General features: G+C 60.0%; 74 protein-coding genes, 2 tRNA genes, 2 pseudogenes and 2 riboswitches. Of the genes and pseudogenes, 60 read left to right on the top strand and 18 right to left on the bottom strand.

Annotated features, from left to right (window positions below; genetic code table 11):
• Positions 1–366: transposase (locus K419_RS0112705; RefSeq protein ID WP_026841930.1), on the bottom strand; the 366-nt coding region annotated here is incomplete at its 3' end.
• A 94-nt stretch (positions 367–460) separates the two neighbouring features.
• Positions 461–682 (bottom strand): hypothetical protein, encoded by a 222-nt coding sequence (locus K419_RS0112700; RefSeq protein ID WP_026841929.1) that lies wholly within the window; start codon positions 680–682, stop codon positions 461–463.
• Between the two features lie 140 nt (positions 683–822).
• Here K419_RS0112700 and K419_RS0112695 point away from each other — a divergent pair, with 140 nt between their 5' ends.
• Positions 823–2,148 carry a molecular chaperone DnaJ gene (locus tag K419_RS0112695; RefSeq protein WP_026841928.1) on the top strand — a complete coding sequence of 442 codons (1,326 nt, stop codon included), beginning with the start codon at positions 823–825 and terminating at the stop codon, positions 2,146–2,148.
• A 397-nt stretch (positions 2,149–2,545) separates the two neighbouring features.
• On the opposite strand, the gene K419_RS0112690 is transcribed toward K419_RS0112695, so the two are convergent.
• A complete protein-coding gene (locus K419_RS0112690; protein ID WP_026841927.1) occupies positions 2,546–3,679 on the bottom strand; it encodes a trans-sulfuration enzyme family protein in 1,134 nt (377 codons plus the stop codon).
• A complete protein-coding gene (locus K419_RS0112685) occupies positions 3,676–4,824 on the bottom strand; it encodes a trans-sulfuration enzyme family protein (protein ID WP_026841926.1) in 1,149 nt (382 codons plus the stop codon). The genes K419_RS0112690 and K419_RS0112685 overlap by 4 nt, the downstream gene beginning before the upstream one ends.
• Before the next feature lie 73 nt (positions 4,825–4,897).
• A riboswitch (SAM riboswitch) is annotated at positions 4,898–5,002 on the bottom strand.
• Between the two features lie 414 nt (positions 5,003–5,416).
• On the opposite strand from K419_RS0112685, the gene K419_RS0112680 reads away from it, so the two are divergent.
• The 10 genes from K419_RS0112680 to K419_RS0112635 all read left to right on the top strand — a co-directional run bounded on the left by K419_RS0112680 (position 5,417) and on the right by K419_RS0112635 (position 17,773).
• On the top strand, positions 5,417–5,956 hold the full coding sequence (locus K419_RS0112680; protein WP_026841925.1) for a MucR family transcriptional regulator: 540 nt from the start codon (positions 5,417–5,419) through the stop codon (positions 5,954–5,956).
• A gap of 231 nt (positions 5,957–6,187) precedes the next feature.
• Positions 6,188–8,665: an AMP-binding protein gene (locus tag K419_RS0112675; RefSeq protein WP_026841924.1), complete on the top strand. Its 2,478-nt coding sequence runs from the start codon at positions 6,188–6,190 to the stop codon at positions 8,663–8,665.
• A gap of 65 nt (positions 8,666–8,730) precedes the next feature.
• Positions 8,731–9,972, top strand: coding sequence for a spinster family MFS transporter (locus K419_RS0112670; protein WP_026841923.1), 1,242 nt, complete (start codon positions 8,731–8,733; stop codon positions 9,970–9,972).
• Positions 9,973–10,017: 45 nt separating this feature from the next.
• Complete coding sequence (locus tag K419_RS0112665; RefSeq protein ID WP_026841922.1) at positions 10,018–10,713, top strand: lipoprotein insertase outer membrane protein LolB; 696 nt, start codon at positions 10,018–10,020, stop codon at positions 10,711–10,713.
• Positions 10,714–10,878: 165 nt separating this feature from the next.
• On the top strand, positions 10,879–11,157 hold the full coding sequence (locus K419_RS0112660) for a hypothetical protein (RefSeq protein WP_026841921.1): 279 nt from the start codon (positions 10,879–10,881) through the stop codon (positions 11,155–11,157).
• A gap of 134 nt (positions 11,158–11,291) precedes the next feature.
• Positions 11,292–12,359: an AI-2E family transporter gene (locus tag K419_RS0112655; RefSeq protein ID WP_026841920.1), complete on the top strand. Its 1,068-nt coding sequence runs from the start codon at positions 11,292–11,294 to the stop codon at positions 12,357–12,359.
• A gap of 100 nt (positions 12,360–12,459) precedes the next feature.
• A complete protein-coding gene (locus K419_RS0112650; protein ID WP_026841919.1) occupies positions 12,460–13,389 on the top strand; it encodes a hypothetical protein in 930 nt (309 codons plus the stop codon).
• Positions 13,390–13,399: 10 nt separating this feature from the next.
• Entirely contained in the window at positions 13,400–14,104 is a 705-nt protein-coding gene (locus tag K419_RS0112645; RefSeq protein ID WP_026841918.1) for an ABC transporter ATP-binding protein, read from the top strand.
• Positions 14,101–16,644 carry an ABC transporter permease gene (locus K419_RS0112640; protein ID WP_026841917.1) on the top strand — a complete coding sequence of 848 codons (2,544 nt, stop codon included), beginning with the start codon at positions 14,101–14,103 and terminating at the stop codon, positions 16,642–16,644. Before K419_RS0112645 ends, K419_RS0112640 begins: the two co-directional genes overlap by 4 nt.
• A gap of 1 nt (position 16,645) precedes the next feature.
• Positions 16,646–17,773 carry a lipocalin-like domain-containing protein gene (locus tag K419_RS0112635; protein ID WP_026841916.1) on the top strand — a complete coding sequence of 376 codons (1,128 nt, stop codon included), beginning with the start codon at positions 16,646–16,648 and terminating at the stop codon, positions 17,771–17,773.
• A gap of 98 nt (positions 17,774–17,871) precedes the next feature.
• On the opposite strand, the gene K419_RS0112630 is transcribed toward K419_RS0112635, so the two are convergent.
• Positions 17,872–17,947 (bottom strand) — tRNA-Ala (locus tag K419_RS0112630).
• A 301-nt stretch (positions 17,948–18,248) separates the two neighbouring features.
• Here K419_RS0112630 and K419_RS0112625 point away from each other — a divergent pair.
• The 3 genes from K419_RS0112625 to K419_RS23835 all read left to right on the top strand — a co-directional run bounded on the left by K419_RS0112625 (position 18,249) and on the right by K419_RS23835 (position 19,195).
• Positions 18,249–18,333 (top strand) — tRNA-Leu (locus K419_RS0112625).
• 222 nt (positions 18,334–18,555) lie between these two features.
• On the top strand, positions 18,556–18,822 hold the full coding sequence (locus K419_RS0112620; protein WP_012530639.1) for a hypothetical protein: 267 nt from the start codon (positions 18,556–18,558) through the stop codon (positions 18,820–18,822).
• A gap of 205 nt (positions 18,823–19,027) precedes the next feature.
• Positions 19,028–19,195 (top strand): hypothetical protein, encoded by a 168-nt coding sequence (locus K419_RS23835; RefSeq protein WP_198013111.1) that lies wholly within the window; start codon positions 19,028–19,030, stop codon positions 19,193–19,195.
• A gap of 263 nt (positions 19,196–19,458) precedes the next feature.
• Here the strand turns inward: K419_RS23835 and K419_RS0112610 are convergent, their stop codons facing one another.
• Complete coding sequence (locus K419_RS0112610) at positions 19,459–20,043, bottom strand: superoxide dismutase (protein WP_026841915.1); 585 nt, start codon at positions 20,041–20,043, stop codon at positions 19,459–19,461.
• A 440-nt stretch (positions 20,044–20,483) separates the two neighbouring features.
• Between K419_RS0112610 and K419_RS0112605 the strand changes: the two genes are divergently transcribed.
• The 6 genes from K419_RS0112605 to K419_RS0112580 all read left to right on the top strand — a co-directional run bounded on the left by K419_RS0112605 (position 20,484) and on the right by K419_RS0112580 (position 26,545).
• Entirely contained in the window at positions 20,484–21,743 is a 1,260-nt protein-coding gene (locus K419_RS0112605; RefSeq protein ID WP_026841914.1) for an efflux RND transporter periplasmic adaptor subunit, read from the top strand.
• Positions 21,744–22,469, top strand: coding sequence for an ABC transporter ATP-binding protein (locus tag K419_RS0112600; protein ID WP_026841913.1), 726 nt, complete (start codon positions 21,744–21,746; stop codon positions 22,467–22,469).
• Positions 22,466–23,695, top strand: a complete 1,230-nt coding sequence (locus K419_RS0112595; RefSeq protein ID WP_026841912.1) for an ABC transporter permease — start codon at positions 22,466–22,468, stop codon at positions 23,693–23,695. The genes K419_RS0112600 and K419_RS0112595 overlap by 4 nt, the downstream gene beginning before the upstream one ends.
• Before the next feature lie 32 nt (positions 23,696–23,727).
• Positions 23,728–25,215, top strand: coding sequence for a TolC family protein (locus K419_RS0112590; RefSeq protein WP_026841911.1), 1,488 nt, complete (start codon positions 23,728–23,730; stop codon positions 25,213–25,215).
• Between the two features lie 165 nt (positions 25,216–25,380).
• On the top strand, positions 25,381–25,638 hold the full coding sequence (locus K419_RS0112585; protein ID WP_012530632.1) for a hypothetical protein: 258 nt from the start codon (positions 25,381–25,383) through the stop codon (positions 25,636–25,638).
• A 130-nt stretch (positions 25,639–25,768) separates the two neighbouring features.
• A complete protein-coding gene (locus K419_RS0112580) occupies positions 25,769–26,545 on the top strand; it encodes a tRNA threonylcarbamoyladenosine dehydratase (RefSeq protein ID WP_026841910.1) in 777 nt (258 codons plus the stop codon).
• A 100-nt stretch (positions 26,546–26,645) separates the two neighbouring features.
• On the opposite strand, the gene K419_RS0112575 is transcribed toward K419_RS0112580, so the two are convergent.
• Entirely contained in the window at positions 26,646–27,533 is an 888-nt protein-coding gene (locus K419_RS0112575) for a DUF72 domain-containing protein (protein WP_026841909.1), read from the bottom strand.
• A 32-nt stretch (positions 27,534–27,565) separates the two neighbouring features.
• Between K419_RS0112575 and K419_RS0112570 the strand changes: the two genes are divergently transcribed.
• On the top strand, positions 27,566–28,222 hold the full coding sequence (locus tag K419_RS0112570; protein ID WP_026841908.1) for a methyltransferase: 657 nt from the start codon (positions 27,566–27,568) through the stop codon (positions 28,220–28,222).
• On the opposite strand, the gene K419_RS0112565 is transcribed toward K419_RS0112570, so the two are convergent.
• Entirely contained in the window at positions 28,219–28,554 is a 336-nt protein-coding gene (locus tag K419_RS0112565) for a phage holin family protein (protein WP_026841907.1), read from the bottom strand. The genes K419_RS0112570 and K419_RS0112565 overlap by 4 nt on opposite strands.
• 333 nt (positions 28,555–28,887) lie before the next feature.
• Here K419_RS0112565 and iorA point away from each other — a divergent pair, with 333 nt between their 5' ends.
• The 15 genes and pseudogenes from iorA (at position 28,888) to nrfD (ending at position 45,810) form a co-directional block, all read left to right on the top strand.
• A complete protein-coding gene (iorA, locus tag K419_RS0112560; RefSeq protein WP_026841906.1) occupies positions 28,888–30,642 on the top strand; it encodes an indolepyruvate ferredoxin oxidoreductase subunit alpha in 1,755 nt (584 codons plus the stop codon).
• Entirely contained in the window at positions 30,639–31,220 is a 582-nt protein-coding gene (locus tag K419_RS0112555) for an indolepyruvate oxidoreductase subunit beta (protein WP_026841905.1), read from the top strand. Before iorA ends, K419_RS0112555 begins: the two co-directional genes overlap by 4 nt.
• A gap of 170 nt (positions 31,221–31,390) precedes the next feature.
• On the top strand, positions 31,391–32,695 hold the full coding sequence (locus K419_RS0112550) for a phenylacetate--CoA ligase family protein (protein WP_026841904.1): 1,305 nt from the start codon (positions 31,391–31,393) through the stop codon (positions 32,693–32,695).
• 10 nt (positions 32,696–32,705) lie between these two features.
• Positions 32,706–33,137, top strand: coding sequence for an ACT domain-containing protein (locus K419_RS0112545; protein ID WP_026841903.1), 432 nt, complete (start codon positions 32,706–32,708; stop codon positions 33,135–33,137).
• A 233-nt stretch (positions 33,138–33,370) separates the two neighbouring features.
• Positions 33,371–33,784: pseudogene (locus K419_RS0112540) on the top strand (ABC transporter substrate-binding protein); the annotation flags it as partial.
• Between the two features lie 43 nt (positions 33,785–33,827).
• Positions 33,828–34,967: an ABC transporter substrate-binding protein gene (locus K419_RS0112535; RefSeq protein WP_026841901.1), complete on the top strand. Its 1,140-nt coding sequence runs from the start codon at positions 33,828–33,830 to the stop codon at positions 34,965–34,967.
• A 9-nt stretch (positions 34,968–34,976) separates the two neighbouring features.
• Positions 34,977–35,861, top strand: coding sequence for a branched-chain amino acid ABC transporter permease (locus K419_RS0112530; RefSeq protein ID WP_026841900.1), 885 nt, complete (start codon positions 34,977–34,979; stop codon positions 35,859–35,861).
• A 44-nt stretch (positions 35,862–35,905) separates the two neighbouring features.
• A complete protein-coding gene (locus tag K419_RS0112525) occupies positions 35,906–36,868 on the top strand; it encodes a branched-chain amino acid ABC transporter permease (protein WP_026841899.1) in 963 nt (320 codons plus the stop codon).
• A complete protein-coding gene (locus tag K419_RS0112520; protein ID WP_012530619.1) occupies positions 36,861–37,613 on the top strand; it encodes an ABC transporter ATP-binding protein in 753 nt (250 codons plus the stop codon). Before K419_RS0112525 ends, K419_RS0112520 begins: the two co-directional genes overlap by 8 nt.
• Before the next feature lie 105 nt (positions 37,614–37,718).
• A complete protein-coding gene (locus K419_RS0112515) occupies positions 37,719–38,462 on the top strand; it encodes an ABC transporter ATP-binding protein (RefSeq protein ID WP_026841898.1) in 744 nt (247 codons plus the stop codon).
• A 228-nt stretch (positions 38,463–38,690) separates the two neighbouring features.
• A complete protein-coding gene (locus tag K419_RS0112510) occupies positions 38,691–39,992 on the top strand; it encodes a phenylacetate--CoA ligase family protein (protein ID WP_026841897.1) in 1,302 nt (433 codons plus the stop codon).
• A gap of 90 nt (positions 39,993–40,082) precedes the next feature.
• Positions 40,083–40,415, top strand: a complete 333-nt coding sequence (locus tag K419_RS0112505) for a c-type cytochrome (protein ID WP_026841896.1) — start codon at positions 40,083–40,085, stop codon at positions 40,413–40,415.
• A gap of 298 nt (positions 40,416–40,713) precedes the next feature.
• The gene (gene fdh, locus K419_RS0112495) at positions 40,714–43,980 is read left to right on the top strand and encodes a formate dehydrogenase (RefSeq protein ID WP_084154221.1); all 3,267 of its coding nucleotides are present in this window, start codon (positions 40,714–40,716) and stop codon (positions 43,978–43,980) included.
• Position 43,981: 1 nt separating this feature from the next.
• Entirely contained in the window at positions 43,982–44,776 is a 795-nt protein-coding gene (locus K419_RS0112490; protein WP_026841893.1) for a 4Fe-4S dicluster domain-containing protein, read from the top strand.
• Positions 44,773–45,810: an NrfD/PsrC family molybdoenzyme membrane anchor subunit gene (nrfD, locus tag K419_RS0112485; protein ID WP_051293015.1), complete on the top strand. Its 1,038-nt coding sequence runs from the start codon at positions 44,773–44,775 to the stop codon at positions 45,808–45,810. The genes K419_RS0112490 and nrfD overlap by 4 nt, the downstream gene beginning before the upstream one ends.
• Positions 45,811–45,968: 158 nt before the next feature.
• Here nrfD and K419_RS0112480 read toward each other — a convergent pair whose 3' ends face one another.
• The 3 genes from K419_RS0112480 to K419_RS0112470 all read right to left on the bottom strand — a co-directional run bounded on the left by K419_RS0112480 (position 45,969) and on the right by K419_RS0112470 (position 48,018).
• The gene (locus K419_RS0112480) at positions 45,969–46,340 is read right to left on the bottom strand and encodes a pyridoxamine 5'-phosphate oxidase family protein (protein WP_026841891.1); all 372 of its coding nucleotides are present in this window, start codon (positions 46,338–46,340) and stop codon (positions 45,969–45,971) included.
• Positions 46,341–46,374: 34 nt separating this feature from the next.
• Positions 46,375–46,755 carry a VOC family protein gene (locus K419_RS0112475; protein ID WP_026841890.1) on the bottom strand — a complete coding sequence of 127 codons (381 nt, stop codon included), beginning with the start codon at positions 46,753–46,755 and terminating at the stop codon, positions 46,375–46,377.
• Positions 46,756–46,821: 66 nt separating this feature from the next.
• A complete protein-coding gene (locus K419_RS0112470) occupies positions 46,822–48,018 on the bottom strand; it encodes an MFS transporter (RefSeq protein ID WP_026841889.1) in 1,197 nt (398 codons plus the stop codon).
• 348 nt (positions 48,019–48,366) lie between these two features.
• On the opposite strand from K419_RS0112470, the gene rd reads away from it, so the two are divergent.
• From rd to dcd, 19 genes are all read left to right on the top strand, one after another.
• Positions 48,367–48,525 carry a rubredoxin gene (gene rd, locus K419_RS0112465; protein ID WP_026841888.1) on the top strand — a complete coding sequence of 53 codons (159 nt, stop codon included), beginning with the start codon at positions 48,367–48,369 and terminating at the stop codon, positions 48,523–48,525.
• Positions 48,526–48,605: 80 nt separating this feature from the next.
• Positions 48,606–49,940, top strand: coding sequence for an FAD-dependent oxidoreductase (locus tag K419_RS0112460; protein WP_026841887.1), 1,335 nt, complete (start codon positions 48,606–48,608; stop codon positions 49,938–49,940).
• A 58-nt stretch (positions 49,941–49,998) separates the two neighbouring features.
• The gene (acnA, locus tag K419_RS0112455; RefSeq protein ID WP_026841886.1) at positions 49,999–52,803 is read left to right on the top strand and encodes an aconitate hydratase AcnA; all 2,805 of its coding nucleotides are present in this window, start codon (positions 49,999–50,001) and stop codon (positions 52,801–52,803) included.
• A 407-nt stretch (positions 52,804–53,210) separates the two neighbouring features.
• Entirely contained in the window at positions 53,211–53,501 is a 291-nt protein-coding gene (locus tag K419_RS0112445; RefSeq protein WP_026841885.1) for a metal-sensitive transcriptional regulator, read from the top strand.
• A 17-nt stretch (positions 53,502–53,518) separates the two neighbouring features.
• Entirely contained in the window at positions 53,519–56,014 is a 2,496-nt protein-coding gene (locus tag K419_RS0112440; protein ID WP_026841884.1) for a heavy metal translocating P-type ATPase, read from the top strand.
• Positions 56,015–56,019: 5 nt separating this feature from the next.
• On the top strand, positions 56,020–56,241 hold the full coding sequence (locus tag K419_RS0112435; RefSeq protein WP_026841883.1) for a heavy metal-binding domain-containing protein: 222 nt from the start codon (positions 56,020–56,022) through the stop codon (positions 56,239–56,241).
• A gap of 314 nt (positions 56,242–56,555) precedes the next feature.
• Positions 56,556–57,716, top strand: a complete 1,161-nt coding sequence (locus K419_RS0112430) for an ABC transporter permease (RefSeq protein ID WP_026841882.1) — start codon at positions 56,556–56,558, stop codon at positions 57,714–57,716.
• A 12-nt stretch (positions 57,717–57,728) separates the two neighbouring features.
• Positions 57,729–58,397: an ABC transporter ATP-binding protein gene (locus K419_RS0112425; protein ID WP_026841881.1), complete on the top strand. Its 669-nt coding sequence runs from the start codon at positions 57,729–57,731 to the stop codon at positions 58,395–58,397.
• A gap of 306 nt (positions 58,398–58,703) precedes the next feature.
• Positions 58,704–59,975 (top strand): TolC family protein, encoded by a 1,272-nt coding sequence (locus tag K419_RS0112420; protein WP_026841880.1) that lies wholly within the window; start codon positions 58,704–58,706, stop codon positions 59,973–59,975.
• Positions 59,976–60,000: 25 nt separating this feature from the next.
• The gene (locus K419_RS0112415; RefSeq protein WP_026841879.1) at positions 60,001–61,380 is read left to right on the top strand and encodes an efflux RND transporter periplasmic adaptor subunit; all 1,380 of its coding nucleotides are present in this window, start codon (positions 60,001–60,003) and stop codon (positions 61,378–61,380) included.
• 179 nt (positions 61,381–61,559) lie between these two features.
• The gene (locus tag K419_RS0112410) at positions 61,560–64,697 is read left to right on the top strand and encodes an efflux RND transporter permease subunit (RefSeq protein WP_026841878.1); all 3,138 of its coding nucleotides are present in this window, start codon (positions 61,560–61,562) and stop codon (positions 64,695–64,697) included.
• A 146-nt stretch (positions 64,698–64,843) separates the two neighbouring features.
• Positions 64,844–65,326 carry a hypothetical protein gene (locus K419_RS0112405; RefSeq protein WP_026841877.1) on the top strand — a complete coding sequence of 161 codons (483 nt, stop codon included), beginning with the start codon at positions 64,844–64,846 and terminating at the stop codon, positions 65,324–65,326.
• Between the two features lie 287 nt (positions 65,327–65,613).
• Positions 65,614–66,480, top strand: coding sequence for a GerMN domain-containing protein (locus tag K419_RS0112400; RefSeq protein WP_026841876.1), 867 nt, complete (start codon positions 65,614–65,616; stop codon positions 66,478–66,480).
• 61 nt (positions 66,481–66,541) lie between these two features.
• Complete coding sequence (locus K419_RS0112395) at positions 66,542–67,780, top strand: two-component system sensor histidine kinase NtrB (protein WP_026841875.1); 1,239 nt, start codon at positions 66,542–66,544, stop codon at positions 67,778–67,780.
• Positions 67,777–69,126, top strand: a complete 1,350-nt coding sequence (locus tag K419_RS0112390) for a sigma-54-dependent transcriptional regulator (protein WP_026841874.1) — start codon at positions 67,777–67,779, stop codon at positions 69,124–69,126. The genes K419_RS0112395 and K419_RS0112390 overlap by 4 nt, the downstream gene beginning before the upstream one ends.
• Positions 69,127–69,539: 413 nt before the next feature.
• Positions 69,540–70,082 (top strand): hypothetical protein, encoded by a 543-nt coding sequence (locus tag K419_RS0112385; protein WP_051293014.1) that lies wholly within the window; start codon positions 69,540–69,542, stop codon positions 70,080–70,082.
• Between the two features lie 19 nt (positions 70,083–70,101).
• Positions 70,102–70,992 (top strand): transporter, encoded by an 891-nt coding sequence (locus K419_RS0112380; RefSeq protein WP_026841872.1) that lies wholly within the window; start codon positions 70,102–70,104, stop codon positions 70,990–70,992.
• Positions 70,993–71,055: 63 nt separating this feature from the next.
• Positions 71,056–71,802, top strand: a complete 747-nt coding sequence (locus tag K419_RS0112375) for a hypothetical protein (protein WP_226377696.1) — start codon at positions 71,056–71,058, stop codon at positions 71,800–71,802.
• A gap of 387 nt (positions 71,803–72,189) precedes the next feature.
• Entirely contained in the window at positions 72,190–72,708 is a 519-nt protein-coding gene (gene dcd / locus K419_RS0112370; protein ID WP_026841870.1) for a dCTP deaminase, read from the top strand.
• Positions 72,709–72,724: 16 nt separating this feature from the next.
• Here dcd and K419_RS0112365 read toward each other — a convergent pair whose 3' ends face one another.
• Positions 72,725–74,986: an ATP-binding protein gene (locus K419_RS0112365; protein WP_026841869.1), complete on the bottom strand. Its 2,262-nt coding sequence runs from the start codon at positions 74,984–74,986 to the stop codon at positions 72,725–72,727.
• Positions 74,987–74,995: 9 nt separating this feature from the next.
• Complete coding sequence (locus K419_RS0112360; protein WP_226377695.1) at positions 74,996–75,742, bottom strand: phosphate/phosphite/phosphonate ABC transporter substrate-binding protein; 747 nt, start codon at positions 75,740–75,742, stop codon at positions 74,996–74,998.
• A 468-nt stretch (positions 75,743–76,210) separates the two neighbouring features.
• Here K419_RS0112360 and K419_RS0112355 point away from each other — a divergent pair, with 468 nt between their 5' ends.
• Positions 76,211–78,148 carry a PAS domain-containing sensor histidine kinase gene (locus tag K419_RS0112355; RefSeq protein ID WP_026841867.1) on the top strand — a complete coding sequence of 646 codons (1,938 nt, stop codon included), beginning with the start codon at positions 76,211–76,213 and terminating at the stop codon, positions 78,146–78,148.
• Positions 78,149–78,365: 217 nt separating this feature from the next.
• Here K419_RS0112355 and K419_RS22030 read toward each other — a convergent pair whose 3' ends face one another.
• Complete coding sequence (locus K419_RS22030) at positions 78,366–79,625, bottom strand: molybdopterin molybdotransferase MoeA (protein WP_051293011.1); 1,260 nt, start codon at positions 79,623–79,625, stop codon at positions 78,366–78,368.
• A gap of 118 nt (positions 79,626–79,743) precedes the next feature.
• Complete coding sequence (locus tag K419_RS0112345) at positions 79,744–81,012, bottom strand: M20 family metallopeptidase (RefSeq protein ID WP_026841866.1); 1,269 nt, start codon at positions 81,010–81,012, stop codon at positions 79,744–79,746.
• 219 nt (positions 81,013–81,231) lie between these two features.
• Positions 81,232–81,308: riboswitch (cyclic di-GMP riboswitch) on the top strand.
• 85 nt (positions 81,309–81,393) lie between these two features.
• Between K419_RS0112345 and K419_RS0112340 the strand changes: the two genes are divergently transcribed.
• Positions 81,394–82,062 (top strand): lipid-binding SYLF domain-containing protein, encoded by a 669-nt coding sequence (locus tag K419_RS0112340; protein WP_026841865.1) that lies wholly within the window; start codon positions 81,394–81,396, stop codon positions 82,060–82,062.
• A gap of 90 nt (positions 82,063–82,152) precedes the next feature.
• On the opposite strand, the gene K419_RS0112335 is transcribed toward K419_RS0112340, so the two are convergent.
• Positions 82,153–82,986, bottom strand: a complete 834-nt coding sequence (locus tag K419_RS0112335) for a hypothetical protein (protein WP_026841864.1) — start codon at positions 82,984–82,986, stop codon at positions 82,153–82,155.
• 460 nt (positions 82,987–83,446) lie between these two features.
• On the opposite strand from K419_RS0112335, the gene K419_RS0112330 reads away from it, so the two are divergent.
• The 3 genes from K419_RS0112330 (at position 83,447) to K419_RS0112320 (ending at position 85,044) form a co-directional block, all read left to right on the top strand.
• Positions 83,447–83,713: a hypothetical protein gene (locus K419_RS0112330; protein WP_026841863.1), complete on the top strand. Its 267-nt coding sequence runs from the start codon at positions 83,447–83,449 to the stop codon at positions 83,711–83,713.
• Between the two features lie 194 nt (positions 83,714–83,907).
• Positions 83,908–84,342, top strand: a complete 435-nt coding sequence (locus K419_RS0112325; RefSeq protein ID WP_026841862.1) for a cytochrome c — start codon at positions 83,908–83,910, stop codon at positions 84,340–84,342.
• Between the two features lie 27 nt (positions 84,343–84,369).
• Positions 84,370–85,044 (top strand): YHS domain-containing protein, encoded by a 675-nt coding sequence (locus tag K419_RS0112320; protein ID WP_026841861.1) that lies wholly within the window; start codon positions 84,370–84,372, stop codon positions 85,042–85,044.
• 207 nt (positions 85,045–85,251) lie between these two features.
• On the opposite strand, the gene K419_RS0112315 is transcribed toward K419_RS0112320, so the two are convergent.
• Both K419_RS0112315 and K419_RS22025 read right to left on the bottom strand, forming a co-directional pair.
• Positions 85,252–86,184, bottom strand: coding sequence for a hypothetical protein (locus tag K419_RS0112315; protein ID WP_156912212.1), 933 nt, complete (start codon positions 86,182–86,184; stop codon positions 85,252–85,254).
• 399 nt (positions 86,185–86,583) lie between these two features.
• Positions 86,584–86,751, bottom strand: a pseudogene (locus K419_RS22025) (integrase core domain-containing protein); the annotation flags it as partial.

The following is an 86,751-nucleotide window of genomic DNA, read 5'->3' as shown; positions in this document are numbered from 1 at the left end:
GAGGTGGATATAGCGAACGAGTTCCAAAAGGTAGGCATCTTCATCGCAGACGATTGATTTGTAACGGTTCTGGAAAAGATGGCCGCTGCGGTGATGGCGAAGGTTGAAAGAGACGGCGTAGCCAGTCAGCAGGCGCCGCATCAACTCAGACAGCTTTCCTTGAGTGGGGCGAAGCAGGATGTGGAAATGGTTTGACATGAGTGACCAGGCGAGGCATTGGGTCTTTGTCTTGAGCAGCATCGGAGAGAGTCGGTCGAGGAAGGCTCTCCTGTCCTTGTCATCGTAGAAGATGTCTCTTTTCTCGATGCCGCGGGCGATTACATGCTGAAGCAGACCTTCGATGTCTATACGGGCGGCTCTTGGCATGTCTTAAGCTTAATCTATTAAGTCAGGAACTCAATCAACTCAACAACGTCCCCCTCGGGCCACATCATGTTCGACGGGGTCGATGTGATCAGGGTCATGAAGTAGAAGATATAAGGAGGGGAGGGGGCGACATCTTATACGACTTCAGGTCGTTGATGCGTCCCCTCCCTCCGCCCCCCTTCTGAAGAGCGTTTTGCGGGAGCTCGCGGAAAGTATCAACACGGAATCTTATGTCACAGCGATTACACCTCTCTATTAACTCCTTCCCCTTTTCGGCTGCGTTTGCATCCTCGATTTCCTTCTTGTTGGCGTACATCCCCCTCTGCCACTCTTCTCTCCTTTTTCTGCCGTTTCCACTTCTGCCGGTGAAAATCCTTTTGTATCGAACCTCGGGTCGTGTTAGTGTACGAAAATAAGTGGATGCTGTTAAATCAACGCTGATAGTGTGTGGGCGATATGACAGCTTGTTTTCAGGGAAAACATCCGGAAGAGATCGAACTCGAGCAAAAACGCTCCGAGCTGGCGTCGCTGCGCGCCCGGCACGCTGCGCTCACTGCGGAACTGCAGCAACTGCGCGAGGAGATCGCCGGTTTCGAGAAGAACTACCAGGCGACTCTTGGGCTGCGCATGGCGGAACTGGAACGACTGGAAGCGGAGATAGCGCGCCTGAACGGCGGCGGCGCTTTGGACAATGCAGAAATCCAGGAGGAGTACCTGGACCGCGAAACCTACAGCCGCGGCAAATCCTTCAAATCGGATGCCGGCACCGGATCGCGCGGCAGGGTCTGGAAGGCTGAAGAAGAGGACATCAAGGCGCTCTACCGGGAGGTCGCCAAGGCGATCCACCCGGACCTGGCGGGGGAGGGGACCCGCAGCCTGAGGCACGAACTGATGTTGAAGGCGAACCAGGCGTACGCGGACGAGGATTCGCGCGCCTTGCGGGAGATACTGCGCAGTTGGAGACGACATCACCCCGAACGACAACCTGAGGCGACCGACACGAAGGCGGAACTGGCGCGGGTGAAACGGGAGATAGCGGTGGAGGCGCAGGCGGTGCACGATCTGAGCGCCCAGGTGGAACAGCTTAGGACGAGTTACGTCTGCCGCTTTAAACTGCGGGTCGACAAGAGCCTGGCGGAGGGGAGCGATCTTTTCGCCGAGATGATCGCGGCCGCGGATATGAATGTCGTCAGGGCGCAGCGCAGGCTTGCCGCCTTGAGAAGCGAGAAGGCACGTGAGGCGGCGGGACGCACCAGGGTGAGAAGAAGCATCCAGTTTCCCGAAGGTCTTTCTTGCGGAACCTTATACATCCGGGATCTTGCCTCGGCGGACTTCAGCCAGTGGAAGAAGGCTGGGCCTGCGGTGGGAAGGGTGGAGGTGTACATCGACCAGGCGGTGCGCCTGGACGTGAAAGAGCAGGCAGAGCCGAGCCTCAAGCTTTTGCAGCAGTTGGGAGCCGACGATCTGCAGGCGCTCTTCCTGTACGAGGTGACCGACGCGGACCTCGACAACATCGTGCACCTGAGCGGCCTGGAGGAGCTTTACCTCTGCGGGCAGGGGTTGACCGACGCGGCGCTTCTTTGCATCTCATCGCTCACCAACCTGAAAAGGATCTACCTGTACCAGACCGCGATCTCAGACCGCGGGCTCGTGTATCTCCAGGGGCTGCAGGGGCTGAAGGGGCTCACCAGCAGCGGCAACAGCATCACGGAAGAAGGGCTCGCCATATTCCAGAAAGCCATCCCCGGCGTCAAGACGGTGAGCTTCAAGTGGAGACGGTGAGGCGGTAAGTACAACATAATGAATCAAAAGCAAAAGCCCGGTCATCCCGGGCTTTTTTTTATGCTAAAAGCACTCACCACAGAGGATCACAGAGGTACACAGAGGAAAAACATACACCTAACGTCAAAGGCCTTTAACAGGGATAAAGGCGGATGAAAGGGATAAAAACGAACGGCTTGTAGCTTTTTCTGGTTCCCAAGCTCCAGCTTGGGAACCCAATGCGGAGAAAAGCTCCAGCTTTGATCTATGTGAAGCTGGAGCTTCAGGCAGGCCTTGCGTTCCCAAGGTGGACCTTGGGAACGAGATAAAGAGGTTTTGGGTTTACCACAAAAACCTCGGTGACCTCCGTGGACCTCCGGGACCTCTGTGTTCCGCCTTTCGGTTTTCACTCTGCAGCTTATCTAAGGGAACTCTCCATGTCGGCGATCAGGTCCTGGGGATCCTCCAAACCTACCGACAGACGCACCAGCGTGTCCTTGATCCCCCTGGCCTCGCGCTCGGCGGGGGGCATGGCGGCGTGCGACATCTTGGCGGGGTAGGAGAGGATGCTTTCCACTCCTCCGAGACTTACGGCAAATGCTGAGAGTTTCACCCCTTCCAGGAGCTTCCTGGTCACTTCGTAGCTGGACAGCTCGAAGGAGAGTACGGCACCCGGGCCGGCGGATTGCGCGTTGTGGATCTCGTAGCCGGGATGCTCGGGAAGCCCGGGGTAGTAGATCTTCGCCACTTCCTTTTGCTCTTTGAGCCAGGAGACGATTACCTTGGCGCTTGCCTGGTGCTCTTCCATGCGCACTTTCAAGGTCTTCAGACCGCGCAAAACAAGCCAGCAATCCTGCGGCCCGAGGACGGCGCCGAACGCGTTCTGGATGAAGCGGATCCTTTGGCCTACGGCCGGGTCCTTGGCGACGGCAAAGCCGCAGAGGACGTCGGAGTGGCCGTTCAGGAACTTGGTGCCGCTGTGGAGCACGATGTCGCACCCAAGATCCAGCGGGCGCTGCAGGTACGGCGTCATGAAGGTGTTGTCGACGATGGTGAGGATCCCCTTTTCCTTGGCGAGCACCGCCGCTTTCTTCAGATCGGTGATCTTGATGAGCGGGTTGGAGGGGGTCTCCAGGTAGAGCGCCTTGGTCTCGGGCCTGATGGCGGCGGCGATAGCTGCGGTATCGGTCGCGTCGACGAAGGTCGCGTTCAACCCCCAACCTTTCAACACGGTGGTGAGGGCGCGGAAGGTCCCGCCGTAGACGTCTTCGCAGACAACCAGATGGTCGCCTGGCGCGAAGATGAGCAAGGTGGAGGAGATGGCTGCCATGCCGGAGGCGAAGGCAAGGCCGACGGCGCCTTTCTCAAGCCCGGCTACCGCCTCTTCGAGCGCCTCGCGGGTGGGGTTCCCCGAGCGGGAGTAGTCGTACTTGCCGAAGTGCTCCATGGAGCGCTGTGCGAAGGTGGAGCTCAGGTAAATGGGGTGGCTCAGGGAGCCGTGCTCCGGGTCTATCGGGGCTCCGCCGTGTATCAGTTCGGTCGCGAATTTCATTCCGGTTCTCCTCCTGCGAACGCCTGCGCCAGGTCGGCGATCAGGTCGTCCTTGTCTTCGATCCCCACCGAAAGGCGGAGCAGTAAATGGTTGATGCCGAGCCGCTTCAGCGTCTCAGGCTCGATGTCCGCGTGGGTTTGCACCGCGGGGAAGGTGATCAGGCTCTCGACGCCCCCCAGGCTCTCGGCGAAGGAGATCAATCGGGTCTTCATCAAAAGCGTGTTGACCAGATGCGGCTCGGTCACTTCGAAGGCGATCATGGCGCCGAAGCCCTTGCCGCGCTCTTTCATCAGTTCGTGCCCTGGGTGATCGGGAAGGCCGGGGTAATGCACCTTGGCGACTTGCGGGTGGAGGGTCAGCCACTTAGCTATGGCAAGGGCGTTTTCCTGCTGCCGGTCCATGCGGATGGTGAGGGTCTTGATCCCTCTGACGGTGAGCCAGGAATCCTGCGGGCCTAAGACGGCGCCGGCGCCGTTTTGGTGGAAGTAGACCAGCTCGGCAAGCGCCGGGTCCTTCACCGCCACCAGGCCGCATACGGTGTCGTTGTGGCCGGCCAGGTACTTGCTCCCGGAATAGACGGTGATGTCGGCGCCAAGGTCCAGACAGCGCAAGAGATACGGAGTCAGGAAGGTGTTGTCCACGATGCAGAGCATGTCGCGCTCTTTGCAAAGGGCCGCCAGTTTCTCCACGTCTGCCACCTTCAAAAGCGGGTTGGTGAGCGACTCTACGAAGAGTGCGCGGGTGTTGGGCCGGATGGCCTGGCGCACCAGCTCGATGTCGCTCGTGTCGACGTAGCTGAAGCTGAGCCCGAACTGCTGGAACAGCTTTTCGAAAAGCCGGTAGCTCCCGCCGTAGAGGTCCTCGGTTACTATCAGGTGGTCCCCCTGCTTGAAGAGGAACATGAGGCTCGTGATGGCGGCCATCCCCGAGGCGTAGGCGAAGCCGCGGCACCCTCCCTCCAGGACGGCGAGCCCTTCTTCCAGCGCCTGGCGCGTCGGGTTGCCGGACCTGCTGTAGTCGTAACCGGTGCTCTGACCAAGGCCGGGATGGCGGAAGGTGGCGGTCTGGTAGATGGGGACGGTCACCGCTCCGGTGCGGGTGTCGCGCTGCAGGCCTATCTGTGCTGCTTCGGTTGCGATCTTCATTTTTTTTTGCCTCCAATAGGAAAAAGTCCCCTTCCGGGGTCGGAAGGGGACTTTTCTATAGTAGGTCCGCGCTTCCTTATCTTCCGAAGCGTCGCCGCTTCGCTGGATTTGGCACCTTCCCTTACGGGAGGTTGCCGCGACGTCATGGGGCCAGTCCCTCGGTCGCTCGTGATAAGTTAGTGCTATTAAGTTGTTTGTCCAGGAGCGTTCGCTCCTTTTCGATGTCCATATAAATACTGAATCGCTCCACTTCTGTCAACGATAAACTTGACGCGCTTGATAGGTTTTTTCGCCCTTGCCGTTGGCGGCGCAATCGCTGCGAACGGGGGAATGGGAGGATAGCAGCGTCATGAAATCTTTCGGTCACCAAGAGGATAACTTTAGGCAGCGGTTCACGCAGTCGTCGTGACTGTACCTCGTTATTTGCAGTAAGTCGCAAGGTCGCTTTGGTAACTTAAGCTAGGCGATCATTGGCATCAAAAACAGTCCAACTTAAAGAAGATGATACTTTTAGCAAATACCCTCATTGACAAAGCGGAATTACCTGCCAATACTATGTCAAGGCAGATAATGATCTATGGAGGGACAGTCAATGGCAACCTTGGTAGAGATCGCGGCTCAGATTGTAGCGTCACATGCGTCAAGCACTCCGATGACCTCAGATCAGCTGATATTCGAGATCGGTAAAGTTCACACCGCTCTCAAAAACCTTGAAGCAGGCGAGCCTGTAGAGGGATCAGAGGAAACGAAAACTTCTCTTACGGTAAAAGAGGCATTCAGAAAAGGCGAGGTAGTTTGCATGATCTGCGGCAAGGGCGGTTTCAAGACCCTGGCTAGGCACTTGAACACCGCGCACGGCATGAAACCGGGCGAGTACAAGAAACAGTTCTCAATTCCCGGGAAACAGCCGCTCGCCGCAAAGAATTATTCCGACGCCAGGCGTAAGATGGCGCTGGACCGCGGGCTCGCTGACAACCTCGCCAAGGCGCGCGGGGTGCGTATGGCCAACATCGAAGCGAAAAAGGTCGCTCCCGCAAAGCCTGCCAAGCCGGCCAAGCCTGCAAAACCGGCGAAGGCCGCTAAGGCTCCCAGGGAAGCCGGCGCCAGGGCAGCCAAAGCCAAGACAGCCTGATTCATACAGATTCAGACTGAAAGAAAAGCCGTCCTCAAAAGGGGGCGGCTTTTTTATTTTCAGCATCCACAGCCAACCGGTTGCCAAAGCCGCCCGATCATGTGACAATGCTCAGTCGTGAAGAAGCAGCAGTTGAGAGCATTACGCCGTGTTATACCTGCCTTGTACATTGTTGATTGCACCAGATAGTGTCCCCAGTGACCGGTCGATTATCGATATAGGGAGCATCCCATGCAGACACTGGCTGATCTATTCCATAGCTTCCCCGAGCGCGGCGACAAAACCGCCCTGGTGAACCGCACCGGGGTCAGGCGGCTGCCGGTTTCCTACCGCGAGCTGTACGACCTTTCCCTCAAGATGGCTTCGCTTCTGGCCCGCAACGGTGTCGTCCCCGGCGACCGGGTGCTTCTCTGGGGACCGAACTCCTCCTGGTGGGCGGTCGCCTACTGGGGGATCATCATGCGCGGCGCCGTCGCGGTACCGGTCGACTTCATGTCCGAGCGCGGGCGCGCCGACTCGATCCGGCAGTTGACCCAGGCCCGCATCGTGCTGCAGAGCCGGTTCAAACCGGAGAGGATCGACGAAGGGGAAAGCATTCTGCTGGAAGACCTGCAGTACCTGCTGCAGGGGGTGGAGCCTATCGCGGACACGGCCGCGCCTGCTCCCGAGGACATGGCGCAGCTCATCTATACCTCCGGGACCACGGGTAATCCCAAGGGGGTGATCCTCACCCACAAGAACCTGGTGTCCAACATCAAGCAGATCAACCGGCAGGTCCCCATCATCACCCCTGAGTTCACCTTCCTGTCCCTTTTGCCGCTGTCGCACATGTTCGAACAGATGGGGGGCTTCTTCACGCCGCTTTACCAGGGGGCAGCCATCGTCTACCCGCGCACCCTGAAGCCCTCGGCCATCATGGAGGCGCTGGCGGAAGAGGACATCTACGTCATCATGTCGGTGCCGCGCCTGATGCAGCTTTTGAAGACGACCATCGAGCGCGAGCTGGCGGAAAAGGGGCTCTCCAAGGTGTTCGCCTCGCTCTGTGGGGTGGCGTCAGGGCTTTCCAAGCCGCAACGGGCCAAGCTCTTTTTCCCGCTGCAGCGAAAGTTCGGCAGGAACTTCACCGTCTTCGTCTCCGGGGGGGCGCCGCTCGACCCCGACGTCTTCCGCTTCTGGGATTCCATGGGGTTCACCGTGCTTGAGGGATATGGCCTGACCGAGTGTTCTCCCGTCCTTTGCGTCAACACCATGGAGCGGCAGCTGGCAGGTTCCGTGGGGCCGGCGCTGCCGGGCGTGGAACTCAGGCTGGATGGGAAGGAAGTGGTGGTGCGCGGCGACAACGTCTTCCCCGGCTACTACCAGAACGAAGTGGCGACCCGGGCCGCGTTCAACGCCGAGGGGTGGTTCAGGACCGGCGACCTCGGGGAGATCGCCCCGGACGGGTGGCTCAGCATCAAGGGGCGCGAGAAAGAGCTCATCGTCACCGGCGGCGGCGTGAACGTCTATCCAGACGAACTGGAGGCGGTGCTCAACAAGGTCCCGGGGGTGAAGGAGTCCTGCGTCATCGGGCTGGACAGGGGGGCGGGGGAGGAGGTGCACGCCGTACTGCTCCTGGACGAAAAGGCGCAAAGGCCCGAGGAGATACTGTCGCGGGCCAACGCGCAATTGGACGCCATGCACCAGATAACCGGCTATACGCTTTGGGACGAACCGGAATTCCCTAAGACCACGACGCTCAAGGTGAAGAAATTCCAGGTGAAGGAGCATGTGAAAAAGGGTGCCGCCACCGACGCCTCCGGGCCTGGAAGGGATCACCTCATCAACCTCCTGGCCAAGGTGACCGGGACCGGCGCTGCCGAAATCAAGGAAGAATCGTACCTCGTCGCCGACCTGGGGCTTACCTCGATTGGTCGGCTGGAACTGGTCAACTACCTGGAGCAGGAATACCGGATGGATATCGAGGACTCCCAGATCGGGCCGCAAACGCGGGTGTCGGACCTGCGCCGCATCATCTCCCGGCGCGAGAAGGCTGGGCACCGCGGCCATTACCGGTTCTGGACCAACACCCCTTTCGTCCGGGCGCTGCGCATGACTGCCGACGCGCTTTTGAACTACCCTTTGTACCGCCTCTTCGCGACGCTTGAGGTGCGCGGCACCGAGCGCCTGGAGAAAGTGCAGGGGCCGGTCCTCTTCATCTCAAACCACCTCGCGTATTTCGACCAGCCCTCGCTGATGTTCTCGCTTCCGAGAAGGATCCGCTACCGCACCGCAACGGCCGCCTACGAGGAGTTCTTCTTCGGCCCCGACCGCGGCCTGATCCGCCTCTGGAAGCTCTTTACCTACGAGTACGGGACGCTTTTCCTCAACCTCTTCCCGCTGCCGCAGACCAGCGGTTTCAGCGGCGCCGTGCGCTTCATGGGGAGACTCGCGGACAATGGGTTCAACACCCTGATCTTCCCCGAAGGGGAGCACTCGCGCGACGCGAAACTGCACGACTTCCAGGCGGGGCTAGGTGTCATCGTCAAGGAATTGGGCGTTCCAGTGGTGCCGGTCAAGATCGGCGGCACGGACAAGATCCTTCCTCCGGACCAGGTGGGGCTGCCGCGAAGAGGGCGGGTGACCGTAACCTTCGGCGAGCCGCTTTATTTTCGCTTCGAGGAGCCGGCCGAGATCGTCAAGAAGGCGCACGCGGCCGTGGCTCTCCTGTAAACCACTCGCCTGCCGGGGCGCCTGCCCCGGATGTTATGCAAGTCAGTAATGGAGGATGAAAACGGATGCAGGCAGAACAGATCCCTCTTTCCTACCGAAGATACGCGCTGGGACTGCTCCTGGCGGTCAACCTGCTCAACTACATCGACCGGCAGGTTCTCTTCGCGGTATTCCCCCTGATCAAGGCGGACCTCAATATAAGCGACACCGAACTGGGGCTTCTCGGCAGCGCCTTCATGCTGAGCTACATGGTCATCGCCCCGGTCTTCGGCTGGCTTGGGGACCACTGGGACCGGGTCAAGCTCGCCTCGTCCGGCGTCGTCGTCTGGAGCCTGGCCACCGTGCTCGCCGGCTTCGCGCCCGGCTACCGCACGCTTCTTGCGGCGCGGGCCACCGTCGGGGTAGGGGAGGCAAGCTTCGGAACCGTGTCCCCGGGGCTCATCGCCGACTTCTTCCCGAAGGATCAGCGCGGCCGCATCCTTTCCTGGTTTTACGTGGCTATTCCCGTGGGGAGCGCGATGGGCTACCTCCTGGGGGGTGTCCTGGGGCACCGTTTCGGCTGGCATGCCGCCTTCCTCATGGTGGGCCTGCCGGGCATGCTCCTGGCGCTGCCGCTTTGGTTTTTGCGCACACCGGAGCGCGGGGGGGACCGCTCGAGTGAGGAGGTCGCCGAGGAAAAGGGGATGGCTGCCTACCTCCAGCTCTTCAGAAACCGCGCCTTCGTCACCAACACCCTCGCCATGGCGGCCATGACCTTCGCCATAGGGGGGCTGGCGCAGTGGATCCCCACCTTCCTGTTCCGGGTGCATGCCCTGGACGTCGAGAAGGCCAACACGCTCTTCGGCGCCACCACGGTGCTGGCGGGGATACTGGGGACCCTGGCCGGGGGGTGGCTCGGGGACCGCTGGCAGAAAAAGAGCAGCAAGGGGTACCTGCTCGTTTCGGGATGGGGCTTCTTCATCGGCGCCCCTTTCGCCGCCTGGGCCATCATGGCGCCGGCGCTCCCGGTCTGCATGGCCGCCATCTTCGTGGCCGAGTTTTTCCTCTTCCTTAACACCGGGCCGCTCAACACGGTGATCATCAACGTGACGCGCCCTGCCGTGCGCGCCATGGCTTTCGCGGCGAACATCTTCTTTATCCACGCCCTGGGCGACGCCGTCTCGCCGTCGATGCTTGGGTGGCTCTCCGACCAGTGGGGGCTGAGGCTCGCGCTTCTCTCCACGCCGCTGGTGATGGCGCTGGCCGGGGTGCTCTGCTTTGTCTGCGGCAGGTACGTGGCGCACGACATGGCGCAGGCCGAGCCATGAAACTGACCTGTTCCGATAAAATCCCCATGCCTTAGCGAGGTTTGCATGTCCTTTTTCGTCCGAAATGCCTTATTTTCCCTACTGTTGCTGCCGGCGCTTCTCTCCGGCTGCGCCACTGCCCAAAAACCGCTCACCGGGCTCGTCCCGGGACGCACCGTTGAGACGGTCCAATCCTCCATATCCATCTCCGTCAGCGCCGGCACGCAGAGTACCGGTGGGCGCGGGTATCTCGCCTACCAGGCCCCGGCGCTCTTTCACCTGGTGCTGCTCACCCCCTTCGGGCAGACGGTGCTGGAGGCGTTCAGCGAAAACGACCGCTTCACCTGCGTGGTCCCCGACCGCCGCGTCGCCTATACCGGGCTTGTCTCGGAACTTCCCGACAACAGCGTATTGAAGAGCGTGGACCTCCTCAAGTGGGTGATGGCGCCTGCGCCTTTCCCCGTCCCCGCGCCCGCCGCCGGAGAAACGGTGCAGGTCTCAGGGGTGAGCTACCAATTCGACAAGAACGGCATGCTGGAGCGCAAGGTCTCAAGCGAAGGGGACCAGGTCTCCTACCGGAACTATCAAAGTATCGAAGGGGTTGCCTTTCCCGAGTCGGTAGAGGTACAGAACCGCTACGGCGCCAAGGTCCGCATCGTCTTCGACGAACCGCAGCTGAACGCGACTGTGGAGGAGTCGACACTGAAGCCGGATCTAACCGGCCTTTCGGTGCTCCCCCTGACTGAGTTCAAGTCGCTGTAACTGTCATAGCGGGATTATTTCGGGCGAAGCGGCAGTATTCCGAAATTCCGAACTGTCAATTGTGCCTATAATTTGTTAAGCTTAGGTGCAACCGTCATTGAGAATGATTGCACCTGCCAGTTCGATTCGGCTCACGGGGCAACCAAGGTATTAGGAGAAAGAGTCATGAAATATGCCGGTACAGCAATACTCATCGCCTGCCTTTCATTTACCAGTGGCTGCGCCCTTTATGAGGCACACGATCCGGCCGCTCCTCATGTGGCCCAACCGAAGGAACTTTCCGTACCGGTAGGAAAACAGTGGAAGGTGGTGGAAGAAGCGCCGACGCTCCAGAACGAGCGCAACGACCGCCAGCCGTTCCAGACCGAGCAGTCGCTGCAGCCTGAAGGGGTGCAACGCCCCGCCGCCCCCGAAAAGGGGCGCAAGATCGAGACACCTCGCTGAATGATTCCTTCTCCGGCAGGCGGTGGCAACAACCCCGCGCCGCCTGCCGCTTACCAGCTGTCCACCCGGGCACTTCCCGTGCATTCCGCGGCAATCCTGATATCCTATGCCAGTCCTGCTACAGGGGGAGACCAATGGATAAAAAAACCTATTTCAGCATTCTCGCCGCCTTTTTGACCATAGCTGCCATAGCTCTCATCGTCCTGCTCGCCATCCCCATACTTAAGCCCCTCGCCTGGGCCCTCATCATCGGCATCGCCACCATGCCCCACTACAACAGGATCCTCAAGCGCTTTCCCGAGCGTGCCGGTCGTGCATCCGGACTGATGGTGCTGGCGGTGAGCCTGTGCCTGGTGCTTCCCGCGACCTGGCTGGTGGTGACGGCCGCCGTCAGCGCCCCCGACTGGTACCGCCAGGTCGAGCAACTGGTTCAGGATTTCAGCAAGACCGGAGGCGGAGCGCTGAGCCAGTTGCCGTTCTACGACCGGATCATGGGCCTGGTGCAGAGGTTCGGCATCGACCTGGCCGGGATCGGCCGAAAGGCCGCCTCCAGCGCTTCGACCATCGTACTCAACACCGCCACCGACATGGTCCGCAACCTTTTCGATCTCATTTTCACCCTGCTGGTCGCCCTGTTCCTGCTTTTCTTCGTTTACCGCGACGGAGAGCGGGCGGTCTCGGTCTGCATCGGAAAGCTCGCCCCAGACCCGCGCAGGGCGCAGCACTACGCGGCCCAGATCCGTTCCATCACCACGGCCGTCACCGTCGGCACCCTGCTGACCTGCGCCACCCAGGGGGTCATCGCAGGTCTCGGCTACTGGGTCGCCGGCGTTCCCGCACCGATCTTTTGCGGCGCTCTCACCGCCATCGCCGCTTTGGTTCCGGTGGTCGGCACAGGCGTCGTCTGGGTGCCGCTGGCTGCGCTTATCGCGATCCAGGGCTCCTATCTTACCGCCGTCCTTCTTGCCCTTTGGTGCATCCTCTTCGTGGGTCTGGCCGATAACGCCATCCGGCCGCTAGCCGTCGGCGCCTCCAGCGACGTCTCGGTCCTGGCCGTCGTCGTCGGGGCCATCTGCGGCATGGTGATCATGGGGGTCCTCGGGCTGATCGTGGGGCCGGTGATTTTCGCGGTCCTGTTCAGCATCTGGGATGATGTCGTAGCCGAACCGGGATCGATCGAATACGGCGGCGACGCCCCCTGACAGACAGCTCCCTCTTCCGGAAATTTCACCTCACCAACTGCATCTGCACGGGCGGCATGCTCAGCAGCATAAGGCGCCGACCGGCCGGAGGTATTGTCATATGAAACGCGAACGCATAGGACAGTTACTCTCTGCCAGGATCGCCGCCGGCGTCCTTGCGCTGGCACTGGTTTTATCCGCCGCCTCCGGCTGGGGAGCGGAACCGGGGAGCGACGCGGAACGAGCCCTCCTGGCTAAGTACTCCTCCTTAAAGGACAAGCTGGAGAAGAACCAGTTCGGCGCCCCCATCTACCTGGAATCCACCGACTCCGAAGGGAAGGTGCGCGTCGACATGTACGGGGTGGTCCCGCATCCCTTCGAGACCGCAAGGGAGGCGTTGCAGTCCCCGGCCAGCTGGTGCGACATCACCTCTCTTCATCTCAACATCAAGGCCTGCACCTTCAAGGCCAGTACCAACCCGCAGCAGGTCACCCTGTACAGCGGCCGGAAATACTACCAGCCCCCCTCAGACGCCTACCCGCTAAAGTTCGCATTCACGCTCGTCTCGCAGACGCCCCGTTTCCTTGAGGTGAGGCTGGAGGCGGAGGAAGGGCCGTTCAGGACCAAGGACCACCGCATAGTCTTGCAGGCCGTTCCTCTCGGCGGCGCAACGACGCTGCTTCACTTCAGCTACACCTACAGCCAGGGCACCGTCGCGCGCTTGGCGATGAACGGGTATTTTTCTACCTTGGCGCGCGGCAAGGTCGGGTTCAGCGAGGTCACCGATAAGGGAGGGGAGCAGCATCTCGTCGAGGGGGCGAGGGGGGCCGTGGAACGAAACACCATGCGCTATTACCTTGCCCTGCAGACCTATCTCGACACCCTCAATTACCCCGAGAACCAGCGCTTCGAGCAGCGCATCAACCGCTGGTACGACCTGACGGCGAAGTACCCCAAGCAACTGAAGGAAAACGACAAGAGCAGCTACCTTGCCGCCAAGAGGATGGAACATAACCGGCAGGTGGAGCTGCAAAAAAAACTGGGCAATTGAAGGATTTTTCGTGGCCGATCCGATCATCGAGCTGACCGGGATATGCAAATCGTTCCAGGAGGGGGAGCGGGAGCGGGTGGTTTTCCGTAACGCCTATCTTGCCGTGGAACCGGGCGAGTGGCTCTTTCTATTAGGGCGCAGCGGCTCGGGCAAATCAACCCTGCTCAACCTGTTAAGCGGCATCGACCTTCCCGACTCGGGTGAAGTGCTGGTGGCGGGTCACCCCCTGAACCGCCAGAGCGAACGCGAGCGGACCCTGTTCCGGCGCAGCAGCATCGGCTTCGTCTTCCAGTTTTACAACCTCATCCCCACCCTGACCGTCCTGGAAAACGTCCTGCTCCCCCTGGAGCTGGCCGGCCTCCTCAACCCAGAACACGATAAATTGGCGCGCGACCTGCTGGAGCAGGTGGGACTCGCGGACCGCGCGGCGAGCTTTCCGGACCGGTTGTCCGGCGGCGAGCAGCAGCGCGTTGCCGTGGCACGCGCCCTGGTGCACCGGCCCAAGCTGGTGCTGGCCGACGAGCCGACCGGCAACCTAGACGCCGAAACCGGCCGGCAGGTGCTCGACCTTTTCCAGCGCCTGTTAAGGGAGAGCAAGACGACGCTGGTGCTGGTGACCCACAGCGCCGAGGTCGCGACCCTGGCCGACCGGGTGCTCACCATCGAGAACGGTCTCCTGGTCGAGGCGGGGTGCCGCGCCGGGGGTAAGCCGTGATCCTTTGGCGGGCCGGGGTGCGCAACGTGCTTCGCCATCCCTGGCTCACAGTGCTGGCGGTCTTGGGAGTAGCCCTCGGCGTCGCCGTGGTCACCGCCGTCGACCACGCCAACCAGGCCGCCCAGCGCGCCTTCCAGATCGCCGCGGAGACTGTCGCCGGGCGCGCCACCCACCAGATAGTCGGCGGACCTTCCGGGCTCCCGGAACAGCTTTTCCGCACCATAAAGGTCAACCTCCGTTTCCGCGCCGCTGCTCCCGTGGTGACCGGGAACCTCCAGCTTGCAGGGCAGCCCGGGAGGACCTTCCAGCTCATCGGCGTCGATCCCTTCTCAGAATCCCCCATCCGCTCCTTCAGTTCCCGTTTCACCGACAAGGAGATCCTGCCCAAGCTCATGGGGCGCCCCGGCACCGTACTCATGCTGCGCCGCAGCGCCACGGAGCTCGGGCTCGCGCGCGGACAGAGCTTGGCCGTGGACGTCGCCGGGGCGAGGCGCCAACTGATCCTGGCGGGATACATCGAGCCGCCAGACGAGGTGAGCGGGGTCGCCCTTGCTTCCGTCCTGGTGAGCGACATCGCCACCGCCCAGGAGATCCTCAACAGTACCGGACGCCTGTCACGCATCGACCTGGTCCTGCCCGAGGGGAGGGAAGGGGAGAACGTGCTGCGGCAGTTGGGCGCCGTGCTCCCCCCCGAGGCCGGCATCGTCCCCGCCGGCGCCCGCGCAGGAGCGATGGAGAAGATGACCCGCGCCTTCCGCCTCAACCTCACCGCCTTGAGCCTTTTGGCCCTCGTTGTCGGCATGTTCCTCATCTACAACACCATGACCTTTTCGGTGATCCGCAGAAGACGCCTGATCGGCATGCTGCGCGCACTGGGCGTGAGCCGCAGGGAGATCTTCCTGATGATCTGCGCCGAAGCCCTGTTGATCGGCGCGACAGGCACCGTCGCCGGGCTATTCTGCGGGGAGATCCTGGGAAGCGAACTGACGCGCCTGGTAACGAGGACCATCAACGACCTGTACTTCGTGATGGAGGTGCGCAGGGTTCCTATGCTCCCCTTGGCGCTTTGGAAGGGGGCTCTGCTCGGCGTAGGGGCGACGCTCGTCGCGGCCGTCCCCGCCGCCCTGGAGGCGACCAGCGCGCCCCCCCGGGCGGTCCTGTCGCGCTCGCTGATCGAGGCGCGCCACAGGAAGCTGGTCCCGCTGGCGACCCTTGGCGGGGTACTGCTGATGCTGGCCGGCTGCGGGCTTTTCCTTTATCGGCAGGGGGGGGTGGCCGGTGGCTTTGTCGGGCTCTTCGCCGTCATCGTGGGCTATACCCTGCTGGTTCCCGCAGCGCTGCTTGCTTTTTCCCGGGCGCTCCGCCCGGCGATGGGGAAGCTAGCCGGGTCGATAGGGAAGATGGCGGCGCGCGGGGTGGCGGTCTCGCTGTCACGCACCGGTGTGGCTACCGCCGCGCTGGTGGTGGCCGTCTCGGCTGGGATCGGGGTCGGGATCATGGTGGGGGGCTTTCGCCTGACCGTCCAGAATTGGCTGGCCAACTGGCTGCAGGCCGACGTCTACCTAACCTCCGCCGACAAAAGCGGCGGGCGCTACCGGCCTCCGCTTAATCCTGCCCTGGTCCAACGTCTCTCCTCATTGCCGGGCACAGCCGGGTTCACCCTTTCCCGTCGGGTCTCACTGGAAGGGGCCGGCGGGGCGACCGAGCTCTTTTCCGTCTCGGTACCGGAGGCGACCTTCGCCCGCTATCCCTTCAAGGAGGGGAATCCCAAAGCCGCCTGGAAGAGCTTCCAGGAAGGATACTCGGTGCTGGTCTCCGAGCCGTACAGCTACCGCCACCGGGTGCGCATCGGCGACCGGGTGGAGCTCCGTACCCGGTACGGGATGAAGCAGTTTCCCGTCTCCGCCATCATCTACGACTACGGCACCGATACCGGCATCGTGATCATGAGCCGCAGGGGGTACCTGGAAAACTTCAACGACCCTTCCGTCGATGGTATGTCCTTTACCGCGGGACCGGGGCAGCGCGTCGCGGCACTGATGCAACAGATCCGGGAGAGGGCAGGGGAAGAGAGGATCAACGTCATCTCCAATGCGGAGCTGCGCCGGGCGACGGTCGAGATCTTCGACCGCACCTTCGCCATCACCTCGGTGCTCAGGATACTCACCATGCTGGTCGCCTTCGTCGGGGTTCTCTCCGCGCTCATGGCCATGCAGGTGGAGCGCGCGAGGGAGCTGGCGGTACTGCGGGCGGTGGGGCTCACGCCGGGTCAGGTCTGGGGGGTGGTCTGCGGCGAGACCTTCCTGATCGGGCTCATCGGCGGTGTGCTGTCGCTTCCGCTGGGCATCCTGCAGGCGCTGGTCCTCATTTACGTGGTGAACCTGCGCTCCTTCGGCTGGACCATGCAGCTATCCATCGATCCCGCCTACCTGTTACAGGCCATGCTTCTTTCCGTGTCGGCGGCGCTATTGGCCGGCATCTACCCGTCGCTCAGGATCGCCCGCACCTCTCCCGCGCTGGCCCTGAAGGAGGAGGATTAGCATGCGCCGCCTCTATTTCCTCATGGCCGCCTTGGTGACCCTCCTGTCTGCTCTCGGATACTTTTATGCCCGGAAAGGGAAGGAACCAGGAGTGAAGAAAACCTACAGCCTGAACGAAGCCCTGGGGGGGAGTGCGGCAGAGGGGTTCAAGAGGGCCGAGGGGGCAAGGCGCTTCAGTTTCCCCGCGGATCACGGGCCGCACGATGGGTTCAGGAACGAATGGTGGTACTTCACCGGGAACCTGACCGGAGCCTCCGGGCGCCGCTTCGGCTACCAGCTCACCTTCTTCAGATCGGCCCTCACCCCGCATCCGGTGAAGAGGGAGTCTGCCTGGGGGACCAACGAGGTCTTCATGGCGCATTTCGCCGTGACCGACGTGGAGGGGAAGCGGTTCCGCTTCGGCGAGCGTTTCAGCCGCGCCGCCCTTGGGCTAGCGGGTGCTGGAGGGCGCCCCCTTGTCGTGCGCCTGGAAGATTGGTCCGTCCTGGAGACGGCGGCAAAGCCGTGGAGCGTCAAACTGACCGCGGCCGATGGCGACATGGCCATCGACCTGGACCTCGCAAGCCTGAAGCCGGTGATACTCAACGGGGAAGGGGGGCTCAGCCGAAAGAGCGCTGCTTCCGGAAACGCCTCCTATTACTACAGCATCCCACGGCTTGCCACCTCCGGTACCATCCGGATCGGCCGGGACGCCTTCAAGGTCTCCGGCATCTCCTGGCTCGATCGCGAATGGAGCACCAGCGCCCTGGACAAGGACCTGGCCGGCTGGGACTGGTTCGCGCTGCACCTCGCCGACGGCAGCGACATCATGTACTACCAACTGCGCAGGCAAGACGGCGGGAGCGACCCCTTCTCCGCGGGCACACTGGTCGGTGCCGACGGCAGTTACAGGCATCTGAAACGCGAAGAGGTCCGACTTGAGCCGTTGCGGCGCTGGACCAGCCCGAAGAGCGGCGCCAGCTATCCCTCCGGCTGGCGCATGAAGATACCGTCGCAAGGAATAGATATAGAGGCAGCGCCGCTTTTGGCCGACCAGGAATTGGCTGCAGGTTTCCGCTATTGGGAAGGGGCGGTGGAGGTGCGAGGGAGCACAGGCGGTTCGGGATATTTGGAGATGACGGGGTACTAGTCCGGTAGCTGCGCCGGGATAGGGGGGGGCTTGCTTATCTCTTGCTGGGCCGAAAAAACAAAAAAGCGATTAGCTTTCGCTAACCGCTTTGTGATTGATGGTGGAGCTGATCAGGATCGAACTGACGACCTCTTGAATGCCATTCAAGCGCTCTCCCAACTGAGCTACAGCCCCATCTAAGGAGTCCTGTTTATAGCAAACGGGCCTTCGGGTGTCAACATTTTTATTCCGAATGAAAAGATAATTTCGGCTCTGTCACTAGTTGATTTCACCGGATCGTTGGAAGTGTAGGTGCTATAAGGATTTTGCTTTTTGGGGCTCAGTAGCAGAGGGGAAGAGTTGGCACCATGTACTGTAGCTCGCGTCGCCGCTGCCAACGACGATGGAGGTAATGCTGAAGAAAGCTGTAAAGTTACTTGACCCGAGCGAGCTTTATTGCTATAAGAGTCATCTCTTAACATTGGCTGTGTTAAATGCCGGAGTGGTGAAACTGGTAGACGCACTGGACTCAAAATCCAGCGGGGCAACCCGTGTCGGTTCGATTCCGACCTCCGGCACCACCTATAAGCAAAGGGCTTAACCTCAAGGGGTTAGGCCCTTTGTTCTTATATTGACCCTAATCTCCTCCCAGTACTGTCTCAATCATCCCTTACTCTCTATTACGGTATGACTGAAACGCATCTATGCCAGTCTTGCGATCTTATAACTGGATGAAGCCCGATTTATTGACAGTTGTTTACAGATGCGATAGTTTGCCTCATCACACTTATCCTGGAGGTACGATGAAGAAACTCATGGCTGTGTCACTTCTCTCGACTGTTCTGCTTGCTGCCTGCCAACCTGCCAACATCACCGCCGTAAAATGGGATACCGGGGAAAAGGGAGCCAATGTCCAGACCAGGTGCGAGCGCGTCGATATGAGGGACCACTCCGAGATGCAGAGTGCTTTTGCCAAGTACGATGGCTGGAAGCTGATCTACATCTCCGAGTACACGACCGGCAATAAAAGCGGTACCGACGGAGCCGTCTGCTTCGAGAAGGTGAAATAATATAGCTAGCTTACCCGCACATAGAAAGTCTCCCTCACCCCGACCCTATCCCAGAGGGAGAGGGAGAATGGACCCCTGCTCCGAGGGAGGGGAAGTATGGGCAGGAAGCCTGCTAAATAGGCAAGCGGGAAGGGACAGACGTAACCGACCCTTCCCGCTTGTCGTCATCGCATCGACGTAATTGTTTCACAGCAAAGGAGAAGGCATGTTCGAAAACCAGTACAACGAGGAGATGGAGGCTGAGGTAAGGCGGCTTGAGGCGAAGAAAAGAGCCGCAGATGCCGGTCACCCCGAATGGGACAACGCCTGCGCACGCTGCGGCTGCGAACTAAAAGGAAACGCGGACGAGTTCTGCGATAAGTGCCGCAACTGACCCCGCCCGATTTTATCCAGTTGAACTCCACGTCGTGAGAACGCGGTTTCTGGAATATCCCGCCGAAATTCTTCCTGTACACGATATAGCGAACCACATCCTTCTCCGGGCTCGGCTCCCGCTGAATCAAGCTTGGCGCCGTTTTGGGTCCTTCGCGTTCAGCCCCTACTGATCTTGGGCCTCCGTTTGGACACAATGCGGCGTAAACGAAAAAGGCCCCCGGTTAGGGAGGCCTTTTTCGCGGACACTTTGGCGGCAGGGGGTCACATCTGCAGCCGCTGCTCCGCGCTGTTCCAGTCGATGTTCTGGAAAAAGGCGTTGATGTAGTCGGCGCGCTTCAGGCCGTAATCGGTCATGAAGGCATGTTCGAAGACGTCCATGATCAGAACAGGGGTGCACCCGGCCGGATGGCCGGCGTCATGCTCGTTGATCCAGAAATTGAGCAGCCTGCCGTTGCTGAGGTCCTGATACATGATGGTCCAGCCTATGCCGCGCATAGCCCCGACCGACTTGAAGTCCTGTACCCACTCGTCGAAACCGCCGAAATCCTGGTGGATCCTGGAGGCGAGCCTCCCGTCCTGGTTTATGTGCTGATTCCCGCCCAGGTTCTCGAAGTAGTACTCGTGCAGCCTCATGCCGTTGAACTCCCAGCCGAAGCGGCGTTTGAGCTCGGCAAAGCCGGGGTCGCTCCCCTTGCCGGACTTGCGCAGTTCTGTCAGTGCCTCGTCGAGGGTGTTGGTGTTCTTTACGTACCCCTGGTAAAGGGTGAAATGGTTGTTGAGGAGTGTTTCGCTGAACCCTGGCATCCCTATCAGTCTCGAGTAGTCCTTTGCCGTGAACGCTGTCATAACTCTCTCCTTTTACTAGATATTTTGCCCCAAACAGGCCTGTAGAAAAATACCGACCAAGTGTAACCGCAAGGTTAGTGATGTCAAATATTTTAAGGCCGATTCCGTAAGCGTGACTGCGTAAATAAACAAGGATAATTAGGCGGTTGGCGATGAGGGATAAAGGGGGACGAAGGCTGTGTTGTCCGGTTATGATGTTGCAAAGCCTGAAAAGGTCCCCCTCCCCTCTGTCACAATTTTCATTGACCGCTCATGATAGGACCGTTAGAGTGTCGATTTGTCCGGGTTCTGGACGGGGACGGCGGCTGTATTAGGCATTCAAGCATACGAAGAATAATTTCCGGGTTCATTATTCTTGCACAATCGCCGTTTAATCTGTTTCCCGTCCTGTGCTGGTTTTTCCGGCAATCCGGAGGCGATTTCATCGAAGGGGTGCACCAGTGAAAAAAATAATAGGCGCCGTTTTACTGCTGCTGGTCCTGGGTGTGGCCGGCTATTTCTACTTTAAACAGCCGCCGCAACCGCAATACAAGACGCAGAAGGTGGAGCGCGGATCCATCGTCTCTACCGTTTCGGCGACAGGGACGCTGAACGCCGTGGTGACCGTGCAGGTGGGAACGCAGGTTTCCGGCACCATCTCCAAGCTTTACGTCGACTTCAATTCCCAGGTCAAGAAGGGGCAGGCGATCGCGCAGATCGACCCGGCCCTGTTTCTGTCGGCGGTGCAGCAGTCCCGCGGCAACGCCCTGAACGCCGAGGCGAGCCTCGCCAAGGCGCGGGTGACCCTGGCAGACGCGAAGAGAACCTATAACCGCAACAAGGCCCTTCTGGCCGAGGGGATCATCGCCCAGAGCGACCTCGACGCCGCCCAGACCGCCTACGACGCGGCGCTCGCCGGGGTGCGCGGCGCCGAGGCGGTGCTCTTGCAGACCCGGGGCGCCCTCAGGCAGGCGGAGACGAACCTCAACTATGCCATCATCAAGTCGCCTGTCGACGGCATCGTGGTCTCCCGCAACGTGGACGTGGGGCAGACTGTCGCTGCCTCCTTCCAGACGCCGACTCTCTTCACCATCGCGCAGGACTTGACCAAGATGCAGATCGACACCAGCATCGACGAGTCGGACATAAGCCGCCTCAAGGTTGGGCAGAAGGCTGAATTCACCGTAGACGCCTATCCCGAGCAGACCTTCGAGGGGAGTGTGGTGCAGATCCGTAACGCGCCGGTGGTGACGCAGAACGTGGTCACCTACGTGGCTGTGATCGGCGTCGACAACCGCCAGCTGCTGCTGAAACCCGGGATGACGGCCAACGTGGCCGTACAGACCATGAGAAAGGACGACCTGTTCAAGGTCCCCACCGCGGCGCTCAGGTTCAAGCCCAAAGCGGAGAAGGGGAAAGAGAAGGACAAAGGGAAGGGTGGCAAGGGCGCCGGCATGACCGCGACCGCCCCCAAGGGGAGCGTCAGGATGCAGGGCGAGGGGAGGAGCGCCGCCGCAAACGGTGCAAAGCAGACTGTCTACCTGTTGAAGGGGGAGGGTAAAGCCGTTCCCGTAGCCATCACCACCGGCATCAGCGACGGGGCTTCTGTGGAGGTGGTAAGCGGGGCCGTGAAGGAAGGGGACGACGTCATCATCGAGCAGGTGAGCCAGGATAAGAAGAAAAGCGGCATGGGCGGCTCGCCGATGGGACCGAGGTTCTAGATGAACGAAGTGGTTCGCCTCATCGACGTCGCCAAGGTGTACACCATGGGCGAGGAGCGCGTCGAGGCCATGAAGGGAGTCTCTTTCGCCGTCAGCCGCGGCGAGTTCGTCTCCATCATGGGCGCCTCGGGGAGCGGCAAATCGACCTGCATGAACATCCTCGGGTGTCTGGATGTCCCCACCCGCGGTCAGTACCTTCTGGACGGCATGGACGTGGGGAAGCTCTCTCCCGACGCGCTTGCCGAGGTGCGCAACAAGAAGCTCGGTTTCGTATTCCAGGGGTTCAACCTGCTGGCCCGGACCACGGCGCGCGAGAACGTCGAGCTGCCGCTGGTCTATTCGCATATCCCTGCGGCGGAACGCCGCTCCCGCGCCCACGAGGCGCTGGAGCGGGTGGGGCTTGCCGGGCGCGAGGGGCACTACTCGAACCAGCTTTCCGGCGGGCAGCAGCAACGTGTCGCCATAGCGAGAGCCCTGGTCAACAGTCCCTCCATCATCCTCGCCGACGAACCGACGGGGAACCTGGATTCCAGGACCACCGTGGAGATCATGTCCATCTTTCAGGAACTGAACCGGCAGGGGATCACCATCATCATGGTTACCCACGAACCGGACGTGGCCGAATTCACCGGGAGGCACATCATCTTTCGCGACGGCCTGATCGTTTCCGACACCCCTTATGCCGCGAAGAGCGCGACCGTCCCGGGGGAGGTGGCCAGGCCATGAGCACCCTTTACCAGAGTTTCCTGATCGCCGTGCGCGCGCTCAGGGTGAACAAGATGCGTGCGCTATTGACCATGCTGGGGATCATCATTGGCATCGCCGCGGTCATCGCCATGGTGGCCATCGGCGCGGGCGCGAGCAAGATGATCTCCGACCAGATCTCCAGCATCGGGTCGAACCTGCTCCTGGTGCTCCCCGGCTCCACCACCAGCGGGGGGCTGCGCTCCGGCGCCGGGTCCAACCAGACGCTCACCTACGACGACGCCATGGCCATCAAGGCCGAATGCCCGTCGGTGGGAGCGGTGGCGCCGCAGGTGCGCGGCTCGGGGCAGGTGGTCTACGGCAACCAGAACTGGTCCACCGTCGTCTACGGCGTGACGCCGGACGTGATCCAGGTGCGCGACTGGACCATCACGGCCGGGCGCAACATCACCCAGTCCGACGTCGACGGCGCCACCAAGAACTGCCTGATCGGGCAGACCGTCGCCGACAACCTCTTCGGCGCGGCCGACCCCATCGGGAAGATCATCAGGATCAAGAAGATACCCTTCACCGTGGTAGGGCTTTTGGGCCAAAAGGGGCAGTCCCCCCAGGGGCAGGACCAGGACGACGTCATCTACGTGCCGCTTCGGACCGCGCAGCGAAAGCTATTGGGCAGCCAGTTCCCGAACGTGGTCGGCTCCGTCATGGTGCAGGCCAAAAACGGCGAGGTGCTGGACCAGGCGGAAGAGGAGGTGACGGCGCTCTTGAACCAAAGGCACCGCATCGGCCCCAGCCGCGAGGTCGACTTCACCATCAGGAACCTCTCCGAGCTCCTCGCGCTCACCGCCCAGTCCTCGAAGGTCATGTCTATTCTCCTCGGGGCGGTCGCCTCCATCTCCCTCGTGGTAGGCGGGATCGGCATCATGAACATCATGCTGGTTTCGGTCACCGAGAGGACCCGCGAGATCGGGATCCGGATCGCCATCGGCGCCAAGAGGCGCGACATACTGCTGCAGTTTCTCACCGAGGCGGTGCTCCTCACTACCTGCGGCGGCATCATCGGCATGCTGCTAGGCGTGGCGGGGGCGCGGCTGGTCGCTTCTCTGGTGGGGTGGCCCACGCTGGTATCGGTGAACACCATCGTCATCGCCTTTGCCTTTTCCGCCGGGGTCGGGGTCTTCTTCGGATTCTATCCGGCCCGCAAAGCGTCCTCATTGAACCCAATTGAAGCGCTGAGATACGAATAAAAGCTAAACCGCTGCTTGAAAGGATCGTAGCCATGAAGAGAACCGCCAAAACGACCGCCGCTGCCGCCCTTTGCCTGCTCCTTGGTATGGCCGGCTCCGGATTCGCCCAGGAACCCACGGTCAACCTGACGCTGAAAGACGCCATCTTGCTCGGTTTCGAGAGAAACCTGGACCTCAAGGTCGAACTCTACAATCCCGCCATGGCCGAGGCAGACATCCGCCGTACCCTCGGCATTTACGATCCGCTCCTCACCCTGGGCGCAAACTACAACCGCACCAACAGCAACAATACGCTCACCTTCCGTCCCCAGGCGATCGACCAGGCCACGGTCAGCGCCGGGGTGAGCCAGCTGCTGCCGACCGGGACCGTCGTCGGGCTGACCGCCGAAAGCGGCTGGGTCGACAGCTCTTTCAATAAGTACTATTCCAACGGCGTCTCCCTGACCCTCAACCAGCCGCTGCTGAGAAATTTCGGCCAAGAGGCTACGGAGCTCCAGATCAACGTCTCGCGCCTCGCCAAGGAGGAGTCGATCGAGAGGTTCAAGACCCGTTTGAGCGACACTGTGGCCCAGATACGCAGCGACTACTTCAAGCTCTACAACCTGCGCGAGGTGCTCCTGGTGAAAAAGAACTCGCTCGCGCTGGCACAGCGGATACTGGCAGATACCCAGGGACGCGTGAAGGCAGGCGTTCTTCCCGCCATGGAGATCCTGAACGCCGAGTTCCAGGTGGCGACGCGCGAAAAAGAAGTGATAGACGCAGAAAGAGGGGTAAGGGACCAGATGGACGTGCTGAGGACGAGCCTGCAGCTCCCTATCGGCGCCGAGATCGTCGTTGCGGACACGCCTACGCGCGAACCGTACCAGGTCGCCGAAGATGCCGCCCTGACCACGGCGCTCGTCAATCGCTCCGAACTCGCCTTGCAGCGGGCCGTGGTACGCACCAACGACCTGCAGCAGCGCGTGGCGCGGAACCAGACGCTTCCCGATCTCTCCCTGAACGCCAGCGCCGGGATGGGCGGGTTCGACCGCCGCTTCCTGCGTGGACTGGAGAAGACCGCCACCGTCGAGGACCCCAACTGGGGCATCGGCCTGCAGTTCAGCTTCCCGCTGGGGAACCGCGCCGCCGAGAACAGCTACATCAGGAGCAAGCTCGCCCTGGAGCAGTCCACGGCCCAGCTGCAGAGTCTCGAAGTGGGGGTGGCGCGGGACGTAAAAGCGGCGATTCGTCAGGTAACGGCGAACTACAAGCAGATCGAGGTTACCAACCGGGGTAGGGCTTATGCCGAGGACAGGCTGCGGGCTTTCGAGAAGCGGCAGGCGGTAGGCCTTGCCACCACCAAGGACGTCTTCGACGTGGAAAACGATCTGGTCACCGCCAAGGGGAACGAGATCCAGGCCCTCGTGGATTACAACAACTCCATTACCCAGCTTTGGCGGGTGACCGGCGAGATCCTGGACCGCCAGGGGATCCGCGTCACCGACAAGCAGGCCGACCCGCTTTACGACAGGTTGAAGTAACGGTGACGGTTTCTCTGTCATAATTTCCGACGCCAAGATTGCCGGTTGTCTCAGGCCGGCAGTCTCCCACTATTCCACAAAGATCCCTTCTTTTTACAAAAGGTTTGCCTCCCGCTTAAATCCCCGATACAATTAACCGTCATTAATTTGGTGCAGGAGGTAGCTATGTCGGGATTGCGCTATGAGCATGTACATCCGATCAAGTTCACAGCCGTCGGCGCCAGAACTATCGGTGACCTGATCCAGAACTTCGAAGAGAACCTGGCCCTGTTCAAACGCTGGGACGAGAAGGGGATCAAGCTGGACCCGCACGGCGTAGGGAGCAGTTACGCCATCTTCTACACCTACGACGAGCAGGTGGCACGTGAAGAGGGATTCGAACGGATCCGTACCGAGTCGGGGAACCCCTTGCCGCGCCGCTGAGCTCGGCGTCCTTTTATAATGAAAGTTTCGCTTCCAACTTTCGACCCACCTATGCGATACTTTGCCAGTCGCGTGGCCCACAGCCGGGGGCCGTCGGATCAAATACGCAAGCTTCAAGGGCAAAGTAAACATGTCGAATCTGCACCGTTTTTCCCGCACCGAACTCCTCATAGGCCCTCAGGGCCTCAACAAGCTCGCCGAATCCACCGTCGCCATCTTCGGGCTGGGCGGGGTAGGCAGTTACGCAGCCGAGGCACTCTGCCGGGCGGGCGTCGGCCGCCTGGTCATCGTTGACTTCGACGAGATCTGCCTCACCAACGTGAACCGACAGCTGCACGCCATGGACGGCACCGTCGGCAAGGCCAAGGCCCAGGTCATGGCCGAGCGCATGCGCCATATCAACCCCAAGGCCGAGATCGTCCCCTACCAGGATTTCTACTCCGCCGAGAACAGCGATTTCCTTCTCGCCGACGGCTACGATTACGTCGTCGACGCCATCGACCATATCACCAGCAAGCTGCACCTGATCCGCACCTGCCGGGAGCGTAACATCCCCATCATCTCCAGCATGGGAGCCGCGGCGAAGCTCGATCCGACGAAAATCGGGGTGGCCGACATCTCCCAGACCAACAAGTGCCGCATGGCGCGCTCGGTCAGGAAGCTCTTGAAGAAGCAGGGGATCGAGACCGGCGTGAAGGTGGTCTTTTCCACCGAGGAGTACCGCGAGCAGCTGATAAAGGACGGTGGCTGCAAGGGGAACTGCATCTGCCCCAACAAGGATGAGCAGAAGTTCTCCTGCGAGCACCGCCGCGTCATCCTGGGAAGCGTATCCTTCATCCCCTCCATCTTCGGGCTCACCATGGCGGGCGTCGTCGTGAACGACCTTCTGGCGGGAACGACGAGCTAGCCGGCAGCAATCGTGAATGTAAAACAAATGCCCGAGGGGGCGGTTCCTCTCGGGCATTTTGTTTATTGCAGCTTTACCTTTACCAAAGGTGGCGCCTCCCTCATCCGCACAACTCCCTCATTCTCAGCGCGTTCTTCACGGCGCAGCCGCAGCGGCAGTTGTTGAACATGACGAAGGTGAGCCTCGCTTTCGCGCTCAGACGCCGGGCCTCGGCCGCTATCATCCTCAGCTCGGGCTCCGTATAGAGATATTCCTCCGCGGCCGTGGCGCGGGCCTGCCAATCTTCGGCGCTCCTGCCGTGCAGCCTCAGGTAGGCGACCGAGGTGGTGGCCTCGGGGCGGAAGGGGGCTGTGGCCAGCGTCCCCAACTGCGGCTCGTCGCAGGTGATGTAGGTGATCTTGTGCTCCCGCAGGAATGCGAAGAGTTCTTCCCGGTTGCGGCTGGTAAGCCAGCTGCCGTGCCGGAACTCCACCGCTATCGGGTGCCCCGCCATCAATTCCTTGCAGTAGAGCAGATACTCCCGGTTCTCTTTCTTGTAGCCGTACCAAGGGGGGAACTGGAAGATGATGAAGCCGAGCTTCCCCGCCTCCTTGAGCGGAACGAGCGCCTCGGTCATGGCCTTTGCCATCGCCCTAAGCGCCGCGGGGTCCGAGACGTGCACATCCTCCTTGCCCCGGTCCTCCTCGGGAAGCATCTGGCGCAGTTCCGGAGAGAGCCTGCCGGGATCTACGTTGTGTCCGGTGAGGGCGCCGTAGGCCTTTACGTGGAACAGGAATCGGTCGGGGGTGCGTTCGGCCCAAGCCAGGGCCATCTCCAGGGTAGGGATCTGGTAGTAGCTGCTCTCTATCTCGACCGTGTCGAACCGGCTGGCGTAGAACTTGAGGCGCGACTTGGGCGTGCTGGCGCCGTGGGGATAAAAGAGCCCCCCTTCGACGAGGCTTTTCTCCGTCCAGGAACAGGTCCCTATGCGGATGCTGCCTGGGGACATGCGCTGCACCTCCGAATGATTTAAGGAACTCCATGGATCGATCATCCAAGAACCGCCTGACCCCGCACCTGTTGCCGCGCTTTGCCGGTGACACGCTCTTCGACCGCATCGCCCGCGCCGTTTGCCGCGCAGGATGCCTCCCCAGAAAGGAACTGTACGAGGCCTGGGAGGTGGCACGCCGGGTGCACCGCCGCTTCCAAGGGGGGAGGGTGGTGGATCTAGCCGCGGGACACGGGCTGCTCGCCCAGATCCTGCTGATCCTCGACCGCGACCTAACGTCCGCGCTCGCCGTCGACCTCCGCATCCCGGCAAGCGCGGAGCTGTTGTCCCGTGAACTCCAAGCCGACTGGCCACTCCTCTCCGGGAAACTGAGCTTTAAGGAGCAGGACCTGAACCTTCTGCCGCTTGCCCCCGAGGACCTGGTGGTCTCCGCCCATGCCTGTGGCTCTTTGACCGACCTGGTATTGGAGCGGGCCGTTGCCGCCAGGTGCCGCGTCGCCGTGCTCCCCTGTTGCCACGACTTGGACCGTGCCGACCAAGGGGGATTGCAGGGGTGGCTGGATGGCCCGCTCGCCGTCGACGTCACCAGGGCCGCGCGTCTTCGGGCGCATGGGTACCGGGTCTACACCCAGACCATCCCCGGCGACATCACGCCGAAGAACCGCCTGCTGCTGGGGGAACCGCTCTAGAAAAAGATGACGTTAAGGATGTAGTTGACGACCGCGAGCACCAGGCCGAACAGAAGCGCCCACCAGAACCCCCTGACGGTGAAGCCGGGGACGATGGCCGCGACCAGCATTATCATCAGCGCGTTGACGACCAGTGTGAACAAACCGAGCGTGAGGATGTTGATGGGCAAGGTGAGGAGCAGAAACAGGGGTCTGATGAGGATGTTGACCAAGCCCAGCACCAGTGCGGTGACGAGCGCGGCGAAGAACCCGGATACCGCCACACCCGGCAGCAGATAAGCGGTGATGCCGATGGCGAGAGCATTGACCAGCCACTTAATCAGTAGTGTCATGATGATCCTCCCTGTATAAAACGATCTGTTTGAGTCGAAAATTAAAACCCCGCCTAGTGTACCAAACATTCCCTCGCTACCAACAGCCCCCCGCGCAGGCAACCCTTTCGTTTGATCTTCTCAAAACATTGTTCACTCTTACCGCAAACACGAACTACAACTGCGGCCTGAATATAATGAAAAGAGAAGGTAACGCGCCCTAATTATGCCGCAACCTCTTGTCTTTACAGGATTTAACCGTTAACGCTAACCTATAAAGCAGTTGACAGTCCCCCCAATACTCTAGTATATTTCGCCGACCCACTTTATTAACCCTATGAGGTATAGATCCGCATGAAGGAAATACTTTCCGGCAACGAAGCCATTGCCAGGGGTGCTTACGAGGCAGGGGTGAAAGTTGCCTGTGCTTACCCTGGTACCCCCTCCACAGAGATCCTGGAAAACACGATCCGGTACCAGGAGATAGACTCCTCCTGGGCCACCAACGAAAAGGTCGCGCTGGAAGTCGGCATCGGCGCCTCTTTCGTCGGCGCCCGCTCCCTGGTCACCATGAAGCACGTCGGCGTCAACGTAGCAGCCGATCCTCTTTTCACCCTTTCCTACACCGGCGTCAACGGCGGGCTCCTGCTGATCTGTGCCGATGACCCCGAGCTCCATTCCTCCCAGAACGAACAGGACAGCCGCAACTACGCCAAGTTCGCCAAGATCCCGATGCTGGAGCCGGCGGATTCGCAGGAATGCCTTGAGTTCACCAAGCTCGCCTACGAGATCTCGGAGCGTCACGACACCCCGGTCATGCTCCGCACCACCACCCGCATCTCGCACAGCAAGTCGGTGGTGACGCTGGGCGAGAGGGTCGCCGCCATAGCCGAGCCGAAACTGGCGCGCAATGCCGCCAAGTTCGTCATGCTCCCGGGCAACGCCCGCGGGCGGCACTACGTCGTCGAGGACCGGATCACCACGCTCTCCAAGGAAGGGTGTTCCATGTCCATCAACAGGATGGAGCTGCGCGACAAGAAGATCGGCGTCATCACCGCGGGCATCAGCTACCAGCACGTGCGCGAGGCGCTCCCCGAGGCATCGGTGTTGAAGCTCGGCATGGTGTTCCCGCTTCCCTTCGACCTGATCCGCGAGTTCGCCTCCAAGGTGGACAAGCTCTACGTGGTCGAGGAGCTCGACGCCTTCATCGAGGACCAGGTGAAAGCAATCGGCATCCCGGTGACCGGCAAAGAGATCATCTCCCTTTGCGGCGAGCTCACCCCGGGCCGGGTCAGGAAAGCCTTCGGTCTTCCAGAGAACGCACAGGGGACCGTGGAGAAACTCCCGGGGCGCCCCCCCAACATGTGCCCGGGCTGCCCGCACCGCGGCGTGTTCTACACCCTGAAACAGCTGAACGCCTACGTCTCCGGCGATATCGGCTGCTATACGCTGGGCTTCATGCCGCCTCTTTCCGCCATGGACACCTGCGTCTGCATGGGCGCCTCCATCGGCATGGCGACCGGTGCAGCCAAGGTGCTCCCCCCGGAGGAGAGGAAAAAGGTGGTGGCCGTGATCGGCGACTCGACCTTCCTCCACACCGGCATCAACGGCCTCATGGACATGGTCTACAACAAGGGGGCCGCGACGGTCATCATCCTGGACAACAGGATCACCGCCATGACCGGCCGCCAGGAAAACCCCGGTTCCGGCCACACCCTCATGAACGAGCCGACCAACGCCATCGATTTCCCGATGCTTTGTCAGGCGATCGGCGTGAAGAACATCCGCACCATCAACCCGCTGGACCTGGACGAGTGCCAGAGGGTGATCGCAGAAGAGATGGAGCGCCCCGAGACCTCGGTCATCATCACCGACAAGCCGTGCGTCCTCATCAAGAAGGAAGGGGTCTTCACCCCGGGCAAGCCGCTTGCCGTCGCCGAGGATAGCTGCATCGGCTGCCGCGCCTGCCTCAAGATCGGCTGCCCGGCCATCGAGTGGGTCCCCTCCAGCGGCAAGAAGGGCCAAGCCAAGATCGATCCGCTTTTGTGCAACGGTTGCGACGTCTGCAGGCAGCTGTGCAAGTTCTCTGCGATTCAGGAGGCGAAATGAGCGACAAGATAACCAACATCCTCCTGGTGGGCGTGGGCGGCCAGGGCATCCTGCTTGCCGCCGAGATCCTTTCCGAGACCTTCATGCTGGCTGGATTCGACGTCAAGAAGAGCGAGATCCACGGCATGTCCCAGAGGGGGGGCTCCGTCGTCTCTCACGTGCGCTACGGCAAAGAGGTCTTCTCCCCGATGGTTCCCGAAGGGGAGGGGGACATCCTCTTCGGGTTCGAGCTGATGGAGAGCTACCGCTACCTGTCGCTCTTGAAGCCCGGCGGGACCGTCATCGTCAACGACCTCTGCATAGCTCCCCCCGCGGTGCTCCTGGGGCAGGAGCCGTACCCGGAAGGGCTGGCGCTGAAGATCCAGGAGCTTTGCCCCGACTGCCTGCTGGTCGATGGGCAGAACATTGCCATCGAGGCCGGCAACGCCCGCGCCGCGAACACCGTGCTTCTGGGCGCTGTATCCAAGCGACTCGACGTCGAGGAGAAGTACTGGCTCGAAGCTATCGAGAAGATGGTGCCCAAGAAGGCGCTGGCAGTGAACCTCAAGGCGTTCCAGCTCGGCCGTTCGCTGGGGTAAAGACAAGGAAAAGCATTACCACAGAGGTCACAGAGGGGCACAGAGGTCTCAGGGGAACCCCAAAAGATTCTCGGTTTAACCCCAAAGCTTTTCTCGTTTTCCTCCGTGACCTCAGCGAACCTCCGGGACCTCTGTGGTAAAGCTTCAGGTTTTGATTTAAGGAGTCAGCTATGTTCTTCAACGAGGAGTTCGAGACGCTTCCCAGGGAGGCTATCGAGGCACTGCAGCTCAAAAGGCTCAAGTCGATGGTGGCGCGCGTTCAACAAAACGTCCCCTTCTACAAGGAGTCGCTGGCCAAGGCGGGAGTCAACGCCGATTCCATAAAGTCCCTGGCGGACCTGGCCCGGCTCCCCTTCACCTACAAGCAGGACATGCGCGACTCCTACCCGTACCGCCTCTTCGCGGTGCCGATGGAGGACATCGTACGCATCCACGCCTCTTCCGGCACCACCGGCAAACCCACGGTGGTCGGCTACACCCAGAAGGACATCGACACCTGGAGCGAGTTGATGGCCCGCTCGTTTGTAGCCGCCGGGGTGCACAAGGGCGACATCATTCACAACTCCTACGGTTACGGCCTCTTCACCGGCGGCCTGGGCGCGCATTACGGCGCCGAGCGGCTGGGGGCGTCGGTCATCCCGATGTCCGGGGGTAACACCAAGAAGCAGATCATGATCATGCAGGACTTCGGTTCCACCGTCCTCACCTGCACCCCTTCCTACTCGCTATACATGGCGGAGGCCGCCAAGGAAGAGGGGATCGACTTCCGCGACCTGAAGCTCAAGGTCGGCATCTTCGGCGCGGAGCCCTGGTCCGAGGCGATGCGCCTCGACATCGAGGAGAAGCTGAACCTCTCCGCGGTCGACATCTATGGCCTCTCCGAGATCATGGGACCCGGCGTCGCCATCGAGTGCTGCGAGGCGAAAAAGGGGCTCCACGTCTGGGAGGACCACTTCATCCCCGAGATCATCAACCCCGAGACCGGAGAAGTGCTTCCCGAAGGGCAGAAGGGTGAGCTGGTCATCACCACCATCACCAAGGAAGGAATTCCGCTCATCCGCTACCGGACCCGCGACATCACCTCCATCACCTACGAGCCCTGCATCTGTGGCAGAACACACGCACGCATCGCCCGCATGAGCGGAAGAAGCGACGACATGCTGATCATCCGCGGCGTCAACGTCTTCCCGTCGCAGATCGAGGCGATCCTCATGGGGGTCGAAGGGGTCGAGCCGCACTACGTCCTCATCGTGGACAGAAAGGACAACCTGGACACGCTCGAAGTGCAGGTCGAGGTGGGCGAGAACATCTTCTCCGACGAGATCAAGCATCTCCAGGCGCTCTCCACGAAGATCGAGAAGCAGATCAAGGAAATGCTGGGGGTCACCTGCCGCGTAAGGCTCGTGGAACCCAAGAGCATCATCCGCAGCGAAGGCAAGGCCAAGAGGGTCATCGACAACAGGAACAAAGCCTAAGGGGGATACCATGTACGTAGAACAGATCTCCATATTCATCGAAAACAAGTTCGGACGTCTGGCAGAGGTGACCCGCATCCTGGGCGATGCCGGAGTCAACATCCGCACCCTTTCCCTGGCGGATACCTCGGATTTCGGGATCCTGCGCCTCATCGTCAACGACGCCGAGAAGGCGAAGTCGGTGCTGAAGGATCGCGGCTTCACGGTCAGCAAGACCGAGGTGGTAGCCGTAGAGATCCCGGACCGCCCCGGCGGGCTCGCCGACATCCTCCAGGTGCTGGACGCAGGCGGCATCAACGTCGAGTACATGTACGCCTTCGTCGAGCGCTGCGGCGAGAACGCGGTGATGATCTTCCGCTTCGACGAGACGCAGAAGGCGATCGAGGCGCTCACCGCCAAGAGCTTCAACGTGCTGCCGGGCGACCGGCTGTACAGCATGTAATTGAGAAGTCCCGCTTTGAAAAATGGGATTTGATCTCGTTCCCAAGGTCCACCTTGGGAACGCAAGGCCTGTGCTAAGCTCCGGCTTCCGTCTGGTGCAAAGCTGGAGCTTGGGAACCAGAGAAAAAACGCCGCCGGAAGTGGGCTAACCGGTCTTGCTCTGTAGTGCTTTTGGTAGCGGTTCGACTGAAACATCTTTTCAGGGGGGAAGATGAGAAAGATTCTGGTGGGGCCCAGCTCTATCAAAGCCACGGCGTCGCCTCCAAGAAGTACATCGAGCTCGCCAGCGCCCAGGCCGCTCAGGGGGTCATGCTCCCTGCCGGCAAGCTCGCCGTATTCGACCTCTTGAAGAAGACCGACCCGCAGGCGAAGCTCCTCAAGGAGTACAACGACTCCTACAAGAAGGCCTACGGCGTCGAGGCTTCCACCTTCGGCGGCTACGCCTACGACGGCTTCCATTTGATCGCCGCTACTGTGAAGAAGGGGGCCGTCACCCCGGCGCAGATCCGCGACGGCATAGAGAAGGGTGGGAGCATGGTCGGGGTGTCCGGCATCTTCAAGATGAGCCCTAAAGACCACAACGGTCTCGACCTCTCCGCATTCGAGATGGTTCGCATCGATAAAGGCGATTGGGTCATCGTACATTGATTTAATGCGGCAATGCTGCCGCTCCTTCAAGGGGGAGATATCCGTGAGAAAACTGATTACCACTGCTCTTGCACTATTTACCTTGCTCTGTCTTTCCACCGTGGCCTATGCCGCCGCTCCCATCAAGATCGGCGGGCTTTTCGCCGTGACCGGGCCCGCCTCTTTCCTGGGGGAGCCTGAGCGCAACACCGCCCAGATGGTGGTCGACGAGATCAACAAGGCAGGCGGCATAAAAGGTCGCAAGATTGAGCTGATCACCTACGACACCGTCGGTGACACCACCAAGGCGGTGCAGCTTGCCAACAAGCTGATCAAGAACGACAAGGTGGTCGCCATCATCGGCCCCAGCACCACCGGCGACAGCATGGCCATCATCCCGGTGGTCGAGAAGGCCGGGATCCCGCTCATTTCCTGTGCTGCCGGGAGCAAGATCACCGAGCCGGTGAAAAAGTGGGTTTTCAAGACGGCCCAGAACGACGGGCTCGCCGTCGCCAGGATCTATGAGCAGCTGAAAAAAGAGAAAAAGACCAAGGTGGCAATACTCACCGTCTCCGACGGCTTCGGCTCTTCGGGGCGCGAGCAGTTGAAGGCCCAGGCGAAGGTCTACGGCATCCAGATCCTTTCCGACGACACCTACGGCCCGAAGGACACCGACATGACCGCGCAGCTCACCAAGATCCGCGGGTCGCAGGCGCAGGCGGTGATCTGCTGGGGCACCAACCCCGGTCCCGCCGTGGTGGCAAGAAACGCCAAGCAGCTCGGCCTCAAGATCCCGCTCTACATGAGCCACGGCGTTTCCTCCAAGAAATTCATCGTGCTGGCCGGGGACGCGGCAGACGGTATCAGGCTCCCCTCCGGGAAGGTGCTCGTCGCCGACCTGCTGCCGAAAAACGACAAGCAGAAGGCTTCGCTCCTTTCCTTCATCAAGGACTACCAGAACCACTACAAGGCCGAGGGCGACCACTTCGGCGGCCACGCCTGGGATGCGGTCATGCTTCTCAAAGGCGCCATCGAGCGGGGAGGGGACACCCCTGCCGGTATCCGCAACGCGCTCGAAACAACCCGCAACTTCGCCGGCATCGGCGGCGTTTTCAACTTCTCGCCCAGGGACCACGCCGGCCTGACGAAAGAGGCATTCACCCTGGTTGAAGTCCGCAAAAAAGACTGGGTGTTGGTCAAGTAAAGAGGATTCATGGAGCTTTTAAATCAGGTATCGCAATTCGTCATATCGGGGCTCGCCACCGGCGCCATCTACGCCCTGATTGGCCTCAGCTTCGCGATCATATTCAACTCCACCGGCATCATCAACTTCGCCCAGGGTGAGTTCGTCATGCTCGGCGGAGTGCTTACCATACTCTGCATCAACGCGCTGCAACTCCCGCTTCTGGCTGCGATCTGCGCCGCCGTTGCGGGGACCACCGTCATCGGGCTTGTTTTTGAGCGGCTTGCCATCAGGCCGCTCAAAAACGCCACCCCGCTCGCGCTCATCATCATCACCATCGGCGCCAGCATCCTGATCCGCGGCTTGGTGATGCTCCTTTGGGGCAAGGACACCCAGGCGCTCCCGGCCTTTTCGGGGAACGATCCCATCTCCGTTGCTGGGGCGACGCTACTGCCGCAGCATCTCTGGATCTTCGGCGTCACCATCCTCGTCATCGTCGGCTGCCGGCTCTTCTTCCACCACACCATCAGCGGCAAGGCGATGCGCGCCTGCTCCTTCAACCCGCGCGCCGCGAACCTGGTCGGCGTCAGCGTCGGCAGGATGGTGCTTTTCTCCTTCGTCATCAGCGCAGCCGTGGGCTCTTTGGCAGGCGTCATCATAGCGCCGCTCACCATGACGGCTTACGACGTCGGCGTGATGCTGGGCCTGAAGGGGTTTTGCGCCGCCATCATGGGGGGGATGGGAAGCGGCCTGGGGACCGTTTTAGGCGGCCTGATCCTGGGGGCGCTGGAATCTTTGGGCGCCGGGCTCATCTCCTCCGGCTACAAGGACGCCATCGCCTTCTTAATCCTGCTCCTCATCCTTTTCATCCGTCCTCAGGGGCTCTTCAAAAAGGGTGAAACCGATAGGGTGTAACAGTTGTTTTTTGGTATCGATCTTCTGCTGGATAAGGTTCAATTTTGAAATCGGACAAACTCAAATTCTTCGCTTTCTGCCTGGCGGTGCTCCTCGCCCCCTTGCCTCTCTCCGGAAGCTACCTAACCAACGTCCTCGTCTTCGTCGGGGTCAACAGCATCCTCGCGCTGGGTCTCAACCTGCTGCTGGGCTTCGCCGGGCAGATCTCGCTCGGCCAGGCTGCCTTCTTCGGCCTGGGTGCCTACGGCTCGGGCGTGCTGACTTCGGTCTACGCCTTCAACCCCTGGGTCGCCATGGTCGTGGTCGCGCTTGCGGTCGCAGCCTTCGCCTTCGCCATCGGTTTCCCGGTGCTGCGCCTCAAGGGTCACTACCTTGCCATGGCCACCCTCGGCGTCGGCGTCATCGCCAACATCGCCTTCAACGAGACGGTCGACCTGACCGGCGGCCCCTCCGGCCTATCCGGCATCCCGAACCTCGCAATCGGCTCCTTCACCTTCGACACCGACCTGAAGAACTACTACCTGGTCTGGGGCTTCGCGCTGGTCATGATCCTGCTTTCGCTCAACCTGGTCAACTCCCGCTTCGGCCGCGGGCTGCGCGCCATCCACGATTCCGAGGTCGCTGCGCGGGTGATGGGGGTCAACGCCAGGCTGATGAAGGTGCAGGTTTTCACCCTTTCCGCCTTCATCTCGGCCATAGCGGGTAGCCTCTACTGCCACGTCATGACCTTTATCTCGCCCACCTCGTTCGGCTTCAACACCTCGGTGGAGCTTTTGACCATGATCGTCATCGGCGGCTTTGGGAGCGTATACGGCTCCATCCTTGGGGCGCTGCTTTTGACCATGCTGCCGGAGATACTGCGGACCTTCAACGATTACGACATCATCGTCTACGGCTTGTTGCTCGTCGTCATGACCATCTACATGCCGGGCGGGCTGGTAAAAGGCGTGCCCGCTCTCTTCAGGCGCCTCACCCCGAAGAAGGCGAAGGAGGGGGCCAATGCTTAACCTGAACGGCATAGGGAAGCGGTTCGGCGGTCTCACCGCCTTGGACGGGATCTCCTTCAACGTCGGCAAAGGTTCCATCACCGGGATCATCGGCCCCAACGGCGCCGGCAAGACCACGCTCTTCAACATCGCGACCGGGATCTATCCGCCGTCATGCGGCGCGGTGCTATTGGAGGGAAAAGACATCTCCAAGCTCCCTCCCGAGGGTCGCGCCCATCTGGGCCTGGTCCGGACCTTCCAGAACATCGAGCTCTTCGGCAAGATGACCGTGCTGGAGAACGTCATGGTCGGCCTGCACACCCAGAGCAAGTCCGGGATGTTCGCCTGCGCCTTCAGGATGCCGTGGCAGATGGGGGAGGAGAAGCGCATCCGCGCCCGTGCCCAAGAGCTGCTGGAATTCGTCGGTATCCCCGAGTTGGCCGATGTCGAGGCCGGCACACTTCCCTTCGGCAAGGGACGGCTTTTGGAGATCGCCCGTGCCATGGCGCTAGAGCCGAAGCTACTCCTTATGGACGAGCCGGCAGCGGGGCTTAACAGCAGCGAGACCGCGGAGCTTGCCGACCTGATCAAGAGGATCCGCGATCTGGGTATCACCGTGGCGCTCGTCGAGCACGACATGGACCTGGTGATGGACATCTGCGACCAGCTCGTGGTCTTGAACCTCGGCACCATGCTGGCAGAGGGGACCCCGAGAGAGATCCAGGACAACCAGGCTGTCATCACCGCTTATTTGGGCGAGGAGTAGTAAACCAGATAAAGATAAAGATAAAGATTGAGAAAAACCGAGTCTTTATCCTCTCCCTCTGGGCTAGGGAAGATGGACAACCCGGCCTAAGGAAATGGAATAGTAATGCTCAAGATCAAGAACATAAACGCCTATTACGGCAAGGTCCACGCGCTGAAGAACGTGTCGCTGCACCTGAACCGCGGCGAGATAGTCACCCTCATCGGCGCGAACGGTGCCGGCAAGACCACGCTCCTCAACACCTTGTCCGCCATTATTCCGACCGCGAGCGGCGAAATGGTGCTGGAAGGAAAGAACATCGCCGGACTCGCTGCCGACCGGGTGGTATCGCTGGGGCTCTCGCAGGTCCCCGAGGGGCGGCAGGTTTTCAACCCGCTCACAGTAGAGGAAAACCTGGAGCTTGGCGCATATCTGCGCTACCGCATGGGAGGGCAGAGGCAGGAGATTTCGGAGGACCTGGAGCGGATGTTCCAGATGTTCCCGCGGCTTAAGGAGCGCAGGCGGCAGGCCGCCGGCACCTTGTCCGGCGGAGAGCAGCAGATGCTCGCCATAGGCCGGGCGCTCATGGCGCGCCCGAAGCTGCTCCTATTGGACGAGCCCTCCATGGGGTTAGCGCCGCTGGTGGTGCAGGACATCTTCAAGGTCATCCGGATGTTGAGGGAAGAAGAGGGGACCTCCATCCTGCTGGTAGAGCAGAATGCCCGCGCCGCCCTCAAGGTCGCCGATCGCGGCTACGTGCTGGAGACAGGCAAGGTTATCCTCGAAGGAAAGGCCACCGAGCTTCTGGAAAACAAGGATGTGCAGCGCGCCTACCTCGGGCGTGATAAGAAGGAAATTTGGGAACGATGAGGAACGGCAATTGACGATTGACAATTGACAATTGACAACGCAAAACCCACTTTCCAACTTCTCCACGCTGCCATGTACTAGCTGTTATTTAACAATGCTTTAACCGTCAATTTTTGAAGTAATACATGGAATTGATTCATTCGGGTTTAATCGTCAATTGTCAATTGTCAATTATCAATTGGTTCTAGACGTTGGTTTTAGACGTCAATTGGTTTAAAGAGAGGGCTTATGTCAATTTGGGATCCGGATTACGAATGCATGCCGCGCGAGGAGATGGAGCAACTCCAGTTGGAGCGCCTCCAGGCTAGCCTCAACCGCGTGTACAAAAACGTCACCTGCTACCGGAACAAGTTCAAGGAACTGGGAATTGTCCCCGAGGATGTCACATCCCTCGCCGACCTCTCGAAGCTTCCCTTCACCACGAAGGAGGACCTGCGCCTCAACTATCCCTACGGCATGTTCGCGGTGCCGCTTCGGGAGGTGGTGCGCATCCACTCCTCCAGCGGCACCACCGGCAAGCCCACCGTCGTCGGCTACACCAAGCAGGACGTGAAGGTCTGGTCCAACCTGGTGGCGCGCTTCATGACTGCTGCCGGCGTCAACCACGACGACGTGGTGCAGATCGCCTTCGGCTACGGCCTCTTCACCGGCGCCTTCGGCCTCCATTACGGCTCGGAGATGATCGGCGCCTCGGTCATCCCGATGGGCGCAGGGAACACCGAAAAGCAGATCATGATCATGCAGGACTACCGCACCACGGCCCTGGTCTCGACGCCTAGCTACGCGGTGACCATAGCGGAGCGCATGGAGAAGATGGGAATCGATCCCAAGAGCCTCTGCCTCAAGGTGGGGCTCTTCGGCGGCGAACCCTGGTCCGAGGCGATGCGACGCGAGATCGAGAGCAGGCTCGGCATCTCGGCCACGGACAACTACGGGCTTTCCGAGGTGATCGGACCGGGCGTTGCCGGCGAATGCCAGTGCAAGTGCGGCATGCACATCTCCGAGGACGCCTTCTTGGCCGAGATCATCGACCCGGACACCGGCAAGACGCTCCCGCCGGGAAGCATCGGCGAACTGGTGCTTACCTCGCTCACCAAGGAAGCGTTCCCGATGGTCCGCTACCGCACCCGCGACATCACCTCGCTCGACTACACCAAGTGCGACTGCGGCAGGACCACGGTGCGCATGAAGAAGACCATGGGGCGCTCCGACGACATGCTGATCATCAAGGGCGTGAACGTCTACCCGTCTCAGATCGAGGACGTCCTCTTCGCCGTAGAAGGGTGCCAGCCGCACTACCAGCTGGTGGTCGACCGCAAGGGAGCGCTGGATACCCTGGAGATCAGGATAGAGGTGACCGAGAACATCTTCTTCGACGAGATGAAGCTGCAGAAGGCTTTCCTAGACAACGTAGAGCGCCGCATTGACTCAGTGCTCGGAGTTGGTGCCGTGGTGAAACTGGTTGAGCCTAACAGCATACCGAGGGCCGAAGGTAAAGCCTCCAGAGTCATTGACAATAGAAAAATCTAGACTAGCATTGGTTCCACCTTGCCTGACAGATCAGCTCAATCAGGAGAGGATGAATACTCAAAGGGCATTGCCCTCACAAGGAGGAATCATATGAAGAAGTTGGTTATTGTCTCGGTATCGGTACTGTCCCTGGCTGTGATGGCCGCTCCTGGAATCTGTGCGGCAAAGAAAGCCGAAAAGATCGATGCCAAGGCGAAATTCGACCAGCACTGCGTCGCATGCCACCCCAAAGGGGGAAACATCATAAGGCCTGACAAGACGCTCAGCAAGAAATCGCTGGCGGGCCACGGCATAAAGAGCGAGAAGGACATCGTCGCCAAGATGCGCAACCCCGGCGCGGGCATGACCAAGTTCGACGCCAAAGCAGTGCCCGATGCAGAGGCCACCGCCATCGCGAAGTACATCTTGACCACGTTCAAGTAGACCAAAACCACAAACTCAATTTAAAAAGCACCTGCGGGCTCTGTCCTCAGGTGCTTTTTTGCGTCCGGCTCACAATTGCGCTGAAGTGGCATCTTCCCCCACCCCGACCCTTTCCCGCTGGGGGAAGGAGGAAACGAGGTGAAACGAGAGGGGGCAGGACTTATACTTTCACAGGCAAAATCCAATGAGAAAGGGAGGACGGCGCTCTAACCAAACTTGCCTGGGCTAATTGACTTTTATCTACGGGATGTTAAACACCACTAATGTTTTTCACCTTAGATTAAGAAGGAGCGTGCCCATGTCCAAGAAATGGTCGCTGCGTAAATGGCCGGCTCTCCGGCAGATAGCCGAACGGGATCCTGCGGGCCTGGGAGAGTCGGCCATGTCGGAAAGAACCCGCGCGCTCAAGCCGCGCACGGCGGATGCCGACAGGGTGGTCGATTCGGTCTGCCCATACTGCGGCGTCGGCTGCGGCCAGAAGGTCTACGTCAAAGACGGCAAGATCATGGACATCGAGGGTGACTACGATTCCCCCATCTCCTTAGGTGCCCTCTGCCCGAAGGGATCGGCCAGCTCTCAACTGGTCGCCGGCACCCACAGAGTCAAGAAGGTCCTGTATCGCCGCCCGTATGGCACCAAATGGGAGGAGCTGCCGCTGCAAAAGGCGATGGAGATGGTCGCCGACCGGGTGAAAAAGACACGAGACGAAACCTGGGAGGAGCAGAATAAGAACGGGCACCTGTTAAGGCGCACGCTGGGTATCGCACACCTTGGCGGCGCCACCCTCGACAACGAGGAGAACTACCTGATCAAGAAACTGTTCTGCTCGCTGGGGATGGTCCAGGTCGAGAACCAGGCCCGAATATGACATTCCTCCACGGTCCCCGGTCTGGGGATCTCTTTCGGCAGGGGAGGCGCCACCACCTTCCAGCAGGATCTGCAACATGCAGACTGCATCCTGATCCAAGGCTCCAACATGGCCGAATGCCACCCGGTCGGCTTTCGCTGGGTCATGGAAGCCAAACGCAGAGGGGCGACCATAATCCACATCGACCCGCGCTTCACCCGCACCAGCGCCGTCGCCGACATCCACGTCCCGATCCGAGCCGGGAGCGACATCGCCTTCCTGGGCGCGCTCGTCAACTACATCATCAGCAACGATCTCTGGTTCAAGGATTACGTCGTCAATTACACCAACGCGGCCGCCCTCATCTCCAAGGATTTCCAGGACACCGAGGACCTGGACGGCCTGTTCAGCGGCTGGGACGTAGAAAAAGGGCAGTACGACCCGGCCTCCTGGCAGTACGAGGGGGTCGAGGTCTCGCCGGCAGCCGGGCACAGGGAGATGTTCAGCGGGGAGCCGCGTGCCGAGCGCGGCGCCATCATAGCCGCGGAAAAGCACGACTACACCCTGACCGATCCCAAATGCGTCTTCCAGATACTCAAGCGTCACTTCTCGCGCTACACCGCCGAAGTGGTCGAAGATGCGTGCGGCATCTCGAAGGCACTCTTCGAGAAGGTGGCGCGGGCGCTCTGCGACAACTCCGGGCGGGAAAGGACCAGCGCCATTTGCTACGCCGTCGGCTGGACCCAGCACACGGTCGGGGTCCAGTACATACGCACCGCCGCCATCATCCAACTCCTCTTGGGAAACATCGGCCGGCCCGGCGGCGGCATCATGGCGCTCAGGGGGCACGCCTCCATTCAAGGCTCCACGGACATCCCCACCCTCTACAACATGCTTCCCGGATACCTCCCCATGCCGAAAGCGTCCTACGACACCGACCTTCAGAAATACATCGAATTCAACGAATCGGCCTCGGGGTGGTGGAGCGAATTCCCAAAGTACATGGTCTCCTTGCTCAAGGCCTGGTACGGACCCGCGGCCACGGCTGAAAACCAGTGGTGCTACGACTATCTGCCGCACATAACCGGCGACCATTCCCACATGGTCACCGTCGCCGCCATGGCCGACGGCTTCGTGCAGGGGTATTTCGTCATGGGTGAGAACCCGGCTGTGGGTTCCATGAACACGGCGCTGCAGCGCAAAGGCCTCCGCCAGCTGAAATGGCTGGTGGTGAACGATTTCGCCCCGACCGAGACGGCCGAATTCTGGCGTAAGGCCCCGGAAATTGCCTCTGGGGAGATCAAGACAACCGACATCGCCACCGAGGTCTTCTTCTTCCCCTGCGCGGCCCACACCGAGAAGGAAGGTACCTTCACCAACACGCAACGGCTGCTGCAGTGGCGGCACAAGGCGGTGGAACCGCCTGGCGACTGCCGCTCCGATCTGCACTTCATCTGGCACCTGGGGCGGCGGCTCAAGGAGCTTTACCGCGACTCCACCGACTCCAAGGACCGCGCCATCCGCGACCTCACCTGGGATTACGGGAGCAAGGGGGCGATAGAAGAGCCCGAGGCCGAACAGGTGCTGGCGGAGATCAACGGCTACGATTCAAGCGAACAGAAATACATATCGGGCTACAAGGAGCTGAAAAGCGACGGGACCACGATCTGCGGCTGCTGGATCTACTGCGGCTGTTACAAGGACGGCGTGAATCAACCGGCCCGGCGCAAGCCGGCGAGCGAACAGAATTGGGTCGCGCCGGAGTGGGGATGGGCCTGGCCCGACAACCGGCGCCTCCTCTACAACAGGGCTTCCGCAGATCTGGAGGGGAAACCGTGGTCGGAGCGCAAAAAGTACATCTGGTGGGATGAGGAGCAAAAGAAGTGGACCGGCTACGACACCCCTGACTTCATCGTCAACCGCCCGCCCGACTACCGCCCGTCCCCTGACGCCAAGGGGATAGACACACTCTCAGGGATAGACCCATTCATCATGCAGGCGGAAGGGAAGGGGTGGCTCTACGATCCGAGCGGCCTTCTGGACGGCCCGCTCCCGACCCATTACGAGCCCGAAGAGTCTGTGCTCAAGAACCCGCTTTACGGCCAGCAATGCAACCCCGCGCGCATGGAATGGGTGCGGCGTGACAACCCCTACCACAAGGCGTGGGGAGACTCGCGCTATCCCTTCATCGCCACGACCTACCGGCTCACCGAGCACCACACCGCCGGAGGGATGAGCCGCTGGCTCCCCTGGCTTTGCGAGCTGCAGCCCGAGATGTTCATCGAGGTCTCGCCGGAACTGGCCGAACTGAGAGGGCTCAAAAACGGGGGCTGGGCCACGATCAGCACCATGCGGGGAGAAATCGAGGCACGGGTGCTGGTGACCGAACGCATGCAACCCTACGTGCAGAACGGCACTACGCTGCATACAGTGGGAATCCCCTATCACTGGAGCTACGTCGGGCGCTCCAGAGGGAACGCCGCCAATGAACTCACCGCCTTCATCGCCGACCCCAACGTCAGCATAGAGGAATCGAAGGCCTTCTCGGTACAGGTCATCGCCGGCCGCAAACGAAGCGATAGACGGGCTGCAGCCGGGGGCCCCCTTAACGAGTCGGACTCGGGTGGCCCCGAGCGCGACCACCCGCCGGTGCAGGAAAAGCCGGGAGGAAAGCACGGCCTTAAGGCAGGAAAGACCGAACTGACGGAGGAGGCGTGACATGACAGCTACCGGTTTCTTCACCGACACCAGCGTCTGCATCGGCTGCAAGGCATGCGAGGTCGCCTGCAAACAGTGGAACCAGCTCCCAGCCGACGGAAACTTCTTCAGCGGCCGCTCCTACGACAACACCATCCACCTGGAAGCCACCACATGGAGGCATGTGGCCTTCGTGGAGCGCTCCCTTCAGTTAAGCGGCCAGATAACGGCGCGCCCGTTCTCCTGGCTTCTCATGTCCGACGTCTGCAAACACTGCAAACGCGCAGGATGCCTGGAGGCTTGCCCGACCGGCGCCATCGTCCGGACCGAGTTCGAGAGCGTGTACGTGCAGCCAGACGTCTGCAACGGCTGCGGCTATTGCGTGGTCTGCTGCCCCTTCGGGGTGATCAACCGCCGCGAGGACGACGGCCGCGCCTGGAAATGCACCTTGTGCTACGACCGCCAGAAGACCGGAGGGGAGCCCGCCTGCGCCAAGGCCTGTCCCACCGATTCCATCACCTTCGGAAAACTGGACGAACTGCGCGAAATAGCCCGCAAACGCCTGGAGCTGCTGCACAGCCGCGGGGTCCACGAGGCGTACCTTTACGGGATGACGGACGACGATCAGCCCGGCACCGGGGGGCTGCACGCCTTTTTCCTGCTGCTGGATCGTCCCGAGGCGTACAACCTCCCGCCCGAGCCTGCCGTGCCGACCAAGGGAGTAGGGGCTTCGTGGGGGACGATGGGGGTGGCGGCGGCAGGCATGCTCGTTGCCGCGGTGGCTGCGGTTCGATCCGTGGAAGGAGGGAAAAAATGAGCCAGGCTCTGACCAGTGGCTTGAAGATCGGAAGGGAGATGGACCCGGATTTGGCGATGCTCACCGGCGAGGGGGCGCAGCAGCGGGTAAAGCAGGCGGAACCGGACGCGGGATCGATCGTACCCTTATGGCAGCGGATTTCCTCGCGGCCGGCCGAGAGCCTTCCCGACTACTATCGACTGCCGCTTTTGAAGGAACCGGTCTGGATCTGGTCGGTTCCGGCGTACTTCTATCTGGGAGGGGTCGCAGGAGGCTGCGCGGTTCTGGCCGCGGCACTCCCGGGGAAGCGCAGGTTTGACGCTTTGGCCTCCTGGTGTCGCCTGCTAGCCTGCGCCGGGGTGACCGTCGGCCCGGCGCTTTTGACTTGGGACCTGGGGAAGATGACCCGCTTTTTGAACATGCTGCGTGTCTTTCGTCCTAGCTCCCCCATGAGCGTCGGTTCCTGGTCCCTGGCGGGAACCGGGATGTTGGCGACACTGTCGCTGCTCTTAGGCAAGAAGGCGCCGAGCTCGGTGCGTTACGGAACCGCCCTTGGAGGCGTCATGGTCGCAGGTTACACCGGGGTGCTATTGGGCAATACGGCGAACCCGCTCTGGCTGGAAAAGCGCCGCCTGCTGCCACCTCTTTTCATCTCCTCCGCAATAGCCAGCACCGCCGGCGCCTTGGAGTTGCTCCCCTTGAACCTGCACGAGGAAAAGGTGGTGCAGCGCTTCGGCATGGTAGGCAAGGTTGGAGAAGCAGCCGCCATGGTGGCCATGGAACGGCGTACTCCGGCGAACAAGGAGGCGGTCTACGGCTTCGAAAAGGGGAGGGGAGGGTTACTCTGGAACGCGGCGAAGGTGGCGCTGGTCGCCGGGGTGGTGCTGGACCTGATCCCTGCCAAGTCTTCGACCCGGAGGAAGGCAAGCGGCCTTCTCACAACGCTCGGTGCTATCTGTCTCAGGTATGCGCTGCTGGAGACCGGGAAGGATGCGGCGCGGGAGCCTCAGGCAGTAATCGGGCCGCAAAGGAGAAGGATGCAGGGGGGAGAGTGAATCTGGAGGCGACTTGCGTGCTTGGCTGTCGCGGTTGCTCTGTCTGTCCTGAGTGCCTGCCCCCACCCCGACCCTCCCCTGGAGGGGGAGGGAACGAGAAGGCTTTCAGGTGATAGGTATCAATAGTTTGCCGTTCTGGCTTTCCTTCAGGCGACAAACTACAGCGTCTGCGTCACATTCGAGATAGTAATCTCAAGCACCCCCCTGGCCCAGGGGAAGATGCTCTTGGTGGTCTCGAAAACCGGGCCGGAATTTATGAACCGCGCGTTCCCCTCGACCAGGAATCCGGTTCCGGGGCCGTGCGCCCCCTGCACCTCGCGGCTCCCCAGGGTCAGCAGCACCTTCGGATTGCGGACCACGTTCTTTTCAGTCACATGCATGTAACCCGCGGGAATGAGCAGTCTCCCGTCGGCATCTATCGCCAGGTAGCTATTCCAGGTATTTACCAGGTGCGGCCCGTCTTCGCCTTGCGTCGCAATGGCGACCACACCTTCATGCTTCATCACTTCTTTCATCTTGTCAGGGATCATCTGCATAACCTCCAGTGTTTAGTTGTTGCTACAGTCACCACTGCCTCAATTCGATCGGCAGCCCGTCCGGATCGTGGATTTCCGCTCTCTTCGAGGGCCCCAGCGTGACCGGCCCCCAGGTCGGCGCGATCCCTTTTCCCGCCAGGTATAACAGTGCCAGGTCCATGTCTTCAACCTCCAGCGCCATCATCCGGTACCCAGTGCTCCAAGGTTCCGGGGTCGAAAGGATGGGGTCCTTCACTCTCATCAATTCCAACACCGTGCCACCCAGCGCGAGATAAGCTATCTCTTCCAGGGGCGGAGCAGACACAGCCATGCGCTGCTTCATGGTGAAACCCAAAGTTTCTGTGTAAAATGCGATGGACTGCTCAAAGTCGCGCGGAATGATCTCTACGTGGTCGATTCGCTTAAACATCTGTACACCTCCTTACTGTTGCATCTCTGTATGTACTTACCGCTGTGCCTTTCGTTATTTCCCTTGTTAACTAGCTGACATCTCCATCTTCGGTGCCTTCTCAGGTACCCGCATCCACTGTGCCGCGATCAGGGAAATCACACCCAGTACCGTGCCTCCGATGAATGGGATGCGGTAGTCCAACATCCAGAAGTATCCGCCCAGGGCAGGCAGGAAGACGGCGGCTATGTGATTGATGGTGAAACCTACAGACATGGATGAGGATATGTCTGCAGGGTCTGCCACCTTCTGAAAGTAGGTCCGGATGGAAACATCGAAATTGTAGAGGATGTTGTCCAGTATGTACATGAACATGACCAGATATTTCGAGGTGCTGAAGGCATAGACCAGGAAGATGACGATGACGCCGGCATACTCGCAGGAGGAGATGAAGCGTTCGCCGAAACGGTTGATCGCCTTTCCTATCAGGGAGTTGAGGATATAGGCGACGATGTTGTTCACGATGAAGAGGATGGTCATCTCGCGCACCGTGAAATGGAACACCTGCACCAACAGCAGTATCGAGAAGACCACGAAGATCTGCCGTCTCGCCCCGGAGAGAAGGGTCAGGATGTAAAAGAGCGAATACCTGCGCCGCAGTATCATCTTCTTGCGCTGGGGCACGATCCCTGCGTGGGTGGGATTCTGGCAGAGCCCCCATGCTCCTGCGATGAATACCACCGCCCCGATGGCCAGATACATTCCCCGGTACTGCACCACCGAGCTCAGACAGTAGACCATGATGCCCGCTACCACGCTGGAAACCGCCGCCAGCGCTCGGAGGCGCCCAAAGACGATGGGGGACACGGCGGTGGAAAAGTACTGCAGCGTGAGCGACTGGTTCGTGGTCTCGTAGTAGTGAAAACCGAAGCTCATCACCACCGTGGTGAAGATCACCCAGCCGTAGGACGGGATGAGCGCGGTGATACCGGTGCCGAGCCCCAAGAGCAAGACCGAGAGCGCAGCCAGCTTGTGCTCGCGCATGAAAAGGAGCACGAAGACCACCAGCAGTGTCAGGAGCCCCGGAATTTCCCGCACCGACTGCGTCATACCGACCTGGCTACCGTCCAGGTGCACCATCTCGGCAGCGAAGTTGTTGAAAAGAATGGTGTAACCTTGCAGCCCGATAGTCGAGGCCGCGGTAAGGATGATCAGGAAGCGCAGCATCGGGCGCTGCTCGGAAGTGAGCAGCCCCTCGTCGATCTTCCCCAGTAGACGCTTCATGTAACTCTCCATCGTTTGCGGTGTAACGAGTTGTTCTTCCGCCACACACCAATCGCAACCCGGGGACAGGCACCTGGCGGAGCCAGTCCCCTTTTCTTCTGGTTTCCAAGCTCCAGCTTGGGAACCAGATCAATATCTTCTTCCAGCTCCCTCATCAGCGAAAGCCTCTTGCTTGACGGTAATACCATTTAACCGTTCCATCTGTACATAGCTTTCCAAATAGAGCTTTATCATTGGCATCGGCTTGACAACAATTTCTCTCCAGCTACTTTATATGGATGTTTTTACCCTCTGAACAACCACAGGGGGAATGACTTTTATCAATTAACAGGAGAAGGAGGGAGAATTATGAAGAAATATCGTTGCACCGTATGCGGTTACATCTACAACCCGGAAACAGGAGACATCGATAGCGGCGTGCAGCCGGGCACTGCCTTTGAAGACATCCCCGAGGACTGGGTCTGCCCTCTTTGCGGCGCCGAGAAGAGCTTGTTCGAAGAGATGTAATACAGCAAGGAACGGGCTGCCTTCAGCTTCGACGCTGATACAAAGGCAGCCCGTTTCTTTTTATGACATGCGGAGGCTGTATGAAGACTGTGATCATCGGCGGGGTCGCTGCAGGGCTGTCGGCGGCAAGCCAGGCAAAGCGGCTGTCTCCCGAGTCTGAAGTGGTCGTGCTGGAGAGAAGCGGCGACGTCTCCTATGCCGCCTGCGGCATGCCGTACAACCTCTTCTTCAAGGAGAAGCCGGTTGAAAAGCTCTACGCGCTGTCGCTTGAGACCATCCGCAAGGAACGTGGAATAGACTACCGGCTGCGGCAGGAGGTCACCGGCATCGACCCGGTCGGCAAGACAGTGAACGTTACCGATCTCGCTACCGGCAGGAGTTACGAAGAGCGCTACGACTTCCTGGTCTACGCCACCGGCAACAGCGCCATCAGGCTCACCGCACCCGGCTTCGACGACAGCGGCGTCTTTTGCTTCAAGACGCTCGACGACACCCGCCACGTCAAGCAGTTCATCTACGACAAGGCGCCGAAGCACGCGGTCTTGGTCGGCGCCGGCTACACCAACCTGGAAGTGGCGGACGTCCTCACCAACATGAAGATCAAGCCGGTAATCCTGGAGAAAGCCCCCAACATACTCCCTTCCTTCTGCGAGGAGGCGAGGGCGAAGGTGATGGACAAGGTGAAGGAGAGGGGGATCGAGCTTTTAACCGGCGTCGATATCGCCGAGAAGGCGGGGGGCGAGGTCCGATCCTCGGCAGGCGTTTTCCCCGCCGACCTGGTGGTCGTCGCCGTCGGCACCCGCCCCAACACCGCGCTATTTGCTGCGGCAGGAGGCGAATTGGGTACGGCGGGGGCGGCCAAGGTCGACCGCTGCCTGCGCACCAACCTCGACTCCGTCTTCGCCGGGGGGGACTGCGCCGAGCATTACGTCCGGCAACTGGGGGCGAACTCCTACTTCCCGCTGGGCCCTGTCGCCAACAAGCATGGGCGCGTCATAGGGAGCAACGTCGCCAACCCCGACCGCATGATGGAATTCTGGGGGATAGACCAGACCGCGGTCTTCAAGTTCTTCGAACTGAGCGTCGCCACCACCGGTTTAAACGAGAGGCAGTTGCAGGCGCTCGGCAAGGATTACGTCAAGGTCGCAGTGGACAGCCCCACCCGAGGGGAATTCCCCGGCGGGAGCACCATGCGCGTCATCCTTTTTTGCCAGAAGGGTGACGGGCTGCTCCTCGGCGCCCAGATCGTCGGTGAAGACGTGGTGGCCAAGAGGCTAGACGTGCTGGCAACGGCGATCTACAAGCAGATGACCGTCTTCGAGATCGCCGAACTGGATCTGGCCTACGCCCCTCCCTACTCGCCTGTCTGGGACCCGATCCTCATCGCCGCGAACGTCGCTGTAAAGAAAGTGTGAAAGTCAGGTTATGGTCCATTAGGTCCACCGGTCGGTATAAAAAACTAGGGAGAAGAACATGAGCGTCATGACATCCAACAGCTACAACACCCTGAGCACGCTCACCGCGGGCGGCAAGAGCTACCGCTACCACTCGTTGCAGGCGTTCGAGCAGAATTCCGGCTTGGATATCTCGCGGCTTCCGTATTCGCTGAAGATCCTCCTGGAGAACCTGCTGAGGCGGGAGGACGGGGTGGTGGTCAAGAGGGAGGACATCGAGGCGGTCGCGCGCTGGGACGCCTCCGCGGAGCCGGACAAGGAACTCCAGTTCATGCCCGCCCGCATACTGCTCCAGGACTTCACCGGGGTCCCCGCCGTGGCGGACCTGGCGGCGATGCGATCGGCCCTGGCGCGGCTGGGAGGAAGCCCTTCCCACATCAACCCGATGCAGCCCGCCGACCTGATCATCGACCACTCGGTTCAGGTGGACCTTTACGGCACCACCGGCGCCCTCTGGGGGAACTCCTCCATCGAGTTCGAGCGCAACCACGAGCGCTACCAGTTCCTGCGCTGGGGGCAGTCCGCCTTCAGGAACTTCAGCGTCGTCCCCCCCGCAACAGGCATCTGCCACCAGGTAAACCTCGAGTACCTGTCGCAGGTGGCCATGGTCGCGAAAACCGGGGAGGAGGATTGGGTCTTTCCCGACACGCTGGTCGGGACCGATTCCCACACCACCATGATCAACGGCCTCGGCGTCGTCGGCTGGGGAGTGGGGGGAATCGAGGCGGAAGCAGCCATGCTGGGGCAGCCCTGCTCCATGCTCATTCCCCAAGTGGTCGGCTTTCGCCTGACCGGCGCGCTCGCCCCAGGCGCCACGGCAACGGATCTCGTCCTTACCGTGACCCAGATGCTGCGCAAAAAGGGTGTGGTCGGAAAATTCGTGGAATTCTTCGGCCCCGGCGCCGCCTCCCTCAACATCGCCGACCGGGCCACCATCGGCAACATGGCGCCGGAGTATGGCGCCACCATCGGGGTCTTCCCCGTCGACGGTCAGACCACCGAATACCTGCGCCTGACCGGCAGGGGGAATATCGTCCCGCTGGTGGAGGCGTATTACCAGCAGCAAAGGCTCTGGCACGATGTGAACCAGCCGGACCCCTCCTACAGCGACATTCTCGAACTGGACCTGGCCCAGATAGAGCCGTCCCTTGCCGGACCGATGCGCCCCATGGACCGTGTCAACCTGAAGGAGGTTCGCGGATCGTTCCGCAAGCAGCTGATAACTTTGAGGTCCCACGACGCCGCGCGCGTCGACAAGGAAACCATGAGCCGGTGGTTAGGGGAGGGAGGAGCGCCGGTGACCGTCGCGCCCGAGCTGATGGAGCACCCCGACAAGTCGCTGGGAGCGCTGGGGCACTGCGTCCCTGTGCGCCAGCCCGACGGCACCGCCTACAACCTTTGCCACGGCTCCGTGGTAATCGCCGCCATCACCAGCTGCACCAACACCTCCAACCCGTCGGTTATGATCGGTGCCGGCCTTTTGGCGCGTAATGCGGTACGGCGCGGCTTGCAGGTGCGGCCCTGGGTGAAGACGAGCCTCGCCCCCGGCTCCAAGGTGGTCACCGACTACCTGGCGGCCGCAGGGCTCACGCCGTACCTGGAGGCCCTGCGCTTCCACCTGGTCGGCTACGGCTGCACCACCTGCATCGGCAACAGCGGCCCCCTGGCCGAGCATATAGCCGGCGCCATCGTCAAGGGGGACCTCGCCGTCGCAGCCGTCCTCTCCGGCAATCGCAACTTCGAGGGGCGCATCAACAGCCATGTACGCGCTAACTACCTCGCCTCGCCGCCGCTCGTTGTGGCCTATGCCCTGGCCGGCAACGTCAACATCGACCTCACCCTGGACGCCATCGGCACCGACCCCAACGGCGACCCGGTTTACCTGAAGGACATCTGGCCCAACGAACAGGAAGTCGCGCAACTGGTGCAAAGCTGCGTCCATGCCGAATCCTTCGCCCGCAACTACGCCGACGTCTTCCAGGGGGACGAGCAGTGGATGGCGCTGCAGGTGCCCACCGGCGAGCTGTACCAGTGGCAGGAAGGTTCCTCCTACATCAAGGAACCTCCTTTTTTCGCCGATCTCTCAAGGGAGCCGCAGCCGGTCCAGGACGTGAAGGAGGCGCGGGTTTTGGCCCTTTTGGGGGATTCCATCACCACCGACCACATCTCTCCGGCAGGATCCATAGCAAAGGATTCGCCTGCCGGGCGCTACCTCATCTCCCTGGGGATCCAACCCAAGGAGTTCAACTCCTACGGCGCGCGCCGCGGCAACCACGAGGTAATGGTGCGTGGGACCTTCGCCAACACCCGCATCAGGAACCAGCTGGTTCCTGGAGTGGAAGGGGGCGTAACCAGGTGCTTTATCGGCAACGGCAAGGGTAACGGGCAGATGTCCATCTTTGATGCCGCCGAGAAATACCGTGCGGCCGGCGTGCCGCTGATAGTTATCGCCGGCAAGGAGTACGGCACCGGCTCCTCCCGCGACTGGGCCGCAAAAGGGACCAAGCTCCTCGGCGTGAGAGCCGTCATCGCCGAGAGCTTCGAGAGGATTCACCGCTCCAACCTGGTCGGGATGGGCGTTCTACCCCTGCAGTTTCTGCCCGGCGAGAACCCGGCAACCCTGAGATTGGACGGCACCGAAAGCTTCGACCTGGAAGGGCTGTCAGAAGTTGCGCCGGGGCAGCAGCTGCAGGTCAACTATCGGAAAGGCGACGGCGCTGCGGGAGCCTTTACCGTACAGGTGCGGATTGACACCACCAACGAGCTCGATTATTACCGCCACGGCGGCATCCTACCCTTCGTGCTCAGGCAGTTTTTGAAGTAGTCGCGGCTTACGAGGGGACAAGGGCAGGGGAGGGAAGCGAAAGGGGACAGGCACCTGCGGAGCCAGTCCCCTTTCTATTGCCAGGGGGACTGGCTCCGCGAGGTGCCTGTCCCCCCTTATCCGTGTGCCCCCCTTGTCTTTGTCCCCTTATCTCTCTATCCCCCTCATGTCTCGTTCCCAAGCTCCAGCTTGGGAACGCAAGGCAATAGAAGCTCCGCTTCCAGCAGCATGCAAGTAACGACGGTCATGCTTAGGCCCCGGGGGACAGGCACCTGCGGAGCCAGTCCCCCTCCCAGCCCCTGCCTCTCGTCCTCGATTTTCCTCTTGACCACACATACCCCGTGGGGGTATCTTCAGCTTATCAAAAATATACCCCCACCGGGTATCCAGAGCATAAGGAGGCGCCCATGAGCCAGTCGCCCAAAAACAAAATGACCACCCGCGTGAAGCGAATCGCCGGGCAAGTTGCCGGAATCGAGCGGATGCTGGAGGAAAAACGCTACTGTGTCGACATCCTGAACCAGATTTCGGCAGTCCGCTCGGCACTCGATTCTCTCGGCGTCGAACTCCTGACCCGCCACCTCGAGAATTGCGTCCTTGGCCAGGGGACAGACAGCCAGCATGAATCAGCCAAACCGATGTCGCAGCAGGCGCTGCTGGACGAAGTAAAAACAGCGCTGTCGCGCTTTTTGAGATAACAAGGGAGGACCAAGATATGTCGGAAAACAAGGTATTCCGCGACCCCGTCTGCGGCATGGATGTGCACGTGGACGCGCCCCACAGCGCGACCCATGCCGGGACCACCTACAAATTCTGCTCCGCAGGGTGCAAAGAAAAATTCGAGGCGAACCCGGAGAGCTACCTAACCATCGAACCGCCGCCGGGTGCCGAGGCACCGTCAGCGGTTGCCACGGCAGCACCCGAGCATGCCGAGCAGTGCGAGTTTCCGCTTTTGGGAATGAACTGCGCCGGGTGCGCCGGCCGCATCGAGAAGACGCTTTCCACCGCCCCGGGCGTCGCCAAGGCTGCGGTCAACTTCGCCACCACCCGGGCCACCGTCAAGTACGACCCGCAGGTGACAAGCCCGCAGGCGCTCAAGCAGGTGGTGCGGGACATGGGGTACGACATTCTAGAGACGGGAAGCGGCGGAGCCGAGACCGACGAGGCGGAGCTTCTGGAAGCGCAGTCCAGGGTGCACGAGGAACAGTATCTGAAGAACCGCGGCAAGTTCGTGGTCGCCCTGGCTCTCACCATCCCCGTGGCGGTTCTCGCCATGGCCGGGCACCTGATTCCCTCCCTGGCTGATACCTTCAACTTCCCAGGCCGTGCCTGGGTGGAACTCGCGCTCACCACGCCGGTCCTTTTCTGGGCGGGCCGGGAATTCTTCACCGGCGCCTGGAGTGCCGCCAAACACCGAGTAGCCGACATGAACACCCTGGTGTCGCTCGGGACGCTTTCCGCCTATCTCTTCAGCGTCGTGGCCACCGTCGCGCCGCAATGGCTGAGCGCACGCACCGCAGCGGCAGGGCACGGGCACGAGGGGGCGGTAGGCGTTTACTACGAGGTCGCCGCCATCATCGTCACCCTCATCCTCATGGGACGCCTTCTGGAGGCGCGCGCCAAGAGCAAGACCAGCGGCGCGATCCATGCCCTCATAGGCCTCCAGCCTAAGTTGGCGCGGGTGCTGCGGGATGGCAAGGAGCAGGACATACCCATAGCCGAGGTGCAGTTGGGCGACACCATCCTGGTCCGGCCGGGCGAGAAGGTGCCTGTGGACGGCGAGTTGATCGAGGGTTCTTCCACGGTGGACGAGAGCATGCTGACCGGCGAGCCGCTCCCGGTGCGCAAAAGCGAGGGGGACACCGTCATCGGCGCGACCCTCAACAAGACCGGCTCTTTCCGCATGCGCGCCACCAGGATCGGCAAGGACACCGTGCTGCAGCAAATCGTGAGGCTGGTGCAGCAGGCTCAGGGGACCAAGGCCCCCATCCAGCGACTCGCCGACCTGATCGCGAGCTATTTCGTCCCGGTAGTCATCTCGCTCGCCATTGCCACCTTCGTGGTCTGGTTCGACGTCTCGCCGCCGGATACCCGGCTCAACATGGCGGTCTTGACCTTCGTCTCGGTGCTGATTATCGCCTGCCCCTGCGCGCTCGGGCTCGCCACGCCAACGGCCATCATGGTCGGCACCGGGCGCGGCGCCCAGGGCGGCATCCTGATAAAGGGGGGTGAGGCGCTGGAAACGGCGCACAAGCTGACCACCATAGTCCTTGACAAGACCGGCACCATCACCCGCGGCGTCCCTTCCGTAACGGACATAGAGACGGCAGGCTTCGAGCGCCAGGCGCTCATGCAACTGGCGGCGGCCGCGGAGGCGGGAAGCGAACATCCGCTGGGGGAGTCGATCGTGCGTTACGCCGATGAAAGCGGCCTTACGCGCCTTTCCGCCCGTGACTTCAACGCTATCCCCGGTCACGGCATAGAGGCGACCGTGGACGGCAAGAGGGTGGTGATCGGAACCGCGCTGCTGCTGGAGAAAGAGGGGATCGCGGCCGACACGGCTGCAGCCCATCGGCTCGCGGACCAGGCGAAGACACCGATTTTCGTCGCGGTCGACGGCGCCTATGCCGGCCTCATCGCCATAGCCGACCCGATCAAGGAAAGCTCTGCCGCGGCAGTGAAGAGGCTGCACGAACTGGGTCTCGAAGTGATCATGCTTACCGGAGACAACCGGCGCACCGCCGACTCCATCGCGCGGCAGGTGGGGGTGGACCGGGTAGTCGCCGAAGTGCTCCCCGACGCCAAGGGTGAAGAGATCAAGAAGCTGCAGGCGCAGGGGAAGGTGGTCGCCATGGTCGGCGACGGCATCAACGATGCGCCAGCGCTGGCCCAGGCCGATGTAGGCATCGCCATGGGGAGCGGCACCGATGTCGCCATCGAGGCGGCCGACATCACGCTCGTCCGCGGCGACCTGAACGGCGTCATCTCCAGCATCGCGCTGTCCAGGGCCACCATCGCCAACATAAAGCAGAACCTCTTCTTCGCCTTCGTATACAACATCATGGGGATTCCCATTGCGGCAGGGGTTCTCTACCCGCTGACCGGCTGGCTCTTGAGCCCGATCATAGCCTCGCTCGCCATGGCGCTCTCCTCGGTCAGCGTCGTCACCAACGCCCTGCGCCTGCGCGGGTTCACCATAGAAAGGGGGTAGAGAGAATGGATCTGACCCAGATAACAGTCACCATCGCCGGGGCGGCGCTCATCGCGCTCAACCTCTGGTTCTTTTTCGGCAAGAAAGAAGCCGTGCATGTCAGTGCCAAAGATAAGGGGGGGCTCTATGCCTGCCCGATGCATCCCTGGATTACCAGCAACGATCCAACCGCCGATTGCTCCATCTGCGGCATGAAGCTGGTCCGAAGCGACGAAGTCGGGAAGTAGTCAAATAACGGTGGTTGTGGAATATTCTGCGGCGCCCCGTAGAATATTCCCCCCGCCCAGTCCGGCTACCCGTCGGTTGCGGGCTGTAGACCTACGTGGTATCACGGCGTTACCTCTGCCGTGATCCTTGGCACGACAATTGATAATGATCAGGCCGTAGTCGTTGATAGAGGGGTGCTGCGGGGTTAATGGGTTGGCTCCGCGGCATCTCCCTCACCTGGAAATGAATCGCGGCACTCTCAGGGCGCCTCCCTCACCCAGAGGGAGAGGGCCGGGGTGAGGGAAGCCTTTAACATCCGTTGCACGGAGACACGATGAAACTGCACACGATATCCATCAACAATCTGAAGCGCCGCAAGGCCAAGATGGCCTTTCTCACCATCGGCCTCATGGTCGGGATCGCCACCATCGTCACCCTGGTGACCCTCACCAGGTCGATGTCCACTGACATCGAGCGCAAAATGGACGAGTTTGGCGCCAACATCCTGGTCACCCCCCAAAGTAACGGCCTTGCCATGAACTACGGCGGCATCAGCCTGGGCGGGGTCACCTTCGACCAGCGCGAGATTAAGGAAGAGAACCTGGCGCAGATCCGCACCATCAAGAACCACAAGAACATCTCGGCCATCTCTCCCAAGGTCCTGGGCGGAGTCAAGATCGGCAGCCACGACGTGCTGCTGGTCGGCGTGGACTTCGCCAGCGAACTGAAGATGAAGCAGTGGTGGCAGATCTTCGGCAACGCCCCCAAGGGTGACCACGAACTCCTCCTGGGAAGCGACGCCTCCAACGTCCTCAACGCCAGCTCAGGCGACAGCATCCAGATCAAGGGGGAAACCTTCAAGGTCGCCGGCGTACTGAACCAGACCGGCTCGCAGGACGACTCGCTGGTCTTCGCCTCGCTCCCCAAGGCGCAGAAACTCCTGGGCAAAGAAGGAAAGATCACCATGGCCGAGGTGGCGGCGCTTTGCTCGGGCTGCCCCATCGGCGACATGGTGACCCAGATCGCGGAGAAACTCCCCGATACCAAGGTATCCGCGATCCAGCAGGTGGTCGAAGGGCGACTGAAGGCCCTGGACCACTTCAAGCGCTTCTCCTACGCCATGGCCGCGGTCGTCGTCTTCATCGGCTCGCTCATCGTCTTCGTCACCATGATGGGCAGCGTCAACGAGCGCACCACCGAGATCGGCGTGTTCCGCGCCATCGGTTTCCGCAAGAGCCACATCATGCGCATCATCCTCCTGGAGGCAGCACTGGTAAGCCTCCTGGCCGGCCTTTTAGGCTACGCCGCGGGGATGGGCGGGGCGAAGCTGGCACTTCCTTTCATGGCGGAAACCAAAAACGCGCATCTGGTTTGGGACAGCACCGTCGCCTTCGGCTCCATCGGGCTGGCGATGTTGCTCGGGCTCGTGGCAAGTCTTTACCCCGCGCTTCATGCCAGCAAGATGGACCCGACTGAGGCCCTCAGGGCTCTTTAGAAAGAGGAATTTATGGCACTCATTGAGATCAAGGATGTGAAGAAGCAATATCAGACCGGTTCGGACATGGTCGAGGCCCTGCGCGGCGTGGACATCAGCATCGAGGCGGGTGAGTTCATCACCATCATGGGGCAGTCCGGCTCCGGCAAGAGCACGCTGCTGTCGGTCCTGGGAGGGATGAACCATCCCACCAGCGGCGAGGTGGAGATGGCGGGGGTGAAGCTCTACCAGCTTCCCAGCGAGAAACTGGCCGATTTCCGGGCGCAGAACCTGGGCTTCGTATTCCAGTCCTTTCACCTGATCCAGTACCTGACCGCGCTGGAGAACGTGATGCTGCCGCTCGCCATCGTCAAGATGAGCACTGCGGCTAAGAAGGACGCAGCCAAGAAGGCCTTGGAGCGGGTAGGGCTTGGCGGCAAAACGGACCGTCTCCCCAACCAGCTCTCCGGCGGCGAGCAGGAAAGGGTCGCCATCGCCCGCGCCATAGTGAACAACCCGCACATTCTTTTGGCGGACGAACCGACTGGAAACCTCGACTCCAAAACCAGCGAGGAAGTCATGGCGTTATTTCGGCAACTGAATGAGGCGGGTCAGACCGTAGTCATGGTTACTCACAACCCCGAGAATGGCGCTTATTCCGATAGGACCATAAGCTTGAGGGACGGCCTGATCAGCGCATAAGGTTCGCATTCGTCTGGATCAGTCCGGACAGATACACCAAAGTTGCGTCACAAGGAAGATCTGGAGAATGCTGGCTGTGACAGGAGCCAAAATTCTTCAGATCTTTTCTTTATTATCCGAAAAGAAATCTTGACCATGTACTGCGACATCGGCCTCAATATGTATAATATTCAACTGTTACTGCTGAATATCCTTCTTGCACAGCTTTCAAACTAAAGCAAAACGCTTCAAAAGCAATAACTTGCCGATCCGGCACAGTTCCTGCTCTTAATAGTCGCACCTACTGTTATAGATCCTGGAGTCATCATGAAACACCGGCTTTTATCGCTTTCCCTTTTGCTGGCTCTCTTTCTTCCGGTCGCTTCGACCCACGCCGAGCCGGCCCCTCCTGTAGAAAACCTCTCTTCTCTCGTCGAAACCGCGCTCGCCAACAATCCGGAACTGAAGTCGTCCGCCGCACGCTGGCAGATGTACAAGAACCGGGCGGTCCAGGCAGGGGCGCTGGAAGATCCGATGCTCATGTTCAAGATCCAGAACGGCATCGTTACCGACCCGCTTAGTTTCACTGCGGACAGCATGACGCAGAAGGTGATCGGCATCAGCCAGCAGCTCCCTTTCGCCGGCAAGAGGAAGCTCAAGGAGGAGATCGCCTCCAAGGAGGCTGAAACTTACCGCTGGAGCATCGAGGAGCGCAAACTCGAGCTGACCCGGATGGTGAAGGAGGCCTACTACCAGATCTACTTCACCGACAAATCGCTTGGCATCCTCGATAAAAACATCAAGATCATCGACGACTTCATTACGCTGGCCCAGACCAAGTACTCGGTGGGGCAGGGGGCTCAGCAGGATATCTACAAGGCGCTTCTGGAGCGTTCGCGCATGCTGGACATGAAGATCACCCTGGAACAGCAGAGAAGGAGCCTGGAAGCAAACCTCAACTCGCTTTTGAACCGTCCGCAGTCCACGCCGGTCGGGCGGGTCGCCGACTTCAAGCTGGCCCCGCTCAGCCAGACCCCAGAGCAGCTTTGGGAGGCGGCCGAAGCGAACCGCCCGCAGCTGAAAGCGCTCAGGGCCCAGATCGAAAAGGGGAGGGCGGGGCACGAACTGGCCCGGAAGGAATCCTACCCCGACTTCAACGTCTCCTTCGAATACATGCAGCGGCAAAAAGCGATGGGAAGCGACGGCTCCGACATGTACTCGCTCGGGGTGACCTTCAACCTCCCGATCCAGAAGGAGCGGCGCCAGGCAATGGTGGCCGAATCCTCCTCCGAGATAACCATGGCCGGGGAGGAACTAGCCGGGGTGAAGAACACCATCACCGCCGGGATCGCTGACCTGCTGGCGCAGTTGGACCGCCGCAAAAAGCTCGTCGACCTCTACAGCTCCGGGATCATCCCGCAGGCGTCCGAATCGCTGGAAAGCGCGGTGATCGGTTACCGCGTCAACAAGGTGGACTTCCTGACCCTGCTCGACAACCGGGTCACCCTGTTCAACTACGAGCGGGAGTACTACGACTCGATGGCCGACTACCAGATGAAGCTGGCGCAGCTTGAGGCGCTGATCGGCAAAGAACTCTAAAAAATCCGGACCACGAGGTATTGATATGAAACGAAGTGTCAAGGTTGCAATCCCGATTGTCGTTATCCTGGTGGCCGCCGTTGCCGGCGGCGGCTATTACCTGGCACAGAAGAAAAATCCCCCCGCTGCTAAAGACAAAGCGGCGCAGGGGCCGGTGCTCTACACCTGCGCGATGCACCCCTTCATCATCAAAGACAAGCCGGGAACCTGCCCCATCTGCGGCATGCAGCTGATCAAGAAGGTAGAGGGGACCCAGGCGAGCGCCCAGGAGCAGAAGATGCTGGGGCACGTCTCGCTTTCTCCGACCCAAGCGGTCATGGCCAACGTGGCGACCGTCCCGGCCGACTTCGCACCTCTCTCCAAGGAGATCAACGCGGTCGGCATCGTGCAGTACGACCAGTCCAAACAGGCGAAGGTCACAGCCTGGGTGGCGGGGCGCATCGACAAGCTCCTCGTCAACACAGTCGGCGCCTACGTTTCCAAGGGGCGGCCGGTAGCAGACATCTATTCCCCCGACTTGGTAGCCGCGCAGCAGGAATATCTCCTCGCCCTGAAAAGCCGCGAGCAGTTCCAGAAATCCTCCATACAGGCGATCTCCCAAGGAGGAGATGGGCTCGTTTCCTCCGCCCGCCAGAGGCTGAAGCTCATGGGGGTGAGGGACGAGCAGATCGCAGGGCTGGAGAAGGCCGGTCATCCCAACATAAAGCTCCCCATTTACACGCCGCTATCCGGCGTGGTGATCGAAAAGATGGTCCAGGAAGGGCAGTACGTGAACCTGGGGGACCCGCTTTTCAGCATCGCCGACCTCTCCAGCGTCTGGGTCGAGGTGGAGGTCTACGAGAACGAGTTCGCCTTCGTGAAGATGGGGCAGAGGGTCGAGATACTCTCCCAGTCGTATCCAGGCAAGACCTTCTCCGGGCGGGTCAGCTTCGTCTATCCCTTCCTAGATCCCAAGACCCGTACCGTCAAGGTGAGGGTGGACCTGGCGAACCCCGGCTTGAAGCTCAAGCCCGACATGTTCGTCAACGCCCAGATCAAGGCGCCGCTTGGCAACACGCTGGTAGTGCCGGCGACGGCGCTGATGGACACCGGTAAGCGCCAGGTCGTCTGGGTGGAGTCGCAGCCCGGCATGTTCGAGCCGCGCGACGTGCAGGCTGGCGCGCGGGTGGGGGACAAGGTGCAGATACTGTCCGGCTTGAAGCGGGGCGACAAGGTCGCCGCTTCCGGCGGCTACCTGATCGATTCCGAGTCGCAGCTGTCGGCGGGAAGCGGTGGCGGCGGCCACGAGGGGCACGCAGGAGGAGCGAAAGCTCCCGGTGGCGCAGTTCCTGCCGCGCCGGGAGCCATTGCTCCGGCCGCACCCAAGAAGGGCGGCGCCATGAACATGGATGACATGAAAATGTAGCGTGAACCAAGCTGGAGCTAGGCGCTTGCCTTGGACCTGTTTACCCTCTCCCAAAGGGCGAGGTGAGCATGGACGGCGTAGTACGAGGACTCGCGTCCCCCCCTTTGCGAAGGGGGGACAGGGGGATTTGGTTTCCCTCTAAACCGGAAATTACAATGCATTGACCACTGAGGTTTCAAATGATTGAGAAAATCATCGAATATTCCGCCCGAAACCGCGTCATCATCCTGATGCTGTTCGCCCTGATCATCGCCTGGGGCGTCTGGTCCGTCTACAAGACGCCGGTCGACGCGATCCCCGACCTTTCGGACAACCAGGTCATCGTCTTCACCGACTACCCCGGCCGCTCGCCGCAGGTGGTCGAAGACCAAGTAACCTACCCGCTGGCCGTTAACCTGCAAGGGCTGCCGCAAGTCCGCGCCGTGCGCGCTTCATCGGCCTTCGGCTTCTCCATGATCTACGTGATCTTCGAGGACAAAGCGGACATCTACTGGGCCAGGACCCGCGTCCTCGAACGCCTCAATTACGCTGCGTCGCTGCTCCCTTCGGGTGTGGTGCCGACCCTTGGCCCCGACGGCACCGGGGTGGGTCACGTCTTCTGGTACACGCTGGAAGGGAAGGGATACGACCTGGAGCAGTTGCGCACGCTGCAGGACTGGTTCGTTCGCTACCAGCTGAACACGGTCCCCGGCGTTGCCGAAGTCGCTTCCATCGGCGGCTTCGTGCGCGAATACCAGGTCGACCTCGACCCTAACCGCCTGTTCGCCTACAACATCAAGGTTTCCCAGGTGGCCGACGCCATCAAGAAGTCCAACAACGACGTCGGCGGCAGGCTCCTGGAGCAGGCCGACGCCGAGTTCCTCATCCGCGGCCGCGGCTACGTGAAATCGACCGCCGACCTGGAAAACATCGTGGTGGGCGCCGATATGCGCGGCACCCCCATCTACGTGAAGAACTTGGGCACCGTGCAGCTTGGGGGCGCCATCCGCCGCGGCATGTTGGACATGAACGGCGAAGGCGAGGCCGTGGGCGGCATTGTCGTCATGCGCTACGGCGAGAACGCCAAGGACGTCATCGACCGGGTCAAGGAGAAGATCGTTTCCTTGGAGAAGGGGCTCCCCCCCGGCGTCAAGATCATGGTCTCCTATGACCGCAGCGACCTCATCGAGCGCGCCATCGACACGCTGAAGCATTCGCTGGTCGAAGAATCCATCGTCGTGTCGCTGGTGATCCTCGTCTTCCTGCTCCATTTCCAGAGCGCGCTGGTCATCGTCCTCACCCTCCCCATCGCAGTGCTCATCTCCTTCATCACCATGAAGCTAATGGGGGTCAGCTCGAACATCATGTCCCTTGGCGGCATCGCCATCGCTATCGGCGTCTTGGTCGACGCCGGCGTCATCATGGTGGAGAACTGCTACCGCCACCTCTCCGAGATGCCCGAGCAGGAGCGCAAGGAAAAGCGCCTGGAGGTGATCATCGCCTCGGCCAAGCAGGTGGGGCGCGCCATCTTCTTCTCTTTGGCCATCATCATCCTCTCCTTCGTGCCGGTGTTCCTACTGGAAGGGCAGGAAGGAAAGATGTTCCACCCGCTCGCCTTCACCAAGACCTTCTCCATGATGGGCTCCGCCTTTATCGCTATCACGCTGGTGCCGGTGCTCATGTATTTCCTGATGCGCGGGAAGATGCCCCCCGAAAGCTCCAACCCGGTCTCCACCTTCTTCATCAAGATGTACTCCCCGATCATCAGGTGGGTGCTCAAGTGGAAGAAGACCACCATTGCGCTGAACGTCGTGGCGCTCGCCATCGCCATCCCCATGTTCATGAGCATAGGGAGCGAGTTCATGCCTCCGCTCGACGAGGGGTCGCTCCTCTACATGCCGGTGACGCTCCCCAACGTCTCCATCAACGAGGCGAAGCGACTGATCCAGGTGCAGGACACGGTGATCAAAAGCGTCCCGGAGGTGGAGCATGTGCTGGGCAAGGTGGGGCGCGCCGAGACCTCGACCGACCCCGCGCCGGTTTCCATGTTCGAGAGCATCATCATCCTTAAACCCAAGGACAAGTGGCGCGCCGGGGTGACCAAGGCCGACATCGTTTCCGAGCTTGACTCGAAACTGCAGCAGATAGGGGTCAGAAACGGCTGGACCCAGCCCATCATCAACCGGATCAACATGCTTTCCACCGGCGTCCGTACCGACTTGGGCGTGAAGATCTTCGGCGCCGACCTGAACGTGCTCAAAGACCTGGCGGTCCAGGCCGAGGGGATACTGAAGACGGTGCCAGGCGCTGCGGACGTCGTGGCGGAGCGCGTCACCGGCGGCAATTACATCGACATCGACATCGACCGCGAGGCGGCCGCGCGTTACGGGGTGAACGTCGGCGACATCCAGGAAGTGATCTCGACCGCCCTTGGAGGAGAGATGCTCTCCACCGCGGTGCAGGGGCGCAACCGCTTCCCCATCAGGCTTCGCTACATGCGGGAGATGCGCAGCGACATACCGTCCATCCAGCGCATCCTGGTCTCCGGCATGGAAGGGTCCCAGGTGCCGCTCTCCCTGGTGACGAAGCTCAAGGTCTCCACCGGCGCGCCTGAGATCAACAGCGAGGGAGGGTTGCTCCGCTCCATCGTCTTCCTGAACGTCAGGGGGCGCGATATGGGCGGCTTCGTCAACGATGCCAAGACCGTGCTGGAAAAGCAGCTGAAGCTCCCCCCGGGGTACTACGTCGCCTGGTCGGGCCAGTGGGAGAACCAGGTGCGGGCCAAGGCGCGCCTCCAGATGCTGGTTCCTGCGGGAATCCTGATCATCTTCATCCTGCTTTATTTCACCTTCCACTCGGCCTTGGAGGCGAGCATGGTCATGCTCTCGGTTCCGTTCGCCCTGGTCGGCGGCGTGTACCTGGTCAAGATGCTGGGCTACAACATGTCCGTCGCGGTCTGGGTCGGGTTCATCGCCCTTTACGGGATCGCCGTCGAGACAGGGGTGGTCATGGTCATCTACCTGCACGAGGCGCTGGACAAGAAGCTCCTCAAAGGGCCGGTCACGGAACAGGATATCTACGACGCCACCTTCGAAGGGGCGGTACTGAGGCTGCGCCCGAAGCTCATGACCGTAGCCGTCGCCCTCTTGGGCCTGGTCCCCATCATGTGGTCTACAGGCACCGGCGCCGACGTCATGAAACCGATCGCCGCGCCCATGATAGGGGGGATGATCTCCTCGGCCGTCCACGTTCTCATCATGACCCCGGTTATCTTCGTTCTGATGAAGAAGCACGACCTGAAGAAGGGTAAACTCAAGTACTCGGGAATGAAGCACTGAAAGAAGAATATCCTACGGCCGTCGTAGCATATTCCACTGCGGCAGCGGTACCCAGCCGCCTCAAAGTCGGTAAAATGAATGGTTAAGAGACTGGCACAGCACATGCTATTAGAGCATGAGATTTCCAACCCAAAGGAGAATGAAACATGAAAAAACTTATCGTCCTGATCGCAGCAGCATTCGCTCTCTCTGCACCGGTGGCCTCCATTGCAGCCATGGATCATGGCGCCATGAAGATGGAGCACGGTTCCATGAACATGGAGCACGGCAGCGGTGACGTCGCACACGAAGAAGTAGTCAAAGGCGTCAAGGCCACCTTCAAGGTCATGAGCATGAAAGAGCATATGAAAGCGATGAAGATGGAGATGCCCAAGGGGATGAAAGAGACTCATCACATCGCCGCCGAGTTCAAGGACGCGAAGACCGGCAAGGCGCTCACCGAAGGGGAAGTGAAGCTGAAGGTTCAGGGGCCGGACAAGTCCGAGCAGACCAAGGACCTGATGGGGATGCAGGGGCATTTCGGCGCGGACTTCGACCTCTCCAAAAAAGGGAAGTACGGCGTCATGTGCAAGTTCCAGTTGAAAGACGGCCAGGTGCGCAGCTCCAAGTTCTGGTACACCGTTAAGTAGGCTGTCGCCGCTTACTGTTAACGCCACACCCGGAAAGGGGATAGGCTGCTGTATCTTTTTTGGACTAGGGATAAAGCAGCAGATCCCCTTTCTGTTTTACCGCGCCGTTTCATTGAAAGGCTAGAGCCCCCCGTTTAAAAACCAGGGAGCCTAACGTCCCCCCTTTGCGAAGGGGGGACAGGGGGGATTTGCTTTTAAATCCACTTGCATATTCATTCCGATATATGTAAATTCTACCGGCATAAGGAGCAAGGTTTCCTCCTCAATGCCGAATCGAGGAAACCACGATGCGCTACCTGCGGAGCTTCATTCTCATTCTTGTCATAACGGCCCTTGCTGCCTGCAACTCTTCCGAACGGCAGCCGGCTAAAGCTGAAAAGCCGGGCTCAGTAAAGGCGACCAAGGCCTTCGTGAAGGAGTTCGGACCGGCTCCGGCCGTAGACAAAGGCACCGCCTACGCTTTCGTCATCTACTTCCCCTCGGCGAAACAGCCGGGGAAGGTGCTTCCCTTCCCGTTCTTCAGCTTTGACGAGGCGAGCCTGAAGAAGGTGGCGCTGGCGAAGCTCATCGGCGGCCTTGGGGATCTCAAGAGCTACCAGGGGGAGATCGCGCAGCCGTTTCCCGCAGGCACCCGGTTGCTCGACCTGCAGCAGTCCGGCGAGTCGGTCACTGCCGACTTCAGCAAGGAGCTTGCCGGCGCCCGGTCAGACCAGGGGCTTGTGAACGCGTTGGTTTTGACCCTGAAGCAGTTCGAAGGGGTAGGGCAGGTATCCATACAGGTCGAAGGTGCGCCGGCGAACACGGACAAGCAGGCGCAAAAGGCGGACGAATCCGCAGTGCTGCCGCTTGCTCCGCCTCGTTTGCTGAGCGTAACCGGAATGAAGGAAAAAGGGGCAGCCACGGTGGAAGAGGTCGATGCCTTCTTCGACCGGCCGGTGCAGATAAATGAACTCCGGCTTCTGGATGCCGGCGGCAAGCCCTTCGAGGGGGAGATCTTCCACTCTGTCTTCGACATGGCGGGGGTGCTCAAACCGAAGCACCCGGCCAAGTTCAGCGTGGGGATGCCGGTTCAAGTGCGCTGGAATGTGACCGATAAGGTAGGACGTAACTCTTCCGGACAAAAAGAGATGATGCTCGAAGTGCGGGAGCATTGATGGAAACAGAAAAAGACGCGGTTTTTGAGCAGCAGCCTGAAAAATGGGCAACGGGAAGCGAATGTTCAGAAAAGCAACGCTTATAATCGGCATATTCGCAACCTGTTCACTGCTTTGGTTCACCGTCTACAACTACCGCCAGGCCGGCCCCATAGCCCAGGAGAACCTGCGCGGACTCGCCCTCACGCTTACATCTGCCATCGAAAACCTTGCCGTCAACGACCCGAGCTTTGCCGGCCTTGCCAAGTTCCGCACCAACGATATCGCCTACTTTGCCCTGGTTGACAGCCAGGGCCGTTTCCGCTTCCATTCCAACCCGGACCTGATCGGCGCCTCCCTGCCGGAAGCCGAACGCAAAGCTGCACCAAAACTTGAGCGATCCGAGTCGCGAGTCGCTTTGGGGACGGGTGAGCAGGCATTCCTGGTAATAACTCCCATCAACTTAAACGGCGAAATACTCTCCCTTCATCTCACCCTCCACACCTATCGCGCCGATGCTGTCGTGCGCAGCGCCAAGCTGAACCTGACCGCAATGCTCGCGCTGATTGCAACAGGGTGGCTCCTTAGTCTCGGCCTGTTCCGCTATGCCCGCAGGGAAGAACTGCACCAGGCCGAAATGACGCGCAAGGTGAACCTAGCCAAGCTGGGAGAGATGGGGGCGCTCCTGGCGCATGAGATCAGGAACCCTCTTGCCGGCATCAAGGGGTTCGCCCAGGTGGTCGCCAAAAAGCCCCAAGAGGCCCGCAACGCCGCCTTTGCACAAAACATCGTCACCGAGGTTGTGCGGCTGGAGACGCTGGTGAACGACCTTTTGGCCTATGCCGCAGGCGACGGAGCACAGCGGGCGCCCTTCGACCTGGACGAACTGATCGACAACACCCTCTCGCTCCTGGCCCCGGAGGCAGTCGAGCGCGAGGTATCCGTTTGCTGCAGCAGCACCTGTTCCTTCTTCGTGATGGGAAACAGGGACCGGATGGAGCAGACGCTCCTCAACCTGGGTAAAAACGCGCTGCAGGCGATGGACGCAGGGGGCGTACTGGAAATAGCGTGCGCCTCGGCCGGGGGACAAGCGCAAATCAGCATCAAGGATACGGGGCAGGGGATAGCGGAAGCGGACCTACCCAAGGTCTTCGAGCCATTCTTCACCACCAGGGCCAGGGGTACCGGGCTCGGACTCGCCCTTTGCAAAAAGGTGATCGAAGAGCACGACGGTACCATCGTGTTGGAGAGCAGGATAGGGGAGGGGACCAAGGTGACCCTCGCCTTGCCTTTGCTCCCCGCCGACAAGGAGCAGACATGAAGGGAAACATTCTGGTGGTCGAGGACGACGACACCTTCCGCGCTTTTCTGGAGACAGTGCTGCAGGACGACGGGCATCAGGTGCAGTGTGCCGCCGACGGCGAAAAGGCGCTGCGTCTGCTGAAGCAGGGAAGCTACGACCTGGTGGTCTCCGACCTGAAGCTCCCCGGCAAAAGCGGCCTTGACCTCTTCAGGGAGACGCGCAACGATCCAGCCGCGCCCCAGTTCATCTTCCTGACCGCCTACGGGAAGGTCGGAGAAGCCGTCGCCGCCATCAAGGAAGGGGCGGTTGATTTCCTGACCAAGCCGCTGCAGGACCCGGAGGTGCTGCTCCGCCTGGTGCGGCATGTCATCGAGGAACAGCTCCGGGAGCGCGACTATCTCTCCTTGAAGCAGTGCGAGGCTGCCGGGCTGCCGCCGGAGGAACTCATCTTTGCGGGGCAGGCGATGGCCCCGGTGCGCAAGCTGGTGCACGACGTAGCAGGCACCATGGCGAACGTCCTCGTCTTCGGCGAGAGCGGAACGGGAAAGGAACTGGTCGCAAGAACCATCCACCAGCTAAGCTCCCGCAGGAACGCAGGCTTCGTAGCGCTCAACTGCGCCGCGATCCCGGAAACCCTTCTGGAAAGCGAGCTTTTCGGGCACGAGAAGGGGGCTTTCACCGGTGCGGTGCAGGCGCGGCAGGGGAAGTTCGAACTGGCCCGGGGCGGAACCATCCTGCTGGACGAGATCGGGGAGATGCCGCTTGCCCTGCAGACCAAGCTCCTGCGGGTGATCCAGGAGCGCGTCTTCGAGAGGGTGGGAGGGACCAAGGAGATCAAGGCCGACGTCCGGCTGGTTGCCGCGACCAACCGGAACCTGCGCGAAGAGGTGGCGCAGCGCCGCTTCCGCGAGGACCTTTACTACCGCCTCAACGTATTCCCGGTGCAGCTCCCTCCCTTGCGGGAAAGGGGTGATGCGGTGCCGGTTTTGAGCAGATACTTCATGCAACGCTTCAGCAGTCAGACGGGCAAAGCCTTGAAAGGGATCGATGCCGACGCACTCGCCGCCCTGGAAAGGTACCGCTGGCCCGGCAACATCAGGGAACTGCAAAACGTAATGGAGCGGGCCGTCATCCTCTCCAGGGAAAAGGTGGGGCTATCCGCTCTCCCGGACGAAATGCTGCGCACCCCCGAACCGGATGCCCTCGATAGCCGCGAGAGGCTGAAGTCGGCGGAGAGGGAGATCATCGCCCAGGCGATCAAGAAGCATCGCGGCAACCGGCGCCTGGCTGCCGAGGAACTAGGGGTATCGCGGCGGACCCTGCAGTACAAGCTCAAGGAGTACGGATTTCTCGAAGAACGCTGACCGGTGCAAATCCGCGTCGTATGAGTGCAAAGCATTGCACCATTTCCCCGTGGCGCGAGTTTCCCTTTGTTGTTGGTCTCTTTGCTAAATCAGCCACTTGCCTGTTACCGGCGGATTGGCACGAAGTGTGATAACTACCGATAAGTCACGCGGCGACGCAGGGAACCATCAATAGAGAGGTATCAGGATGCAGGCGGAAGGAACACTCTACTGCCGTTCTGCCTCACTGGTACAAAAGGGAGAGTCAGCATGAAGGGTTTAATGGCAACGGCGCTTTTGGCGGCAACGTTTCTGGTCTTGTCGGGTTGCTGCGGGTTGCATCACATCTGGTAATTGGATGCGGTCAGGCAAGGGGCAAGACGGCGCGGGTCCTGCTAGCGCTATCGCGTCTGACCCATGCGGAGTCAATGGTAATGAAACGTTTTTCCCTCATCCTCATATGCGCAGTGCTGTTGAGCTGCCAGCTTCTGGGCCAGGCGAACGCCGGTTTTTTCGGGTTCGGCTCAGAAGACAGGGGGAAGAGCGGCCTCGATTTCAGCCGGGGGTACGATCTGAACACGGTCGGGACATTCTCCGGGCGGGTGACGGAGTCGCCGCGGCTTGCTGAAAACGGGCAGTATCTCATCGAGATGGAGAGCGGATCGGAGACGGTGAATTTAAGCGTGGGGCCGGAGAACTTCTGGGGAAAAAAGGGCATTCCGGTGAAAGTCGACGACGAGATCACCGCCAAGGGGTCGCGTGCCCAGGGGCAAGACGGGAAAACCTATCTCCTCACGCAGAAGCTGGTAAACCGAAGTAACGGAAAACAGGTGGAAATACGAAGCGATCGCGGCGAGCCGGCATGGTCCGGACGTAGCGCCGGTGCAGCCCAGATGAGGGGTGGAATAGGATTCCAAGGCGGCGGGTTCATGCGCGGCGGAGGAATGATGGGTGGCGGCGGCATGATGAGGCGCTGATCGCGGCCCAGGAGTGCGAATGACTAGATTGAAAACCTTCCGGATCATGTTTTGCGTTCTGATGCAGGCACTTTGCCTGCTGACTCCGGGAGGGGTGCGTGCCGAAGGGCCATTGGTCTCGACCGGTGTCGGTTTCGAGTTCGCCTCGGGTTCGTACGGCCTGGGCACCAAGACCGATTCGGTCTACATCCCCTTCACGCTCGCGGTCTATCCCTCTGACCGGCTCGGGTTCATGCTTGAGATCCCGTACGTCTACCAGAGCAGTTCAGCCGTCAACACCGGCGTCCTCTTGGGGCCTGGGGGCGGGCAGATGACCGGGATGCGCAAAGAAGTAGCCGCAATGCCCGGTTCTGTTGGCACCATGCCCGGAACCGGCGGTGGCAGCGGGGGAGGGACCTCCTCCGTCAGCACGGTGTCGCACAAGTCACGCCAGGGGGTAGGGGACCTGACCCTCAAGGGGGGGTACGTCCTCGTGCAGGAAGGGGAGTTTGTTCCGAGGGTGCGTCCCTACCTCTTCGTCAAGGTCCCGACCGCCGACCGGGACCAGATGCTGGGGACAGGGGAATTCGACGAGGGATTCGCAGTGGAGTTCTCCAAGCAGTTCGGCAACTGGTACTCCTTCGCGGAGGGAGGCTACACCTTCCAGGGAAGCTCTCCTGTGCTCGCCTTGAAGGATTACTTCAGCTTTAACGCAGGAACAGGCTATCAAATCGGAGAAAGGTTTCTCCCCATGCTCATCGTAAAGGCATCCAGCGCTCCCATCGCCGGAGCCAGCGACCTGGTGGATTTGAGGCTCAAATTGAAATATCTTGCCGGCGTCAGGACCGGGGTCGAGGGGTATGTGGCCAAAGGAGTCACCCGCAGCACCCCCGATTACGGCGGCGGATTGGCCGTCTACTACGACTTCTAAAAATCAAAGGGAGGGAATGACATGAAAAAACAGATCATTGCAGCAGCGTTTATCACAGTAGCCATGCTGGCCGGGTGCGGCGGAGGCGGAGGGTCCACGGCGCCGACAGCCACCGTTGCGGGCAAAGTCGCCGACGGGTACCTGGTCGACGCCGTCGTATTCATGGACAAAAACGGCAATTACACCTTGGACGCGGGGGAGCCCAACACCGTAACAGACGCAAACGGCGGCTACACGCTTACTGTCGACCCCGCCGACATAGGTAAGTACCCCATCGTCGCGCTTGCAATCGCCGGCACCACCATAGACATGGACACCAAAACCCACGTCCTTCGCAGCTACCCATTGAGCCTCCCTAAAGAGAGCGTGACCGGCACGGTTAGCAGCGACAGCAATTTCCTGAGCCCGATATCGACCCAGCTTCGGGAGTTGATGGAGTCCGGCACTAGCATGCCGGACGCCATGGCTCAACTTAGAACCAGACTCAGCGCCGGGACCAACATCATGGCTGACTACATCGCTAGCCAGAATGAACCCATGCATACTGCTGCCCGAAACATGGCGGCGCTTATGGGAGCACAGTCGAACTTGATGTTCCGCAACTACTCCGGTACTGACCACCTCGACGTCACTCGCTACCGCAACATGATGGGCGCCATGTTCAGCAACATGTCCACGGTCAGGAACGGGATGCCATTACCTCAGATGGCCACCAACATAAGCAACATTCCCGCTGGTCTTCCTTACCAGAATACTTCCCCCTTCATGAACGGCATGACGTGGGGCAAATCCATGATGGGAGGAAAATAGACGGGCTAAGCTTTTACCTGCGGAGCTAATCCAGAAACGGCACCTATCGGCGGTTGAATCCCGTCGGCAGGTGCCGTTTTTCGTTTTCAACGTCGCCCTCACCCCGACCCTCTCCCACCAACGGCATCGCACACGGATTTAGCGGATGACGCGGATAAAATCGAATTGATCTTGAAAACACAAGTTTTGTCTTATCCGCGGTAATCGTTTTTGGATCCGCGTCATCCGCGTGCGATGTCTCTTCGGTATTTTCACAATGCACAAAGCTCAAGGTGACACTTCCGTATCATTGACTGTGAAACAACCTTTGCAGACTAAAATCGTGCTATGATTGAAAAGCCCACAACGTACTACAAGGGTCATTTCTGAATAACGGGGGGGCTGAGCATGTCCATACTGGTAGGGCAGGAAATGCTGGATGCAATCAAACGAGGCGAGATAGTCATAGATCCGCTGGATGAGTCTCAAATCGGTCCAGGTTCGGTCGATTTGACATTGGGAAACGACTTCAGGGTTTTCAAAAAAGAGATCGGGATTTGCCACGTACACAACGAGTCGGACTTTGCCGACGTTACTGACCTTGTCTCGTTGGCGGAAGGAGAATACATCACAATATCTCCCTGCGAAATGATCCTCGGCATCACCAGGGAACGGATCACGCTTGCAGAGACAATGGCGGGATGGTTGGAAGGCCGCAGCCGCTTCGCCCGCTTCGGCCTGGCTGTACACGTTACTGCGGGGTTCATGCAGCCTGGCATCTCTAATCACCAGGTGCTGGAAATCGTGAACTTGGGTCACAGGCCGTTGGCGCTTTATCCGGGCACCAAAATCTGCCAGTTTGTTTTCGAGCGTTGTATCGGATCGGCGCGATATCAGGGGCGGTTTGTCGACCAGGGAAAACCTTGAACATGAGGTGCCTTAGCTAAGCCTGCAGCGCCTCTCTGACCTTCGCCGCCAGCGCCTGGGTGGTAAAGGGCTTTTGCACGAAGCAGACCTCTCGTCCGATGTTGCCGCGCTCCGAGATGATGTCCGCTGTATATCCCGACATGAACAGGCACTTCATGTCGGGATGCGACCGTTGCAGCAGCTCCGACAAATCGCGCCCGTTCATGCCCGGCATGATGATGTCAGTCAGCAACAGGTCTATCTTCACCTGGCCGCCGTCCGCCATCTTCACAGCCTCGCCAGGGGTCCCAGCAGAGAGAACCCGGTACCCAAGCTCGGACAGCATGGTGGTGGCAAGCGCATTGATGGATGGCTCGTCCTCCACTATGAGTATGGTCTCGTTCCCCCTTATAGCCGCGACGCTCTTTTTTTGATGCTCCTGAACTTCCTCCTCGACAGCAGGGAAATAGATCCTGAAGCTGGTGCCGGCCCCGGGCTCGCTCTGCACCTCGATGTGCCCATCATTTTGCTTCACGATACCGAAAACGGTCGCCAGCCCCAGCCCAGTTCCGCGCCCAACCTCCTTTGTGGTGTAGAAGGGTTCGAAGATCCTTTCCATAACCTCGCGCCTCATGCCGCAGCCACTGTCGCTCACCTCGAGCATCACGCACCTTCCCTGGGGCATTTCCACCGCAGGCCCTAGTTTCTCAGGGGTCAATTCGATGTTCTCCGTCCGGATGTCCATTCTTCCGATTCCCGCGATGGCGTCCCTGGCGTTGACGCAGAGGTTGGCCATGATCTGGTCCAACTGGGTCGGATCCAGTTTCACTTTCCATATGTCCCGTCCCGGCGACCAGACGACCTCGATATCCTCGCCTATCAGCCTGTGCAGCATCTTCAGCATCTTGGCGATCACTTCGTTCAGATCGAGTACCTTGGGCTTTGCGTGCTGCTGGCGTGAGAAAGCGAGCAGTTGGCGGGTGATCTCGGCGGAGCGGTTGGCGGCGTAGAGAATCCCCTGCAGCCGTTCATGGAGTTTCCCTGAAGGCTCGACCCCCATCATGGCCAGCTCGGCATTGCCTATGATGACCCCCAGCATGTTGTTGAAATCATGCGCGACCCCTCCGGCCAGTTTGCCTACGGCCTCCATCTTCTGCGACTGGAGCAGTTGCTCGGCAAGCCCGGTCTTCTCGGCCTCCATCTTCGCCTTCTCCGTCAGGTCGCGTATCACTAGCACCATACCTGCCAGCCGGGCCGCGCTGTCTATGATGGGAGCGCCGATCACGGTTACCGTGCGGGAGACGCAGTCCCGGGACCATACCCGGTGCAGGCCGGAGAGCTCTATGGTCTGCCTTCGCTCCATTACCGCCTGAAGCGCTTCCCGGATGTCCGGGAGGGAGTCGCTTGGCTCGATGCAAAGAACCTGGTCCAGGCCTACGCCTGTGGCCTGTTTCTCGGTCCAGCCGGTCATAAGCTCGGCAACGTGGTTAACCAGCACGATTCTGCTTTCGGTGTCGGTGGCGATGACGCCGTCTCCGATGGATTGCAGCGTTACGGAGAGGCGTTCCTGTTCCGCTAACAGGCGCTGCTCGGCCCAAAGGAGTTCCCCCGACGAATGGTTCAGAGCATCGGCCAGCATGTCGATTTCGTATACCCCGCGCGACACCGAGACCTGCGCCCCCTTCCGGTTTTGCAGCTCATGGGCGAAGCGGGCCAGTTCCCGGACCGCCCGCAGCGGCGGCCTGACCACCAGTGCCATCAGCACGGTTCCCACGATGATCCAGAGCGTACCGATGACAAGCGTGCTGCGCCAGATTGCATGCAGGAGCCGCTGGGCCGTATCGAGGCTCAGGGCGATCTTGACCCAGCCAAGCTTTGCGCCGGCGACGATGGGAGACCAGCTCACCAGCTGGTTTCCCTCGCGCTTCAGAACGGGTTGGGACCCCTGCGGCACCCTGACCCACTTCACGTCGTAGCTCACCTCGGGCAGCTCGGCGCGGTTGGGGCGCACGATGTTGCACAGAAGGTTCCCATCCGGTTCGGCGACCTGGATGCTGACCACGTCGGGGAGATTGGCACTGTCCAGCATGTGCGCTTCCAACCCGGCGTATTCCCTTATCACCATGAAATGGGCCGCGTTGTCGGCGTTGCTGCGGGAGAGGATACGCAGGTTGTATGAGAGGGCTTGGATGTAGACAGAGGTCTGCCGGCTGCCGATCCACCAGCCGTAAACGGCAATGAGCATGGTGAGGATGAGGGCGAGGGAGACGATGATCTTTACTTCGAGGCGGCTCGTCATCTGGCTGGGCTACTTCGCCTGTTGCCGAGGTCCCTCAAGATCGACCTTGGTAAAGAAGCTGTAATCCCGCTTGAAGTTCGCCTTTATCGGATCGACAAGCTTCACGTCCTTCAGTATCCTGCGCCCTTCCTCCGACTGGTCCAGGGCGAGCACCGCCCTGGTCACGGCATCCTGGAGCTTTTGGGGGACGCGGGGGTGGGCCGCCAAAGGGTGCGGCGCTATCTTTTCGGTCCGCAGGATGATGCGGAACTCGCTGAGCATTTCGGGGGCGTCGTTGATGACGCTGGTGTCAAGGGTGACGCCGGCATCGACCTTCCCCAATAGGACGCTCTTGGCCACGTTGATAGTCGATCCACTGAAGGACGAGTTGTAGTTAATGGCGCCCTGACCGGTGAGCAGTGCGTGGCGGGTGATGACGCTGCAGATGGATCTGGGCCCGACGGAAGCGATCGTCTTACCCTTGAGATCGCTCACCTTGAGGTAGGGGGAGTCCTTTCTCACGAAGACCTGCCCCTGCAACGGATGGGAGCTGCGCACCAGCGGAACGTATTTCTGCTTCTGGTAGGCGAGATAGAACATGTTCGGCGCGGAATAAATGAGATCCGCCGCGCCTTTCTGCGTCTCCGACAGGAAGACGTCGATCTTCTCGTAAAGCTTCAGCTCGATTTCCACGCCCAGTTGCTTGGACAGGTACTGCACGAAAGGGGTCCAGTTCTTGTGCAGTGTTATGGCAGGCTGATTGGGGACAACTGCCAATGTATAGCTTCTTCTCGCTGGCTCTGCTGACAGTACAGGCAAGGCAAACAATAGAAGGATTGCGAAGGCGATACAGCTGGTATGCAGCTTTGAGCACATGGGCCCCTCCAGAACCATCGAGACCATTGTCGGCAATTGCTGATACAGTAAATAAGCCCTTCCGAATATTTTCCACATTATTTACATACCACAGAAATCCACAAATGTCAGGCACCTGTGCCTTTGGCGGTTACTACCGTGACAGTAAAGGCGGCGTCTCTGACAGATGTTCATGGAAAAATATATCATCCCGCCTGCGAGTGACGAACTCACCTTACCCTCAGCCAGTATTTCCATTACCTCGACAGATCATCTCTGTGCGCGTCATGAATGTTAAAGTGCTATAATTCGCACTTGTCTTCCAGGGGGATACCCCCTATAACACTTGCTGGCGCGGTACTGAAAGAAAGCCGAACAGGAGGCAAAGACATGAAGCAGGGTGACGGCGCGGCCATGCCCATGAACGCGGAAAAATTGGCAGCCATGGTGGAATCGTCTGGCGACGCGATTATCGCAATGAACGTGGACGGTACCATCAGCAGCTGGAACCCTGCTGCGACCAGCCTCTACGGGTATTCCGCGAAGGAAGCTGTAGGTTGTAACATCGCCATACTGGAATTGCCGGAGCACCCCGGCGAGATCGAGGCGGAACTGCAAGAGGTGCAAAGGGAGAAGCGATCACGGCACTATGACCGCTACCGCCGGCGCAAAGACGGCAGCCAGGTTTTCGTCTCGCTGACGCTCTCCCCGATACTGGACAGGCAAAATACGCTGATCGGCCTGTCCTCCATCGGTCGCGATGCTGAGGAACTGGTACAGAAACGTACCAAGGAACTGATGCAGGCCATCCGGGCGCTGCAGGTTGAGATCGCCGAGCGGCGCAGGGCAGAGGAGGCGCTTACCCAGAGCGAGGAGATGCTCCGCTTCGCGGCATTGGCGGCGGACATCGGCATATGGCACTACGATCTGCTGACGCGGGACCTGGTCTGGAGCGACAGGTGCAAGGAGTTGTTCGGCTACCCTCACGACTTCCAGATGACCTATGAAGCTTTCCTCGATGCCGTCGCGGAGGAGGACCGGCAGAGGGTAGACCAAGCGGTTCAGAGGGCTTTGCAGGACAAATCCGTGTATGCAGTAGAGCTGAGAGTGATGTTGCAGGACGGCCAGGTGCGCTGGGTGATGAGCAAAGGGCACGCCTTCTACGATAGCCAGGGGAAACCGCTGAGGATGGACGGCATAGCCTTGGACATCACCCAGACGAAAATGACGGAAGCGGCGTTATTGCGGGCCAAGGAGGAATGGGAAAGCACTTTCAACAGCGTCCCCGATCTCATCGCCATACTCGACGAAAAGTGCCGCATCGTCCGGGTCAACGAAGCCATGGCGCAGCGGGTCCATATCAATCCCGACGGGTGTGTCGGACTTTTTTGCTACCAGGTTCTTCACGGTGAGAATGCGCCGCCGCATTTCTGCCCCCACGGCCAGAGCCTGATGGACAATATGCAGCACATTGCCGAGGTATACGATCCGCACCTGACCGGGACCTTTCTGGTCAGCACCACGCCTCTTGTGGCCGCCGACGGCAAATCGATCGGAACGGTTCATGTCGCCAGGGACATAACGGAGCGCAAGAGGGCGGAGGAGGAGATCGCCCGGCTGAACGCCGATTTGGGGACGCATATTGCCGAACTGGAGGAGAGAAACCAGGAACTGGATGCCTTCAACCGCATGATATCCCACGACCTGCGGCAGCCCTTGAACATCATGTCCCTTGCGGGCCAGCACATCGAGATGCTGTGCAGCAGCGACAACCCCGAGTGCCGGCAAAGCGTGCAGACGCTGGAACAGGCGGTATTGCGCATGAATGCCATGATCGAGACGTTGCTCTCCTTCTCGCGCTCCACACATGGGGATCTGTTGCGCCAGGATTTGGATATCAGCGAAATGGTGCAGGTGATACTCGCGGAATTATATCTGGCCGAGCCTGTGCGCCGGATAAGGACCGTGATAGAAGAAGGGGTCATGGTCAATGCCGACACCCGCCTGTTGCGGACCGCGCTGGAAAACCTTCTGGGTAATGCCTGGAAATACACCGGCGGCCGCGAAGAGGGATACATCGAGTTCGGTATGAGGAAAGGGGAGGGAGAACCGGTCTACTTCATCAAGGACAACGGGATGGGGTTCGACATGGCCGATGCGGATAAGCTCTTCGTCCCGTTCCAGCGGCTGGCCGGGGCCGATGCGTTCAAAGGTTCGGGCATCGGTCTTGCGACCGTGGAAAAGATCATCAAGCGGCACGGCGGAAGAATCTGGGCGGAGGGCGAGCCGGACAAGGGAGCCACCTTCTGCTTCACGCTGGAAAGTTAAATCGCTTCGCTTCGCGAGCCTACACCAGCAGCATTTTAAACCCCGCAACCATCAGCACCAAAGACAACGCCTTCACTATTCCCGCCACCGGGAGCCTCGCGCTCCCAAGATACGACCCGATTACGCCACCGGAAAGCGCTGCGAAAGCAAGCGGCGGAACGAAAGAGGGGATCTGCTGCAGGCTGCTGACATGCCCGAGGAGCCCCGCCGCCGAGGGTCACAGGCGCACCCTCTCGGGAAAGAGTTCCAGGTCGGGAAGTTCATCATCTTCGAGCCCCCCCTGTTCAAACCACCGGTCCAGGAGCATGACCTCTACCTCGCTCCCCGCTTCCAGTGTCGACTGGGGCGCCAGCTTCATCAAGCCGTTGCCCAAGGTCAGGGAGGAAAGCCTTCCCGAGCTTTGATTGCCCGTAGTGGAGACCTCATAGCGCTCTTTGTGCCGTGAGACGATGCCGCGCACCAGGTGCGGCCGCTCCCCGTTGTTGCTGGCGCGCTCCTGCAAGAGCGCGTTCACCACGGGACGCAGGATGCGCCTATGCCCCATCGCTTTCATGATCGACGGGCGCACGAAGAGTTCGAAGGAGACCATGGCGGCAACAGGGTTTCCGGGTAGGGCGAAGACCGGCTTACCCTTCAGCTGCGCGAAGGCCAACGGCTTACCCGGCTTCATGTTGACCTTCCAGAACTGGATCTCGCCTCCCAACCGCTCTATGGCCGCCTTGACGTAATCCCTGTCCCCGACCGATACCCCTCCTGAGACGACCAGCATGTCCGCGTCCAACCCCGCCTTGATCTTGTCGCAGGTCTCCTCAAGCGTGTCTGCGGCGATACCGAGGACAATGGGTTCGCCTCCCGCTTCGACGACCTGCGCGGCGAGGCTGTAACTGTTGCTGTCGATGAGCTTGCCGGGGGAGGGGGGGGATCCTGGTTCGAGGAGTTCATCGCCGGTGGCGAGGATGGCGACTCTCGCTTTGCGGTAAAGCGACAAGGACGTTTTTCCCATGGCGCAGAGCATGCCGATCTCCTGGGGGCGGAGCACCGAGCCGGCAGGTATGACGACATTGCCGCAGGCTATGTCCTCGCCACGCCTGCGGACGTGGTTGCCAGCCTTGACCGGCGACTTAAGCCGGACCAGATCCCCCTGCAACTCTACCTCCTCGATGGGAACCACGGTGTCGCATCCGGGAGGGATGGGGGCACCGGTCATGATCCTGATGGCGCACCCTGCCGGAACGGAAACGTTTATTACCTCCCCGGCAGGGAGAAAACCGATTATCTTCAGCTCGACCGGGTCAGCGCTTTGGTGGCGGAATGCGAAGCCGTCCATGGCGGAGTTGTCAGCTGCGGGGATGTCCCAGGGAGCGAGATGGTTCTCCGGAGTAACCCGGTTCAGCCCCTGGGAGACCGGAACATTCTCCGTTTCCAGCGGGACTATCTGCTTGAAGACGGTGCGTTGCGCTTGCTCGATGCTGATCATTGATGCGCTCCCTGTTGTATTTCAGAACCCAGGCTGTGTGAACTTGGCATTTACCGACTCCTCGAAATCCTGCTGCAGCGGGTCCCCTCACCGCACCGAAACATCGGCTTCGCACGCCCTATGGCGCCAGCCAAACGAGCGCCGCGACGACCAGTGCCTCGACACCGGTTTCCAACGTGGGATGGATCACGGGGGCAAATTGTGGGCTATGGTTGACCGGCAGCTCATTGAGCGTTCCAGCCGCTTTGGCCTTTGCATAGGTTTCCCTTTCGGTACCGCCAACGAACCAGAAGACCGACGGAACCTGCCAGGCCGTGCCGAAACAGCCGAAGTCCTCGCTGGCCGGCGCCGGTCCGGTATGGTGCACCCGTGCCGGGGAGAAATGCGCGCGGAACGCGTCGGCGATCCGTTGGCTCGCCGCCTCGTCATTCACATTGAGGGGATACCGGTCTAACGGCGTGATCTCCGGTTTCCGGGGGGAACCCGATGCTGCGGCCTCGGCGTTGACGATGCGCTCGATCGCCGCCAGCACGCGCTTCCGGACGCCGGCATCGAAGGTCCGAACATTCAGCTTTATTATCGCCTCGTCCGGGATTATGTTCTCTTTCGTGCCGGCTTGCAAAACGCCGATCGTGACGACCGCAGCCTCAGTCGCGGCCACCTCGCGCGAAACGACAGTCTGAAGCCTAAGGACCGTCGCCGCCGCCATGACAACGGGATCGATGCTGGCTTGCGGCATCGATCCGTGTGCACCACGACCGAACAGCCTGATTTGAAGGCTGTCCGCCGCCGAGGTGATGGGACCGGCGCTTCCGGCGATGTCGCCGGTCGCTCCGAGCATTACGTGCTGCGCAAGTACGACAACTGGTCGGGGAAAACGCGCAAGAAAATTATCGTCGATCATGGCCTGTGCGCCCTGAGCCGTCTCCTCGCCGGGCTGGAAGACCACCATCAGCGTCCCCCGCCAGGATTCCAACTCCTGAGCGAACAAGGCGGCGGCGCCGGCGAGCCAGGCCATATGCATGTCATGGCCGCACATATGTCCGACCGGCACGGTCTTTCCTTCGGCATCCGTCGTGGTCACTTGACTCGCGTAGGAAAGGCCGGTCGCCTCTTCAATGGGTAGCGCATCCATGTCGGCGCGCAGCATGACCGTCGGCCCTTCCCCGTTACGGAGCAGTCCTACCACCCCCGTCTTTCCTACGCCGGTCGTCACCTCATAACCGGCCCTGCGAAGCCAGTCCGCAGCTAGCGCAGCGGATCGGGTCTCTTGCATCGACAACTCGGGGTGGGCATGCAGGTCTTTGTACAGGGCTTCAAGGTCGGGGTTCAGCCGGTCGAGATTGTTCAGGACATGCTCCGAGGCAGTTGCTGTCGTCGTGTTCATAACTGTCGTCCTCACAATGCTGGTGGATCAAACATCCTGAACAATACCAGTCAATTACCTAATTACAACCACACAATATCAATCTCACCTCATCTAAATAATGCGCATGTGCGGACGCTTCAATCGGTTTAGCGTTCAGTTTCAGAGACGCCCAAGCTTGTTGCGCCTCATGTTGACATGTCTCTAGTTGATGTGATAATACGGGTCTCCATACTTGATACACGATAATACTCAACCACCCGCGAGGGTGGGGCGGAAAGCCTACAGGGTCTCCTTGAGACAGCCGGGTTGCCGAAATATCAACGCGATATTCAGCCCCGGCTTTTTTGCGTCTGCATTATAATCAATAACGTGGATCTGCATTCACAAGGAGGAGAATTTATGAGACAGAGAAAAATCATATTTGCAGTGTTGGCCCTGGTGATGGCCCTTTCTGCCACAGAGGCCTTTGCAGAAAGTGGTGCAACCAAGATCGAGGACTGCATCGAGGTTGTCAAAGCCATCAAGGCCATACCGGAACAGGGTGTTCCTCCTATGCTTTTGAAGGACGCCCAAGCTATCGCTGTTATTCCAGGTGTCATCAAGGTGGGCTTCGTCATCGGCGGCAGGTACGGCACCGGGGTTCTTACCGTGCGCGACGCAAAGGGAAACTGGTCCGCACCTGTCTTCATCAAAATTGCCGGCGGCAGCCTCGGGTGGCAGATCGGAGCGGAATCGACCGACCTTGTCCTCGTGTTTAAAACCAAAAAGAGCGTGGACGGCTTATTCCAGGGGAGGTTTACCCTGGGCGCCGACGCGTCTGTAGCTGCAGGGCCGGTGGGGAGAAGCGCCGAAGGGGCCACCGACCTTACGCTCAAGGCTGAGATCTACTCCTATTCGCGCAGCCGGGGCCTTTTTGCCGGAGTGGCGCTGAACGGTGCCGCCATCATGGTGGACGACGACGCCAATGTCTCGTACTACGGCAGCAAGTACCTAGGTCCCAAAAGCGTGGTGACGGGGGAGGGGGGAGAAAGGACTCCCGCTGTAACCAAACTGCTGGAACTCATGTGAGAACCAGACTGCGATTTGATGCAGTAAACAAAGAAACCCGCCTCGGCAAACTGCAGAGGCGGGTTTCTTTGTTTAGGTCCCTGCTAGCTTCTAGAAGAGGTAGTAAAGGGAAACGGCGCCCTTGAATCCATCGACGGAAGTCGCGCGGACGTCGAGCTCCTTCAATGTCGAATCGGTTTCGACAACGTAGGCAACGCTCGGCAGCAGATAGAAGTTATGCGCCAGCTGGATGTAGCTGGCCACTTCGAAGGTGAAGTTCTCGTTGGCGGTCACTTCGCGGGTGGAGGTGTTGAAGTTCGCATCGACCTTGACGTCGAGCGTAACGTCGTGGTTCAGTTCCTTCTCAAGGCCGAGGGAAACGGTATGGGTGTCCTGCTCGTCGTGGTTCCTGATGGTGGCGCGGTAGACGGCGTAGGGGATGTTGTGGTGCCCCATGTTGGCGCTCGCTGCAATGAAGGGGCTCACGTCGGTGGTGCCGGACCCTGCGTTGTTGCCGCCGGCGGTATCGAACTTGACGCCGAGGCCGGTCACGACGGTGCACGGCTTCTCTTCGCCACCCAGCAGGCGGTATTTCGCTTCGACAGCGAAGTCACCGAAGCCGTCGCTTTTCCCGTATCTCCGCTCACCGCTGTCCAACTGCTCCTTTTCCCGCTCGCTGAATACATAGGGGACCGATGCGGAGACTTCCAGGCCGCTTCCAAGGCCGACGCCCACAGAGTAGACGGACTCGGTGGCATTCGTGGTGAATTTGCCGAACCCGGCAGGAGAGCTGAGCTTGCCGCTGGAGTGGGAATATTCAAAGAGAGCCTGAGCCTCAACCTGCTTCTTGTCGAGGACGTCCGTGATCAGCAACTTGTGTTCCGCGCGCGCTGCGGTCGAGGTCAAAAGTACTCCGCCAACTACTGCCAGAATCATCTTCTTCATGAAACATACTCCTCCTGAAATAAATTATCCTCGTCTCTAACACGCAGAGCAGCGCTGACAGTGAAATATTCTACGTTGAATAAACACTGAGTACGCACTCGACGAATTAGGACCAGGAACTCCTCATTAATACAACAAATCCACTTCCGTGACAACCATAAACACATTTATTGCCAAGGTAGCCACGCATAATCACGTAATCGGAATGTGTTCACTGTGTCTGTACTCCTGCCTATCCAGAGCGACATCAAAAGCCGGGAGAAGGGGTGAAGAATATACTACGCGGTCTGTTGGATATTCTATGGCGCCCCAGAACACCTATGCGCAAAGCACTCAATTTTATAATAGTTTCTTGAATGGCACGCCAAATGCTTAAACCAAGTCGGTGCTGATGACTTGAGTGCAGGCTTTGCAGCGCGGCCGGAGAGTTCCCTCTCCGAATAACAACAAGGAGGACGGTATGAAAAGACTGGTTGTAGTACTGATGGCAATGGGGTTGTTTGCGGCAATGCCGGCGTTTGCTGCCGAGCATGAGGGGATGAAGATGGACACCAAGGAGGGTGTAAGGGAATGTGCCGTCCAGGCCGAGTCCATCCAGAAGAAGATCAAGCGGGTCCAGGGCGAAATCAAGAAAGGGTCCCAGAAGTATACTGCTGAGGAGCTTCAGCAACTGCAACAGAAACTGAAAGAAGCGAACGAGGTACTGGACAGCATCTCCAAGCAGTAACGGTGCAAAAGAGGCGGGCCCACCTTCGGGCCCGCCTCTTTAATTTCCGCAGATTCGGTGGAATATGCGATAGTGATTTTTTGTATAGTCCGACGTCGAGGTTGAACAGCAATTGGTGGGGTTACGGCCCTGTTGATTATGTCGATTGCCTAGAACTATTGCCCGACAATCCACAACCCATTGGAGTAGAATGTATGAATAGCAAATACGCAGTAAGTGCCCTCTGTTTGGTTTCTTCGGTTCTATTGTACCGACCAGCATTTGGCCATGGCACCGAAACACATGGCAAGGCTAAACATGCCGACGTCCAAATGAAGAAAATGCACCATATGATGCCAAGGTTTTCAGCAGCTGCGGCAAGTCTTGAAGCTGCTCTGGCAAAAGAAGACCTTACTGCGGCTGAGGCGGAAGCCAATAAGATCCTGTCTGCACTCCCAGACCTGGAGAAGTCCAAACCGCACAAGAATCTCAAAGAAGGCCCGAGGTTTGTGGAGCTGGCAAAGAAGGAAAAGCTGGCTGTCGCCACGACCATGGATATCGCTAAAAAGGGTGACTTTGCGGCGGCGCTGGCAGCGTTCAAGAAGGCCGAGGCAGTCTGCGCGGAATGCCACGCCAAGTTCCGCGATTAGTGCCTTATCTTGTGTTGGAGGTGCCCTGTGGGAAGCCTGACTACTTTAGAAGAAAGAATCATCGAGAAGTTGGCGCAGCACAAAAAACAGCTCGCGGTGAAACAACAGCAGCTTGACCAGAGCATGAAGGAGTTGTTGGAACAGAGGGAGCGATTGTCTGCCGTGGCGGAGTCCCGGGTCGAGACCGTCATCATGCCGCGCCTGGAACGCCTGGCTCGCCAGTTCCAGAATGCCGAGATCGAGGTAGTGCACACCGATGAAGGCTTTATCTCCACCTGCAGGTTTGCGCACACCCCTCAGTTTCCTGCAACGGTGAGGCTCAGTATCGAGCTGCTGCCAGCCTCTTCCGATCAGTTGACCGCGCGATATGACCTTAGCATTCTCCCTGCCTTGATGGAATATTCCCAAAATGCCGAGAAGAACATTCAGTTGGGAGACGAGGAATCCCTAGCAGCATGGGTGGAAGACAGGGTCCTTGCCTTTCTCGATGATTACCTCAGGCTGGAAACTCACCCGCTTTACCAGAAGGACAACCTAGTTATCGACGTCGTTTGCGGCATGCATATTTCCTTTGTTTCAGCAGCGACGACCCTGGAGCGTAACGGCTACACCTACTATTTCTGCTCCGAGCACTGCAGGGACCTGTTTCTGGAGAAGTTTGAAGACGCCGTCGCCCACCATGAGGCCGAGAAGAAGGTGTGATTGTTAACGGCCGAAGACATCTCGAATGGTGTCCCGGTGCTCTTTCTCCCCGTTTTTTCCTTCTCGTAAAGCTTCCATATCAATTCGCTTAAAAGATGACCACGGCATTTCGCAATTGCATCGGCGTCTTGACTAACTAACCTGAAAACGGTGTGTGCGCCATAAGTTGTACAGTGCACACACCGTTGCCTTCCCTTCACAACCCGATCAGGACATCTTCATCATAACCATTCCTGTATTTCCGACCTGGATCATTACCGTGGTGGACTTAGTCGGGTCCGCGATGCTTGTTGCCTTGACCATGAAAATCCCCGCCGAACTTGGGGCCTTGTAAAGCCCTGTGGAAGAGATGCTGCCGCCGTTGGCGGTGATGACCGACCAAGTAACTGGAACACTTGCCGTGAACTGTTGCGCACCACCCACCTGCAGTCTGATCGTTGACGGTGATACAGCTATCGCGCTTGATGTGGGCGCGGTACCGGGCGTAACTATATTTCCAGACATCATGGTGCCGGCTGCCATGTTACCCATGGGGCCAGTGAATACTGCGGTGCCATTGGCGTAGATCATGCTGACGTTTCCATTATGATCTATGGTCATTTTCACGTCATCGAACATCTTGTCTAAACCTTGCCCGATGGTGAAAGATCCCGTCATGGGATCCATGTTCGTCGCACCGTACTGGTTCAGGAGCGGTACCATTTTCTGCTGGAATTGCTGATACGATGCAGGCTCACTAGCCATCATCGAAACCATGGTCGTTGAATTGGGCGATCTGTAGAAGCTGTTTAGGGACGACATATTATTGAAGCTTCCCATATTGGCGACCATGAGCGTTGTCGCGGGGTTTATGTTGGCAGTCCCAGCCCCTGCACTCATAGAGTACAATGCACCAGCCCGCAGCATGAACGGAGGGGTTTTGCCGCTGACGTTAAACGAAAAGCTGCCGGTTTGCGGATTTATTGTCGTGTTCGTCTCACTGTTGGCGGAATCCTTTAGGAATACAGTCCCGCTCATAGGCATGCCTGTGGCCGCAACTCCCGATACTGTCGGTGCACTAGAGCCACCACCACCGCCACATCCGGCCAGTGTTAGAGTGAGAATAGCGGCAGAGACAAAGGTTGCTTTAATTCTTCTCATGATGTGATCTCCTTTTTAAAATTTTCGGAAGTTTTTAGCAAAGGCTAGTATATCCGGTTGAGTGGGTGGATCAAGGCCCTCCAGGATTAATATGCCGAAATATCGAAACTTTGTATTCAGCACAGGATTTGCGAGAGGAATTGGCTGTCTGGAGAAAAGGGGGAACCAGTTTCGGAAAAGTGGAACTGTTTTCCACAAAACTGTACCGGATTAAAAAAAAGCTGAACCGGTTTCAGGAAAAGCGGAACTGTTTTCCTCAAAACTGTTACCAGATTAGAAAAAAGCTGAACCGTTGAGTGGACCCTATAGTCAAGACAATAAAGCATCGAGTTTAAGGTGGTGCCCGATCGCGCAGCTGACCGGCGCTGCCCCGATTTTGAGCGTGGTTTTACGCTCAACAAATTTGTCTACGATTCTTGCTCCGCCGCCGCTGGCCGTATGGTAGACCTCGACTGGAGTGCGGTTGCCCAGCGATTGATGGGGCCGCTCCGTGTTGTAAAACTCGAAATACTGTGTCAGACCCAACTGTAATCCGAGCATGTCGACGTACCCTTTCAGGTACACATC

This window comes from Citrifermentans bremense R1 (genome assembly GCF_000426865.1).
In the GTDB taxonomy this organism is placed as follows: domain Bacteria; phylum Desulfobacterota; class Desulfuromonadia; order Geobacterales; family Geobacteraceae; genus Geomonas; species Geomonas bremensis.
Note: the sequence above shows the minus strand (reverse complement) of the source record. Positions and strands in the feature narration are given on the sequence as shown.

Excerpts from the sequence above, each read along its gene's own strand:
- K419_RS0112690 (WP_026841927.1), bottom strand. The coding sequence starts at position 3,679 with ATGAAATTCGCGACCGAACTGATACACGGCGGAGCCCCGATAGACCCG.
- K419_RS0112685 (WP_026841926.1), bottom strand. The coding sequence starts at position 4,824 with ATGAAGATCGCAACCGAAGCAGCACAGATAGGCCTGCAGCGCGACACC.
- K419_RS0112430 (WP_026841882.1), top strand. The coding sequence starts at position 56,556 with ATGAAACTGCACACGATATCCATCAACAATCTGAAGCGCCGCAAGGCC.
- K419_RS0112620 (WP_012530639.1), top strand. The coding sequence starts at position 18,556 with ATGAAGAAACTCATGGCTGTGTCACTTCTCTCGACTGTTCTGCTTGCT.
- K419_RS0112335 (WP_026841864.1), bottom strand. The coding sequence starts at position 82,986 with ATGAAGAAGATGATTCTGGCAGTAGTTGGCGGAGTACTTTTGACCTCG.
- K419_RS0112580 (WP_026841910.1), top strand. The coding sequence starts at position 25,769 with ATGTCGAATCTGCACCGTTTTTCCCGCACCGAACTCCTCATAGGCCCT.
- K419_RS0112660 (WP_026841921.1), top strand. The coding sequence starts at position 10,879 with ATGAAATATGCCGGTACAGCAATACTCATCGCCTGCCTTTCATTTACC.
- K419_RS0112505 (WP_026841896.1), top strand. The coding sequence starts at position 40,083 with ATGAAGAAGTTGGTTATTGTCTCGGTATCGGTACTGTCCCTGGCTGTG.
- K419_RS0112365 (WP_026841869.1), bottom strand. The coding sequence starts at position 74,986 with ATGACGAGCCGCCTCGAAGTAAAGATCATCGTCTCCCTCGCCCTCATC.
- K419_RS0112565 (WP_026841907.1), bottom strand. The coding sequence starts at position 28,554 with ATGACACTACTGATTAAGTGGCTGGTCAATGCTCTCGCCATCGGCATC.
- K419_RS0112610 (WP_026841915.1), bottom strand. The coding sequence starts at position 20,043 with ATGACAGCGTTCACGGCAAAGGACTACTCGAGACTGATAGGGATGCCA.
- K419_RS0112375 (WP_226377696.1), top strand. The coding sequence starts at position 71,056 with ATGCTGGCCGGGTGCGGCGGAGGCGGAGGGTCCACGGCGCCGACAGCC.
- K419_RS0112490 (WP_026841893.1), top strand. The coding sequence starts at position 43,982 with ATGACAGCTACCGGTTTCTTCACCGACACCAGCGTCTGCATCGGCTGC.
- K419_RS22030 (WP_051293011.1), bottom strand. The coding sequence starts at position 79,625 with ATGATCAGCATCGAGCAAGCGCAACGCACCGTCTTCAAGCAGATAGTC.
- K419_RS0112575 (WP_026841909.1), bottom strand. The coding sequence starts at position 27,533 with ATGTCCCCAGGCAGCATCCGCATAGGGACCTGTTCCTGGACGGAGAAA.
- K419_RS0112570 (WP_026841908.1), top strand. The coding sequence starts at position 27,566 with ATGGATCGATCATCCAAGAACCGCCTGACCCCGCACCTGTTGCCGCGC.
- K419_RS0112590 (WP_026841911.1), top strand. The coding sequence starts at position 23,728 with ATGAAGAGAACCGCCAAAACGACCGCCGCTGCCGCCCTTTGCCTGCTC.
- K419_RS0112385 (WP_051293014.1), top strand. The coding sequence starts at position 69,540 with ATGAAACGTTTTTCCCTCATCCTCATATGCGCAGTGCTGTTGAGCTGC.
- K419_RS0112520 (WP_012530619.1), top strand. The coding sequence starts at position 36,861 with ATGCTTAACCTGAACGGCATAGGGAAGCGGTTCGGCGGTCTCACCGCC.
- dcd (WP_026841870.1), top strand. The coding sequence starts at position 72,190 with ATGTCCATACTGGTAGGGCAGGAAATGCTGGATGCAATCAAACGAGGC.
- K419_RS0112545 (WP_026841903.1), top strand. The coding sequence starts at position 32,706 with ATGTACGTAGAACAGATCTCCATATTCATCGAAAACAAGTTCGGACGT.
- K419_RS0112585 (WP_012530632.1), top strand. The coding sequence starts at position 25,381 with ATGTCGGGATTGCGCTATGAGCATGTACATCCGATCAAGTTCACAGCC.
- K419_RS0112480 (WP_026841891.1), bottom strand. The coding sequence starts at position 46,340 with ATGATCCCTGACAAGATGAAAGAAGTGATGAAGCATGAAGGTGTGGTC.
- K419_RS0112330 (WP_026841863.1), top strand. The coding sequence starts at position 83,447 with ATGAAAAGACTGGTTGTAGTACTGATGGCAATGGGGTTGTTTGCGGCA.
- nrfD (WP_051293015.1), top strand. The coding sequence starts at position 44,773 with ATGAGCCAGGCTCTGACCAGTGGCTTGAAGATCGGAAGGGAGATGGAC.
- K419_RS0112325 (WP_026841862.1), top strand. The coding sequence starts at position 83,908 with ATGAATAGCAAATACGCAGTAAGTGCCCTCTGTTTGGTTTCTTCGGTT.
- K419_RS0112530 (WP_026841900.1), top strand. The coding sequence starts at position 34,977 with ATGGAGCTTTTAAATCAGGTATCGCAATTCGTCATATCGGGGCTCGCC.
- K419_RS0112420 (WP_026841880.1), top strand. The coding sequence starts at position 58,704 with ATGAAACACCGGCTTTTATCGCTTTCCCTTTTGCTGGCTCTCTTTCTT.
- K419_RS0112405 (WP_026841877.1), top strand. The coding sequence starts at position 64,844 with ATGAAAAAACTTATCGTCCTGATCGCAGCAGCATTCGCTCTCTCTGCA.
- K419_RS0112315 (WP_156912212.1), bottom strand. The coding sequence starts at position 86,184 with ATGAGAAGAATTAAAGCAACCTTTGTCTCTGCCGCTATTCTCACTCTA.
- K419_RS0112445 (WP_026841885.1), top strand. The coding sequence starts at position 53,211 with ATGAGCCAGTCGCCCAAAAACAAAATGACCACCCGCGTGAAGCGAATC.
- K419_RS0112390 (WP_026841874.1), top strand. The coding sequence starts at position 67,777 with ATGAAGGGAAACATTCTGGTGGTCGAGGACGACGACACCTTCCGCGCT.
- rd (WP_026841888.1), top strand. The coding sequence starts at position 48,367 with ATGAAGAAATATCGTTGCACCGTATGCGGTTACATCTACAACCCGGAA.
- K419_RS0112475 (WP_026841890.1), bottom strand. The coding sequence starts at position 46,755 with ATGTTTAAGCGAATCGACCACGTAGAGATCATTCCGCGCGACTTTGAG.
- acnA (WP_026841886.1), top strand. The coding sequence starts at position 49,999 with ATGAGCGTCATGACATCCAACAGCTACAACACCCTGAGCACGCTCACC.
- K419_RS0112340 (WP_026841865.1), top strand. The coding sequence starts at position 81,394 with ATGAGACAGAGAAAAATCATATTTGCAGTGTTGGCCCTGGTGATGGCC.
- K419_RS0112355 (WP_026841867.1), top strand. The coding sequence starts at position 76,211 with ATGAAGCAGGGTGACGGCGCGGCCATGCCCATGAACGCGGAAAAATTG.
- K419_RS0112650 (WP_026841919.1), top strand. The coding sequence starts at position 12,460 with ATGAAACGCGAACGCATAGGACAGTTACTCTCTGCCAGGATCGCCGCC.
- K419_RS0112595 (WP_026841912.1), top strand. The coding sequence starts at position 22,466 with ATGAGCACCCTTTACCAGAGTTTCCTGATCGCCGTGCGCGCGCTCAGG.
- K419_RS0112680 (WP_026841925.1), top strand. The coding sequence starts at position 5,417 with ATGGCAACCTTGGTAGAGATCGCGGCTCAGATTGTAGCGTCACATGCG.
- K419_RS0112600 (WP_026841913.1), top strand. The coding sequence starts at position 21,744 with ATGAACGAAGTGGTTCGCCTCATCGACGTCGCCAAGGTGTACACCATG.
- K419_RS0112635 (WP_026841916.1), top strand. The coding sequence starts at position 16,646 with ATGCGCCGCCTCTATTTCCTCATGGCCGCCTTGGTGACCCTCCTGTCT.
- K419_RS0112425 (WP_026841881.1), top strand. The coding sequence starts at position 57,729 with ATGGCACTCATTGAGATCAAGGATGTGAAGAAGCAATATCAGACCGGT.
- K419_RS0112510 (WP_026841897.1), top strand. The coding sequence starts at position 38,691 with ATGTCAATTTGGGATCCGGATTACGAATGCATGCCGCGCGAGGAGATG.
- K419_RS0112400 (WP_026841876.1), top strand. The coding sequence starts at position 65,614 with ATGCGCTACCTGCGGAGCTTCATTCTCATTCTTGTCATAACGGCCCTT.
- K419_RS0112675 (WP_026841924.1), top strand. The coding sequence starts at position 6,188 with ATGCAGACACTGGCTGATCTATTCCATAGCTTCCCCGAGCGCGGCGAC.
- K419_RS0112460 (WP_026841887.1), top strand. The coding sequence starts at position 48,606 with ATGAAGACTGTGATCATCGGCGGGGTCGCTGCAGGGCTGTCGGCGGCA.
- K419_RS0112695 (WP_026841928.1), top strand. The coding sequence starts at position 823 with ATGACAGCTTGTTTTCAGGGAAAACATCCGGAAGAGATCGAACTCGAG.
- K419_RS0112415 (WP_026841879.1), top strand. The coding sequence starts at position 60,001 with ATGAAACGAAGTGTCAAGGTTGCAATCCCGATTGTCGTTATCCTGGTG.
- K419_RS0112550 (WP_026841904.1), top strand. The coding sequence starts at position 31,391 with ATGTTCTTCAACGAGGAGTTCGAGACGCTTCCCAGGGAGGCTATCGAG.
- K419_RS0112665 (WP_026841922.1), top strand. The coding sequence starts at position 10,018 with ATGTCCTTTTTCGTCCGAAATGCCTTATTTTCCCTACTGTTGCTGCCG.
- K419_RS0112555 (WP_026841905.1), top strand. The coding sequence starts at position 30,639 with ATGAGCGACAAGATAACCAACATCCTCCTGGTGGGCGTGGGCGGCCAG.
- K419_RS0112670 (WP_026841923.1), top strand. The coding sequence starts at position 8,731 with ATGCAGGCAGAACAGATCCCTCTTTCCTACCGAAGATACGCGCTGGGA.
- K419_RS0112440 (WP_026841884.1), top strand. The coding sequence starts at position 53,519 with ATGTCGGAAAACAAGGTATTCCGCGACCCCGTCTGCGGCATGGATGTG.
- K419_RS0112410 (WP_026841878.1), top strand. The coding sequence starts at position 61,560 with ATGATTGAGAAAATCATCGAATATTCCGCCCGAAACCGCGTCATCATC.
- K419_RS0112470 (WP_026841889.1), bottom strand. The coding sequence starts at position 48,018 with ATGAAGCGTCTACTGGGGAAGATCGACGAGGGGCTGCTCACTTCCGAG.
- K419_RS0112345 (WP_026841866.1), bottom strand. The coding sequence starts at position 81,012 with ATGAACACGACGACAGCAACTGCCTCGGAGCATGTCCTGAACAATCTC.
- K419_RS0112395 (WP_026841875.1), top strand. The coding sequence starts at position 66,542 with ATGTTCAGAAAAGCAACGCTTATAATCGGCATATTCGCAACCTGTTCA.
- K419_RS23835 (WP_198013111.1), top strand. The coding sequence starts at position 19,028 with ATGTTCGAAAACCAGTACAACGAGGAGATGGAGGCTGAGGTAAGGCGG.
- K419_RS0112435 (WP_026841883.1), top strand. The coding sequence starts at position 56,020 with ATGGATCTGACCCAGATAACAGTCACCATCGCCGGGGCGGCGCTCATC.
- iorA (WP_026841906.1), top strand. The coding sequence starts at position 28,888 with ATGAAGGAAATACTTTCCGGCAACGAAGCCATTGCCAGGGGTGCTTAC.
- K419_RS0112515 (WP_026841898.1), top strand. The coding sequence starts at position 37,719 with ATGCTCAAGATCAAGAACATAAACGCCTATTACGGCAAGGTCCACGCG.
- K419_RS0112655 (WP_026841920.1), top strand. The coding sequence starts at position 11,292 with ATGGATAAAAAAACCTATTTCAGCATTCTCGCCGCCTTTTTGACCATA.
- K419_RS0112380 (WP_026841872.1), top strand. The coding sequence starts at position 70,102 with ATGACTAGATTGAAAACCTTCCGGATCATGTTTTGCGTTCTGATGCAG.
- K419_RS0112700 (WP_026841929.1), bottom strand. The coding sequence starts at position 682 with ATGTACGCCAACAAGAAGGAAATCGAGGATGCAAACGCAGCCGAAAAG.